This is a genomic window from Oceanicola sp. D3, from assembly GCF_006351965.1.
Classification (GTDB): Bacteria; Pseudomonadota; Alphaproteobacteria; order Rhodobacterales; family Rhodobacteraceae; genus Vannielia.
In genome coordinates this window covers 829,352-939,749 of sequence record NZ_CP040932.1, presented here as the reverse complement: position 1 = coordinate 939,749, position 110,398 = coordinate 829,352, and the positions used below count along the sequence as shown (strand labels likewise).

Annotated in this window: 113 protein-coding genes and 1 riboswitch (1 of these 114 only partly in view); of the genes, 35 read left to right on the top strand and 78 right to left on the bottom strand. The window is 64.6% G+C overall.

Annotated features, from left to right (window positions below; all coding sequences use genetic code 11):
• On the top strand, positions 1 to 1,638 hold the 3' portion of the coding sequence (locus tag FHY55_RS04890; RefSeq protein ID WP_140013118.1) for a tripartite tricarboxylate transporter permease. It extends 207 nt beyond the left edge of the window; 1,638 of the gene's 1,845 nt are visible here — the last part of the coding sequence; its start codon lies off the left edge, out of view; its stop codon occupies positions 1,636 to 1,638.
• Between the two features lie 233 nt (positions 1,639 to 1,871).
• Here the strand turns inward: FHY55_RS04890 and FHY55_RS04885 are convergent, their stop codons facing one another.
• The 10 genes from FHY55_RS04885 to FHY55_RS04840 all read right to left on the bottom strand — a co-directional run bounded on the left by FHY55_RS04885 (position 1,872) and on the right by FHY55_RS04840 (position 11,597).
• Complete coding sequence (locus tag FHY55_RS04885; protein ID WP_168222932.1) at positions 1,872 to 2,192, bottom strand: YciI family protein; 321 nt, start codon at positions 2,190 to 2,192, stop codon at positions 1,872 to 1,874.
• Between the two features lie 25 nt (positions 2,193 to 2,217).
• The gene (locus FHY55_RS04880) at positions 2,218 to 3,381 is read right to left on the bottom strand and encodes an FAD-dependent monooxygenase (protein ID WP_210410537.1); all 1,164 of its coding nucleotides are present in this window, start codon (positions 3,379 to 3,381) and stop codon (positions 2,218 to 2,220) included.
• A gap of 38 nt (positions 3,382 to 3,419) precedes the next feature.
• Positions 3,420 to 4,406 (bottom strand): ABC transporter substrate-binding protein, encoded by a 987-nt coding sequence (locus FHY55_RS04875; protein WP_140013116.1) that lies wholly within the window; start codon positions 4,404 to 4,406, stop codon positions 3,420 to 3,422.
• 35 nt (positions 4,407 to 4,441) lie between these two features.
• Positions 4,442 to 5,380: a fumarylacetoacetate hydrolase family protein gene (locus FHY55_RS04870; RefSeq protein ID WP_140013115.1), complete on the bottom strand. Its 939-nt coding sequence runs from the start codon at positions 5,378 to 5,380 to the stop codon at positions 4,442 to 4,444.
• Entirely contained in the window at positions 5,377 to 6,348 is a 972-nt protein-coding gene (locus tag FHY55_RS04865) for a VOC family protein (RefSeq protein WP_140013114.1), read from the bottom strand. The genes FHY55_RS04870 and FHY55_RS04865 overlap by 4 nt, the downstream gene beginning before the upstream one ends.
• A 60-nt stretch (positions 6,349 to 6,408) precedes the next feature.
• Positions 6,409 to 7,428: a zinc-binding alcohol dehydrogenase family protein gene (locus tag FHY55_RS04860; RefSeq protein WP_210410536.1), complete on the bottom strand. Its 1,020-nt coding sequence runs from the start codon at positions 7,426 to 7,428 to the stop codon at positions 6,409 to 6,411.
• Between the two features lie 5 nt (positions 7,429 to 7,433).
• Positions 7,434 to 7,883, bottom strand: a complete 450-nt coding sequence (locus FHY55_RS04855; RefSeq protein ID WP_140013112.1) for a tripartite tricarboxylate transporter TctB family protein — start codon at positions 7,881 to 7,883, stop codon at positions 7,434 to 7,436.
• Positions 7,880 to 9,388 (bottom strand): tripartite tricarboxylate transporter permease, encoded by a 1,509-nt coding sequence (locus tag FHY55_RS04850; protein WP_140013111.1) that lies wholly within the window; start codon positions 9,386 to 9,388, stop codon positions 7,880 to 7,882. The genes FHY55_RS04855 and FHY55_RS04850 overlap by 4 nt, the downstream gene beginning before the upstream one ends.
• Before the next feature lie 52 nt (positions 9,389 to 9,440).
• Complete coding sequence (locus FHY55_RS04845) at positions 9,441 to 10,388, bottom strand: tripartite tricarboxylate transporter substrate binding protein (RefSeq protein WP_140013110.1); 948 nt, start codon at positions 10,386 to 10,388, stop codon at positions 9,441 to 9,443.
• Positions 10,389 to 10,586: 198 nt separating this feature from the next.
• Positions 10,587 to 11,597, bottom strand: coding sequence for a LacI family DNA-binding transcriptional regulator (locus tag FHY55_RS04840; protein ID WP_140013109.1), 1,011 nt, complete (start codon positions 11,595 to 11,597; stop codon positions 10,587 to 10,589).
• Positions 11,598 to 11,996: 399 nt separating this feature from the next.
• Between FHY55_RS04840 and FHY55_RS04835 the strand changes: the two genes are divergently transcribed.
• Positions 11,997 to 13,949: a TonB-dependent siderophore receptor gene (locus FHY55_RS04835; RefSeq protein WP_140013108.1), complete on the top strand. Its 1,953-nt coding sequence runs from the start codon at positions 11,997 to 11,999 to the stop codon at positions 13,947 to 13,949.
• Positions 13,950 to 14,003: 54 nt separating this feature from the next.
• Here FHY55_RS04835 and FHY55_RS04830 read toward each other — a convergent pair whose 3' ends face one another.
• From FHY55_RS04830 to FHY55_RS04820, 3 genes are all read right to left on the bottom strand, one after another.
• Positions 14,004 to 14,480 (bottom strand): MarR family winged helix-turn-helix transcriptional regulator, encoded by a 477-nt coding sequence (locus FHY55_RS04830; RefSeq protein ID WP_254695418.1) that lies wholly within the window; start codon positions 14,478 to 14,480, stop codon positions 14,004 to 14,006.
• 68 nt (positions 14,481 to 14,548) lie between these two features.
• Entirely contained in the window at positions 14,549 to 16,249 is a 1,701-nt protein-coding gene (locus FHY55_RS04825) for an ABC transporter ATP-binding protein (RefSeq protein WP_140013107.1), read from the bottom strand.
• A gap of 191 nt (positions 16,250 to 16,440) precedes the next feature.
• Entirely contained in the window at positions 16,441 to 17,316 is an 876-nt protein-coding gene (locus FHY55_RS04820) for a dioxygenase (RefSeq protein ID WP_140013106.1), read from the bottom strand.
• 162 nt (positions 17,317 to 17,478) lie between these two features.
• Here FHY55_RS04820 and FHY55_RS04815 point away from each other — a divergent pair, with 162 nt between their 5' ends.
• The 3 genes from FHY55_RS04815 to FHY55_RS04805 are packed head-to-tail and all read left to right on the top strand — an operon-like array spanning position 17,479 to position 19,522.
• Positions 17,479 to 17,859: a hypothetical protein gene (locus FHY55_RS04815; protein WP_140013105.1), complete on the top strand. Its 381-nt coding sequence runs from the start codon at positions 17,479 to 17,481 to the stop codon at positions 17,857 to 17,859.
• Complete coding sequence (locus FHY55_RS04810) at positions 17,856 to 18,692, top strand: alpha/beta fold hydrolase (RefSeq protein ID WP_140013104.1); 837 nt, start codon at positions 17,856 to 17,858, stop codon at positions 18,690 to 18,692. Before FHY55_RS04815 ends, FHY55_RS04810 begins: the two co-directional genes overlap by 4 nt.
• Positions 18,689 to 19,522: a 3-keto-5-aminohexanoate cleavage protein gene (locus FHY55_RS04805; RefSeq protein WP_140013103.1), complete on the top strand. Its 834-nt coding sequence runs from the start codon at positions 18,689 to 18,691 to the stop codon at positions 19,520 to 19,522. The genes FHY55_RS04810 and FHY55_RS04805 overlap by 4 nt, the downstream gene beginning before the upstream one ends.
• A gap of 69 nt (positions 19,523 to 19,591) precedes the next feature.
• Here FHY55_RS04805 and FHY55_RS04800 read toward each other — a convergent pair whose 3' ends face one another.
• From FHY55_RS04800 to FHY55_RS04775, 6 genes are all read right to left on the bottom strand, one after another.
• Positions 19,592 to 21,481: a bifunctional sugar phosphate isomerase/epimerase/4-hydroxyphenylpyruvate dioxygenase family protein gene (locus FHY55_RS04800; RefSeq protein WP_140013102.1), complete on the bottom strand. Its 1,890-nt coding sequence runs from the start codon at positions 21,479 to 21,481 to the stop codon at positions 19,592 to 19,594.
• Positions 21,478 to 22,329 (bottom strand): shikimate dehydrogenase, encoded by an 852-nt coding sequence (locus FHY55_RS04795; protein WP_140013101.1) that lies wholly within the window; start codon positions 22,327 to 22,329, stop codon positions 21,478 to 21,480. Before FHY55_RS04795 ends, FHY55_RS04800 begins: the two co-directional genes overlap by 4 nt.
• Positions 22,326 to 23,840, bottom strand: a complete 1,515-nt coding sequence (locus FHY55_RS04790; RefSeq protein WP_140013100.1) for a tripartite tricarboxylate transporter permease — start codon at positions 23,838 to 23,840, stop codon at positions 22,326 to 22,328. The genes FHY55_RS04795 and FHY55_RS04790 overlap by 4 nt, the downstream gene beginning before the upstream one ends.
• Positions 23,837 to 24,415: a tripartite tricarboxylate transporter TctB family protein gene (locus FHY55_RS04785; RefSeq protein WP_140013099.1), complete on the bottom strand. Its 579-nt coding sequence runs from the start codon at positions 24,413 to 24,415 to the stop codon at positions 23,837 to 23,839. The genes FHY55_RS04790 and FHY55_RS04785 overlap by 4 nt, the downstream gene beginning before the upstream one ends.
• 111 nt (positions 24,416 to 24,526) lie before the next feature.
• Positions 24,527 to 25,528 carry a tripartite tricarboxylate transporter substrate binding protein gene (locus FHY55_RS04780; RefSeq protein WP_140013098.1) on the bottom strand — a complete coding sequence of 334 codons (1,002 nt, stop codon included), beginning with the start codon at positions 25,526 to 25,528 and terminating at the stop codon, positions 24,527 to 24,529.
• Between the two features lie 119 nt (positions 25,529 to 25,647).
• Positions 25,648 to 26,574, bottom strand: a complete 927-nt coding sequence (locus FHY55_RS04775) for a LysR family transcriptional regulator (RefSeq protein WP_140013097.1) — start codon at positions 26,572 to 26,574, stop codon at positions 25,648 to 25,650.
• A gap of 222 nt (positions 26,575 to 26,796) precedes the next feature.
• Between FHY55_RS04775 and bhcC the strand changes: the two genes are divergently transcribed.
• The gene (gene bhcC, locus FHY55_RS04770; RefSeq protein ID WP_140013096.1) at positions 26,797 to 27,963 is read left to right on the top strand and encodes a 3-hydroxy-D-aspartate aldolase BhcC; all 1,167 of its coding nucleotides are present in this window, start codon (positions 26,797 to 26,799) and stop codon (positions 27,961 to 27,963) included.
• A 12-nt stretch (positions 27,964 to 27,975) separates the two neighbouring features.
• Here bhcC and FHY55_RS04765 read toward each other — a convergent pair whose 3' ends face one another.
• A complete protein-coding gene (locus tag FHY55_RS04765; protein ID WP_140013095.1) occupies positions 27,976 to 28,461 on the bottom strand; it encodes an ureidoglycolate lyase in 486 nt (161 codons plus the stop codon).
• A 314-nt stretch (positions 28,462 to 28,775) separates the two neighbouring features.
• Between FHY55_RS04765 and FHY55_RS04760 the strand changes: the two genes are divergently transcribed.
• Both FHY55_RS04760 and FHY55_RS04755 read left to right on the top strand, forming a co-directional pair.
• Positions 28,776 to 30,011: a urate hydroxylase PuuD gene (locus tag FHY55_RS04760; protein WP_140013094.1), complete on the top strand. Its 1,236-nt coding sequence runs from the start codon at positions 28,776 to 28,778 to the stop codon at positions 30,009 to 30,011.
• Between the two features lie 22 nt (positions 30,012 to 30,033).
• The gene (locus tag FHY55_RS04755) at positions 30,034 to 30,864 is read left to right on the top strand and encodes a phytanoyl-CoA dioxygenase family protein (protein ID WP_140013093.1); all 831 of its coding nucleotides are present in this window, start codon (positions 30,034 to 30,036) and stop codon (positions 30,862 to 30,864) included.
• A 6-nt stretch (positions 30,865 to 30,870) separates the two neighbouring features.
• Here FHY55_RS04755 and FHY55_RS04750 read toward each other — a convergent pair whose 3' ends face one another.
• The 12 genes from FHY55_RS04750 to FHY55_RS04695 all read right to left on the bottom strand — a co-directional run bounded on the left by FHY55_RS04750 (position 30,871) and on the right by FHY55_RS04695 (position 45,944).
• Positions 30,871 to 32,073: an aminopeptidase P family protein gene (locus FHY55_RS04750; RefSeq protein WP_140013092.1), complete on the bottom strand. Its 1,203-nt coding sequence runs from the start codon at positions 32,071 to 32,073 to the stop codon at positions 30,871 to 30,873.
• Between the two features lie 184 nt (positions 32,074 to 32,257).
• Positions 32,258 to 33,880, bottom strand: a complete 1,623-nt coding sequence (locus FHY55_RS04745; protein WP_140013091.1) for a GMC family oxidoreductase — start codon at positions 33,878 to 33,880, stop codon at positions 32,258 to 32,260.
• A 106-nt stretch (positions 33,881 to 33,986) separates the two neighbouring features.
• Positions 33,987 to 34,295 carry a hypothetical protein gene (locus FHY55_RS04740; protein WP_140013090.1) on the bottom strand — a complete coding sequence of 103 codons (309 nt, stop codon included), beginning with the start codon at positions 34,293 to 34,295 and terminating at the stop codon, positions 33,987 to 33,989.
• A 135-nt stretch (positions 34,296 to 34,430) separates the two neighbouring features.
• Positions 34,431 to 35,768, bottom strand: coding sequence for a dynamin family protein (locus tag FHY55_RS04735; RefSeq protein WP_168222931.1), 1,338 nt, complete (start codon positions 35,766 to 35,768; stop codon positions 34,431 to 34,433).
• Between the two features lie 10 nt (positions 35,769 to 35,778).
• Complete coding sequence (locus tag FHY55_RS04730; RefSeq protein ID WP_140013088.1) at positions 35,779 to 37,899, bottom strand: dynamin family protein; 2,121 nt, start codon at positions 37,897 to 37,899, stop codon at positions 35,779 to 35,781.
• Entirely contained in the window at positions 37,896 to 39,530 is a 1,635-nt protein-coding gene (locus FHY55_RS04725; protein WP_140013087.1) for a dynamin family protein, read from the bottom strand. Before FHY55_RS04725 ends, FHY55_RS04730 begins: the two co-directional genes overlap by 4 nt.
• The gene (locus FHY55_RS04720; protein ID WP_140013086.1) at positions 39,527 to 41,500 is read right to left on the bottom strand and encodes a dynamin family protein; all 1,974 of its coding nucleotides are present in this window, start codon (positions 41,498 to 41,500) and stop codon (positions 39,527 to 39,529) included. The genes FHY55_RS04725 and FHY55_RS04720 overlap by 4 nt, the downstream gene beginning before the upstream one ends.
• A 131-nt stretch (positions 41,501 to 41,631) precedes the next feature.
• Entirely contained in the window at positions 41,632 to 41,988 is a 357-nt protein-coding gene (locus tag FHY55_RS04715; protein ID WP_140013085.1) for a roadblock/LC7 domain-containing protein, read from the bottom strand.
• 396 nt (positions 41,989 to 42,384) lie between these two features.
• Positions 42,385 to 43,146, bottom strand: coding sequence for an ATP-binding cassette domain-containing protein (locus tag FHY55_RS04710; RefSeq protein ID WP_140013084.1), 762 nt, complete (start codon positions 43,144 to 43,146; stop codon positions 42,385 to 42,387).
• Positions 43,143 to 44,093: an iron chelate uptake ABC transporter family permease subunit gene (locus FHY55_RS04705; RefSeq protein ID WP_140013083.1), complete on the bottom strand. Its 951-nt coding sequence runs from the start codon at positions 44,091 to 44,093 to the stop codon at positions 43,143 to 43,145. Before FHY55_RS04705 ends, FHY55_RS04710 begins: the two co-directional genes overlap by 4 nt.
• Positions 44,086 to 45,042 (bottom strand): ABC transporter permease, encoded by a 957-nt coding sequence (locus FHY55_RS04700; protein WP_140013082.1) that lies wholly within the window; start codon positions 45,040 to 45,042, stop codon positions 44,086 to 44,088. The genes FHY55_RS04705 and FHY55_RS04700 overlap by 8 nt, the downstream gene beginning before the upstream one ends.
• Positions 45,039 to 45,944: a siderophore ABC transporter substrate-binding protein gene (locus tag FHY55_RS04695; protein WP_140013081.1), complete on the bottom strand. Its 906-nt coding sequence runs from the start codon at positions 45,942 to 45,944 to the stop codon at positions 45,039 to 45,041. The genes FHY55_RS04700 and FHY55_RS04695 overlap by 4 nt, the downstream gene beginning before the upstream one ends.
• Before the next feature lie 98 nt (positions 45,945 to 46,042).
• On the opposite strand from FHY55_RS04695, the gene FHY55_RS04690 reads away from it, so the two are divergent.
• From FHY55_RS04690 to FHY55_RS04665, 6 genes are all read left to right on the top strand, one after another.
• A complete protein-coding gene (locus tag FHY55_RS04690) occupies positions 46,043 to 46,351 on the top strand; it encodes a DUF2218 domain-containing protein (RefSeq protein ID WP_140013080.1) in 309 nt (102 codons plus the stop codon).
• Positions 46,352 to 46,506: 155 nt separating this feature from the next.
• On the top strand, positions 46,507 to 48,432 hold the full coding sequence (locus FHY55_RS04685; RefSeq protein WP_140013079.1) for a TonB-dependent receptor domain-containing protein: 1,926 nt from the start codon (positions 46,507 to 46,509) through the stop codon (positions 48,430 to 48,432).
• Between the two features lie 65 nt (positions 48,433 to 48,497).
• Positions 48,498 to 49,445, top strand: coding sequence for a MotA/TolQ/ExbB proton channel family protein (locus FHY55_RS04680; RefSeq protein WP_254695417.1), 948 nt, complete (start codon positions 48,498 to 48,500; stop codon positions 49,443 to 49,445).
• Entirely contained in the window at positions 49,442 to 49,825 is a 384-nt protein-coding gene (locus FHY55_RS04675) for a biopolymer transporter ExbD (RefSeq protein WP_140013078.1), read from the top strand. The genes FHY55_RS04680 and FHY55_RS04675 overlap by 4 nt, the downstream gene beginning before the upstream one ends.
• Positions 49,825 to 50,202, top strand: a complete 378-nt coding sequence (locus FHY55_RS04670; protein ID WP_140013077.1) for a biopolymer transporter ExbD — start codon at positions 49,825 to 49,827, stop codon at positions 50,200 to 50,202. The genes FHY55_RS04675 and FHY55_RS04670 overlap by 1 nt, the downstream gene beginning before the upstream one ends.
• The gene (locus FHY55_RS04665; RefSeq protein ID WP_140013076.1) at positions 50,199 to 51,293 is read left to right on the top strand and encodes an energy transducer TonB; all 1,095 of its coding nucleotides are present in this window, start codon (positions 50,199 to 50,201) and stop codon (positions 51,291 to 51,293) included. Before FHY55_RS04670 ends, FHY55_RS04665 begins: the two co-directional genes overlap by 4 nt.
• Positions 51,294 to 51,309: 16 nt before the next feature.
• On the opposite strand, the gene FHY55_RS04660 is transcribed toward FHY55_RS04665, so the two are convergent.
• Both FHY55_RS04660 and FHY55_RS04655 read right to left on the bottom strand, forming a co-directional pair.
• Positions 51,310 to 51,957: a ChrR family anti-sigma-E factor gene (locus FHY55_RS04660; protein ID WP_140013075.1), complete on the bottom strand. Its 648-nt coding sequence runs from the start codon at positions 51,955 to 51,957 to the stop codon at positions 51,310 to 51,312.
• A 2-nt stretch (positions 51,958 to 51,959) separates the two neighbouring features.
• Positions 51,960 to 52,631 (bottom strand): sigma-70 family RNA polymerase sigma factor, encoded by a 672-nt coding sequence (locus tag FHY55_RS04655; RefSeq protein ID WP_371707351.1) that lies wholly within the window; start codon positions 52,629 to 52,631, stop codon positions 51,960 to 51,962.
• Positions 52,632 to 52,756: 125 nt separating this feature from the next.
• On the opposite strand from FHY55_RS04655, the gene FHY55_RS04650 reads away from it, so the two are divergent.
• Genes FHY55_RS04650 through FHY55_RS04630 form a run of 5 tightly spaced genes read left to right on the top strand, consistent with a single transcriptional unit; the run spans position 52,757 to position 57,287 of the window.
• Positions 52,757 to 54,040, top strand: coding sequence for an NAD(P)/FAD-dependent oxidoreductase (locus FHY55_RS04650; RefSeq protein ID WP_140013074.1), 1,284 nt, complete (start codon positions 52,757 to 52,759; stop codon positions 54,038 to 54,040).
• A complete protein-coding gene (locus tag FHY55_RS04645; RefSeq protein WP_140013073.1) occupies positions 54,037 to 54,792 on the top strand; it encodes a DUF1365 domain-containing protein in 756 nt (251 codons plus the stop codon). The genes FHY55_RS04650 and FHY55_RS04645 overlap by 4 nt, the downstream gene beginning before the upstream one ends.
• Positions 54,789 to 55,988: a cyclopropane-fatty-acyl-phospholipid synthase family protein gene (locus FHY55_RS04640; RefSeq protein WP_140013072.1), complete on the top strand. Its 1,200-nt coding sequence runs from the start codon at positions 54,789 to 54,791 to the stop codon at positions 55,986 to 55,988. The genes FHY55_RS04645 and FHY55_RS04640 overlap by 4 nt, the downstream gene beginning before the upstream one ends.
• Before the next feature lie 11 nt (positions 55,989 to 55,999).
• Positions 56,000 to 56,566, top strand: coding sequence for a DUF3833 domain-containing protein (locus FHY55_RS04635; RefSeq protein ID WP_168223074.1), 567 nt, complete (start codon positions 56,000 to 56,002; stop codon positions 56,564 to 56,566).
• Complete coding sequence (locus tag FHY55_RS04630) at positions 56,559 to 57,287, top strand: SDR family oxidoreductase (protein WP_140013070.1); 729 nt, start codon at positions 56,559 to 56,561, stop codon at positions 57,285 to 57,287. The genes FHY55_RS04635 and FHY55_RS04630 overlap by 8 nt, the downstream gene beginning before the upstream one ends.
• Before the next feature lie 82 nt (positions 57,288 to 57,369).
• Here FHY55_RS04630 and FHY55_RS04625 read toward each other — a convergent pair whose 3' ends face one another.
• The 3 genes from FHY55_RS04625 to FHY55_RS04615 all read right to left on the bottom strand — a co-directional run bounded on the left by FHY55_RS04625 (position 57,370) and on the right by FHY55_RS04615 (position 60,901).
• Complete coding sequence (locus FHY55_RS04625) at positions 57,370 to 58,293, bottom strand: ABC transporter substrate-binding protein (RefSeq protein WP_140013069.1); 924 nt, start codon at positions 58,291 to 58,293, stop codon at positions 57,370 to 57,372.
• Between the two features lie 66 nt (positions 58,294 to 58,359).
• Entirely contained in the window at positions 58,360 to 59,364 is a 1,005-nt protein-coding gene (locus FHY55_RS04620; protein ID WP_140013068.1) for an ABC transporter permease, read from the bottom strand.
• 16 nt (positions 59,365 to 59,380) lie between these two features.
• Positions 59,381 to 60,901: a sugar ABC transporter ATP-binding protein gene (locus tag FHY55_RS04615; RefSeq protein WP_140013067.1), complete on the bottom strand. Its 1,521-nt coding sequence runs from the start codon at positions 60,899 to 60,901 to the stop codon at positions 59,381 to 59,383.
• A gap of 205 nt (positions 60,902 to 61,106) precedes the next feature.
• On the opposite strand from FHY55_RS04615, the gene FHY55_RS04610 reads away from it, so the two are divergent.
• The gene (locus tag FHY55_RS04610; RefSeq protein ID WP_140013066.1) at positions 61,107 to 62,069 is read left to right on the top strand and encodes an aldo/keto reductase; all 963 of its coding nucleotides are present in this window, start codon (positions 61,107 to 61,109) and stop codon (positions 62,067 to 62,069) included.
• 15 nt (positions 62,070 to 62,084) lie between these two features.
• On the opposite strand, the gene FHY55_RS04605 is transcribed toward FHY55_RS04610, so the two are convergent.
• Positions 62,085 to 62,414, bottom strand: coding sequence for an L-rhamnose mutarotase (locus tag FHY55_RS04605; RefSeq protein WP_140013065.1), 330 nt, complete (start codon positions 62,412 to 62,414; stop codon positions 62,085 to 62,087).
• 11 nt (positions 62,415 to 62,425) lie between these two features.
• Positions 62,426 to 63,253, bottom strand: a complete 828-nt coding sequence (locus FHY55_RS04600) for an amidohydrolase (protein WP_140013064.1) — start codon at positions 63,251 to 63,253, stop codon at positions 62,426 to 62,428.
• 103 nt (positions 63,254 to 63,356) lie between these two features.
• Here FHY55_RS04600 and kduD point away from each other — a divergent pair, with 103 nt between their 5' ends.
• From kduD to FHY55_RS04585, 3 genes are all read left to right on the top strand, one after another.
• Positions 63,357 to 64,091, top strand: a complete 735-nt coding sequence (kduD, locus tag FHY55_RS04595) for a 2-dehydro-3-deoxy-D-gluconate 5-dehydrogenase KduD (RefSeq protein WP_168222930.1) — start codon at positions 63,357 to 63,359, stop codon at positions 64,089 to 64,091.
• Positions 64,092 to 64,227: 136 nt separating this feature from the next.
• Positions 64,228 to 64,692: a DUF3237 domain-containing protein gene (locus FHY55_RS04590; protein WP_140013063.1), complete on the top strand. Its 465-nt coding sequence runs from the start codon at positions 64,228 to 64,230 to the stop codon at positions 64,690 to 64,692.
• Positions 64,689 to 65,903 carry an AGE family epimerase/isomerase gene (locus tag FHY55_RS04585; protein WP_140013062.1) on the top strand — a complete coding sequence of 405 codons (1,215 nt, stop codon included), beginning with the start codon at positions 64,689 to 64,691 and terminating at the stop codon, positions 65,901 to 65,903. Before FHY55_RS04590 ends, FHY55_RS04585 begins: the two co-directional genes overlap by 4 nt.
• Positions 65,904 to 65,912: 9 nt before the next feature.
• Here FHY55_RS04585 and FHY55_RS04580 read toward each other — a convergent pair whose 3' ends face one another.
• From FHY55_RS04580 to FHY55_RS04560, 5 genes are all read right to left on the bottom strand, one after another.
• Entirely contained in the window at positions 65,913 to 67,058 is a 1,146-nt protein-coding gene (locus FHY55_RS04580) for an alpha-D-ribose 1-methylphosphonate 5-triphosphate diphosphatase (RefSeq protein ID WP_254695416.1), read from the bottom strand.
• Positions 67,058 to 67,603, bottom strand: coding sequence for a phosphonate metabolism protein/1,5-bisphosphokinase (PRPP-forming) PhnN (gene phnN / locus FHY55_RS04575; protein ID WP_140013061.1), 546 nt, complete (start codon positions 67,601 to 67,603; stop codon positions 67,058 to 67,060). The genes FHY55_RS04580 and phnN overlap by 1 nt, the downstream gene beginning before the upstream one ends.
• The gene (phnL, locus tag FHY55_RS04570) at positions 67,600 to 68,283 is read right to left on the bottom strand and encodes a phosphonate C-P lyase system protein PhnL (RefSeq protein ID WP_140013060.1); all 684 of its coding nucleotides are present in this window, start codon (positions 68,281 to 68,283) and stop codon (positions 67,600 to 67,602) included. Before phnL ends, phnN begins: the two co-directional genes overlap by 4 nt.
• Position 68,284: 1 nt before the next feature.
• On the bottom strand, positions 68,285 to 69,055 hold the full coding sequence (phnK, locus tag FHY55_RS04565; RefSeq protein WP_140013059.1) for a phosphonate C-P lyase system protein PhnK: 771 nt from the start codon (positions 69,053 to 69,055) through the stop codon (positions 68,285 to 68,287).
• A 127-nt stretch (positions 69,056 to 69,182) separates the two neighbouring features.
• On the bottom strand, positions 69,183 to 70,013 hold the full coding sequence (locus FHY55_RS04560) for an alpha-D-ribose 1-methylphosphonate 5-phosphate C-P-lyase PhnJ (RefSeq protein ID WP_140013058.1): 831 nt from the start codon (positions 70,011 to 70,013) through the stop codon (positions 69,183 to 69,185).
• A gap of 47 nt (positions 70,014 to 70,060) precedes the next feature.
• Here FHY55_RS04560 and FHY55_RS20430 point away from each other — a divergent pair, with 47 nt between their 5' ends.
• Positions 70,061 to 70,225, top strand: coding sequence for a hypothetical protein (locus FHY55_RS20430; RefSeq protein ID WP_168222929.1), 165 nt, complete (start codon positions 70,061 to 70,063; stop codon positions 70,223 to 70,225).
• A gap of 4 nt (positions 70,226 to 70,229) precedes the next feature.
• Positions 70,230 to 70,451, top strand: coding sequence for a hypothetical protein (locus tag FHY55_RS04555; RefSeq protein ID WP_140013057.1), 222 nt, complete (start codon positions 70,230 to 70,232; stop codon positions 70,449 to 70,451).
• Positions 70,452 to 70,458: 7 nt separating this feature from the next.
• Here the strand turns inward: FHY55_RS04555 and FHY55_RS04550 are convergent, their stop codons facing one another.
• The 3 genes from FHY55_RS04550 to phnG are packed head-to-tail and all read right to left on the bottom strand — an operon-like array spanning position 70,459 to position 72,546.
• The gene (locus FHY55_RS04550) at positions 70,459 to 71,547 is read right to left on the bottom strand and encodes a carbon-phosphorus lyase complex subunit PhnI (RefSeq protein ID WP_140013056.1); all 1,089 of its coding nucleotides are present in this window, start codon (positions 71,545 to 71,547) and stop codon (positions 70,459 to 70,461) included.
• A 4-nt stretch (positions 71,548 to 71,551) separates the two neighbouring features.
• On the bottom strand, positions 71,552 to 72,109 hold the full coding sequence (gene phnH, locus FHY55_RS04545; RefSeq protein WP_140013055.1) for a phosphonate C-P lyase system protein PhnH: 558 nt from the start codon (positions 72,107 to 72,109) through the stop codon (positions 71,552 to 71,554).
• Positions 72,106 to 72,546 (bottom strand): phosphonate C-P lyase system protein PhnG, encoded by a 441-nt coding sequence (gene phnG, locus FHY55_RS04540; protein WP_140013054.1) that lies wholly within the window; start codon positions 72,544 to 72,546, stop codon positions 72,106 to 72,108. Before phnG ends, phnH begins: the two co-directional genes overlap by 4 nt.
• Before the next feature lie 103 nt (positions 72,547 to 72,649).
• On the opposite strand from phnG, the gene phnF reads away from it, so the two are divergent.
• Positions 72,650 to 73,378 carry a phosphonate metabolism transcriptional regulator PhnF gene (gene phnF, locus FHY55_RS04535; RefSeq protein ID WP_140013053.1) on the top strand — a complete coding sequence of 243 codons (729 nt, stop codon included), beginning with the start codon at positions 72,650 to 72,652 and terminating at the stop codon, positions 73,376 to 73,378.
• 3 nt (positions 73,379 to 73,381) lie between these two features.
• Here the strand turns inward: phnF and FHY55_RS04530 are convergent, their stop codons facing one another.
• The 7 genes from FHY55_RS04530 to FHY55_RS04500 all read right to left on the bottom strand — a co-directional run bounded on the left by FHY55_RS04530 (position 73,382) and on the right by FHY55_RS04500 (position 82,429).
• Positions 73,382 to 73,993: a chloramphenicol acetyltransferase gene (locus FHY55_RS04530; protein ID WP_140013052.1), complete on the bottom strand. Its 612-nt coding sequence runs from the start codon at positions 73,991 to 73,993 to the stop codon at positions 73,382 to 73,384.
• Between the two features lie 31 nt (positions 73,994 to 74,024).
• Positions 74,025 to 75,329: a phosphonate ABC transporter, permease protein PhnE gene (gene phnE / locus FHY55_RS04525; RefSeq protein ID WP_140013051.1), complete on the bottom strand. Its 1,305-nt coding sequence runs from the start codon at positions 75,327 to 75,329 to the stop codon at positions 74,025 to 74,027.
• On the bottom strand, positions 75,329 to 76,201 hold the full coding sequence (gene phnE / locus FHY55_RS04520; RefSeq protein WP_140013050.1) for a phosphonate ABC transporter, permease protein PhnE: 873 nt from the start codon (positions 76,199 to 76,201) through the stop codon (positions 75,329 to 75,331). Before phnE (FHY55_RS04520) ends, phnE (FHY55_RS04525) begins: the two co-directional genes overlap by 1 nt.
• Before the next feature lie 66 nt (positions 76,202 to 76,267).
• The gene (gene phnD / locus FHY55_RS04515; protein ID WP_140013049.1) at positions 76,268 to 77,173 is read right to left on the bottom strand and encodes a phosphonate ABC transporter substrate-binding protein; all 906 of its coding nucleotides are present in this window, start codon (positions 77,171 to 77,173) and stop codon (positions 76,268 to 76,270) included.
• A gap of 59 nt (positions 77,174 to 77,232) precedes the next feature.
• The gene (gene phnC, locus FHY55_RS04510; protein ID WP_140013048.1) at positions 77,233 to 78,081 is read right to left on the bottom strand and encodes a phosphonate ABC transporter ATP-binding protein; all 849 of its coding nucleotides are present in this window, start codon (positions 78,079 to 78,081) and stop codon (positions 77,233 to 77,235) included.
• 189 nt (positions 78,082 to 78,270) lie between these two features.
• The gene (locus FHY55_RS04505; protein WP_168222928.1) at positions 78,271 to 81,162 is read right to left on the bottom strand and encodes a methyl-accepting chemotaxis protein; all 2,892 of its coding nucleotides are present in this window, start codon (positions 81,160 to 81,162) and stop codon (positions 78,271 to 78,273) included.
• 106 nt (positions 81,163 to 81,268) lie between these two features.
• The gene (locus tag FHY55_RS04500; RefSeq protein WP_140013046.1) at positions 81,269 to 82,429 is read right to left on the bottom strand and encodes an ABC transporter substrate-binding protein; all 1,161 of its coding nucleotides are present in this window, start codon (positions 82,427 to 82,429) and stop codon (positions 81,269 to 81,271) included.
• A gap of 267 nt (positions 82,430 to 82,696) precedes the next feature.
• On the opposite strand from FHY55_RS04500, the gene FHY55_RS04495 reads away from it, so the two are divergent.
• The 6 genes from FHY55_RS04495 to FHY55_RS04470 all read left to right on the top strand — a co-directional run bounded on the left by FHY55_RS04495 (position 82,697) and on the right by FHY55_RS04470 (position 86,825).
• Positions 82,697 to 83,227: a DUF2087 domain-containing protein gene (locus tag FHY55_RS04495; RefSeq protein WP_140013045.1), complete on the top strand. Its 531-nt coding sequence runs from the start codon at positions 82,697 to 82,699 to the stop codon at positions 83,225 to 83,227.
• Positions 83,224 to 83,604, top strand: coding sequence for a GFA family protein (locus FHY55_RS04490; RefSeq protein ID WP_140013044.1), 381 nt, complete (start codon positions 83,224 to 83,226; stop codon positions 83,602 to 83,604). The genes FHY55_RS04495 and FHY55_RS04490 overlap by 4 nt, the downstream gene beginning before the upstream one ends.
• A 40-nt stretch (positions 83,605 to 83,644) precedes the next feature.
• The gene (locus FHY55_RS04485; protein ID WP_140013043.1) at positions 83,645 to 84,202 is read left to right on the top strand and encodes a permease; all 558 of its coding nucleotides are present in this window, start codon (positions 83,645 to 83,647) and stop codon (positions 84,200 to 84,202) included.
• Positions 84,199 to 84,681: a hypothetical protein gene (locus tag FHY55_RS04480; protein WP_140013042.1), complete on the top strand. Its 483-nt coding sequence runs from the start codon at positions 84,199 to 84,201 to the stop codon at positions 84,679 to 84,681. The genes FHY55_RS04485 and FHY55_RS04480 overlap by 4 nt, the downstream gene beginning before the upstream one ends.
• A gap of 87 nt (positions 84,682 to 84,768) precedes the next feature.
• Positions 84,769 to 86,049, top strand: a complete 1,281-nt coding sequence (locus FHY55_RS04475; protein WP_140013041.1) for a flavin-dependent oxidoreductase — start codon at positions 84,769 to 84,771, stop codon at positions 86,047 to 86,049.
• A gap of 110 nt (positions 86,050 to 86,159) precedes the next feature.
• Entirely contained in the window at positions 86,160 to 86,825 is a 666-nt protein-coding gene (locus FHY55_RS04470) for a GntR family transcriptional regulator (protein WP_140013040.1), read from the top strand.
• Between the two features lie 103 nt (positions 86,826 to 86,928).
• Here FHY55_RS04470 and FHY55_RS04465 read toward each other — a convergent pair whose 3' ends face one another.
• From FHY55_RS04465 to FHY55_RS04445, 5 genes are all read right to left on the bottom strand, one after another.
• Positions 86,929 to 87,321 (bottom strand): GNAT family N-acetyltransferase, encoded by a 393-nt coding sequence (locus FHY55_RS04465; RefSeq protein WP_140015998.1) that lies wholly within the window; start codon positions 87,319 to 87,321, stop codon positions 86,929 to 86,931.
• A 50-nt stretch (positions 87,322 to 87,371) separates the two neighbouring features.
• A complete protein-coding gene (locus FHY55_RS04460; RefSeq protein ID WP_140013039.1) occupies positions 87,372 to 88,022 on the bottom strand; it encodes a phosphoribosylanthranilate isomerase in 651 nt (216 codons plus the stop codon).
• A gap of 1 nt (position 88,023) precedes the next feature.
• Positions 88,024 to 88,383: a LapA family protein gene (locus FHY55_RS04455; protein WP_371707340.1), complete on the bottom strand. Its 360-nt coding sequence runs from the start codon at positions 88,381 to 88,383 to the stop codon at positions 88,024 to 88,026.
• A 9-nt stretch (positions 88,384 to 88,392) separates the two neighbouring features.
• Positions 88,393 to 88,674: an integration host factor subunit beta gene (gene ihfB / locus FHY55_RS04450; protein ID WP_140013038.1), complete on the bottom strand. Its 282-nt coding sequence runs from the start codon at positions 88,672 to 88,674 to the stop codon at positions 88,393 to 88,395.
• Between the two features lie 219 nt (positions 88,675 to 88,893).
• A complete protein-coding gene (locus FHY55_RS04445) occupies positions 88,894 to 90,111 on the bottom strand; it encodes an MFS transporter (RefSeq protein WP_140013037.1) in 1,218 nt (405 codons plus the stop codon).
• A gap of 216 nt (positions 90,112 to 90,327) precedes the next feature.
• Between FHY55_RS04445 and FHY55_RS04440 the strand changes: the two genes are divergently transcribed.
• Positions 90,328 to 90,756 (top strand): GNAT family N-acetyltransferase, encoded by a 429-nt coding sequence (locus tag FHY55_RS04440; RefSeq protein ID WP_140013036.1) that lies wholly within the window; start codon positions 90,328 to 90,330, stop codon positions 90,754 to 90,756.
• A 175-nt stretch (positions 90,757 to 90,931) separates the two neighbouring features.
• Here FHY55_RS04440 and FHY55_RS04435 read toward each other — a convergent pair whose 3' ends face one another.
• Both FHY55_RS04435 and rpsA read right to left on the bottom strand, forming a co-directional pair.
• Positions 90,932 to 91,804: a hypothetical protein gene (locus FHY55_RS04435; protein WP_140013035.1), complete on the bottom strand. Its 873-nt coding sequence runs from the start codon at positions 91,802 to 91,804 to the stop codon at positions 90,932 to 90,934.
• Positions 91,805 to 91,882: 78 nt separating this feature from the next.
• Positions 91,883 to 93,562: a 30S ribosomal protein S1 gene (gene rpsA / locus FHY55_RS04430; protein ID WP_140013034.1), complete on the bottom strand. Its 1,680-nt coding sequence runs from the start codon at positions 93,560 to 93,562 to the stop codon at positions 91,883 to 91,885.
• A gap of 244 nt (positions 93,563 to 93,806) precedes the next feature.
• On the opposite strand from rpsA, the gene FHY55_RS04425 reads away from it, so the two are divergent.
• A complete protein-coding gene (locus tag FHY55_RS04425; RefSeq protein ID WP_140013033.1) occupies positions 93,807 to 94,691 on the top strand; it encodes an alpha/beta fold hydrolase in 885 nt (294 codons plus the stop codon).
• Here FHY55_RS04425 and FHY55_RS04420 read toward each other — a convergent pair.
• From FHY55_RS04420 to miaB, 16 genes are all read right to left on the bottom strand, one after another.
• A complete protein-coding gene (locus FHY55_RS04420) occupies positions 94,688 to 95,179 on the bottom strand; it encodes a BLUF domain-containing protein (protein ID WP_140013032.1) in 492 nt (163 codons plus the stop codon). The genes FHY55_RS04425 and FHY55_RS04420 overlap by 4 nt on opposite strands.
• A gap of 311 nt (positions 95,180 to 95,490) precedes the next feature.
• Positions 95,491 to 96,102 carry a (d)CMP kinase gene (gene cmk / locus FHY55_RS04415; RefSeq protein ID WP_140013031.1) on the bottom strand — a complete coding sequence of 204 codons (612 nt, stop codon included), beginning with the start codon at positions 96,100 to 96,102 and terminating at the stop codon, positions 95,491 to 95,493.
• 66 nt (positions 96,103 to 96,168) lie between these two features.
• A complete protein-coding gene (locus FHY55_RS04410; RefSeq protein ID WP_254695415.1) occupies positions 96,169 to 96,540 on the bottom strand; it encodes a GFA family protein in 372 nt (123 codons plus the stop codon).
• A gap of 29 nt (positions 96,541 to 96,569) precedes the next feature.
• Positions 96,570 to 97,922, bottom strand: coding sequence for a 3-phosphoshikimate 1-carboxyvinyltransferase (gene aroA / locus FHY55_RS04405; protein ID WP_140013029.1), 1,353 nt, complete (start codon positions 97,920 to 97,922; stop codon positions 96,570 to 96,572).
• Positions 97,923 to 97,973: 51 nt separating this feature from the next.
• The gene (locus tag FHY55_RS04400; RefSeq protein ID WP_140013028.1) at positions 97,974 to 98,696 is read right to left on the bottom strand and encodes a tRNA (guanosine(46)-N(7))-methyltransferase TrmB; all 723 of its coding nucleotides are present in this window, start codon (positions 98,694 to 98,696) and stop codon (positions 97,974 to 97,976) included.
• A 43-nt stretch (positions 98,697 to 98,739) separates the two neighbouring features.
• Entirely contained in the window at positions 98,740 to 99,063 is a 324-nt protein-coding gene (locus FHY55_RS04395) for a hypothetical protein (protein WP_140013027.1), read from the bottom strand.
• 49 nt (positions 99,064 to 99,112) lie between these two features.
• A complete protein-coding gene (locus FHY55_RS04390; RefSeq protein WP_140013026.1) occupies positions 99,113 to 99,628 on the bottom strand; it encodes an O-acetyl-ADP-ribose deacetylase in 516 nt (171 codons plus the stop codon).
• Positions 99,629 to 99,671: 43 nt separating this feature from the next.
• Positions 99,672 to 100,745 carry a DUF1963 domain-containing protein gene (locus FHY55_RS04385; protein ID WP_140013025.1) on the bottom strand — a complete coding sequence of 358 codons (1,074 nt, stop codon included), beginning with the start codon at positions 100,743 to 100,745 and terminating at the stop codon, positions 99,672 to 99,674.
• A gap of 3 nt (positions 100,746 to 100,748) precedes the next feature.
• Positions 100,749 to 101,915: a methionine adenosyltransferase gene (gene metK / locus FHY55_RS04380; protein ID WP_140013024.1), complete on the bottom strand. Its 1,167-nt coding sequence runs from the start codon at positions 101,913 to 101,915 to the stop codon at positions 100,749 to 100,751.
• A 10-nt stretch (positions 101,916 to 101,925) separates the two neighbouring features.
• A riboswitch (SAM-SAH riboswitch) is annotated at positions 101,926 to 101,975 on the bottom strand.
• Positions 101,976 to 101,987: 12 nt separating this feature from the next.
• A complete protein-coding gene (gene lnt / locus FHY55_RS04375; protein WP_254695414.1) occupies positions 101,988 to 103,550 on the bottom strand; it encodes an apolipoprotein N-acyltransferase in 1,563 nt (520 codons plus the stop codon).
• Complete coding sequence (locus FHY55_RS04370) at positions 103,534 to 104,448, bottom strand: transporter associated domain-containing protein (RefSeq protein WP_140013023.1); 915 nt, start codon at positions 104,446 to 104,448, stop codon at positions 103,534 to 103,536. The genes lnt and FHY55_RS04370 overlap by 17 nt, the downstream gene beginning before the upstream one ends.
• A gap of 36 nt (positions 104,449 to 104,484) precedes the next feature.
• Complete coding sequence (gene ybeY / locus FHY55_RS04365; protein ID WP_140013022.1) at positions 104,485 to 104,979, bottom strand: rRNA maturation RNase YbeY; 495 nt, start codon at positions 104,977 to 104,979, stop codon at positions 104,485 to 104,487.
• A gap of 121 nt (positions 104,980 to 105,100) precedes the next feature.
• Positions 105,101 to 106,126 carry a PhoH family protein gene (locus FHY55_RS04360; RefSeq protein WP_254695413.1) on the bottom strand — a complete coding sequence of 342 codons (1,026 nt, stop codon included), beginning with the start codon at positions 106,124 to 106,126 and terminating at the stop codon, positions 105,101 to 105,103.
• A 189-nt stretch (positions 106,127 to 106,315) separates the two neighbouring features.
• A complete protein-coding gene (locus tag FHY55_RS04355; RefSeq protein WP_140013020.1) occupies positions 106,316 to 106,612 on the bottom strand; it encodes a hypothetical protein in 297 nt (98 codons plus the stop codon).
• Positions 106,613 to 106,626: 14 nt separating this feature from the next.
• Complete coding sequence (locus FHY55_RS04350) at positions 106,627 to 107,139, bottom strand: OmpA family protein (protein WP_140015995.1); 513 nt, start codon at positions 107,137 to 107,139, stop codon at positions 106,627 to 106,629.
• Positions 107,140 to 107,429: 290 nt separating this feature from the next.
• Complete coding sequence (gene miaB / locus FHY55_RS04345; protein ID WP_140013019.1) at positions 107,430 to 108,737, bottom strand: tRNA (N6-isopentenyl adenosine(37)-C2)-methylthiotransferase MiaB; 1,308 nt, start codon at positions 108,735 to 108,737, stop codon at positions 107,430 to 107,432.
• Positions 108,738 to 108,856: 119 nt separating this feature from the next.
• Between miaB and FHY55_RS04340 the strand changes: the two genes are divergently transcribed.
• Entirely contained in the window at positions 108,857 to 109,729 is an 873-nt protein-coding gene (locus FHY55_RS04340) for a glycosyltransferase family 2 protein (RefSeq protein WP_140015994.1), read from the top strand.
• An 85-nt stretch (positions 109,730 to 109,814) separates the two neighbouring features.
• Here the strand turns inward: FHY55_RS04340 and irr are convergent, their stop codons facing one another.
• Positions 109,815 to 110,231: a Fur family transcriptional regulator Irr gene (irr, locus tag FHY55_RS04335; RefSeq protein WP_140013018.1), complete on the bottom strand. Its 417-nt coding sequence runs from the start codon at positions 110,229 to 110,231 to the stop codon at positions 109,815 to 109,817.
• Between the last annotated feature and the right edge of the window lie 167 nt (positions 110,232 to 110,398).

The following is a 110,398-nucleotide window of genomic DNA, read 5'->3' as shown; positions in this document are numbered from 1 at the left end:
GCCACCTCCGATACCATCGCCTCGGTCATGCTGGGCATCCCCGGCACCGCCGCCTCGCAGGCCACGGTGATGGATGGCTACCCGATGGCCCAGCGTGGCGAGGCGGCGCGCGCCTTTGGCGCGGCCTTCACCGCCTCGGCCATCGGCGGCGTGATGGGGGGCTTGGCAATGGCCGCCTCCCTGCCGGTGATCCGCCCGCTGATCCTCTCCTTCGGCACGCCGGAGTTTTTCATGCTCGGCGCGCTTGGGCTAACGATGGTGGCCACCATCTCGGGTGCCTCCATCGGCAAGGGCCTCGCCGCCGCCGCCGCAGGGCTGATGCTGAGCCAAATCGGCTTTCCCGTTGCCAGCGAGGAGCCGCGCTATTGGTTCGAGATCATGTATCTCATCGACGGGCTGCCGCTGATCCCGCTGGTGCTGGGCCTCTTCGCCCTGCCCGAGATGCTCGATCTCGCGGTGCGCAACACCTCGATCTCGCGGGTGGAGCGCGATGATACCGTCACCCTCTCGACCGGCATCCGCGATGCGCTGCAAAACTGGTGGCTGGTGATCCGTTGCTCATGGATCGGCATCTACATCGGCATGCTTCCCGGCCTTGGCGGCATGATCGCCGATTGGGTCGCCTACGGCCACGCGGTGCAAAGCAGCCGTGGCAAGGACGGCGGCGAGGTTGACCCGCCTTTCGGACGGGGGCAGGTGCGCGGCGTGATCGCGCCGGAGTCGGCCAACAATGCCGTGCTCGGCGGCGCGCTCATCCCCACCGTGGGCCTAGGCATCCCCGGCAGCGCCTCGATGGCGATCCTGCTGGGGGCCTTCACCATCCTCGGCCTCGCGCCGGGCCGCGCCATGCTGGGCGACCAGCTTGATGTCACATTCTCGCTCGTCTGGATGCTGATCTTCGCCAATATCGTCGGCGCCGGGCTGCTGATGCTGCTCAGCCGACAGGTGGCGCGGCTGGCCTTTGTCGACGGGCAGCTGATCGTGCCGCTGGTGCTGATGTTCGTCTTCATGAGCGCATGGCTCGACACGCCCGACATCGCCAGCTGGGTTACCGTTCTGGCGCTCGGCGCCATCGGCTACATGATGAAGCGCGGCGGCTGGCCCCGCCCGGCGCTCGTGCTCGGGTTCGTGCTTGGCCCGGTGATGGAAAACGCCTTCGTGCTCTCCTCGCAAACCTTCAGCCTTGCCGATCTCGCCACCCGCCCGCTGACGATGATCCTGTTGGCGCTGCTCGTGCTGGCAGTTTTGCTCTCAGTGCGCACCATGGTGAAAGCGCGGCGCACCTCTGCCGCCCGCGCAGATGACCTGCCCGACAGCCAGACAGGCCACACACTCTCGATCGCACTCGGGCTCATCTGCCTCTGCGCCTTTGCCGCAGCCATCGTGCCCACCTTTGACTGGCCCCGCTCGGCGCGGCTGTTTCCGCTGGCCATCGCGCCCCTTGGGGTCGTCTTTGCGGTGCTGGCCTTGATGACAGATGGCCGCGCGCTGATGCGGCCGGGTCGCGGCCCGCTGCACTGGCCCGACCGCCGCTCGCTGCTCTTTCTCGCCCTGCTCGCGTGCATGATCGCCACGGCGGTTCTGCTCGGGCAACCTGCCGCCCTGCTCGGCTTCACCGCGCTCTACCTGCTAACATAGGCGCGCTATCGGCTCGTTGTCGCCCTTGGCTACGCCGGTATCTCGGGACTGCTGCTCTACATCATCTATGACCAAGTCCTGCACATCCGGTGGCTTTCGGCTTGGGCATTTGGGTGATGTAATCGGCGCCCACGACACGGGCAGGCTCACACCACAGGACGACGCCTGCGGATCTAGGCGCCAAGACCAGTCAGGCCTATCATCCATCCGAACCGTCAGATGCCTGCCCGAGCCTATTGGCCCCGGGGTTCGCAGCCGAATGCGGCGAGCAATGTGCCCTCCTTGAGGGTCCACTCCGATAGCTCGAAGCTGCGGAAACCGTCCTTGTGAAGCGGATCCTCCGCAGCAATGTCATGTGCGGCCTCAGCAGTTTCGGCACGCAGCAGCATCAGCCCGGCCCCTGTCTTGTTGCCCTCGACATCCAGCAGCGGGCCAGCCGCGAGCAGAACGCCCTGCGCTTCCAGCTCTGCCTGCCGCGCGAGGTGCTCGGGCAGCCGATGCAGGTAGGCTTCCCGCTCCACCAGCGGCTTGGAGATGAGCGCCCAGATCTTCATTGGCCAAGCTCTGTGTGTGGAATGGTCATGCCAACACTTTCTCGACCTCTCGCGCCACGTCAAAGTCATAGAGCGACTTGCGGAACGCGGCAGAGGCTGCGATTTCCTTGTCGCGCTGCGCTTGGTCGGGATAGGCGCCGTCATAGCGCTTGCCATTCTTGCGCGCGCCCGCCTGCACCGTGCTGGTCCGCTCGCGCCGCAAGGCCTCGTAGGCGGCCAGCCCTTCGGGGCCCGGCTTGCGGGCCAACATGGCTGCAAGGGCAACACCATCCTCAACGGCCTGATTGGCCCCCTGCCCAAGATGCGGCAACATCGGGTGCGCCGCGTCGCCCAAAAGCGTCACGCGCCCATCGGTCCAACGGCTCAGTGGTTCACGGTCATAAAGCCCCCACCAATAGCAGCGGTCGATCCGATCGAGCAGGCCGGTGACGCGCTTGTCCCACCCTGCGAAGGCGGCGCGCAGTACCTCTACGTCTCCCTCGCTCGACCAAGATTCCAAGGTCTCCTCGGAGGATGGAATGAAGGCCACATAGTTCATCATCCGATTTGCGCGCACCGGGTAGGTCATGAAGTGCTTGCCCCCGTCGCCCATCCAGATCTGGAAGGCCCGCATGGGCCAGCCGGGCAGCGCCTCGGCGTCGATCAACCCGCGAAAGGCGAGCGAGCCTGAATGGATCGGGTGAGAGGCACCGGCAATCTGCTCGCGGAGGCGCGACTGAATGCCATCGGCGCCAACCGCAAGATCGGCGCGGGCCGTCTCGCCACCGGCGAAGTGCAGCACCACACCGGCCTCGTCCTGTGTCACGCCGGTGCACTCCCGGCCAGTAACAACAGCACCCTCGGGCAGGGCATCGGCAAGGGTGCCCAGCAGGTCGGCACGATGCATGCCGAGTGATTCCAGCCCATCAGAGGCCGTTGTCTGCATGGGGGCCACAAAACTGCCGTCCATCCGGTAATATTCGGAGCCTTCATCGACAGCAGCACCAACCGCGCGCAACGCGTCTTCCAGCCCGATCCGGTAGAGATGCCGCAGGCTGTTGGGAGTGATGTAAACCCCCGCTCCGACCTCGCCCAGTTCAGGCGCGCGCTCGTAGACTGTTACGTCAATGCCCTGATGGATCAGCGCGTTTGCCGCCGCGAGGCCGCCGATGCCACCACCGATGATTGCCACGTTCAGTTTCTTGCTCATATCTCTCGCTTCCTTGGGTCAGTCCCGTGCGGGCGCACTCATTCGAGGCCGTAGGTCGGCACGAAGAGCTCTTCGAGGGAGGGTTGCCAATCGGTGAGATGCTGCTCCTGCATGTAGCGCACCATCGCCTCCAGTGTCGGGCGGTTGGGCTCTATTCCGTAGGGCCAAGGGTCGCCGTCGAAGTATTCGAACACCTCGTCAACGTCCCGGGTCATCCACGGGAGCATGTAGCGAAGCGCCCGCAGGTTGAACATGCGCTCAAGCGCGATCTCCTTCGAACGCTGGAACGCCTTGAAGAGGCTGCTCGCAACAAACGGATACTTCTCGTGGACGCTCTTCTTGATCGCGACGAGGTGCATGATCGGGTAGATGTTCGTACGCGCATACCAGTCCCGCTCCTGCTCCACGAAGTCGGGAAACAGGCGGGCGATGTTCGGGTTGCTGCGGTAAGAGGCGGGCACCGAGGTGCCCATGGTCGCATCGACCGCACCGGATTGGATGAGGTCGTCGAGCGACTTGTCGGCAGGCCCCTGCTCAAGGTTCACGGGCTTGAGCAACGGCAAAACCGTCGGCGCCCCATGCGCGCCCGAGGTATTGATCGCGCCCTGAACCCAAGTGCAGCAGCTGAGATCGACGCCGTAATCGTCTTGCAGCATCCCCCGAATGTAGACCGCAGCCGTCATCGTATAGAGCGCCACGCCGATCCGACGGTTCTCGAGATCCTTGGGTGAGGTGATCCCGGAGGCCTTGTTGATCGCAATGAAGCTGTGGCGGAAGCAGCGCGTGGGAAAGACCGGGATCGCCACGAAATTGCACTGCCCGGCGGCATAGCGCTGCACGAACTCCGATGTGGAGTATTCGGCGATATCAAATTCCTCGCCGCCCGACATGCGATCGAAGATCGGCCGAGGCTGCTCGATACGGATGAAATCGAGGTCGATCCCCTCGGGTTGCACCTCGCCCGTGTAGAGCGGGAGCACCCGGTCATAGAGCGAGCCTGCGTAGGTTAGCCTGATGTTGCCCATTGGGCCTCCTCCTTGCCGCGCGATGGCGCGGGCCTTCAAATGATATGCGTTTCCAGTTGCCCCAGCCCGTCGATCTCGACGGTGACGGTGTCGCCGCCCTCAAGGTATCGGCCATGGCTCGAGCCGGTTCCGGCCGGACAGCCTGTCAGGATGACATCGCCGGGACAAAGCGTGGTGGTCTCCGATATGCGCGCGATCTGCGCTGCGATGCCGAAGATCATCTGGTTGGTGTTCGAATCCTGCATCAGGGCATCGCCAACCCAAAGGCGGATACCCAGTTGATGCGGGTCAGCCACCTGTGCGGCGGGCGTGATCGCGGGGCCGAGCGGGCAGGCCCCGTCGAAGGATTTGTGGCGCATCCAGTCGATCCGGAAGGTGCTGGACGGACGCACATCCTTGCGCCGCGAGAGAGCGCGGGCCGACAGGTCGTTGGCGATGGTGTAACCGGCCACATATGCCATGGCCGTGGCCTCGGTGACCTTGCTGGCCCTCTTGCCAATGATCACCGCCAGCTCCGCTTCCCAATCGAGATTCACGTTCTCGCCGGGTATGGCCACCCGCGCGCCCGTGCCCACAACGCAGGGGCGCGAGGCCACGACCGTGTGCCAAGGCGCTTCGATCTCATCGACCTCACCACTTTCGCCAAGCGCCTTGCGGCGTTCGGCCATCTCCTGTCGGTGATCGTGGTAGTTGATCCCGGCGAGGAAGATGGTGCCGGGGTAGAGCACCGGCGCCAGAAGCTCGACAGCGGCCAAGGGTGTTCCGGCATCTGGCGTCACACTCTGCAACGCTTCACCGATCCGATGCTGCGAGGCCTCCCAATCATTGAGCAGGTCAAGCACCGTGGCCGAAAGACCCAAAGCGGACGCCTCATAAACGACATCCCCGGCCAACACGCCGGCCTTTGGGCCGGTTTTCGCCTGATAGGTGACGAGCTTCCAGCCTGCCTGCCCGCTCTCGCGCCCGCCTGTCATTTGATCACCGGGTCCACGTGGGTGGTGCCGAACCACGGTGGTTTCGTGCCTTCCCACTCATCGGAGCCGCGCCGGTCTTCTGCCGACCAGACGCGGGGCACGTAGGCTTCGTCATTCAGCACGATCTCTTCCTCGACCGAATATTCGATCAGGTGACGATCCTTATCGTGGAAGTAGAAGGCCATGTTGTGCCCTGCGCCGTGCCGCAGCGGCCCCCAGAGCAGCTCGACCTCGCCCTTCTCCTTCATCGCCTCATAGGCGGCATAGAGCGCGAGCGGGTTCTTCAGCGTGAACTGGATGTGGTGGATGCCCTGATAGCCTGAACGGGCAAAGCCGAAGCAGTGAAACAGCGTGTGGCTGCGGAAGAAGCCAAGGATCGGCGCACCCGCGTCATTGGTGATCCGGGCGGATTCCCGCAGGCCCATGGCGCGGGAAACAAACTCGTAGTTTGGCTCCAGGTCGGTCACCCGCAAGATCGCGTGGTCAGCACAAATCGGCGCGGGCGCATCGGCAGGCGGCGCCACGATAGAGGCCATGGGCGCAGGCGTATTGACCCCCAGCGTCAGCTCCATCCTCTGCCCTGACGGAAGCTCGAAATGAACCGCAGGGCCGCGCTTCCACCAATCGCTGTTTTCGATCCGCGTCACCGCCACGCCCTGCCGCTCCAGCAGCGTCGCCGCGCGCTCGAGATCGGAGGAGGAAAACAGAACGAAGGAAAGGTGCTCCAGCCCCGCTTCATCACCCGGCACATAGACCAGCGAATAATTGTCGTGCCCGTGCCCACTGAGGTAATGCCGCCCGGCCTCGTCCACATGGACCAGAAAAAAGCCCATGTTCTCCGCCGCAAATTCGGCGGCCGCCTTCGGGTCGGGGCTCTTCAGCGCGATATAATGCATGCGGTCGATACCCAAATCGTGCTCGGGCACAAACGGTCCAAAGTACTGCTTGGGAGGGATCGGCTTGTTCATCAAAATCTCCAGGTTCGTCGTTCTATTTTCGGTCCGGGCCGGTGTCGGGGCGCCGGGGTGTCACGCGGGCGGAAGGCCCGGATCCAAGATCACCTTGCCGCGCCCCCTCATTTCACCGCGCTCGTAAGTTCGGTGGATCTCCGGTGCGTCTTCCAAAGGCGCGATATGGTCGATGCGGGGCGCAATCCGGTTTGCGGCGGCCAAGGCGAGGGCCTCGGTCACGTCATCGGAGGTGACAGCTGTGTGCCCTTTGATCGTGAGCTGATTTAGATAGAGGCGCTTGATGTCGATCGGCGCAGCCCCGGCAGCAGGCCCCCCAGCCGTTATCAGCCGCCCATGCCGCCCGAGGGATGCAAAGACGCCCTCGAAAAGCGCAGCATCGCCAGTGGTCTCCAGCGCAACGTCAGCCCCCCGCCCCTCGGTGCGCCGAAGCACGCTCTGTGCGAGGTCACCGGGGTTTTCGCCCAGCACGATGGGGTCAAACCCCTGCGCCATAAGCCAGTCAGATTGGCGTCCGCCCCGCATCACCGGAATTACAGAGGCCCCGAGGTTGCGCCCGATCTGGATCGCGACGTTACCCAGCCCGCCAAGTGGCCCGGTCACAAGCAGGTGCTCGCCCGGCTTCAACGCCGCGGCGGTGCGCAACATGGCAACCCCCAAGGGCGCGTGGCGCAGGATCACACTCGCCTCGGCAAAGCCGACATTCTTAGGCAGGTGATGAGCCTGCTCCGCGCGAATGCGGACAACCTCGGCGCATCCTCCCCAAGCCTGCACGCCCAGCATTTTGGAGGCTGTCGCCTTGCTCCCCTTCCGCACCCAAGGTGTTGTGGCGACCCGGTCGCCCGGTGCGAAGCCCTCAACGCCCTCGCCTACCGCCTCAATGGTGCCCGAAGGATCGACGCCGAGGATATGGGGCAGGTCGACGGGTTTGGCATAACTGCCTGCGCGAACGGCAAAATCCAGCGTCGGATTGACAGAAACCGCCCGCACACGAAGGGTCACTTCGCCCGGCCCAGGCACGGGGGTTGGCAAATCTTGCAGCTCCAGCACCTCGGGCCCGCCAAAGCGGCTTTGAACCATCGCCCTCACAGCAAACCCTCCAGCACACCCCGATAGAGCTCGGTGCCCAGAAACAGCTCGAACGTGCCCCAGATCGCCACGGTGGTGATCGCCGCCATGAGGGCTGCGGTCACCGGGCGTGCCCTGCTCTGCAACAGCGTGGCCACGCCAACGTAAATCGGGATGGCCGCCAGAAACCCCAGAACGATGACGAGCACCGTCAGCCCTGCCAGCCCCGCAATCGGCGAAGCGACTGCGCGCCAGCGCTCTCCATCACTGGGTGCCTCGACGGGGGCCGCCTGATTGCGCATCACGGGCAGCAGTAAGTCGAGGGCACAAAGCGCAAGCGCGAAGATCGCAACCAGCCGGGGCAAATGCCCGACCTTTGCCGCGTAGCCGAATGTTGCGGCGAGGAACGCGGCGGCGATTGCTCCTACCACGAGCGGCGGAACGGCGTGTTTGAGCCCGGGCGTCATCGCGTGCCTCCCGCGCGCTCACGCCGCCGCTTAAGGTAGAGGCGCACCAACGGCCAACCGAGAAGCAGAACTGTCAGCACGATAAGCGCCAGCGACACCGGGCGATCCACGAAGATCGACCAGCTCTGCCGACCGATCAGCATGGACTGCTGAAAGCTCCGCTCGGTGATGTCGCTCAGGAACATCCCGATCACGAAGGCGAGGCGCGAAAAGTCGTAGCGCACCATCATCCACCCGATGACGCCAAAGATTGCGGTCACAACCACATCCTCGATGTGACGGTGGATGGAGTAGGAGCCGACAAGAGCCAGCACCGTGATCACCGGCACCAAAAGGCCAACCGGAACGGTGGTGATCTTCACAAGGCCGCGCACGAAGACGATGCCGAGCAGCGACGCAAGGATGCAGGCGAAGGCGAGAGCCACGATGAGCGACACAATCACATCGACGTTCTCGATCAGCATCATCGGGCCGGGCGCGATGCCGTGCAGTGTCAGCAGTCCGAGCAAAATGCCCATCTCAACGCTGCCCGGAATGCCGAAGGCAAGGGTGGGGATCAACGCGCCACCATCCTTGGCGTTGTTGGCGGCCTCCGGCGCAATCACGCCCCGGATGTTGCCTTTGCCAAAGCTCTCGGGCTCCTTGTCGATCTGCTTTGTCGTCAGGTAGGACAAAAAGGATGCAACGGTGCCGCCAAGCCCGGGCACAATGCCCACGAAGCTGCCAATCACCGACCCCCGCAAAACCGTCTTCCAGTTCTTCAGGGTTTCCACGATGCCGCGCCCGGCCCCGCCAACCCTTGCCGTGGCCATATCCCCATGGGCGATGGTGCCACCGCGCAACGAGAGGCGGATCATCTCGCAGACGCCAAAGATACCGATCAAGGCCGGCACAATCGGAAGGCCATCGTAGAGATAGAACATACCGCTGGTGAAACGTGGCACGCCCAGCATCGGATCTTGCCCGACAGAGCCAACCAAAAGCCCCAGCGCACCTGCAACGAGGCCCCGCAACAGCTTGCCATCGGCCGAGGCGGCGATTGCACACAGGCCCAGCACCGCGAGCACAAAAATCTCTGGCGGCCCGAAGGCCAGCACGATCTGCTGGGCGAAGGGCAGCACGCACACCAGCAGCAGCACCCCCAGAAGCCCGCCAATAGAAGAGGCCGCCGCAGCAGCGCCAATCGCTTCGCCGCCCCTGCCCTGTTTGGCCATTGGGTATCCGTCAAAGGTGGTCGCGGCGTTCACGGCCATGCCAGGCGTGTTCAGCAGGATAGCCGAGATAGATCCGCCAAACGCAGCCGATCCCATGATCCCGCCGATCATCATCATGGCGAGCGTCGGCGGCAGGCCAAAGGTGAACGGAAACAGGATGACCAGCGCAGTATTGGCACCGAGCCCGGGCAGCAGACCAAAAACCAACCCGGTGACGACACCGGCGGTCAGGTACAGCAAGCCCTGCAAGGTCGCCAAGGCGAGTATGGCGTCCAAGGCAATTGAAAACATGGGGGATTTCCTCAGGGCGCGCCGGCGGGCACAAAACCCGCCGGCTCACGGTTCATTCCAAGAACTCGCTGTACTCTTCGGTCAGGCGATACTGGTCGGCCAGCAGCCCTTCCACCTCGGCCGGGGGCGCGTAGTCGAAGGCCGCGTTGGCCTGCCGTGCACGCTCCAGAACCTCCGGATCCTCGGCCACCTTCGCCAGCGCCTCGGCCAGCGTGTCACGCGCCTCATCGGGAATGCCCGGCGGGCCCATCATGAAGCGTCCGGTGATCACATTCGCCAAGTCCGGGATGCCCATGTCTTCGACCGTTACCGCATCGGGGAAGGCCTCTTCATAGGCGGGGTCGAAGATCGCCAGCACACTCAGCTGCCCGCCCTCGGCATAGGAGACAAAGCCGTTCGGCGTGTTGATCGACAGGTCGACATCGCCGCGCACAACCGCGGAAACGAACTCACCTGCGCCCGCATAGCCTGTCACCACCTCAAAGGGAAAATCCAGCAAGCTGGCCACGATCCCGGGCGTGAACTTTTGAGATGCCGCGATCAGCACCGGCCGATCAGCGTTCCGCAGATCTTCGATTGACTGAAACTCCGAATCCGGGGCCGCAACCACGGCCATACCGTCATAGGAAAGCCGCCCGAACTGGGTCATCTCACCGAGCTTGAAAGGCAGATCCTCGCCGGAGACCTCCGCAAGGATCATCGTGGTCGCAACCACGCCAATCGTGTAGCCGTCCGGGTCGGCGCGATAGATCTCGCCCACGCCGCGCCGTCCACCGGCACCCGAGACGTTCTCGACGATCACGGTGGCACCATCGGGCAGATATTGGGGCAAAGCATCGGCGATGATCCGTGCAATCGTGTCAAAGCCGCCGCCCGGGCCGTAGGGCACGATAATGCGGATGTCGTCTTCGGGGTATTCCGCCAGCGCGGGGCTCGCCAGTGCGAACGTTCCCGCAGCGGCACAGGCAGCCGCCAAGAAACGGCGTAGTGTCGTTTTCATGTGATTCCTCCCTTTTTTGCAGCACGATCTCAGCCGACCTCCCTGTTCGCATGGGCGAGCCTTCGCATCGCCCCTGAGAGGTCAACCAATCAACATCGGCCGACAATGCTCACGTTAGCATAACTTGCATCGCATCGCACTCATTTGATGCGTCCAGCATGAGTCTCACCGTGCCGAAGCAACTGGAAACGCCAAATTTTAAGGCTGAACGCCCCGCGGAGCCGCCGTGCTGCCACGCAACGCAAGCTCGGGCTGGGAGATAGAACGGTATCCATCCTTGAACCCGCCCGGTTGGCGCAATTGGTGCACCAGCCAAAGCCCGCAGGCGGTTGCCAGCTCGGCAATCGGCATCCTCATCGTTGTGAGGCCCGGCCCCCACCACCGGAAGCCCGGTTCATCGCCGAACCCGATGATCGACATGTCCTGGGGCACCTTCAACCGCGACCCGATCAACTGATCGAGCACCCCCTCGGTGTGGAGGATCGCGCCCAGCACCAACCCTGTCGGGCGGTCCGGCATCTCCAGCAGCTCGCGCATCGCCTCACGTCCGAACTCGAAGGATGCGGGCGATCCCAGCAACTCCAGCTGTTCATTCCCGGTCTCCCGTGCCGCGTCTCGGTAGCCGGCAAGGCGGCCCGCACCTGTCAGCAGGTCGGATGGGCCACCAACATAGGCAACCCGCCGGTGGCCCAGCTCATAGAGGTGCATCGCCGCCCGATAGGTCGCCAGCCGGTCGTCGATCCCGAAAAACTGAGGCCCGAATTCGGGATGGTCCCGCAGGATCTGTATATGTGGCGTCTTCCGGAGGTAGTTGACCGATTCCGCCCTAGGGTTCGCCGTGGGCACGATGATGATTGCGGCAACGTTCGCACTGGTAAGCTCGTAGATATGGCGTTTTTCGAGCTTGGGGTCATCGTCAGTTTCACACAGCGCAAGCTGGTAGTCTGCCGCCATCAGGCACTGCGACAAAGACCGCGCTGTGGCCGAGAAAAAGCTGTTCGAGATGTCAGGCACAATCAGGCCCACAAGATTGCTCGAAGCACCTCTCATCATCTGTGCCGCGCGATTGGACACGTAGCCGAGCCGCTCTGCCTCAAGGCGTACCCGCCTCTTTGTGGCCTCACTGATACGGCCATCATCGGCAAGCGCCCGCCCCACCGTGGACGGTGATATATCGAGCTTCGAAGCGATGTCCTTGATCGTAACCATGTATCCCTCACTGCGCACAACAATCGCCACGCAAGCAAGAGTCTTCAGTCTTATGCGGCGCTTTCCCCAACCTTTAGAGGTTCGAGCGACGAAAGTTAACGATACTTGCGAGTTCGGCATTGTGGCACTGGGCAGGGGTGAACGAGGTAGATCGCGGCAATCAGGCCGCACGTCAGGCTGCGCCCCTCCCCGCTCGACTTGCCAAGGCCTGCATTTCACGCGCAAACCACCAAGTTGCCGCACCTCACACCCCCCCCTAGCGACTTTTTTGCAAGAAACCGGCCACTTTCCTCAGCGAACACATTACATGCACTTGCATCAAATGCGCGCCTGATCTACCGCCAATGCCAGCCAAGCCTCTGAGCCCAGCCAGGACTGATGACACTCAGGGGACCACACATGCCACTCATCTTCCGCCGCAGCCGCTATGCTGCCTCCTGCTCCGCAATTGCACTGATGGCGCTCTCTGGCACCGCTTCGCACGCGCAGGACGCTTCCACAGTTTTCACCCTCGACCCGATCCTCGTGCAGCAGCGCGACGAGCTGGGCGATGAGGCCGACCGCGCCACCTCGGCCTACGTGTCCGACCGTGAGTTGGAACGCGCCCGCACCGGCGATTTGAAAGACGTGTTCTCGGGTATTGCCTCGGTCTCCGTCGGCGGGGCGCTGCCGCTGACTCAAAAGATCTTCGTCAACGGTGTCGACATGCTCAACCTCGGCGTCACCGTCGATGGCACGGCGCAGAACAACCGCGCCTTTCACCACGTTTCGGCCAACGCCATCGACCCCGGGCTGCTAAAGCAGGTGCGGGCCGATGCCACCGTTTCGCCAGCCGATGCCGGGCCCTATGCGCTAGCCGGCTCCGTGGTGTTTGAAACCGTGGATGCCTCCGACATTCTGGAGCAGGGCGACAACTTCGGCGGCAATCTCCGCCTGTCGTTTTCCGACAATGGCCAAACCCTGCAATCCGCACTCACCCTCGCTGGCCAGCGGGGCGGCTTCGAGTGGCTGCTCTATGGCAAAACCGCCGATGGCGAAGACTATGACGACGGCGATGGCAACCGCATCTTCGGCACCCGCGCCGCGCTGGAGAGCTACCTCGGCAAGGTCGCCTACGAGGGCAACGGCCAGCGGTTCGAGTTCTCGGCCCAGCGCCTGATGGACAGTTCGCTCCGGCAAGAGCGCGCGAACTTCGGCGGCATCGGCGGGGTGGATGACGCGCTGACGTTCTACAACACCACGCGCGAGAGCTACTCTTTCGTTTACGAAACCCCGGATGCCAACGGCATGTGGGATCCGCGCGTGCATATCGGTTACTCCGAGAGCGAGATCGTGAAGCCCGAACCGTGGGACAGCAACGGCCGCTCCGGCACCTTCTCGACCACACTGCAAAACACCTTCCACCTCAGTGAAGGCAACACGATGACCGCCGGGATCGACTATCAGGAGCGCTTCGGCAACTACCTGAGCCCGACCTATGCCGAGGATCAGACCGAGGAGTCGCGAAATGTCGGCATCTTCGCCCAAGCGCGGCTGCAGCCGAGCGATCGGCTGAAGGTCTCGTTCGGCGCACGCTATGACAGGCAAAGCTTCACCGGGGTGAACGGGTTTGAGGGCGACTTCTCCGGCTGGTCCGGCAACGCTTCGCTCGCCTTCGCCGCCACCGAAGCGCTTACCCTGCGCGGCGGGGTGTCTTCCGTCTTCGGCGGCCTCGTGATCGAAGACAACTACGAGTTCTGGCGCATGCTTGGGGCCACGGCCTACGATGGGCTAAAGGCCGCGCGGGCCGAGAATGCCACCCTCGGCTTCGACTGGACACGCGGCGACCTCACGCTGTCGGGCGAGGTCTTTGTCTCCGAAATCAAGAACGCGCGGAGCAGCACCAACACCTTCGATTTCAAGAGCAAGGGCTTCAACCTCGGTGCCACCTACGGCTGGAACACCGGCTTTGTCCGCATGACGCTGTCGCACAGCGACGTAGAAATCAACGGCGCGCCGGGTGAGAGCTTTACCGCGCAGGACTACGGCGCACCGCTTGGCACGCTGGTGGCCTTCGAGGTCGAGCAAGAAACCCGCATGGAAGGCCTCAAGGTCGGCGGCGGGCTGGATGTGGCGCTCGACTATGATTTCGATGATCCGGCGCTGATCGACCTCGATGGCTACACGGTGGTGAACGCCTGGGCCGAATACGTGCCGCCGAGCACGCCCAACCTGACCATCCGCGCCGAGGTGAACAACCTGTTCGACGAGCAATATGCCGACCGCGCGACCTACGGCGGCGAATACGGCACGATCACCCCGCTGCGCGAGCCAGGCCGCACCATTTCGCTGGTGGCCGTGGCCAAGTTCTAGGCCACGCCCCCGCCCGCAACCAAACGCCGCCGAGGCCCTGCATCGGCGGCGTCTTCAGTCGTAAAGACGGATGAGAAGCCGGGCCAGCGCATAGGTTTCATCAACCGAAAGGCGCCTGCCAACCTCTTCTGCGATAGCCGCGCGATAGACCTCCCAGATCTGCCCATGCCTGCCCTTGCCCGCGCTGGTGAGCCGCAGCACCTTTCCGCGGCCCGGCCCGGGGGCGGCAGCGCTGATGATCCAGCCCTCCTCCTCCAGCCGCGCGGCGTGGCGCGAGAGGGCATATTGCGGGCAGAACAGCTTGCGCTCCAGCGCGGCCATGGGCAGGCCATCCGGCCCCGCCCGCTCCAACTCCAGCAGGATCTCGTACCAAACAGGGTCGCCCACGCCGATCTCTCGCAGCGCCTTGGCAATGCGCCCCCCAGTGCTGCGGTGGATGCGCAGCAGGTTGAACCACACCCGGTTTGCCCCCATCGCCGGATCGGCGTCATCGGCAAAGGGTTCACTCGCTGTGCCGGGCTGGTCTTCCATCGGGTCCACTCGCTGATCTGGCCCTTTGATCTACCGCGCCCGGCCCCAGCAGGCCAGCGCGAAGCGGCTCAGCTGATCAGCGCATGATAGGCCGCCTGCCGCGCCACCAACGCATCATGCGAGCCCATTTCCACGATCCGGCCCTGGTCGAGCACAATGATCCTGTCGGCATCACGAACGGTATTGAGCCGGTGGGCGATGGTGAGCGTGGTGCGCCCTTCAGAGAGCCGGGAGAGGGCCGCCTGCACCTCGCGCTCAGTGCCCCTGTCGAGCGCCGATGTGGCTTCGTCCAGCAGCAGGATCGGCGGGTTCTTGAGGAAAACGCGGGCAATGGCCACCCTCTGGCGCTGACCACCAGAAAGCATAACACCGCGCTCGCCCACCACCGTATCAAGCCCGTCCGGCAACTCCCGCACCAGCTCCGCAAGCTGGGCGTTTTCCACCGCTGCCGCAATCGCGGCCTCATCGGCCTCAAGCGCCCCATAGGCGATGTTGTCGCGCAGCGTCCCGCCAAACAGAAACACATCCTGGCTCACCAGCCCAACCTGGCTGCGCAGCGAGGCCAGCGTCATATCGCGGATCGGCATGCCATCAATGCGGATCTCCCCCGCGCTCGGCTCGTAGAAACGAGGCACCAGCGCGGCCAGTGTCGTCTTGCCCGCGCCGGAATGGCCCACCAGCGCCACTTGCTCACCCGGGGCAATTTCAAGGCTGATGTCATGCAACACGCCGCGCACACCGTCATAGGCAAAGCTCACATGGTCAAAACTGATCGCGCCGCGCAGCACGGGGTCCTCCCGCGCGCCCTCGGCGTCGGTGATCTCGGGGGCGGTGTCCACCAGCTCAAGATAGCGACGAAACCCGGCAATGCCGCGCGGGTAAAGCTCCAGCACGGCGGCAATCTTTTCCAGCGGACGGAAGAACACACCAACCAGCAGCAGGAAGGCCACGTAGGAGCCGGTGCTGAGGCTGCCCTGAAACACGTAACCCGCGCCGACGACCATCACCACCACCTGCACCACCCGCAGGCCCATGTAATGCAGCGCCGAAACGCCTGCCATGATCCGATAGGCCTCCAGCTTGGTGGTGCGATAGCGGCTGTTATCCTCGCCAAAGAGCGCGCGCTCATGCGGCTCGTTGGTGAAGGCCTGCACCACGCGAATACCGCCGATGCTTTCCTCCAGCCGCACGTTGAAGGCGCCAACGCGGGCGTAAATCTCTTGCCAGGCCCGCGTCATCCGCCCGCCATAATGGGCCAGCAGCCAGGCCATGACCGGCACGATCACCAGCGTGATCAGGGCAAGCTGCGGGTGCAGCCAGAGCATGAGGGCGAAGGCCCCGATAAAGGTCATGATCGCGATAAACAGATCTTCCGGCCCGTGGTGCGCCACCTCGCCGATCTCTTCGAGGTCTCGGGTAACGCGGGCCACCAGCTTGCCGGTCTCCGCCCTGTCAAACCACGACCAGCTGAGCCGGGTGAGCCTGTCAAACGCGCGGGCACGCATCTCTGTCTCGATATTGATGCCCAGCATGTGGCCCCAATAGGTCACAATCGCCATGAGCGCGGTGTTTATGAGGTAAACCGCAACCAGCCCGGCAGCGGCCAGAACGGTCAGCGGCCAGTCGCCCTGCGGCAGCAACGTGTCGATAAAGCCCGCAATCGCGAGCGGAAAGGCAAGTTCCAGCAGGCCAGAGACCACGGCGCAGCCAAAGTCGAGCCAGAACAGCCGCATGTGCGGGCGATAATATTCAAAGAACTGTTGGATCATGAGGCGGTGATTTTTGACACCGTTCCCTCATAGGCCTCTCACAAAAGAAGTTCCAGAAACCGCAGGCTAAGAGCGTCAGATAGGCCAAGTTGCGCAAAACAGCGCTCGCGGCCTCCCGCCCGCAAAAAAGCCTCCGGGCGAACCCGGAGGCTTCAAGTCGTCAGCCCCGACATTGGGGCCAACAGGGAGTTTTACTCAGCCGCAATGCGCTCCCCCGCGCTTTCGCGGGCCAATACGAAATCGAACTCGATGTGCAGATCGGTCTCCAACTCGGGGGCCGCCTTGCGGAACTCGCCCACAAGGCTTTCCTTCACGGCAAAAACGCTGTCATTGTCGAGGTAGGGTGAGGCGCTGTCGTAGATCTGGCTGATCAGCGGGCGATAGCCCTCCTGCGAGATGATGAAGTGCATATGCCCGGGGCGCATCGGGTGGTGGCCCATGTAGCGCAGCAGCTCGCCGGCGGTTTCATTGTCGGGGATCGGGTAATCCACCGGGCGCAGGGCACGGAAGGCATAGTGCCCGTTTTCGTCCGTCTCAAAGCGGCCCCGCAGGTTATAGTCGGGCTGGTCCGGGTCGTGGTTTTCGTAAAGGCCGTTGGGCGCATCTTCCCACACGTCGATCGTCGCACCAGCCAACGGCGTGCCATCCGCATCGCGGATATACCCCTCAAAATACACGGTTTCCTGCCCCGGGTAGTCCTTCAACACCGTTGAGGCACCCTTTGGCAAAACCGGCGGGTTCTCACGGTAGAACGGGCCAAGCACCGTGGATTCGCTTTCGGTGCCGCTGACCGGGTTGGAAAGCATGTCCACCAGCACCTCAACGCCAAGGATGTCTCCCAACAAGATAAACTCCTGCCGCCCGCCGTCGCAAACCGCCCCGGCACGGGCAAGATATTGGCACGCTTCGATAAACTCGCCGTGCTGGAGTTTCACCTCTTTGCAAAAGCCATGCAGATGCTTGATCAGCGAGGTCATGATCTCGCGTTGACGCGCGTCGATCTCGCCGTTCTCTCCCAATGCGGCCGTGACCACTTCGGTGATGTTGTCGATAGTAACCTTTGACATCTGCGGCTCCTCCTCCGGCTCGTCTGTCGTCGCGGCGATCCTCTACTGATCATGGCCGCCAACCAATATTCTGACGGGTATCGAGCAATACCGTGCGCGTCATTGTATGTCGCGCCCCACTCGAAGAGCTTGGCGCTCGATTTACAGGAGGGAAGTACGACAATGCACCGGATGGTGGAGTTGATACAGTCAGGGCTGGCCGAGCGGCCTGACCTGAAGCGCATAGGGCGTCTGTTCTCAGAAACGGTGCTGCTGAAGATTGATGCCGAGGAGTATTATCTTGTCTTCGACAAGGGCACTCTCGCGCAGGTCGTGCCCGGCCCCTCCAAGAAGATCCCCTATCAAGTCGGGCTGATCACCGACGCCGAAGCGATGGGGCGCTTCTGGCAGGCGCTGCCGCAGCCGGGCTTTCATGACCTGTTCGGACTGGTCAAGATCGGGCGAGCCGAGATTGTCGGCGATATCCTCGTGCTGGTCAAAAACCTGCGCTTCCTCAAGGAAGTGCTCGCCCTGCCCCGCGGCCAGATGGAGAGCACAGCATGAGCATCGAGCCAATCACCGGACGCTATGCCAATGTCGACATCGCCGGACGCGCCTACCGCATCTACTTCGAAGAGGCCGGTCAGGGCCGCCCGGTCCTTTGCCTGCACACCGCCGGGGCGCACACCGGCCAGTGGCGCCACCTGATGAACGACGCCAAGGTGACAGGGGCCAATCGGCTCATTGCCTTCGACATGCCTTGGCACGGCAAATCCCTGCCACCCGAAGGGTTCCAGACCGAAGAATACCTGCTGACCACGCAAGCCTATATCGACACTGTCCTGGCGATGGTCGACGCGCTCGGGCTGGAGAGGCCCATCCTCGCCGGGTGCTCTATGGGAGGCCGTATCGCCCTGCAACTCGCGGCGCTGCACCCGGATCGGTTCTCGGGCTTTATCGCCATCGAGGCCTCCGATTTTCAGGCCGCATGGTATGATATCGACTGGTTCGACCGCCCTGATGCCCATGGCGGCGAGATGGGCGCCGCTCTGGTCTCCACAAACATCTCGCCCCACGCACCGCCCGCCGATCGCTGGGCGACCCTGTGGATGTTCATGGCCAGCGGCCCCGGCGTGTTTCGGGGGGATTTGAGCTTTTACACGCAGGACGACAGCCTGATCGCACGTCTCGGCCAGATCGACACGAGCCAAACGCCTGTGCACTTCCTCGTTGGCGCCTATGACCTGACCTGCACGCCAGAAGACGCAAAGCGCACCGCAGATGCCATCCCCGGCGCGACCCTCTCGGTGATGGAAGAGCTTGGCCACTTCCCGATGAGCGAGCACCCCGCAGGCTTCCGCCCGTTCTTTCTTGACGCACTGGAGCGGATGCCATGACCACTCCGGCCATCATCTGCGTCGCCATCACCGGCTCCGTGCCCACCAAGGCCGATAACTCGGCGGTGCCAATCACCGTCGCCGAGCAAATCGAAAGCACCCACGCCGCCTTCGAGGCCGGGGCCAGTATCGCTCATTGCCACGTGCGCGATGACGAGGGCCGCCCAACCTCGGACCCGGATCGTTTTGCTCAACTGAAGGCCGGGATCGAGGCCCACTGCCCCGGTATGATCGTGCAGCTTTCCACCGGCGGGCGCTCCGGCGCGGGCAAGGCACGCGGCGGGATGTTGCCGTTGCGGCCCGACATGGCCTCGCTCTCGGTCGGCTCCAACAACTTTCCCACCCGCGTCTACGACAACCCGCCGGATCTCGTGGACTGGCTCGCAAGCGAGATGAAGGCGTACAGCGTGGTGCCCGAGATCGAGGCCTTCGATCTCTCGCACATTTACCAAGCCCAAAAGCTCCGCGACCAGGGCCTGCTGCCCGAAACGCCCTACATCCAGTTCGTCATGGGCGTCAAAAACGCCATGCCCGCCGACCGCCGTGTGTTCGACTTCTATGTCGAAACCGTCAGGGCGCTCTTTGGCCCCGAGGCCCAATGGTGCGCCGCCGGGATTGGCCGCCATCAGAGTGAGTTGAACCACTGGGCCGCCGAGGCCGGGGGCCATCTGCGCACCGGGCTGGAGGATAATATCCGGCTCGACCGGAACACCCTCGCGCCTTCCAATGCCGCCCTCGTCGCAAGGGCCGCCGAAATTGCGCAAAGCCACGGGCGCCATGTGGCGTCCCCCGGCGAGGCGAGGCGCCTGCTAGGTCTCGCGCCTCACTGAGCAACAGGTTGGGCCGCCGGCCTGCGCGCGTATGGAGGCGCGCAGGCGGCCATGGCAGCGGGCCCGCGCCTATCGCTTGGGCATGCCCTTGGGCCGCGCGAGGCGCTTTTGAGCGGCAATCCGGAAGGGCGCGTTGGGCGCCCCATAGCCATCATACCCGCTCACCCGCTGCACCACCTCAAAGAACAACCCGCCAGAGAACGGGCGGCTGTAAAACTGGTAGAACGCGCCCGCGCTGTCTTCATCATAGAGGATGTTCAACTCGGTGAGCTGCGCCAGCACCTCGGGGCTCAGCGAAAAGCGGGCCTGCAAATCGCTGTAATAGTTCCCCGGCATGGGCAGCGGCTCAAAGCCAAGCGCCGCCATGGCGCGGGCGGTGGCAAAGATGTCCTGCGAGGCAAAGGCCACGTGCTGCACCGCACCGCCGAAGCTCTCGGCCAGAAAGCTGCCTGCCAGCGTGCGGTGGGTTTCGGCTCCGTTGAGGGTAATCCGAAAGGCAGAATCCGGCGTGCTGATCGCCTGACTGCGCACAAGGCCATCCGGGTCGATCACATCAACCATAGGCGCACGGCCCATCTCGAAGATCGATGTATAAAACAGCGACCAGCTCAGCATCTCGTCGTAGTTCATGGTTTCGGCCACATGGTCGATCCGGCTCAGCCCCGCATCGGCCTTCGGCGCGCCCTCCACGGGCTGAAACTCGACATTCCAAACATCGGAGAGGCCGCTTGCCTCGTCGATAAAGTGCATCACGCTACCGCCAACGCTGCGGATCGCCGGGATCTTCATTTCACCCGGCCCAAGCGGCTGCTGAAACGGCGCAGAACCCAGCGCAACCGCCCGCCGCTCAGTATCGGCACCGCTCGCAACTGACAGGCCGAGATCGCAGATCGTAGTGCCATGAGCCATGTATGCAGATTGCGCAAAGCCGGTGTCTTCGGTGTTCACCACAATCCGGATATCGCCCTGCTGCCAGAGCGCAACGCTCTTGGACAAATGGGTGCCGACATGGGAAAACCCCATTGTTTTCAGGAAGGTCTCCAGCGCGGCGGCCTCATCGCCACGGGTGGCAAACTCGATGAAAGACACACCCTCAACAGCCACGCGCGGCGGCAAATCGGGCAGGTCAATGCGGATATCGGGCTCCAGCCTGCGCACGTCATCCATCAGCGCAACAAGCGAGCGGTGGCCATCAAGCGCAAGCCCCGCAGGCTTGCCGCCGCGAAACTGGTCATTGAAGATTTCAAGGCTGATCGGGCCACAATAGCCAGTGGCCGCAACCGCACGCATGAACTCCGTCACCGCCAGATCGCCCTCGCCCGGCATGTTCCGGAAATGGCGCGACCAATACAGCAGATCCATCTCGATCAGCGGCGCGTCGGCCAACTGGACAAAGAAGATCTTGTCGCTCGGAATGCGGCGTATGGTGTCCGGGTCGATCTTTCGGGCGAGGGTATGAAAGCTGTCGAGGATCAGGCCGATGTTCGGGTGATCGGCGCGACGCACGATCTCCCACGCATCGCGATGATCGTTCACATGGCGGCCCCAAGCCAGCGCCTCATAGCCCACGCGCACCCCATGCTCGGCGGCAATGTCACCCAGCTCGTGGAAGTCAGCGGCAGCGCGATCCACCCCGCCCAGCGCGTCGGGATGCAGCGAGGAGCAGAACAGGATCAGATCGGTGCCCAACTCCTGCATCACATCAAACTTGTGCTTGGCCCGGTCAAACGCACGTGTTCGCGCCTCGCCGGTGAGGCCCTCGAAGTCTCGGAAGGGCTGAAACAGCGTAATCTCCAGCCCGTGGTCACGGATCATCTCGCCGATCTCGCGTGGGGTGCCGGTGTCTGCGATGAAGTCCTGTTCGAAAATCTCGATACCGTCGAAGCCCGCCTTGGCGATGGCCTCCAGCTTTTCGCGCAGGTTGCCCGATATCGAGACGGTGGCGATGGAGGTTTTCATGCCGGTTCTCCCTGTTTGGCAAGCTCTGCCCGCAGCCGGGCCTCATCCAGCGGAAGGCCCGAGAAATGGGCCCAAGCGTGAACGCCCTGATAGAAAAACAGCTCGTACCCCGAGATCAGGGTGGCACCTGCCGCGCCAGCGTCTTGCAGAAACTCGGTGTTCACCGGGGTGTAAACAGCGTCAAACGCCCACGCCGCACCCTGCATCGCCCCGGCAGGAAGCGGCGTGCCAGCGTAGCCGATCATGCCCACGGGCGTGCCATTGAGCAGCCCATCGGCGCCATCGGCTGCGGTGGCCGCATCCGCAAACACCTCAATGGCAGGGGCCGCGCCGAGGCCGCCAAGCTCTTCGGCCAACGCCTCGGCCTTGGCGGGGTTCTGGTCAACCAACCGGATCGCCTTTGCCCCAAGCGCCACAAGGCCAAAGGCAAGAGCCCGACCCACGCCGCCAGTGCCAATGAGGCAGGCGGTGCCAACGGCCGCATCACCGCGCAGGGCACGATAGGCCGCGATGAAGCCGGTGTAATCTGTATTGTGTCCCTTCGGCCCGCCCTCTGCAAAGAGCACCGTGTTAACGGCGCCTATGGCCCGCACAAGCGGGTCGTCGATGGCCACCATCCGGGCCGCCCGCTCCTTGTAGGGGTAGGTCACGTTGATGCCGCGATACCCCCGGCTCTTGCAGGCCTCAAAAAGCGGCTCGAAGTCTTCGCCAAGCTCCTTGGGCACCAGCCTGTCATATTGCACCGACACCCCATTCTGTGCCCCCGCCATGCGGTGCAGCACGGGCGCGCGGGAACCCGCGATATTGTCTCCGATCAGCCCGAGTTTCAGTTCCGCGTCGCGGGTCATGCACGCCCACCTTTCTTGCCAAAAACACGCGTCTTCGCCGCGGCCCAAACCGGCGTTTGCGACACGAAAATGAGGATGACGGAGACCAGCAGAACAATTGACAGCGGGCTAGAGAAGATACCGCCAAAGAACCGGCCCAGATCTTCCTGCTCCGAGATGATCGCCCTGCGCCAGTTGTCATCAAGCAGCCGCGACAGGATCACGCCAAGGATCACCGGCCCCAGCGGGTAGCCGTAGTGGCGCATGAAATAGCCGAAAACGCCAAAGCCCAGCATCCAGTAGACATCGGTGATCGAGTTGTTCACCGCATAAGCGCCGACGATCGAAAGCAGCATGATCAGCGGCACCAGCACGCTGCGCGGCATCTCGACGATCTTGGTGAAGAGCCGAATGCCGGTGAGCCCGAAGAGCAGCATGAAGAAATTCGCCGTCAGGAGGCAGCCAACGATAAACCAGAACATATCGGGCTGGTCGATCATCAGCATCGGGCCCGGGTTGAGCCCATGGATGAACAGCGCGCCAATCATGATCGCCGTCACCGCATCGCCGGGGATGCCAAGGGTCATCATTGGAATGAAGGCCCCGCCCACAGCCGCGTTGTTGGCGGTTTCGGGGGCCACAAGTCCCTCCATCGCGCCATCGCCAAATGGCCGCTCTGGCGCTTTGGTAACGCGCTTGGCGTGGTCATAGGCCATGAGCGCGGCAATATCGCCGCCAGTCCCGGGCAGCGCACCGATCACCACGCCGATGGTGGAGGTCTGCAGGCTCAGCGGCAGGTGCTTCTTCACCGTCGCCAGCGAGGGCACGATGCGGGTGATCTTCTGGCGCACAGCGTCCTTGTCAACGTGGTGGAGCTGCAGCAGCGCTTCAGACACGCCGAACATGCCGATCATCACCGCGATGAAGGAAATACCCCCCTCCAGCAGCTGAAACTCGAAGGTGAAGCGCTCCGCGAAGGTCAGCGGATCGCGCCCCACTGCGCCAAGGGCAATCCCAAGCGCCCCGGCAAAGATGCCCTTCACAAGGCTGCCCTGGCTCAGCGAGCCGACCAGCAGGATGCCGAGCACCGCCAGCAGCATGTAGTCGCGCGGCTGAAAGCGCAGCGCGAAGTCCGAAACCAGAGGCGCAGCCAGAGCCAACACACCGATGCCGACGAAACCACCGATGAAGCTCATCACCGTGGTCACGCCAATCGCCGTGCCCGCCTCTCCCCGCTTGGCCATCGGATAGCCGTCAAGCGCGGTAGCAATGGCCGAGGGGGCGCCGGGAATGTTGAGCAGGATCGCCGTGCGCGAGCCGCCATAAACCCCGCCCATGTAGATGCCGATCATCAGCGAAATCGCCGGGTACACATCCCACGAGAAGGTAAAGGAGATCAGGATAGAAACGGCCATGGTGACAGACAGGCCGGGAATTGCGCCAACGTAGACACCCGCAAAGGTGCCCAACCCGACCAGCAGCAAAAGCTGCGGCTGGGTGAAAACGGTCAGAAAATCCATCAGCGTGGTCATCCTGCGCCTCCCGCGCTGACGAGGCCCCGGAAGAACTGGATCATCTCGGATTCAGGCACGATGCCTGCAGGCATGAGCACGCTGAAAACGATGCGGAAGATCAGCCAGATCACGATGAGGCTGCCAAGGGCAACCACCAGCGTCCAAAGCCACCCGCGCCGCGCGAGGATCTTGATGGCCGCGAGGAGGAACAACGCCGATGTGGGCAAAAACCCGAGAGGGCGCAGTAGCACGCCATAGGCCACCAGGAACAGCGCGAAGACGAGAACGACCGGCGGCAGGATGTCTTTTGCCAGTGTTTCGGCCCGGTCGAGCGGCAGCCGCGCTGTCTGAACCAGCACAATGGCCGCCGAGACGACCATGGCAAAGGTGGTCGCCATTGGGATGGACCGGGGAGACGAAAGGCCATTGGGGCCAAAGGGGTTTTCGATCCCATAGGCGCTCCAGAGCAAACCAAGGCTGGCCGCCAGCAAAACGGCGGCAAAGAGCAGCTCTCCGGGGCGGCGTTTTCCACGCTCGCCACCGGGTGTGGCGTCGGAGGTGCCGTCATGATGGTCGGGGTCGATGTGCTCCATGGTGTCCTCCCTTGGGCCCGAAAGAATGGGGCACCGCACTTCGCGCAGAAATGCGGTGCCCGGCAACTTGGCGCTGGCTATCCGTCATCCGGAGCGCCACGCCTTGAGCAGTTACTCTCCGGGGCGCGCGATCCCGAACTCCTCGGGGGAGGTCTTTGTCAGCCCGGCATCCTGCAAAAGCCACGCGGTGCCCTGCTGCCACTTGGAGAGGAAGGCGTTTGCCTCTTCGCCCGAGATCCCCATCAGCGTGAAGCCGCGATCTTCCATCAGCTTCACGAAGTCGGGGTGCTGGGCGCCAGTCGCATAGGCGTCCGACAGTTTTGCCACCACGTCATCGGGCGTTCCGTTGGGCACGAAGACACCAAAGAACGGGCCCCAAGGCAGGTAGGTGCTATAGGCCTCGTCGAACGAGGTCACGTGGGGCACATCGGGCAGTTGCTCGTTCGCCTCCACGTCAAAGATTGCGAGCGGCTTCATGTTTCCTGCGCGGATGGCTTCGATGGCGGCACCAAGCACGGCGGGCATAACGTCAATCGCGCCACCCTGCAGGCCGGTCAGGGCCGGGCCGTCACCATCATAGGGCACAGCCGTCACATCGAGCCCGCCTTCAACCGAAGAGATCATCGCGGTGACCACCGAAGGCAAGCCACCGGGGCCCGTGGAGCCAAACTTAACCTCGCCGGGGTTCTCTTTGATGTAGGCCATCATCTCGGCGTAATCGTTGAACGGCGCATCGGGGTTGGCCACAAGCATCGGGGTGCCACGGGCGAGGATCGAGATCGGGATAAACTCGTTATAATCCTTATCGCCCAGCCCCATGATCTTGTAGAGCATCGGGTTTTCGGCGCCCATCAGCACGGTGTAGCCATCGGCGGCAGAGCCTGCCACGTGGTTCAGCGCGATAGCGCCCACGGCTCCGGTCATGTTCTGCATAACCACAGTGCCGCCAAGCGCCTCTTCGGCATGGGGCGTGACCGAGCGCATCACAGTGTCGGTAGAGCCGCCGGCTCCCCACTGGATGATGCCCTGAATCTCTTTTTCGGGGTATTCCGCAACAGCCGCCGTTGCCGTCAAAACAAGGGCGCTCAACGCGCCGCCAATGATGTGCTTCATTCTCTTCCTCCCAAGTGTGTCAGTCCTGCGCCGGTTTTACGGGCTATGGATGCAGGGCACTCTGCCGTGCATTTCTTCTTAACGTCAAATACCCATTTGGCGCACTTGTTAACATCACGTTATTTTCGTGCCCGATACCAGGGCCCATCTTCCACCGCCCGTCCAAGCTCGCGCCGAAATTGGGCGATGGCATATTCGGCATAGCCCGAGAGCACCCGGCCCTTCTTGCGCGAAACATAGCTCTTGATCCGCACATCCTCCACCAAAGGGCGGCGCTCCAGCCCCGGCATATAGACCTCCGCCACCGAAAACTCGTCGATCACCGCCACGCCAAGCCCGTGGCGCACCAAGCTTACCACGGTCTGCGCAAAACGCCCCCGCATGGCAAAATTCACCTCCAGCCCCGCCATAGCGAAGGGCTCGGCCAGCAGCGCGCCGTAAGGGTCGGACGGGTCAACACCGATCAACTCTTCCTTGGCGAGGTCAGCAACCGATACCTGCTTCTGCCGCGTCAGCGGGTGCCCCTCAGGCAGCACCGCCACCAACCGCCCTTCGGCGATTTCCTCATTCTCGATAGCGGCATTCTCGACGGCAGAACTCATGATGACAAACTCGCCGCGTTCCAGCAGGAGGTATTCAACCGTTTCCTCGATCTTCAGCACGTTCAGATCGACAAAGAGGTCATCATAGCGGCTGCGCACCTGCCGCAGTGCGCGGGCGGCGATGAACTGGGCGATTGAGGGCGCGGTGGCGAAAGAAAGGCGCACAGCCTCACCCTTCTGCAGCGAGCCGAGGGCAAGCTGCAGGTTTTCGACCCCGCGATATACCTCCCGCACCTGGTCGAAAACGCGACTGGCCTCGACCGAAGGGGTGAACAGGCCCGCCTTCCGCTCGAACAGCCGAATGCCAAGGGACTCTTCGGTATGTTTCACAAGGCGGCTGATGCCCGGCGCTGAAACGTTGAGCATCTCCGCCGCGCCACTGATCGTGCCGGTCATCATCACCGCCCGGATCACCTCAATCTGTCTCAGCGTCATTTCCGACATGCCATGCCCTCCCCCGGCCCAGAGTTAACCTGAGGTTACTCAAGCCTAAAGACAAGCATCTGAAGTTACGCCACGCTCACCAACCACCCAGATGGCAACCGATGGCAGGGAGCCGCAGCCTCGGCACATCGCAGGCGGGAACAACTTGCACAGCGCCGCGACCAGAGCCGCTGGGTCTTTCCACGGCATTGCCCTATCTACCCGGCAAAGGGAGTAAGGCGCATGATCCGACAACAGCACGATTTCACCGATCTGGAAGTGGGCTTTGACGTCCCCGCCCGGCCCGGCATGGATGCCGCCGACATCCAGACCCCGGCACTGGTGCTCGACCTCAATGCGCTGGAGCGCAACATCGCCAAGATGGGCGCCTACGCCCGTGCCCACGGCATGCGCCACCGCGTCCACGGCAAGATGCACAAATCGGTTGATGTGGCCAAGCTCCAGCAAAAGCTGGGCGGCGCCGTGGGCGTGTGTTGCCAAAAGGTGAGCGAGGCCGAGGTCTTTGCACGCGGTGGCATTCGCGACCTGCTGGTGAGCAATCAGGTCCGCGACCCGCTCAAGCTCAAAAGGCTCGCCCGCCTGCCCATGCTTGGCGCTGAGGTCACTGTCTGCGTGGATGATGTGGCCAACGTGGCCGAGCTATCCGCCGCTGCGCAGGCCGCTGGCACCGAGCTTGGGGTTCTGGTGGAGATCGACTGCGGCGCAGGCCGGTGCGGGGTGACAAGCGCCTCTGCGGTGGTGGAAATTGCACAGGCGGTCATTGAGGCCGCCGGGCTAAGGTTTTGCGGGCTTCAGGCCTATCAGGGTGCGATGCAACACCACATCCGCTACGAGGACCGCAAGGCCAAGGCCGATGTCGCCATCGCCATGGTCAAAGAAACGCTCGCCGCGCTGAGGGCCGAAGCGATCAGCTGCGCGGTGGTGTCAGGCGGCGGCACCGGCTCTTACCCGTTCGAGAGCACATCAGGCGTTTACAATGAGCTGCAATGCGGCTCCTACGCCTTCATGGATGCCGACTATGGCCGAATTCTGCAGGAAGATGGCGCACGGATCGACCGGGGCGAGTGGGAGAATGCGCTGTTCCTCCTCACGCAGGTGATGAGCCACGTTCAGCCTGACAAGGCGATTTGCGACGCCGGGCTGAAGGTGCAATCGCTCGACAGCGGGCTGCCGGATGTCTTCGGGCGTGAGGATGTCACCTATACCGCCTGCTCCGACGAGCATGGCGAGCTTGCCGATCCGGGCGGCACCCTCAAACCGGGCGACAAGCTGCGGCTGGTGCCCGGCCACTGTGACCCAACCGTCAACCTGCATGATTGGTATGTCGGCGTGCGCAACGGCAAGGTCGAATGCCTCTGGCCCGTCAGCGCCCGTGGCAAGGCGTTCTGAAGGCCGCCCGGTTCACCCAACAACCTCGTAGGGCTCTGCAAACCAGTATTCCTCAAGGTTTTCACCCGGCCCGATCCTGTCGACCACGGCAAAAAGGCCGGGCGCCGAGAGCGGGGTGAGAACGCCGTGCCACGTACCCCTGTGGTAGTTAACCCCCTGCCCCGGCGCGGTTTGAAAGGCCACCGGCCGCCCCGGCCTGCCCCCCTCATCGGGAGCGACGATCACAAGAAAGGGCGCGTGGCTCATCGGCAAAAAGGCCTGGCTCCCCTCCGGGTGGCGCTCCACCATCTCCAGCGCCATGGGCAGGCTGCGCGGCTGCGCATCAAACAGGCTGATACCCGCGCGGCCATCGGCAAAGTCCAGCTGCGCCCTGTCATGGTAGCGCCCGCAGAGGCCCTGATTGATGATCTTGTCAGCGGGGCCCGTGGCCTCAAGCACATCGCCAAAGGGCGCAAAGGCCTCGGCGGTGAGCGGGGCGATGGGCACGGCGCGGCTCACGCCCCCGCCCTCGCCCAGAGCACGGCCCGCTGCCAGACACCCTCGTGTTTGTCATCTGAGGTGCGCATACATGTGCCTTTCCTTCGCCTCCGCCCATTTATGAGCCCGCCAATCGAACCCCTTTTCGCCCCGTGACGAAAGGGGCGATTTGCCCGCCACGCCCCCGGCTTGCGGCACAGCTGCCAAACAGCGCATATTTTGCAAGCAGGGCGATAAACCGGCCAACCCTTCGCACCTCGGCAACAGCCGGTCATGGCAGAGCGTCGCGTCTCGGACTAGCCTGTGCAGGAATCAGAATTTTGAGGGCGCAGGGCATGTATGATCTGGCAGCGATCTGGGACTGGGTGGGCTTTGCGGTGCGCTGGCTGCACGTCATCACCGCAATGGCCTGGATCGGCGCGTCATTCTACTTCATCGCGCTCGACCTGATGCTCAAGCCCGCCAAGGGCATGCCGGAAGGCGCCTATGGCGAAGAATGGGAGGTCCACGGCGGCGGCTTCTACCACACCACCAAATATCTCGTCGCGCCCGCGCGGATGCCCGAGCACCTGACCTGGCACAAGTGGCAAAGCTATTCCACATGGCTCTCCGGGGCGGCGCTGCTGATGATCATCTATTGGGTCGGCGGCGAGATATTCCTGCTCGACCCGACCAAGGCAGATCTGGCGCTCTGGCAGGGCATCGTGATTTCCGGCGGCTCGCTCACCATTGGCTGGCTCGCCTATGACTTCATGTGCAAATCCAAACTCAGCGAGCAGCCAACGCTGCTGATGTTGCTGCTCTTTGCCATTCTGGTGGCAATGTCATGGGGCTATAACCAGATCTTCACCGGGCGGGCGGCCCTGCTGCACCTCGGGGCCTTCACCGCCACGATCATGACGGCAAACGTGTTCTTCCAGATCATGCCGAACCAGCGCATCGTGGTGGAAGACCTCAAGGCAGGCCGCACGCCAGATGCCAAGTACGGCAAGATCGCCAAGGTCCGCTCGACCCACAACAACTACCTGACGCTGCCGGTCGTCTTTTTAATGCTGTCCAACCATTACCCGCTGGCCTTTGCCACCGAGTACAGCTGGATCATCGCCAGCCTGATCTTCCTGACCGGCGTCACCATCCGGCACTACTTCAACACCATGCACGCCACCGGCAAGGGCCCGCATTGGACATGGGCGGTGACGGTGCTGTTGATGGTGCTCATCGCATGGCTCTCTGTCGCACCGATGCAAGACAGCCTTGAGGAGGCCGAGGCGCGCGCGCTCACGCCGCACGAGCAGAAGTTTGCCTCTGCCGAGGGGTTCGAAGAGGCCTATAGCGTGGTGCTCGGCAATTGCTCCATGTGCCACGCCCGCGAGCCCTTCTTCAGCGACACCATGCTTTGGCCCCCCAAGGGCGTGGTGCTGGAAACCGAATCCGATGTGGCGCGCAATGCCCGGCAGATCTTTCTCCATGCCGGGGCAAGCCACGCCATGCCGCCTCCCAATGCGGTTTCAACCATGACGCCAGAGAACCGCGCCGCTATCGTGGCGTGGTATCGCGGCGCAACGCGCTGAGCGCCACAAGGAGGAGGCCCCCGTGCATCCGCTTCTGACCGCCGAAACCATCGAAAGCTACCAGCGTGACGGCGCGGTGCTGATCCCCGGGCTGTTTCGTGCACAGGTAGACATGTTGCGCGCCGGTGTGGCCCGAAACATGGAAGAGCCCGGCCCCTATGCCGCAGAAAACCTCAAATCCGGCGAGCGCGGGCGCTTCTTTGACGATTACTGCAACTGGACCCGCATCCCCGAGTTCGCAGAGGCCATCGCCGCCGCGCCGGTGGCCGAGGTGGCCGCCGGGCTGATGGGTTCACGCCGAGTGCAAATGTTTCATGACCATGTGTTGGTGAAGGAGCCAGAAACCTCCAAGCCCACGCCGTGGCATCAGGACGGCCCCTATTACTTTGTCGAGGGCCAGCAAACCGTCAGCTTCTGGGTGCCGCTGGACCCGGTCGGCGACGCCACCCTGCGCTGCGTGGCCGGTTCGCACCGCTGGAAAAAGCCAGTGCTGCCAACGCGCTGGCTGGCGGAAACCAGCTTCTATCCCAACGAGGCAGATTACATGCCGGTGCCGGACCCTGACGCAGAGGGCATGGACGTTTGCGAATGGCAGATGCAGCCGGGCGATGCGGTGGCCTTCAATTTCATGACCCTGCATGGCGCCCGCGGCAACGAAGCCCGCACCCGTCGCCGCGCCTTCTCGCTGCGGCTGGTGGGCGATGATGCCCGCTACGTGGAGCGCCCGGGCCCCACCTCGCCGCCCTTTCCCGGCCACGGAATGCAGCCCGGCCAGCAGCTGCGGGAAGACTGGTTTCCGGTGTTGCTGGAGCGGGAGCCCAAAAGTGCCCCCGCCCCCGCCGATCAGGGCTGACGCCCGTTACCCCACCACGTTGAACTCCGGCCCATAGGGATAGCCGGTGATGTTCTCGTTTCCGCCATCGGTGATGATAAGAATGTCATGCTCCCGGTAGCCCCCCGCGCCGGGCTGGCCCTCGGGAATGGTCAGCATCGGCTCCATCGAGATCACCATGCCGGGCTCCAGCACCGTGTCGATATCCTCCCGCAGCTCCAGCCCCGCCTCACGCCCGTAGTAATGCGACAGCACGCCAAAGCTGTGCCCATAGCCGAAGGTCCGATATTGCAGCAGGTCGCGCTCGGCGAGGAAGGCATTGATTTGACGGGTGATCTCAGAGCATCGCGCGCCCGGCTTCAGCAGCGACATACCGTATTCATGCGCCGCCACATTGGCCTCCCAAACCGCCCGAGAGGCATCATCCACCTCGCCAACAAACATCGTGCGCTCCAGCGCGGTGTAATAGCCGGAGATCATCGGAAAGGTGTTGAGGCTCAGGATATCGCCACGCTTGAGCCTGCGAGATGTCACCGGGTTGTGCGCCCCATCGGTGTTGATCCCCGACTGAAACCAGACCCATGTGTCGCGATACTCTGCCTCGGGGAAGCGCTTGGCGATTTCCAGCTCCATCGCGTCCCGCCCCGCCATCGCCACGTCGATCTCCCGGGTGCCTTCACGCACCGCCTCGCGGATGGCATAGCCCCCCACATCGGCCACCGCCGCGCCCTGCCGGATCAGTTCCAACTCGGCGGCAGATTTATGCATGCGCTGGCGCATGGTGGCCGGGGCAATATCGGTGGTGGAGGCAGGCTGAAGCAGGTCCAGCAAAAGGGCGTTCTGCGCCAGCGTCAGGTGATCGCCCTCATAGCCCAGCGCCCGCCCCTCGCCGGTGACAGAGCGGATCGCCCGCCAAAAGTTGTTCCGCGCCCAGTCGGTATAGGTGATGTTGTCGCCATGACAGCGCCGCCATGGCTGGCCCGCGTCAATCCCCGCGCTGATGGTCACGCTTTGCTCAGGGGTGACGACAAGCCCATAGGGCCGCCCGAAGCTGCAATAGAGAAAGCCGGAGTAATAGGCGATGTTGTGCATCGAGGTGAGCACGCAAGCCTCCACCCCGGCATCAGCCATGGCCGCGCGCAGGCCGGCGAGGCGCGCGTCATATTCGCTCGCGTCAAAGGGCAGCACGCGGTCGCCCTGATGAAATCGATAAAACTCGGGACGGTCCATTCGCAAAATCCTTCTCATGGTCGTGCCCATGGGAAGGTCTTCCCCCATCGCGGCGACGATAAAGCAAGATCCCGGCGTTCAGGATGGAGGATTGGGCGCGCTCTGCCGCGCTGGCGACGCCATCGCCTGCCCGTGGCGCAACGATGCCGCAGAACGGGCAGCGCGGCAAGCGCAGTTCGGCAAATCAGGCGGCGGGCTGGGCCAGCATCATCTCGGCGGCCTTCTCGGCAATCATCGTCACCGGCGCATGGGTGTTTCCCGAGGGGATGGTGGGCATGATCGAGGCATCGGCGATGCGCAGGTTCGCAAGGCCGTTGAGGCGCAGCGAGGGGTCAACCACCGCGCCCGGGTCACTGCCCATGCGAGCGGTGCCAACGGGGTGAAAGATGGTGGTGCCAAGATCTCCGGCAGCCTTCAACAGCTCGGCCTCACTCTGCACCTGCGGCCCCGGCTTGATCTCGCGCGGCTGCAACGCGCGCAGCCCTTCGGCGGCCATCAGCGCGCGGGCATGGCGCAGGCTGTCGGTGGCCACGATCTGATCTGCCCGGGCAGAAAGGTAGTTGGGCCGAATATCGGGCGCCTCATCGGCATTTGGCGCGGTGATGTGAATCGTCCCGCGGCTCTCGGGGCGCAAATTGCAGACCGAGACGGTCACGCCCGGCTCCCGGTCCAGCGGCTGGCCAAAGGCTTCCAGCGAGAGCGGCTGAACATGGTATTCGATATTGGCGCGCTCGAAGTCGGGCGCCGAGCGGGCGAAAATGCCAAGCTGGCTCGGCGCCATCGACATCGGCCCCCTGCGGCGCAAGGCATATTCCAGCGCCACCCGCGCCTTGCCAAAGAGCGTGGCCAGCCGGTCATTGAGGGTCAGCGCCCCGGTGATGCGAAAGACCGTGCGGATTTGCAGATGGTCTTGCAGGTTCTCACCCACGCCGGGGGCCTCCAGCGCCACGGGCAGGCCAAGAGATTGCAGCAGCGCGGGGTTGCCGATGCCGGAGAGCTCCAGCAGCTGCGGCGTGTTCACCGCACCCGCCGAAAGCACCACCTCGCCCCGGCAGCGGGCGCGTTTGAGCTGGCCATTCTGACGATAGATCACCGCCTCCGCGCGGCCATCGGCAAGCGACAGGCGCTGCGCATGAGCACCGGTTTCAACGCGCAGGTTGGCGCGGCCCCGGGCCGGTTTGAGAAAAGCCTTTCGCGCGTTCCACCGCAGCCCGCCGCGTTGGTTGACCGGAAAGTAGCCAACCCCCTCGTTGTCACCATCGTTGAAGTCGGTGCAGGCCGGGATGCCCATGCTCTGTGCCGCCTCGGCCACCGCATCAAGCACCGGCCAGTGCAGGCGCTGCTCTGCCACATCGAGCTCGCCGCCCTTGCCATGAGCTTCACTGGCCGGGCCATAGTGGTTTTCGGATTTGCGAAACAGCGGCAGCACGTCGTCCCAGCCCCAGCCGGTGCACCCCGCCTGCCGCCACTGGTCATAGTCCGCCGCCTGCCCGCGCATGTAGATCATGCCATTGATCGAGGAGCAGCCGCCAAGCAGCTTACCGCGCGGGTAAGCGAGGGAGCGCCCGTTCAGTCCGGGCTCCTCGGCGGTGCGATAGCACCAGTCAAGCCGGGGGTTTCCCATCGCGTAAAGGTAGCCAACCGGAATGTGCACCCAATGATGGTTATCATGCCCGCCCGCCTCCAGCAGGAGCACCTTGTTGGCGGGGTTCACGGAGAGACGGTTGGCCAGCACGCAGCCAGCGGAGCCCGCGCCAACAACGATGTAATCATATTCACCCGCGTCGGTAACTTGCGGCTCTGCCATGATGAACAATCCCCCCGGTCCCGCGCCGCTACCCTGTGGCGACGCGTCCAGCGTTTGTCACCTGTTCGGGGCAGAGAGGTCAATGCCGGGGCGGCGCAAGCGCCAGTCAGTCCACCTTGGCCGGGGTTTTGGGGGCGCTGGTTTCCTTGGGGGCCATCTGCTCTTCAAGCATGGTCATCCCCTTGGGCTTCTTCTCGCGGAACCGGATGATCTTCTTCAACTCCGGAAAATACGTCCAGTCCCATGAAGAATAGCTGCCGCCAACCACTTGGGTAACCTGGCGCATGGCAAAGCCAAACCGATCTTCGCAAACCACTTCCACCACGGTCCCGGCGCGAACGGGGCACCCTTTTCCATCATGCAGAATCCACGGGCCCCAGTGCTCGCCACCTTCCTGCTTCCATGAGGTTGCCATGCCTGTGCCCTTTTTCCGCCATGATTGAGTACCCATGACGATAGGCCACATGAGGCCGCAGGCAAGCCGGGATCGGGTGACAATCCGGGCGCAGAATGGAAACAATCGGGCAGCCGCCCCGCGGTGCAGGCGGGATCAGCCCTCTGATTTGAGCTTGCGGCAGACCCGCGAGAAGAAGGTCGAGGCAATGCCGTGGCTCATCACCGCGCCATCCGCCATGAGGTAGAGCAGCCCGATGCCCGGGATCTCCTCAAACAGAACACGGCGACCGGTGGTCGACAGGGTGAAGGCCGAAACCACACCCTCGCCGTCCATGATCTTCAGCGTGTCACCAAGGTTGGCCTGCAGCCCGGAGCAAAACAGCCCCAGTTCGCGCGCCTGATCCTCATCACCGAACGTCACCTCAATCGCCTCCGGCGCGTCCTGCGGGCGGAGCGCCAGAACCATGACGCCCTTCATCGCGGCGGCCATTTGTGCAAGGCCGGGGTTCTCTTCGGTCTCTGCCGCAACGGCTGCACGGGCGGCAGCGGTTTCGGGCGCGGTGGGCTTTGCCTTTTCAGCGGCGGCCGGCTGCTCTGTAGCGGCAGCACGATAGGAGCTGAAATCCACCACACGCGCGCGGGCACCGGCAGGCGCCTGGGCCGGCTCTTCCACCGCAGCCTGCGGCTCAGAAGCCTCCGGCGCAGCGTTCCCTTCCGGTTCAGCCACAACTGCCGCGCTCTCCGCCTCGGCGGTCTCTTCCGCTTCCACCTCAACAGGCGGCTCACGGCGCACGCGCTCGGCCAGCAGCTCGATGGCTTCCATCATCTCCGCGCCGCCCGTCTCGTCCCAGGCCTTGTCGCATTTGGCCGATTTGTCGAGCTTGCGGCGTGCGCCCTTGATGAAGACCCACTCCTGAAAGAAATGCTCGGTCTCGCGCACCATCCGCTCGCGCAGGCGGGTGCGATCCCGGTCGTTGCGCAGCTTGTCCCCACGGGTGACGGCAAGGATGGCGTGCTTGGGCCGGGCGCTGCCCAGTTGCTCAACAATCGTCTTTTCCGTCAGCCGCCAGGCCTGCGAGGCGATCGTAACCCAAACCATCACATCGGCAGAGCGGATCAGGGCAACCTGCTCCTCGGTCAGCTCTTCGGCCTTGGTCAGAGGCACTTCGACAATCTCAAGGCCAGACAGATGCGCATGGTCCGACCAAAGCCGCACTTCAGCCGCGTCATGGAATATCTTGGTGCCGCCGTTCAGCTCCGCCGAGCGCGCCTCACCGTCTTGGTCCACAGCCTCCACGCCGGTCTCGGCGCGGTGGCTCACGGTCACTACAGGGCGCACCGTTTGGCCGATGTTGTCAGGCAGCACGCGGGCGCGCAGCAGAGCATTCAACACCGTGGACTTGCCGGCACTCACCTCACCACAGACAACCACACGCACTGGCTTGCGTTCGGCGTCGGAGGCGTCTTCTACTTCGATATTCTGGACCAGCACCAATTATTCCTCAGGCAGCTTGGAGCAACTCGGAGCGCGAAACGGCGCTGTCGATTGCGGACAGGTTGAGCAGGCGGCGTTCAAGCACTTCCATCTTGCTTTGCAGGCGGTGGATCAGGTTGCTGCGCAGCTGCGGATCGCGTGCCAGCTTTTCCATCTCCGTCTTGTCCTGCTTCAGGCGGTGCGTGTGCTCAGAGATCGTCACGTCGATCATCCGCTGCATCACCTGAATGCGCGACATCCCGGCAGAGGCCCGCTCCACCTGCGCCTCGTTGAAGGCCGCAAGGATCTTCTCCACCGAAGGCCGCAGATCTTCGGCGGCGATGGTGCGCAGCGCGGCGAGCGACTTCTCGATGTTCACACTCGGGCGGCGCCAGAAGGCCCAGCCGCGCTCCGCGATCAGGTTTGCCTTCAGCGTGGATTTGGCCAGCGTCAGCGTCGAGGTGAACTCATCGTAAGGCAGATCATCGAGCGAGATCTTCTCCGTCGGATCCTCGAACTTGTCCTTGATGGCCTGACGGCAGGAGCTCATGCAGTTGTTGAGCGCCACATCTGTGCCCGCGCGTGATTTGGCGTAGCTCGCGCCCACCTTCTTCTCCATCTCCGCCTGAAGCGGCGTCAGATCGATCTCGAAGGAGCTGCCCGAGTTGCCCGACACGCCCTTGCGCAGCAGCTGCCTCTCAAACACAGGCTTCTGACCATCGACAAAGGCTTCAATGCTGGAAATCAGGCTCTGTTCGAGCGTCGACCAGTATTTCGAAACGATCTTCTCGATCTGCGCATCGGCATCTTCGGCATGCTCTTCCAGCCTGCCCTGCACCGCGCGGTATTGCTCGATCTCGTCAGCCAGATCCTCGGCCGCGGCTTCCGCCACATCCGAGCGGGTGCTTTCCACCTGCATCTGGATCGAGTCGCGCTCGCGCTTGGTAACAAACAGCGTGCCGGTGATCTCGGCGCGAATATCGCCCAGAAGCTGGCCAAGCTGACGGGTGCCAACGCCGTTGTCGATCACATCCGACAGCGTCTGTTTCACCTCGTCGAGGCCAGAGGCCAGCATCAGCCGGTCAAACTGATCTTCAGGCACTTCGCCATGCTTGGAGCGGATGTAATCGGCCAACTCCTCGGTATCCACCGCGTCGCGAGCCTCTTCGGCCTCCTCGTCGGTGCGCAGCGCGAGGTCGGCCATATAGGCAGAGCCCGCAACGATCTCGAACTCGATATCGGGGATCGCCTCGCGCAGACGCTTGGACACGTCTGCCATCACGCGCGGCACCTCGGTGGAGTAATCATCCAGCTCGTCGATCCGGTTGACGAAGATCATCACATCCTTGCTGTCCTGCTTGGCGAGGATGCGGATCAGCGCGATGTCCACGTCAGTCAGCGGCTGGTGAGCCGAGAGCACAACCACAAAGCAGTCCGACTTGTCGAGGCTGCGGCAGGTAAACTCGTCACGCACCAGGAAGGGGTCGTTCACCCCGGGCGTGTCGGTGATGATCGTCGGCACCTGAAACTCGGGCAGCCGCATGTAGACGTTGGCCACCTTGGTCAGCGCAGCGTAGCGGCCAAGCGACTGGCGCTCCAGCCCGTCATCAGAGCCGGGGCCGGCGCAAACGTAGCGTTGCAGCAGGTCAGACGACAGGAAATCATAGTCGTGATGGCTGCCCAGCAGGGTGCGATAGTGCTTGCCAAGCCGCTTCTGGGCCCGGTCGCGCATCTCCTCGCTCTGCTTTTTCAGGATCTCGGTATCGAACCCCGGCAGCAGTTGCTCGGTCAGCTTGCGGATCTTCGAGCCGCCGTTGACGATCTCTTCCCAGTCGTTTTCCGAGAAGAATTCAAACCGTGCGCCAGACACCGGATCTTTGGGCATGTTCACCCGGATGTTGGTCACAACCGAGGTCCACGGGTTCACGTCCGAAGGCAGAAAGTCGTGTTGATGCAGGAAGGCGTTAAGGAAGGTAGACTTCCCGGCCTTCACCTGACCGATCACGGCAACCTTGGCGGCCCAATTGTCGAGCCGCTCGCGGAGATCACGATAACTCTGACGCTGTTTCCGATCGACGGTCTTTTCCAGACCATCGAGCGTTTCGCGCAGGAAGTCGATTTCCTGGCGCTGTTGGGGAGCGATCTTCACGACTTTCTCCTACTCATGGCACTATGGCTCGGCCCGGTTGCGGCCTTGCTGTCTTCTCTAGCATCGAGAAATGGGGTTTCCGGCGCCTTGCCCTCGCCATCGAGGGCGTCCAGCAGCTCTTCAACGCAGGCGAGCACCGCCTCGGCGTCGGTCCGGTCGATATCTTTCGACAGACCTTCCCAGAGCCTGCGCGCCGGGCCAGCCTCTGCGCCTTTTTCGGCATCTTCGCTGGCAGGCGGAACAAACAGGTGAACCTCGGCAGATGGGCCCGCCTCGGCCTTGGTTTCGGCCACGTCATCGGCCTTCGCCTCGGTTTTTTCTTCAGCCTTTGCAGCCGCATCAGCTTCGCTGACCACATCAGCCTTCTTACGCGCCCGGGCGGCGCGGGTGGCTTTTTGCGTCTTGGAGCTTTTGCTCCGGCCAACACGCTTTGGCGTCACCGACGGGCCGGCCTCCTCGGCGGTTTTGGCCTCTTCGGCCTCTGCCGGCGCCGCACCATCCTTCGGTGCTTCGGCTTCATCCTTCGCATCCGCGTCTTGCGACGCATCAGGCGTGTCGTCCTTAGCCGTGGTCTTGCCATCAGCAGCGCGCAGCGCCGCCTTCAGCGCGGCTTCCTTGCGCTCGGCAGCCTCCTTGGCGGCGGCCTCCTCCTCGGCTTCGGTCATCGCGTGATCAGAGGCAAAATGCGCCACGGTCGAACACACCGCGCCATCCCGCGATTCCAGATCTTCCATCAGCGTCTCCAGATGCTCGCGGATGCGGGCAAGGTCGCCCTCCTTCAGCAACGACGCCATCAGATAGCTGTCAAAATACTTGCCAGCCTCGCGCTTCACCCGGCGCAGCACACGGTCGGCAGAGCGGGCATCGGTGATCCGATCGGCGTGGGTGATGAGGATGGTGGCCTTTTCGAGCAACCGCGCGGGCATCTCGTTCCATACCGACTTCTCACTCTGACGCCACGCCTGGGTGGCATTGGTGCACCACACAACGGCATCGGCATAATCGAGCATCCGCTCCCAGCACTCAGACGGAATGTTGGGGTCGGAGTTGCCGGGCGTGTCGATAATCGAGAAGGTCTTGAGCAGCGGCGCGGGATGGGAGAGCACCACATAATGCGTGTCTTCCACGCCAACATCTTCCAGCGAGTCGAGCGGGCGGGTGTTGCCCTCCAGATCAACCGCCATCATCGCCTTGCGGCCCCAGACCAGCCAGATCGGCGGCAAAGCGGTGGCGGTCACGTTGGACGGCAGCACCTTTTCGCCCAGCAGGCCGTTGATGAGGTGGGTCTTGCCCGCGCTGAACTCACCCGCAACCATCAGGCGCGGCTTGCGCAGCCCTTTCGGGTCCGGCTTGGCAGCCTCCCGTACAGCGTTGAGGATCTTCTCTTCATGTGCCGTCTTGCTGGCCTGAGCGCGCTCTGCGGCTTCGGCCTCCTTGCGGGCAGCCTCCTCGGCCATCTCCCGCTCAATCGCTTCGCGGGCCTCACGCAGCTCACGCTCGGCCTCGGTTTCCACATCCAGAATATCCTCGATAGAGGTATCCTCGTCAGGCGCGGTCTCCCCCTTCGCCTTCTCAGCGGCAGCGGCGGCAGCCCTGTTGCCCGACTTGAAACGCTTGAAGACACGATTCATGCCGAAAGCCTCCTGAGTTCCTCAACCTCGGCCTGGCTGCTCTCGCCCACATCCCCTTCAAGGAAGCGTTCAAGGATAGCCTTGCAGAAGTTGCCTTGTTTCATGGCGAAGTCTTCAACCACCTCGCGCGTGCGCTCGACCGCGGGGTCGAAGAAATCATTGATGAGGTCTTCGATAAGCGGCGTGGTCTCCGAGATGATAACGTCGCTGTAGCGTTTCTCGGCAGCCTTGGAGCCGCCAAAGCGCCAGTACTTGCGCCACCACGGGCCCTGAAGATCAAGCGACAGGGTCCGCGCCAGAACGGTGGGCGATTTGTGCTGTGGCTGCGACGGAAACTCGATCGAGCTGCCCTCGCGGAACACGCCCATATCGGTCTCCAGAACTTCCTGAATGCCATCAAGCACCACGTCAAAGGCGCTCTCGCCTTCGCGGCGCAGCTTGGCGATGGAGGAGGTAAAGGCCGCCTTCATCATCATCCGCAGCCCTGTGGGATCATGGTTCCACGCGCCAACCTCTCCAAACGCCTCGATGTGGCTCTGCAGCGCGGTCAGCGCGGTAGAGAGAAAGTTTTCCTGCGCGCGATCAAGCCGGGTGCGCAGGGCGCCGCGCAGCTCGGCGGCTTTCTCGTCAAAGTCCTTCAGCGAATTGTCCCGCACATCTGCGAGCTTCATCGCAAGATCCATCTCGGTGAGGTCGATAGAAACCGGGCCGTCAGAATGGCGATCGGCCACCTGCTCCACGGTCTCGCTCATCTCGATGATAGTCTTCAGGTCGTTGTCGACATCCTTGATGATCGCCTTCCCGGGGCCTTCGACAACGCGCTTGGCGATGGCCTGAACCAAGCCCTGAAGGCCAGAGGCATCCATCGCCCGGCGGCGCAATTCTTCAAGGTCGTCGGTGTCTTCGCCGTCATAGAGGCTGGCCAGAGCGGCCCGGCTCGCCGGGGCCATATCGTCGCCGCCACGCAGCGCGCAGTTGGCCCAATACCCCGACCCAAACAGGATTTCGATATCGTTGCCCACGCCAAGGCGCTTCAGCGTCTTGTTGATCGAGCTGCGAATGCGGCCCTTCTCGCCTTCCGGGTCTTCAAGCTCGTCGATCCGGTTGACGAAGATCAGCACCTCGCGTGCTTCAACCGAGCAGATGATCCGCAGCAGCGCCAGATCCATCGTGCTCAGCGCCTGGTGCGCAGAAAGCACCACCACGCAAACGCGGCTGTCAGAGATCGCGTTGAGCGTGATCTGCTCGCGCATCATGAAGGTGTCGTTGACGCCGGGCGTATCGCGCAGGCACAGACCCTTGGGCAGATGCGGCAGATCAATATAAAGGTCAGCCGATTTGGTGAGGTCGGCATAAACACCCTCGGTCGCGCCGTCCTCCAGATCGTCAGGATCACCGTAACAGATGTAACGGTCGATCGTGTCCTTATCGAGCTCGGGGAACGAGTGGCTCGACCCGATCAGCTCTGCAAATTCATCCCCGAGGCGGCCCTCGGTAGATTGGCGCATCTCGGTGACCTGCGCCTTGACCTCATCGGCTTCGCTCTCAAAGCCTGCACGGTCGGCCATTTCGCCGAGGCGACCGCCGGTGGCAACCAGACGGTCCCACTCATGCTGGTCGAAAAAACGGAAGAGTGCGCGCGTGTTCACCGGCCGATGACGGCTGTTGAAGTGCAGCGCCGTAATGACGGATGTCCACGGGTTCACATCGGAAGGCAGCAGATCGGTCTCGCCGATCAGCGCATTAAGCAGGGTGCTTTTGCCAGCCTTGATCTGGCCGATGACGCTCACCGACGGCTCAAAAGACTGGATCTTTTCAAGAACCCGCTCAATCGGTTCTTCGACAAAACTCAGGGCGGTTTCGGAGAACTTTTCGACAGCGTCTTCGAGATTATCGAGACGGGTCCAGAGCTCGTTCAGCTCCTTGAAGCTTTCACGATGCCGTTCATGAATATCGTCGGCCTCGGACATGAAAAAACCTCTCTGCCAGGCATGGGGGCAGCGTTACAAATGCGCGCGACGGGCGCGCGCCAAAGGAGGGCGTACTAGGGGTGTGGCTCGCCGGGGTGGCCCGGCGAGCCGCAATGCGTCGTGAGGGTCGATTAGACCTTCAGCTTGCCTTCGACGTTCTTCACGGTCAGGCGAGCCATGCCGAGGTTGGCAGTCTTGCGGTCCACGGCAACGTAGACGAACACGGCCGGGTTGGATTCCAGCGGGCGGATCAGGTGGTACTGGGTGCCCAGGGTGATGAGGATGTCTTCGATATGGTCGTCCAGACCGAGAGCCTGCATGGCGGCGTTCTTGGCACGCACGACTTCGGTGTTGGCGGCGCCAGCAGCTTCGAGGTCAAACTTGACGCCCGAGGACTCGGAGGCGAGCATCAGACCGGTGTCGGAGTCGACGAGGCAAGCACCGATAAAACCGGCAATGTTTTTGAGATCGGAGATGTTGGTAGACATATTAGCGTTCCTGTATGGTTTGGCGTTCACTTTTGATTTGCGTTGACTGATACAGCCATCCGGTGCTTGCCCTTATGAAAGGGACATTTGTTCTAAAATGGTCGCAAAAACGGTTATTTGGGGAAGAATGAAACCGAAAATCTGGCAGGAATGTGTCAGCCATCTCTTCAACAATAATCAAGAGATCGCCCGAACTGTTGTTTTAAAGGCGTTACCACCCAAGCTCGCCTCAAAGTAGAATTCGGATTTTGAATTCACCCAATTGGCGTTTCCGGAGTTAAACAGTGATGCGGGAATTGGTCGACTGTTGCGCCTTCCGATTCCACGTCCCAATCAAGAATCGTGAAACGTTCTACCCCAAACGCTTCAATTGCGATTCCATCCAGCCAAGTTCTCTCAGGCCGGGACAACTACGCCATAGCCGCCCGCCGTCGTCACTTGCAGGCCGGTGCCATAAAGCGCCGTCAGCACTTCGCTGGTCATCGCCAGCGGGCGTGGGCCGGTCTTGAGCACACGGCCATCCTTCAGAGCAACAATCCGGTCGGCATAATGCGCGGCGGTGCTCAGATCATGCAGCACGATCACAATACTGCGCTGGTCCGGCCCCGGGCGTGACATCGCATGAAGCCGCTCCATCAGGTCGCGGGCGTGGCGCGGGTCGAGCGCCGAGAGCGGCTCGTCCAGCAGCATCCACGGCGTTTCCTGCGCATAGGCCATGGCGGTAAAGGCACGCTGGCGCTGACCGCCGGAGAGCGTGTCAATCTGACGGGCAGCCAGATCTTCCAGCTGAAACATCTCCAGCGCACGGGCCACTTGCGCGCGATCTTCCGCCCGGGGCCGCCCCCGGTGAAACGGCCAGCGCCCGAAGGTCACAAGGTCTTCCACGTTCAGCCGGGCCGTCACCCTGTCGCTCTGGGCCAGCAGGGCCACAAGGCGCGCCCGATCCATCGGCGCGGCCCGGGCCATGTCGAGCCCATCCACCTCCGCCGCGCCCGATTGCGGTGTCAGCAGCCCGGCCAGCGCGTGCAGCAGGGTCGATTTGCCCGCGCCATTCGGCCCGATCAGCGCAGTGATGCCGCCCTCGCCAAAGCTGAGCGACACATCAGAGAGCACGGGCCTGTCGCCCCAGCCCACAGTGAGGTTGCGGATTCGGATCATGATGCGTGACGCCTCCGAAGCAGGAGAAACAAAAAGAGCAGCCCGCCGAGAAATTCAACCACAACGGCAAGCGTGGATTGCAGGCCAAGCAGCCGCTCGAAGATAAACTGGCCGCCGACCAGAATCGCCGCGCCGATCAGAGCGGCTGCCGGGATCAGCGTGGCATGGCGCCAACTGCCGGTGGCACGGTAGGCAAGGCTGGCCGCGATCAGGCCCAGAAAGGTGACAGGCCCGACAAGAGCGGTGGACAGCGCCACAAGCAACGCCACAAGCGCCAGCGCAACCAGCACAAGCCGGTCATGGTGCAGCCCGATGCTGCGCGCGGTCTGCCGCCCCAGCGCCGCCGCGTCGAGCCGGGGCGCGAGGGCGAGCGCTGCACAGAGGGCAAGCGCAAGCAGCACCGTGGCGATGGCCAGAGTTTCGCGGTCCACGGCGGTAAAGCTGGCAAAGCTCATCTGTTGAACGATGGCAAACTCCGAAGGCTCCAGCAGGCGCTGGCCAAAGCTGGTGAGCCCGCGCAGGAACACGCCAAGGATCACCCCGGTTAGCACCATCCGCAAAATATCGCCCGCGCCACGGCGCAGAAGCAGGCCAAACAGTGCAAGGCTGGCCACCACAAGGCAGCCCGCCTCCACCGCAAAGCGCAGCACGCTCGGCGCGCCCGAGGCTTCCGAGGCGCCAAAAACCAGCACCGCCCCGGTTTGCAGAAAGACAAAGAGCGCATCAAAACCAACGATGCCCGGCGTCAACAGCCGGTTGGCGGTGATGGTCTGAAAGATCACTGTCGCCGCGCCAATGGCCGCGCCCACCACCACCAGTGCCGCCAGCTTGGTGGCCCTGAGCGTCAGGATAAAGTCCATCGGCGGGCGCAAAGCCCACGCAAGGAACAGCGCCGAGAGCGCCACAAGCAGCAGCGCCAGCAAAGAAAGGCGGGCGCGCTCAGGCATTGGCAGCCCGGCGCGGGGCGGCATTGAGCAGCCACAGGAACAGCCCGGCCCCAAGCACCGCAAAGATCGTGCCCGCCGGAATCTCGTAGGGCCAGCGCACCACGCGGCCGATAATGTCACAGCCCAGCACCGCGCAGGCCCCGAGCCATGCGGTCAGCGGCAGGTTGCGGCGCAGATTGTCCCCCCGCCAGCGCGACACGATGTTGGGCACGACAAGGCCGACAAAGGGAATGGCCCCCACCGTCACCACCACGGCAGCGGTGATGACAGAAACCAGCAGCAGCCCGGCCAGCAGGGTTTGACGGTAGTTCAGGCCAAGGCTGCGCGCCGCATCTTCGCCAAGACCCAGCAGGGTGATCCGGTCAGCCGCGATGTAAAGCATCGGGGCCAGCACGGCGACGATCCAGAGCAGCTCGTAACGGCCCGCCAAAACGCCGGAGAACTCCCCCGACATCCAGGTGCCGAGGTATTGCATCAGGTCGGTGATCCACCCCAGCCACAGCGCCGCGGCCCCTAGGATGCCGCCATAGATCAGCCCCACCAGCGGCAGCAGCACCGGGTCACGCCGGGGCACGTGGCGGGCCAGCAGCAAAAAGCCCAGCGTCCCGGCCAGGGCTGCTGCGGCGGCGACCGACATTTTCACGATCAAGGCCGCACCGGGCGCAATCAGCGTCACCGCCAGCAGCCCAAGCATCGCGGCTTCGGGCGTGCCCACCAGCCCCGGCTCCACCAGCCGGTTCTGCACCGCCATCTGCACCACCACACCCGCCAGCGCCAACCCGGCCCCGGCCAGCAGCGCGGCAAGGGTGCGCGGCACGCGGCTGACGGCAATCAGCAGCCCGCTGTCCACATCTCCCGAAAAGAGGCTCGCCGCCCCGATCAGCACAGAGGCGCAGATCAGGACGGCGAGGATCAATCCGGCGGTGAGCCAGGTTGTCGTCCGGTTCAATTGCTGGCTCCGGCACCCTCCAGCGCCTTGGTGACTTCACCAATGGAGCCCAGCATCGAGTTGATGCCACCCCCGGCAAGGTAGAGCGGCGCAGGGTCGAGGTAGACGATCTGCCCGGCCTTGCCCGCCTTGGTGTCCGCAACCAGCGGCGTGTCGAGCACGGCAGCGGCGGCCTCGCCCTCTTGGCCGATGGCGGCGCCACGGTCGATCACGAAGATCCAGTCGGGGTCGGTCTCTGCGACGAACTCGAAAGAGACCGCCTCGCCATGGCCTTCCGCCACGATGTCGGGGTAGGCCTCGGGGATGTTGAGCGTGGTGTGCAGCCAACCGAAACGGCTGTCATCGCCATAGGCCGAAATCTTGCCGCCGTTCACCAGCAGGATCAGCGCCGCGCCCTTGCCTTCGGCAGCGGCCTGCGCCCGTGCGATGGCGCTGTCCAGATCCGCTTCAAGTGCGGCGGCCTTCTCTTCGGCTCCGAAAAGCGCGCCATAGGCCGCAAGCCGAGTCTTTCCGGCGTCCACCACATCGGTGCCAATGGTCATGTCGAGCGTGGGCGCGATCTGCGAGAGCGGCTCCACCTGAGTTTGCGAGCGCCCGCCCGCCACGATCAGATCGGGGCCCATGCTCGCCAGCGCTTCGAAGTCAGGCTCAAACAAGGTGCCCACCGGCTGCGCCGCCTCAAAGACTTCGGCAAGGTAGGTCGGCGGGGTGAACTCGGGCACCCCGGCGATGGTCACGCCGAGTGCCGAGAGCGTGTCGATCGCCGCAATATCCAGCGCCACAACGGTTTCCGGCGACTGCGGGGCCTCAACGGGGCCAGCGGCGGTGTCCACCTCAACGGCCTGCGCCGAGGCAAGGCCGGGCAGCATGAGAAGGGCGGCGAGAGGAGCGAGAGCTTTCATATTGCACGATCCTGTTTTGGTTTGGTGCGGTTGCGCTGGACAATCCCGATTGAATCAGTCAGCTATATTTCCGACAAAAGAACTGAGGAATTAGCGAGATGCAAGACCCCCTCCACGACACCGGCACATTTTCCACCCCGCACGGCAGCAAATACCTGCAGCAGCTTTGCAAACACTTCGCCCACAAGATCGAAACCCGCTTCGATGATACCTCGGGCGAATGTGCCCTCTCCCCCGGCCCCGCCACGCTTTCCGCCGATGAGACAGGCCTGACGGTCCACATCACCGCCCCCGACGAAGAGGGCCTCGCCGTTTCCCGCTCTATCATCGACAAGCACCTGATTCGCTTCGCTTTCCGCGAAGATTTTCAGAACATGTCCTGGGCTGGCACCTCCTCAGAGGGCTGACAGGGCCCAGCCCGGACGTCCTGAAATCCAAATAGTTGACTCTTTCTGTCAGTCATGGATATCCACCACCCAGAGCCACGCAAGCCAGACGCTTCCCTCGTCATCCGCGCCAGCCGGCCAAATCCGTCACAGAACGAAGACCAGGGACATATCCAATGAACAACCATGCACGGGCTCTTCTGCTGGCCTCTGTATCCGCGCTTGCCGCTGGCGCCGCTGCGGCTCAGGACGTCGTCGACCTTGAGGCGATCCGCGTTGAGTCCGACGCGGCACAGGACACGCTCGGCAATGTCGAGATCTCCACCGAGGAAATCGAAGAGCGCAACGCCGCCAGTACCGATGAGCTGTTCGCCGGGCAATCCGAGATTCTCGCCACCGGCGGCTCGGTCATCGCCCAAAAGGTGCTGGTGCACGGGCTGGAAGAGAGCAACCTCGCCGTCACCATCGACGGCGCGCGCCAAAACAAGGGGGCCTTCCACCACACCGGCAACGTCCCGCTTGATCCGTTCCTCCTGAAAAGCGTCAACGTCAGCTCGGGCCTCGCTCCGGCAGATGCAGGCCCCGGCGCACTGGCGGGCATCATCGCCTACGAAACCAAGGACGCCCGTGATCTGCTCGACCCCGGCCAAACCGTGGGCGGCTTCACGGGCCTGACCTATGGCTCCAATGGCGGCACCTTCCGGCGTTCGGCAGCGATCTACGGCGCGCAGGGCGGGTTTGAATACCTCCTCGCCTATTCTCGCCAAACCGGGGATGATTACGAAAATGGCGATGGCCACGTGGTCGGCGGCACCGAACCCGACCTTGAGGACGCCTTCGTCAAACTCGCCTACAATACCGACAGCGGCAAACGCTTCGAGTTCTCGGCCGAGCACATCACCGACAAGGGCCAGCGCCCGTTCCAAGGCGGCTTCCCGCGCCCCGACTTCGAAGATGTGCCAGCCCGGGCCACCACCTACCTCGTCGCAGAAACCTCGCGCACGAGCTACAGCTTCACCTACACCGACGAAAACCCGCAGGGCATCTGGGCCCCCACCGTTCAGCTGGCTTGGAACGAGCAACTGGTAGATGCCGAAAGCGCGCAGGGCCGCAACCGCTCGCTCTCAGGCAAGGCCGAAAACAAGTTTTCGCTCGGCAGCGGCGTGCTAACCGCCGGGGTCGACTTCTTCCAAGAGACCGCCACCAACACCGGCACCTCCGCCACGGCGGGTGAGGAAGAGCTCTCCAACATCGGCCTCTACGCCCAGATGCGCCAAGATGTGAGCCCCCGCGTGTCGCTCTCCTATGGCATGCGTGTTGATAGCCAAACCTTCACCGGCGCGACCGGCGAGGAGTGGTCCGCTTCCGGCGTCAGCGTCAATGCCGCTGCCGACGTCATGCTGACCGACAGGCTCACGCTCAACCTGGGCGCGGCCTCTGTCTGGGGCGGCTATGAGCTCAACGAGGCCGCCCTGCTCGGCCTGCGCGGTGCGCCCGCCTACGGCGAGCAGATAACCAGCCGCTCGATGAACTACCGCATCGGCCTGCGCTATGAGCAAGGGCCGTGGCAGGCGGGCTTCGCCCTGTTCCACACCGAGATCAAAGACGCCAACGATCCCTTCACCACTACCGGTGAAGCGGCAGCCTATGATGTCACCTCGCAGGGCTTTGACGCCAAGCTGCGCTACACCGGCACGCGCGGGTATATCGAAGGTAACTGGACGCTGGCCGATGTGCAGGTGGATGAGGGGCCGGTGGCCACCACGTCCTACTATGTCGGCCGCCCGGTGGGGCATATCATCGGCATTTCCGGTGCCTATGACGTCACCGATCAGTGGACCTTCGGCGGCACGGCCGAGATCGCGCTGGAGGTGGATGATGTGCCCGCGGGCAACGATCCGCTGGAAAGCTACGAGGTGGTCAACCTCTGGGCCACATATACACCGCCCGCCTATAGCAACCTCACCGTGCGCTTCGATGTGAAAAACCTGTTCGACACCACCTACTCGGGCCGGGGCAACGATGGCGTCGGCTTCTCGGCGGTGGAGCCGCTGACAGAGCCGGGCCGGAGCTTCCTGGTTTCGGCGAACATGAAGTTCTGATACCGCAAAACCCGCAGGGGGCGCCCCAGCCCGCGCCCCCTGCCAGTGATTTAGGAGCCCGCCAGATGGACATCCGCCTCGCCGCCCGCCCCTGCCTCGCCACCGCGCTGGCGCTTTGCCTGCTTGCCGCGCCGCTCAGCGCGCAAGAAGAGACGCCACCGCAAGTGGGCACCGACGCCCCGGCAATGAGCGCGCCCGCAACAGAGGCCGAAAGCGCCCCACCGGGGGCCGCAAGTGATCCCGATGTTGACGCCGCCGCGCCTGCCGAGATCGCGCCCTCCGAGGCGCCACCCGCCAAGGTTCCTGCGCCCGATCCGGCATTGGCCGCCCCGGCAGAACCCGCCCCGACCGATCCGCTCAACCGCCTGACGCGCTTCCTGATCGACGGCGGCCCGGCCATCTGGGCCATCGCCGCGCTCGCGGTGCTGACCCTCGCACTCATCCTTTGGAAAGCATGGCGCTTCTTTCTTGCCGGGGCATGGTCCCGCGGCGCCGCCTTCCGCGCCGCCGAAGCCTGGCAGGCGGGCGATGCCGACACCGCCCTTGCGCTGCTCAAGGGCCGCAAGGGCACCCGCAGCCGCCTCACCCGCGCCGCCATCGAGGCCCGCCTGTCGCTCGATGAGCCTGCCGCCCGTGAAGAGGTCACCCGCGCCGCCCGCCGCCGCCTCGGAGAGCTCTCCACCGGGCTTCGCGCTCTGGAGCTCATTGCCACCATCGCCCCGCTGCTCGGCCTTCTCGGCACCGTCCTCGGCATGATCGAGGCGTTCCAAACGCTACAGAGCGCGGGCAGCCGCGCCGACCCCTCGCAGCTTGCGGGAGGGATCTGGGAGGCGCTGCTGACCACCGCCGCCGGCATGGCCGTGGCCATCCCCGCCTCTGCCGCGCTGACGTGGTTTGAAAGCGTGCGCGATTCGATCCGCGGCGACATGGAAGACATCGCCGCCCGCATCTTCATCGCCGCCCCGCCCGCGCCCCGGGAGGCCCCCAACATGGCAAGGGCCGCAGCCGAGTGACCCTGTTCGAGCCACCCCGCAAGGCCAGACGGCCCAGCCTGACCCCGCTGATCGACGTGGTCTTTCTGCTGCTGGTGTTCTTCATGCTGGCCTCTCGCTTCGGCACCGAGGTGATGCTGCCCATGCCGCTGGTCGGCAGCAGCGGCGCGGCCCCCTATTCCGGCCCGCCCCGTCTGGTTGATGTGACCCCCGAGCAAACCCTGCTGAACGGCGTTGAAACCGGCGAGGCCGCGCTGGCCGCTGCCCTTGCTGAGCTGGTCGAAACCCCCGGAGACACAATCGTTCTGCGCGGGCGCAGCGGGGCCGACCTGCAGCGCATTGTCTCGGTTGCAGAGGCGCTGCGGGCTGCCGGCTTTACCGGATTGGTGCTGGTCGAATGATGAACTTCGCCGATCCACCCCGCCGCTCCAGCACCGAGTCGGTCGTGCCGATGATCAACGTGGTCTTCCTGCTGCTGATCTTCTTCCTGATGACCTCCAGCCTCACCCCGCCCGAACCCATCGAGGTGGCACCGCCCGTGGCCAGCGGCGAGCAGGCCGAGCGCCGCGAGGCCGTGCTCTATATCGGGGCCGAGGGCACCTTGGCCTTCGGGGAGGCGCGCGGCGAAGCGGCGCTGGCGGCCTTCGTCGCCCAAGCGGGCGAAGCAGCGCAGCTTCGGGCTGACGGGCGGGTGGAAGCGGCCACCGTGGCCCGCGTCCTGCGGCAGCTCGCAGCGTCGGGGCTGCCCCGCGTCGAGCTGGTGGCGGTGCCGCAATGAGGGCGGATTTCCCGGTGTTTGTCGGCGTGGCGGTGCTTCTGCACATCGCCATCGCCTTTGCCATCCCCCTGCCCGACAGCGGCGCCACAACCGGCGGCGAGGGCGGGGAAAGCGAGGCCTCGATCATCCCGGCAACCGAGGCCGTGGCCAGCATGGTAGAAGACTGGGAGACCCCGCCAGAGCTGACCGAGCCGGTCGAGCAAGCGCAGCCCGATGCCCCAGAGCCCGATGCGCCCCCGCCCGAGTTGGAGGCCCAGCCCGACACCGCGCCACCCCTTGCCCGCCCCGCGCCGCCCACGCCCGATGTGGCCGAGGCCACGCCGCAGCTGGATACCGCGCCGGTGCTGCAACCCAGCCCGATTTCGCCCTCGGTCGAGGTACCGCCCAGCGCGCTTGCGCCGGTGCAACTGCCACCACAGGCCGAGCAGCCGCAGCTTGCGGCCCTGCCAGAGCCAAGCCGCCCGGCTGCCCTGCCGCGCCAACCCGCCGCGCCGCAGGCAGAGCCGCCGCAGGCCCCGCAGATTGACACCGCCAACGCCGAGCCGCTCAAGCCGCAAACCGCCCCGGCGCGCAGCATCCGCCCGCGCAAAATGCCAAAGCGGCCCGAACCGCCCGTGGCGCAAAAGCCCAAGCCCCAGCCACAGGCCCAACCGCAAAAGCCCGCGCCGCAAAAATCGGCCAAGGCCCGCAAACCGGCAGAAAAACCCGCGCAGGAAACCTCCCGCGCCCGGGCCGGGGCCAAGTCTGCCGGATCGGGCGGCTCTTCGCAGGCCGGCGTGGCCACCAACAGCGGGGCGCGCAAGCTTTCCGCCAGCCAGAAGCAAAGCCTGATCGGCAAATGGGGCGCACAAATTCGCTCGCGGGTGGAGCGGCGCAAGCGCTCTCCCGGCGGGCGCGGGCGGGTGGTGCTTCGCATCACCGTCGCCGCCTCGGGGCAAGTCACCGGGCTCGGCATCGTCCGCTCATCCGGCAACAAACGTCTCGATCAGGCCGCCGTCCGCGCGGTGCGCAGCGCAGGCCGAATGCCGCGCGCGCCAAGGCAGCTTGGCGGCGCGAGCCAGTCGTTCAACCTGCCGATGGATTTCAACTAGGCCAGCACAGCCCCGCTCAGATTCGGAAGTAACGCTGCAACAGCCGCGGTATCATCGCGCTAAAGCGCAGCGGCGCATCGGTTGCCGCAAGGCAAATGCAATCGGGCCCGGGGTCAGCTGTCGGCGTGTGCTCCAGATCGTCGGTCACCACCTGCACATCGCCCCGCGCATAGCGCCCCGTGACGTCATGAAAGCTGCCTTGCAGCACCAGCGTCATCTCCAGCCCGTTGTGGCCGTGGTCCGGCACCGCCTTGCCGCCGGGGATGCTGAGCAAGCGGGCAGAGCCTTCCCGCCCGTCGACAAGAATCTGCTGCCGGATCCCCGCGCCAATACTGCGCCACGCCGGGCCCTTGGCGCCCAGTTCCGCAGCCACAGCGGCAGGAAAAATGCCCATTGGCTTCGGATCTTCGGGCACCGCGCGGGGGGCGTCGAGCAGGGCGAGTGTCTTCTCGCGCAACGCCCGGTCGGGCGTCATTCCAGCGGCCTCTGCGCCCAAGCTCTCTAACGCCACGCCACCCAGCGCATCGCAGGCCTCTGCCACAGCGCGGCAGCTGTCACAAAGCGAAAGATGGGTGGCAACAACAACAGAAAAGCCATGGGGCAGCGCCCCACTCGCATAGGCTTCAATGATATCCTCGGGGATATGATGACTGACAGGCGACATGGTTATCTTAGTCCTTTGAGTTCATGACGCAGGCGTTCGAGAGCCAGCCGGATGCGCGATTTGATCGTGCCCATCGGCAGGCCAGTGCTCTGGCGGATTTCACTATGTGTAAGGTCGGAGAGGTAGGCGCGTTCAATCACCTCACGCTGCTCCGGTTTGAGGTTTTCCAGGGCCGCCCTAAGCTGGCTGGCCTCCTGATCAAGCGCGAGGCTGGCCTGAGCATCGCTCCCCGCCTCTTCGCTCTCCATCTTCAGCGCCTCCGGCATCGGGCGGCGCTCACGGCGGATGATGTCGATCTGGCGATTGCGGGCAATCCGGTAGATCCATGCGGCGGCCTGCGCGCGGGCCGGGTCATAGAGATGAGCCTTTTGCCACGCCGTCAGTAGCACGTCCTGCACAACGTCATCCGCCATGGCCCGCGACATGCCCGAGCGCAGCATCATCGCCGTCAGCCGGGGGGAGAAATGGTCAAACAGCTTCGCAAAGGCCCCCCGGTCGCGCCCATCGCGCACCGCAAGCAACCACCGGGTCGGCGGCGACAGGGCGGCGGCGTCTGTCTCATCTTGGCCATCTGAGCCCATAGGCGCTGTCTTTCTTCTCTCGCACACCAAGGCCCCCGCAGGCGGAGCGGCGGCGGCACGGGCGGCCTGAAGGGTATCTGTCTGATCCAGCATATGGGGTATTACGGAAGAGCCCAAGGATCGGATCAATCTTTGAACCGATTGTGCCGCTGGTGCGTAGAGCCTTGCAGAACGGTTGAAAATTTCGACCTTGGATCAATAGCTGCAAGGGACACCCCATGTCATTCGACGCGCAAAACGCAGGCCGCCGCATCGCCATTGTCGGTGGCGGTATCGCCGGGATGGCCTCGGCCCTGCTGATGGCCCCCGGCAACCGCGTCACCCTGATGGAGGCCGCGCCCCGCCTCGGCGGCCACGCCCGCACGGTGACAGCCGGTAAGCGTGGCAACCAGCCGGTCGATACCGGCTTCATCGTCTTCAACTACGCCAACTACCCCCACCTCACCCGGATGTTCGCAGAACTGGACGTGCCGGTAATCAAGAGTGACATGAGCTTCGGCGTCAGCCTCGATGGCGGGCGGCTGGAATATGCCCTGCGCGACCTCAAGGGCCTCTTTGCGCAAAAGGCAAACCTCGCCCGTCCCGCGTTTCTCGGGATGCTGCGCGACATCGCCCGCTTCAACACCCGCGCCGAGGCCGCCGCCGAAAGTGACGATATGACGGTCGATGAACTCTCGCGCCAACTGGGCTTGGGCGAAGCCTTCCGTCGCGATTACCTGCTGCCGATCTGCGGCGCGATCTGGTCCACCCCCTCTAGCGAAGTCGGCGCCTTTCCGGCCAAAAGCCTGCTGCGGTTCTTCCGTAACCACGCCCTGCTGTCGCCCGGCGCGCAGCACCAATGGTGGACGGTGGAGGGCGGCAGCGTGGAGTATGTGCGCCGTCTGGAGGCCCGGCTGCGGGCCTTGGGCGTGGAGATCCGCACCAGCTGCGCCGTCGAAGAGGTGCGCCGTGATGCGGGCGGCGTATCGCTGCGCGCAGGTGGCGGCGAGGCAGAGCGCTTCGACGAGGTCATCCTCGCCTGCCACTCCGATCAGGCGCTGAACATGCTGGCCGATGCGAGCCCCGAAGAGCGGGCCGATCTCGGTGCCGTGGCCTACCGCCCCAACCGCGCGATCCTGCACGCCGATGCAGGCCAGATGCCCCGCCGCCGCGCCTGCTGGAGCTCATGGGTCTACCGCGCCGAGCAGGTCGGGGCAGAGCGCGAAGTGGGCGTGACCTATTGGATGAACCGCCTGCAAGGCATCCCCGAGGAGGATCCACTCTTCGTCACCCTCAACCCGCAGACCCCAGTGCGTGAAGAGTTGATCTACGACGAGGTCACATTCGATCACCCCGTGTTCGACCGTGGCGCACTTGCGGCGCAAGAGCGGATCGCAGCGCGCAACGGGCAGAACAACACATGGTTCGCCGGAGCATGGCTGCGCTTCGGCTTCCATGAAGACGGCTTCGCCAGCGCGGCCCGCATTGCCCGGGCGCGGGCAACGGCAGAGCGCGCGGCATGAGCTTCGCACCACAACTCCTGCGGGCCGAAACCACCCACGCACGGCGCGGCGCGGCCTCTCACACCTTCCGGCACGGGGTGGATTACGTGATGATCGACCCCGAAAGCACCGCCCGCACCCCGGCCCTGTTCTCGCGCAATCGGCTCAACCTCACCTCCGTGCATGATCGCACCCACGGCGGCCCGCGCGGGCAAGGCCGGGGCGCGGCATGGGCGCGCGAGGTGCTGGCCGAGGCGGGCGCGCCCAAGGGGCTGGCCCTGCGCCTCCTCGCCCAACCGCGTTTCCTTGGCTACTGGTTCAACCCGGTCAGCTTCTGGTTGGCGCTCGACGGCGACGATCTGGTAGCGGTGATCGCCGAGGTCTCCAACACCTTCGGCGAGCGCCACAGCTACCTCTGCGCCCACCCCGGTTTCACCCCCATCGGCCCGCAAGACAGGCTGACAGCGGCGAAGATCTTCCATGTCTCACCGTTTCAGGATGTATCGGGCGGCTACGAGTTTTCCTTCGACCTGAAGGCCGACCGCATCGCCTTTCGCATCCTGCTGCGCGATGGCGAAGCCGGGCTCGTCGCCACGCTGGCCGGCCCCCGCGCGCCACTCACCAATCGCGCTATCCTCGCCAGCGCCATCCGCCGCCCATTCGGGCCGCTGCGGGTGCTGGCCCTGATCTACTGGCACGCCCTGCGCCTCAAGGCCAAGGGCATTGCCTATCGCTCCAAACCACTCCCGCCTGAACACGAGGTCTCCCGATGAATGCCCCCGCCACCTTTCCGCTCGAGGCCCCGGCCAGCCTGCCGCAATCGCCCGTCACCCGTCGGCTGCGGCGTGACTTTCTGGCAGCCTGCGAGCAGATCACCGAAGGTCGCCTGCGGCTGATAACCCCCGAGGGCCACCGGCACAGCTTTGGCACCCATGGGCCGGAGGCCGAGTTGCACCTGCGCGACTGGCGCGTGGCTTCGGCAATCGCGGCACGGGGCGATATCGGCTTTGGCGAGGCCTATGTCGCCGGCATGTGGGACAGCGCCTCCATTGAGGATGTTTCCAGCATCGCGCTCACCAACCTCACTGCCCTCGGCAACACAGCCCGCCCCCGCCCGCTGCAACGGCTGAAGATGGGGCTGATCGACCGGGTGCTGCGGGCCAACTCCCGCCGCGGCGCCTCCCGCAACATCCGCGCCCACTATGATGTGGGCAACGAGTTCTACCAGCTCTGGCTGGACCCTTCGATGAGCTACTCCTCCGGCCTCTACGCCCCGGGCGACGACCTTGAGCAGGCGCAGATGCGCAAATATGACCGCATCCTCAACCGCGTGCCCGGCGAGCGCCTGCTCGAAGTCGGCTGCGGCTGGGGCGGTTTTGCCGAACGCGCCGCCGACGCAGGCCGCCACGTGACCGGCATCACCATCTCGCCCAGCCAGAAGGGCTATGCCGACGCCCGCCTCGACGGGCGGGCCGAGATCCGGCTGCAGGATTACCGCGATGTGCAGGGCACCTACGATGGGATCGTCTCCATCGAGATGGTCGAGGCCGTGGGCGAGCGTTACTGGCCCACCTACTTCTCCACCCTCAAGGCCCGGCTGGCCGAAGGCGGGCGAGCGATGCTTCAGGCAATCACCGTGCCCGATGAAAACTTCAACGCCTATCGCCGCCGGTCCGACTTTATCCGGCATTACACCTTCCCCGGCGGCATGCTGCTGTCCGACGCGGTGATCGCCGAGCAGGCGCAACAGGCAGGGCTTAAGGTGCATGAAAACTTTTCCTTCGGGCAAGACTACGCCCGCACCTGCCGCGACTGGGAAGCCCGGCTCACCGCCGCCTCCCCGCGCATCCGGGCACAGGGGCAGGATGAGAGGTTCTTGCGCACGTGGCGCTACTACCTCGGCATCTGCGCTGCCGCCTTCGCCACGGGCCGCGCCGATGTGGTGCAGGTCGAGCTCGGGCACGGGTGACAGACATGCTGATCGCCCTCTCCCTCTTTCTGGCGCTCTGCATCGCCCTCGTGGCCTACCGCGCACAGGCACTGAGCTTCGTGGCGCAACGCCCCGAGGCCTATGCCGAAACCGGCCCCCCCTTTGATCCGCGCCACGTGCTGTCCGGCCCGATGGTGTCCGAAGGGGTGATCTATGGCCCCACCGGCAAGGTCGCCTCGCGCTTCGAGGCACGCATGGAGGGCAGCTGGCAAGGCACGCGCGGCGCGCTGGTGGAAGAGTTCACCTATGACAGCGGGCGCACTCAAAATCGCCGCTGGGAGCTGGTGTTGCACAACGACGGCTCTTTGACCGCAACAGCGCCCGACATCGTCGGGATCGGCCGGGGCGAGGTCAGCGGTGCCACACTGCGGCTGTGCTATCGGCTGCGGCTGCCAGACGAGGCAGGCGGGCACGAGTTGGACGTCACAGACTGGCTCTACCTGATGCCCGGCGGAGCGGTGATGAACCGCTCGCAGATGCGCCGCTTCGGCGTCACGCTGGCCGAACTCGTAGCCACCATGCGGCCCGAGGCCTCGCCGGAGGTTGCGCATGGATAAGACATCCAAATGGTGGATCATCGGCGCCAGCGAAGGCCTTGGCCGCGCCGTCGCCGAGAAGCTCGCCGCCGAAGGCGCATCACTGGTGCTGTCGGCCCGCAGCGAAGACAGGCTGAACGCGTTGGCCGAGGCCATCGGCGGCGCGCAGGTGGTCCCGATGGATGTCACCGACAGTGCCTCGGTCGAGGCCGCCACCGCAAAGGCCGGCGCAGTCGACGGGCTGCTCTATTGCGTGGGCGCTTACGAGCCGATGAAGGCCACCGAATGGAAAAGCGATGCAGTGCTGACCATGGCCGAAACCAACTTCCTCGGCGCGCTCCGGGTGCTTGGTGCCGCCCTGCCGGGCCTCGTGGCGCGCGATGCCGGGCGGATCGTGCTGGTCGGCTCGCTCTCCGGCTTCCGGGGCCTGCCGGGTGCCATCGGCTATGGCGCGAGCAAGGCCGGGCTGATGCATATCGCCGAAAACCTGCGCGCCGATCTGCATGGCACCGGGGTGACGGTGCAACGGGTGAACCCCGGCTTCATCGACACAAGGCTCACCCGCAAGAACGACTTCAAGATGCCGCAGCTGATGCAGCCCGAAGAGGCCGCCGAAAAGGTGATGGAGGCCCTTCGCTCGGGCCGCTTTTCCACCAGCTTCCCCGCCCCCTTCGCATGGCTCTTCACCGCCGGGCGCTACCTGCCGCTCGGGCTGTTCCAGCGGATATTCCAGCGCGGCTAAGGCTCGGCCGGCGGCCCCGACGCAAAGAAAAGGCCCTCCCCCGAACCAAACGGGAGAGGGCCGATTTCACGGCAAAGCCGGATCAGTCGTAAAGCACGGCGGCCACTTTCGGGTCGTCCATGTTGTCCTTGTCGTACCAGTAAAAGCCGGTGTCGATCACCTCGGGCAGCTCTTCGCCCTTCAGCGCCTTGGCCAGCGAATCCACAACGCATTCGCCAATGCCCACCGGGTTCTGGGTGATCGAGCCCAGCAATGTACCGTCCAGGATCGCGTCCTTCTGGCTCTTGCCGGAGTCAAAGCCAACGCCCACGATATCGGAGCCGGTCTCCTTGATCGCCACCGCAAGCCCGATGGCCGCGCCTTCGTTGGAGGCAAAGATCCCCTTCAGGTCCGGGTTTGCCTGCATCAGCGCCTTGGCCGTCTCGGTGCCCTTCAGCGCGTCGTTGGCATATTGCACGCTCACGATCTCGATGTTCGGGTAGGCCTCTTCCATCCGGTTGAGAAAGCCGTCACGGCGGCCAATGCCAGTGGCCGAGGTCTGGTCGTGGATCACGGCGGCGATCTTGCCTTCCTCGCCAATCGCCTTTGCCAAGCCATCGGCACCAGCGGCGGCGGCAGCCATGTTGTCGGTGGTGCAGGTGGTGAGCGGCAGGTCAGATTCCACGCCCGAGTCGAAGGCCACAATCGGAATGCCCGCCTCAGCCGCCTTGCGCAGCGCCGGCACCTGGGCCTGGCTGTCGAGCGCGGCAAAGCCAAGGCCCTGCGGCTTCTTGGCGATGGCGGCGTTCAGGATATCGGTCTGCTTGTCGATCTCGGCCTCGGTATTCGGCCCCTCAAAGGTAATCGTCACCCCGTTGCGCTCGGCCGCCGTTTCGGCGCCCAGCTTCACCGCCTGCCAAAACTGGTGGCTGAAGCCCTTGGCGACGATCGGAAAGTAGGTGTCCTGCGCCATGGCGGGGCCGGCCAGCATGGTGGCCGCGCCAAGGGCTGCGATAAGTTTCTTCATGGTGGTTTCCTCCCAGATAACCGTTTTAGATGCGGACGCCCGGACGCCCCAACACTCCTCCCGGGATCAGCTCTTCTTTCGGAGCATGATATCGACATAGACGGCGGCAATGATGATGACGCCGGTGATCACGATCTTCCATTCTTCCTGCACCCCCATGACCCTCAGGCCATTGGTCAGCACAGACATGATGAAGGCCCCGATGATGGTGCCCAGCACCGTGCCCCGCCCGCCTGAAAGCGAAGTGCCCCCAATCACGGCGGCGGCGATTGCGTCGAGTTCGTAGCCAAGGCCCAGCGCTGGCTGCGCCGAGTTGAGGCGCGACGAAATCAGCAGGCCGGCAACGCCGCAGATCATCCCGCTGACGCCGTAGGTCACGATCTTCCAGAGGTCGACGTTCACGCCCGAAAGCCGCGCCGCCTCCTCGTTGGACCCAAGCGAAAAAATGTAGCGGCCGAGGATCGAGCGGGTCAGCACGATCGACGAGATGATGGCAACGCCGAACATGATGAAAACGCCGTTGGGAATCTCCAGCCCCGGTATCAACAGGGTGATCGAGCTTTCCGACGACAGATAATAATAGCTCGGCGTATCGTTGAAATAGATCGGCTTGGCCCCCGAAAACACCAGCGCCAGCCCCCGCGCAATCTGCATCATCCCCAGCGTGGCGATGAACGGCGGGATCTTCAGCTTCGCCACGCAGACCCCCGAGATCGAGCCCATGAACCCGCCAAACAGGATGGCCCCGGCAATGCCCAGCGGCAGCGGCATCCCGAGGTTGGTCAGGATCAGCCCGGCAACAACCGCCGTCAGCGTCATCATCGTGCCCACCGAAAGGTCGATCCCGCCGGTGATGATCACAAAGGTCACCGCCACGCCCAGCACGCCGTTCACCGCCGTGGCCTGCATGATGTTCACCATGTTCGACCACTGCGCAAAGTTCGGCGCGAAGATCGAGAAGAAGCCGAGCAGCAGGATCAGCACCACAAAGGCCACCGCCTTTTGCAGGGTGCCCACGGTGATGAAGCCCTGTTTGGGGTCGTCGGCGGGCGTGGCTATCGCGTCTGTCATTCTGCTGTGTCCCCTTTCAGGCGGCGTCTTCGTGGCGAGCGGTCGCCAAGGTCATGATGTCTTCCTGCGTGGCCGTGCGGCCATCGAGCTCACCGGTGATCCGGCCCTCGCTCATCACCAGTATGCGTTGGGAAAGCCGCAGCACCTCCTCCAGCTCCGAGGAGATGACGATCACCGCCTTGCCCTGCGCAGCCAACTCTTCCAGCAGCGTGTAGATCTCGGCCTTGGCCCCCACGTCGATGCCCCGGGTCGGTTCGTCGAAAATCAGAATGTCGCAATCGCGCAGCAGCCACTTGGCGATCACCACCTTTTGCTGGTTCCCGCCCGAAAGCAGGCGGGTTTCCTGATCCACCGTGGGCGTCTTCACCTTCAGCTTCGCCACATAGTCCCGCGCCACCTGCCTCAGCGCCCCGTCACGCATGAAGACCCGGCCCTTCACGAAGCGTTTCCACGAGGCCATGGTGATGTTGTCCCGCACGCTCATGCCGGTGACGAGGCCAAACTGCTTTCGGTCTTCAGAGAGATAGGCGATGCCGTTTTGCACTGCGTCCTTGGGGCTGTTGATCTGCCGCGGCGCGCCGTGCACGTTGATGGTGCCGCTGTCGATCGGGTCCGCCCCAAAGATCGCGCGGGCCACCTCCGTGCGCCCGGCCCCCATAAGCCCCGCAAACCCGAGGATCTCGCCCTTCTTCAGCGCAAAACTCACATCCTGCACCATCCGCCCGTGGTTCAGCCCCTCCACGCGCAGCACCTCATCGGCCTGCGGCTCGCCCCCGGCGCGGTGCTGGTTGGCCAATTCACGGCCCACCATGAGCTGGATCACCTGATCAATCGAGGTGCCCTCAGCAGGCAGCGTGTCGATATACTCGCCATCGCGCATCACGAGGATTCGGTCGGCGATACGGGTCACCTCCTTCATCTTGTGGGTGATATAAACAATCCCCACACCCTGCGCCTTCAGGTCATCCACAATGGCAAAAAGGTGCTCCACCTCACGCTCGTTTAGCGCCGATGTCGGCTCATCCATCACCAGCACCCGCGCGTTGAAGCTGAGCGCCTTGGCAATCTCAACCAGCTGCTGGCGGGCCACGGTAAGCTCGCCCACCTCCTGGCCCGGGTCGATGTCCACTTTCATCCGGGCAAAGATCTCGGCCGCATCGGCCTTCATCTTCGCCTCATCCACGAACAGCCCAAAGCCCTTGCGCGGCTCGCGCCCGATGTAGATGTTCTGCGCCGCCGTCAGATGGTTCATCAGGAACAGCTCCTGATGGATGATGCTGATCCCCAGATCCTGCGCCGCCGTCGGCCCGGGCACAGTCACCCGCTGGCCATCCACCCGAATCTCGCCCTCGTCGGGCTGGTAGACGCCAGTCAGTATTTTCATGAGCGTGGATTTTCCGGCGCCGTTCTCCCCCATCAGGGCCACAACCTCGCCGGGTCGCAGATCAAGCCGGGCCTCGTGCAGGGCGCGCACACCGGGGAAGGATTTGCCAATTCCAGACAGTTCCACGATAGGCGCTTGCGCCGTCCCAACCATTGCGATCCTCCCGTTGCACCAGCCTCGTGGCGCGGGCGGCCTCCTCCTCAAGAGCCGGTCCCGCAGGGCTGCTTGCCTCCACATTGATACCTGACAACCCGCGCGTGGGAAGGGAAATTTTCATTTCTTCTCAACAATGGGTTGTCTGCCCCTGTCAGCCGGAGCGACGCTCGTCTAGGTTGGCGGCAACGCAAAGGAGGACGCGATGCAGCACGCAACACTCGGTAAAGATGGCCCCAAGGTAAGCTCGATCTGCTTTGGCACCTCGGCCCTGGGCGACATGCCCGGCACCTATGGCTACGAGGTCAGCGAAGAGAGGGCGCGGGCCACGTTCCGTGCCATCTTCGACGGGCCCTGCAACTTCCTCGACAGCTCGCGCAACTACGGCTTCGGGCGCTCCGAAGAGCGGATCGGCGCGGCCATCGCCGAACGCGGCGGCCTGCCCGAGGGCTTCGTGCTCGCCACCAAGCTCGACCGTGACATGGAGACAGGCCGCTTCGACGCCGCCCGCGTTCGTCAGTCGGTTGAAGAGAGCCTGACAGCGATGGGCGTCGACCGGGTCGACCTGCTGCACCTGCACGACCCCGAGCACGCCCGCGACCTCGAAGAAATCCGCGGCCCCGGCGGCGCGCTCGACGAACTCTTCAAGCTGAAGGAGGAGGGCATCGCCGACAAGGTCGGTCTCGCGATGGGCCGGCTCGATATGATGTTCCCGCTGGTCAAGGAGCGCCCCTTCGACGTGATCCTCAACCACAACCGCTACACCCTGCTCAACCGCGCCGCCGACGAGATGTTCAGCTGGGCGCATGAGGCGGGCATGACGGTGCTCAACGCCGCGCCCTACGCCGGCGGGGTGCTGGCAAAGGGCTCCACCGTGATGCCGCAAATCACCTACCAGAAGGCCGATGACGAGGCGCTCGCCCCCGTCCGCGCGATTGAAGAGGTCTGCGCCCGCCATCAGGTGCCGGTCGGGGCGGTGGCGCTCCAATTCTCGCTGCGCGACCCGCGCATCACCTCCACCGTTATCGGCGTGTCCAGCCCCGAGCGGGTGGCGCAAACCGTCGGTTGGGCCGAATGGGATGTGCCCGAGGCGGTTTGGGAAGAGCTGGCAGGCCTCGGCTATTCCACCGAAGACCCGGAGGCCAACCGCGAGTATAACCCGGGATGAGCGCGCGGGGCCGGCTCAGGGCAGGTGAAACACCTGCTCCATCCCGGCCCACCACTCGCCCTCGGCGCGGCTCTCCAGCGGGCGCTGCATCGGCCCGCACACGGCCCACCACTCCCGCGTCACCGGATCGGCAGCGATAGCCTCCATATCGGCCTCGAAATCGCTGCCGACATATTCCCAATATCCAAACATCAGGTTTTCCGGCTCGCGCAGGAAGATCGAATAGTTGGTGATGTTGGAGGCCTTGATCCGCTCGGCCACCTGCGGCCAGATCTCGGCATGCAAGCGTTTGTATTCAGGGATATTTTCAGGCGCAATCCCGATGACAAAACCCATTTTTTGCATCCCTGCTCTCCCTAGTCTTCCAAGCCGTAAAACCGCCGCGCCGTGCCGCCAAACACCGCTGCCCGCTCTTGGGCCGAAAGCCCGCGCGTCAGCATCTGTGCCGCCTCGAACCAGCGCTTATAATCGCCCACCAGTTCCAGCACCGGCCAGTCGCTGCCCCACATCACCCGCTCCGGGCCAAAGGCCTTCAACACATGGCCTGCCACCTCTCGCAAGCCCTCCGCGCTCCATCCCGGCCCATACTCATTGGCCAGCCCGGAGAGTTTGCAAAACACGTGGCCATGCGCGGCCAGCCGGTCCATTCCCGCGCGCCACTCCGCCCCCGGATCGCTGCCCGAGAACACCGGCTTGGCGCAATGGTCGATCACCACCGGAAGCTCTGGCAGGTCTGCCACGAACCGCTCCAGCATCGGCAGGTGGCGCGGCGTGACCAGCGCATCAAACCGCAGCCCAGCCCGCGCAACATAGCGCAGCCCTTCGATCACGGCCGGGCGCAGAAGCCAGTCGGTATCTTCGATATCTTGCAACATCGGGCGCAGGCTCTTCAGCGCCGGGTGAGAGATGCGGGCAAGCTGGCCGGGCACATCGCCTTCAAGGTCAACCCAGCCAACAACGCCCTGCACCAACGGGGTGTCATCCGCCAAGGCCAGCAAATATTCGGTTTCTTCAACCGTCGGCGCGGCCTGCACCAGCACCGTGCCGCCCACCCCACAGGCGCCCGCCATGGGGGCCAGATGCTCGGGGCCGTAATCCTTCGCAATCGCGGCCACGCTCTCGTCAAGCCAACCGTAGTCGCCCCGCTCGACCTGCCAGAAATGCTGATGCGCGTCGATGATCATGGCGCTCCTCCTCGGCGCCACGTTTTCCGGCCTGCGCGGCACTGTCAACCGGCGTTGCCATTCACACGGCGCATGGCCATGGTGCGCCCGGACGGAGGATATGATGAACGACAGATTTTCACTCGAAGGCCGCAAGGCGCTCGTCACAGGCGCAAATGCCGGAATCGGGCAGGCCATCGCCGTTGGCCTCGCCCGCGCCGGGGCCCATGTCACCTGCGCCGGACGGCGCGGCTGCGATGAAACCCTCGCGATGATCGGCGGCAGCGCCGATGAGATGCGGCTCGATTTCGCCGACCCGATGGCCGCCCGTGATGTCTTCACCGGGACGGGCTATGATATTCTGGTCAACAACGCCGGCATCATCCGCCGCGCCGATGCAACTGACTTCACCGAGGAGGATTGGGACGCGGTGATGGACGTGAACCTGAAGGCGCTCTTCTTCACCTGCCAGTCCTTCGCCAAGGCCGCACTCGCCGAGGAACGGCCCGCCAAGATCATCAACATCGCCTCGCTGCTGAGCTTTCAGGGCGGCATCCGCGTACCCTCCTACACCGCCTCCAAGCACGGCGTCGCCGGGCTGACCAAGCTCATGGCCAACGAATGGGCGGCGCAGGGCGTCAACGTCAACGCCATCGCGCCGGGCTATATCGAAACCGCCAACACCGAGGCCCTCCGGGCCGATCCCGCCCGCAACGCCGCCATCCTCGAGCGCATCCCCGCAGGCCGCTGGGGCCAGCCCGAGGACATTGCCGATACCGCCGTCTTCCTCGCCGCGCCCGCGTCAAACTACCTGCACGGCGCGGTCATCAACGTCGACGGCGGCTGGCTCGCGCGGTAGGCCAGCGCGCTCGTCCGCCCGTCGAGCCGTCCTCGCGGCGGCCACACCGAGCGAAGAGACGGCAAAGCCGTGGATGAGCCCGCCCGCTTTCCCTCCCCCAACTCCGCCGCTAGTCTCGCACCTCAGGAGACCGCCGATGTATTTCAACGCCCCGCCCCTCACCCACGCCTTTGACCTCACCGTCGAGCTTGACCCCATCATCGAGATGGGTCCGGGCCGCGCCGGGCAACGCCGGATCATCCCCATCATCGGCGGCACCGTCACCGGCGAGCGGATCAGCGGCGAGGTGCTCAACCTAGGTGCCGACTGGCAAACCATCTTCGAAGGCGGACTGGCCGAGCTCGATACCCGCTACGCCATGCGCACCCATGACGGCGCGGTGATCGAGATCATCAACTTCGGCCTCCGCCACGGCCCGCCCGAGGTTATGGCCCGCGTCGCGGCGGGCGAGGATGTCGACCCGATGGAGTATTACATGCGCACCCATTGCCGCCTCGAAACCGGCGATCCGCGCTACGCATGGGTCAACAAACAGCTCTTCATCGGCATCGGCGGACGCCGCGCCACCCGCGTCGAAATCTCGCTCTACGAGCTGTCATGACCCCCGGCCCGGAAAATGCCCCCGGCTTCTGGCTCGACACGCCAGAGCACCGCACTTGGCTCGCGGAAGACGCGCGCAAGCAGTTCGCCTTCTTCCGCACCGCCCTGCGCCCCGAAGGCGGCTTTCATACGCTGGAATGGAACGGCACCCCCCGCCCCGACCCGCTGCAAGAGCTGCATTGCACCACCCGCATGATCCACAGCTATGCGCTGGCCGAGCTCTGCGGCGTGGGTGGTGCGGAAATGGTGGAGCACGGCATGCGCTACCTCGCCGAAGGCCACCGTGACGGTGAAGGTTGGGCGTGGGGCGTGGAAGGGCAGACCCCGGTGGATCGCCGCCGCATGGGCTATGGCCACGTCTTTGTGCTGCTCGCGGCCTCATCGGCCCATCTCGCAGGCCACGAGGACGCTCCCGCGCTGATCGACGCCGCCACCGAGGTGCTTGAGCAGCACTTCTGGGAAGATGGCCCCGGCCTGATCGGCCCCGACTTCGGGCCAGACTGGCAACCTCTCGACGCCTATCGCGGCATGAACGCCAACATGCACGGAGCCGAGGCGCTGATGGCCGCCTTCGAGGCCACGGGGCGCGAAGACTATCTGGAAAAGGCAGGCAGCATCCTGTGGTTTTTCCTTGGACTGAAGGCCCCGGCCTACGGGTATCGCATCCCCGAACATTACTTCACCGACTGGACGGTCGACGCCGAGCACGATGGCGACCCGATGTTCCGCCCCGCCGGCACCACCCCCGGCCACAGCCTCGAATTCGCCCGCCTGCTGCTCCAACACTGGGATCTGGCAGGCCGCCCCGACAGCGGCGCGCCCGAAACCGCCCGCAAGCTGGTAGAGCGGGCGCTGGCCGATGGTTGGGCCGAGGCGGGCGGGCTGCACTATACCGTCAGCCTTGGCGGCGCCCCCCTGCTGCGTGACCGCTACTGGTGGCCGGTGACAGAAGGGATCGGCGCGCTCGCCTCGCTCATCAAGCTGGAGCGCCGGGAGGAGGATGAAATCTGGTATCGCAAGCTATGGAGCTTCGCGGCAGAGCATTTCATCGACCACGAGCGCGGCGGCTGGTATCCCGGCCTCGATGCGGCGGGCCAGCCCACCGAAACCCAGTTCAAGGGCAAGCCCGACATCTACCACGCACTTCAGGCCACGCTCTACCCGCTGGCCCCGGGCCTCTCCCGGCAAGGCACCACCCTGCCCGCCCTCTGAGTGGCTGCCTCAAGCCACGCGGCGTCCGTGGCTCCAGACCGCGCGGATCACCGGCGTGTCGCCCAGCATGGTCACCCGCACCAAATCGGCCTTCAGCCCCGGCGCGATCCTGCCCCTGTCGGCCAGCCCGGTGGCGCGTGCCGGGGTGGCGGTGACACAGGCGATGGCGCGAGGCAGATCGTCCCACAGCCGCGCAAGACGGAAGGCAGAGGTCAGCAGAGCCGAGGGCACGTAATCGGACGAAACGATATCAAGCAAGTCGGCCTCCGCCAGCGCCTGCGCCGCCACGTTGCCGGAGTGCGAGCCGCCCCGGATGAGGTTGGGTGCGCCCATCATCACCGCAATGCCGTGGGCCTTGCAGGCCTGCGCCGCCTCTTCCGTGGTCGGAAACTCCGCCAGCCGAATGCCATAGCCCGCCGAGGTCGCCACATGAGCCTCGGTGGTGTCGTCATGGCTGGCCAGCACCGCCCCAAATCGCCCGGCCGCTTTTACCGTGGCTGCCTCATGCTTCTCGCCATGGGCCGCACGCAGCGCCCTGAGGTTGGCCACATGCTCCTCCCACTGCACTTCGGTTAGGCTGCGCTTGCCCTTCACATAGGCCTTCAGCTTGCTCATATCGCGAAACTGCCGCTGCCCCGGCGTGTGATCCATCAGGCTGACAATGCCCACCCGATCCTCTGGGCCAAAAGCCTCCAACTCCTCGGCCAGCGTGGCCGAGCAGACCTCGGCCCGAAGGTGCAAAAAATGGCTTATCCTCAGCGCCCCCGCACCGCGCAGCGCCATCAGCTCCGAGGCCAGCCCTCGGGCATAGGGCTCGTAGCCGCCGTGCTCGCTGGGCACGGAGCCCACGCGCATGGCGTCGAACACCGTGGTTATGCCAACGCTGGCCAATTCGCCGTCATGGGCGAGGATGGCAGCGTCATGGGGCCAGTCCACACCGGGGCGGGGCTGGATGTGGCGCTCAAGGTTGTCGGTGTGCAACTCGATCAGGCCGGGGATCAGCAAATCCCCACCCATATCCTCGCCCCGCACCGGGCCGGCAGCCACATCGACAATCTCGGCACCCTGCATCCGCACATGCCCCTCCACCACCTCGCCATCCAGCACGAGGCGGGCGTTTGTAAGCACGGTGTCTGCAGGGGCGGGCATATCCATCACGGGGTTGTCTCCTTGAAGTCGAGCGCGGTGAGGAGCTTGGCAACAGACTCCTCCAGCGGGCCGGAATTGTCGATGGTCGTCACATCGAGCCCGGCGGGAAGTGGCAGATCGGCGCGCGCCAGCCGCGCCTCGATCTGGGCGATGGTCTCGCGGCCACGGGCCATGAGCCGGGCGCGCAGCGTGGCCTCACTGGCCGTAATGTGGAGCACGCGCAGGCCCGGAAAAGCAGCGGTAGCGGCCTCCAGCATGGCGCGGGAGCCGTTGAACAACACGCAATCACCCTGCGCCACGCGCTCTGCTGCCGCGCGCGGGATGCCGTAAGAGAGGCCGTGGGCCGACCAGCTCAGCGCAAAGCCCCCCTCGGCGCGAAGCTGGCGAAAACTGTCTTCACTGACGGGTCGGTGATCCTCGCCCGCCCCCACCGCCCGGGTGACGACACGGCGCACAAGATGAATGCCCGGGCGAGCAGCTTGGGCCGCCGCCATCAGCGTATCCTTGCCCGCACCGGATGGGCCGACAACGGCAAAGATGCGCCCGCTCATGCCACCCTCGCCGGGGTAAAGCCGGTCACGTCAACCACCCGGTCGCAAACCCGGTCGCGCGCCTCCTCATCGTGGAAGATCCCCACGATCGCCGCGCCCCGCGCCTTGGCCTCCTCGATCAGGGTCAGCACCACCTCGCGGTTGGTGGCATCGAGCGAGGCGGTCGGCTCATCCAGCAAAAGCGCCGGAAACCCGTGGGCAAAGCCGCGCGCAATATTCACCCGCTGCTGCTCTCCGCCCGAGAAGGTGGTGGGCGACAGCCCCCAAAGCGTGCGCGGAATGTTAAGCCGGGTCAGCAGCTCTTCGGCCCTCTTCAGGGCCTCATCGCCCGGACGCCCCAGTGCCAGCAACGGCTCGGCCACCACCTCGCGGGTGGGCACCCGGGGCACAACGCGCAGGAACTGGCTGACATATCCAAGCGTCTCTCGCCGTAGCGCAAGGATCTCACGCGGCTCGGCCCGCGCCACATCGGTGCGGCCCACCCGGATCGAGCCCGAAGCCGCAAGGTAATTGCCCCAGATCATCCGCATCAGCGTGGACTTGCCCGCCCCCGACTGCCCGGTCAGCGCCACGCATTCGCCCGGCGCGACCGAAAGCGAGGCCCCCCGCATCACCTCAATGCTCGCGCCGCCCTGATTGTGCAGGGTGAAGCTCTTGGAAACGTTCCTGATTTCAATCATGTCACACCTGCAAAACTGAGCTGACAAGCAGCTGGGTGTAGGGGTGCTGCGGATCATCCAGCACCTGATCCGTCAAGCCGCTTTCCACCACCCGGCCCGATTTCATCACCATCAGGCGGTGGGCCAAAAGGCGCACAACGGCGAGATCATGGGTGACGATCAGCGCCGAAAGCCCCATTTCACGCACGAGCCCGCGCAACAGGTCGAGCAACCGCGCCTGTACGCTCACATCCAGCCCGCCCGTCGGCTCATCCATGAACACGAGGCGCGGGCCGGTGACGAGGTTGCGGGCGATCTGGAGGCGCTGCTGCATGCCGCCAGAGAAGGCACGCGGGCGGTCGTCTATCCGGTCTTCGGTGATCTCCACGCGCCCCAGCCAATCAGCCGCCGTCTCGCGAATTTCACCGTAATGCCGCGCGCCAACCGCCATCAGCCGCTCGCCCACATTGCCGCCCGCGCTCACGCTCATGCGCAGCCCGTCGCGCGGGTTCTGATGCACAAAGGCCCAATCGGTGCGCGAGAGCATGCGCCGCTCAGGCTCGCTCATCCGCACCGTGTCAAGCGGGCCTTCAGCGCGGGTGTCAAAGGTGACGGAGCCTGTATCGGGCGTCAGATGCCCGGCGAGGCAGGAGAGCAGCGTGGATTTACCAGAGCCGGATTCTCCAACGATCCCCATGACTTCGCCGGGATACAGATCAAAGCTGACATCGGTGCAGCCGATGCGCGCACCATAGGTCTTGCGAATGTCGCGGACGGCGAGAAGGGGGGTCATGGTCTGGCGGTCCTTCTGGTGGCGAGCGTCGGAATGGGGGGCCAGCCACCGTCGCCACTGGGCTCGAACCAGTGGCGCCAAAGTGGCGCCCCCCCCGGGAATATGTGCAGCAAGAAAATGGAACAGGTCATGCTGCGGCCTCCTGACGTGCGCTGCAATAATCGGTGTCGGAGCACACGAACATGCGGCTGCCGGCGTCATCGGTGATGATCTCGTCAAGATAGGTATCGGGCGCGCCGCAGAGGGCGCATTCATGGGGGGCCTTGCTGGCCTCGAAGGGGTGATCTTCAAAGTCGAGGCTGACGACCTGCGTATAGGGCGGGATGGCATAGATGCGCTGCTCGCGGCCCGCGCCAAAAAGCTGGATCGCGGCCATCTCCAGCTTCGGGTTGTCGAACTTGGGGATGGGCGACGGGTCCATCACGTAGCGGCCCTCCACCTTCACCGGATAGGCATAGGCGGTGGCGATCTCGCCGTGGCGGGCGATGTCCTCGTAGAGCTTCACATGCATCAGCCCGTAGTCCTCCAGCGCATGCATCCGCCGGGTTTCGGTTTCGCGCGGTTCAAGGAAGCGCAGCGGCTCGGGGATTGGCACCTGGTAGACGAGGATCTGCCCCTCGGTGAGCGGCGTTTCCGGAATGCGGTGGCGGGTCTGGATCACCGTTGCCTCCGTGGTGCGCTCGGTGGTGCCCACCCCCGCCGTGCGCTCAAAGAACTTGCGGATGCTCACCGCATTCGTCGTGTCATCCGCGCCCTGGTCGATCACCTTGAAGCAATCCTCGGGCGTCAGGCAGGCCGCGCTCACCTGCACCCCACCGGTGCCCCAGCCATAGGGCATGGGCATTTCGCGGCTGGCGAACGGCACCTGATAGCCCGGCACCGCCACCCCCTTGAGGATCGCCCGGCGGATCATCCGCTTGGTCTCTTCATCGAGATAGGCAAAGTTGTACTCGTTCATCAGGGCCTCCCTTGCTCGCTCTGCCCCACGCGGGCTATATCCCCGTCATGGAGCCTGTTCACATCACCCTGCTCGCCTTGTTCGGTACCGGCCTTGTGCTGATCCTCGTGGTGCTGCTGAAGCCCCGCAAGGACCGCACCTATCGTGACACCCGCAACCTCGATACCACCTCCCATCTGACAGATGGCGGCAGCACCGGCAGCGGGGTCTGAGCCTATGCCCGCCAACAACCCCCGCCTCCGGCTCCGCCTCTTCGCCCTCATCGCGCTCTTCGCCGCACTCGCCGTGGGCGTCGGCCTGCCGCTGTTCCTCAAGGCGCAGGGCGGCACCGTGGCCGATCCGGAGGGGCTTCGGTCGATGCAGTTTGCCATCCTCGGCGGAGGCATCGGGCTGGCCATTGCGCTCTTCGTGATGAGCTTTTTCAGCAAAAAAGGGTGAGCCCGGCTCATTCTGCCGCCTCCTTGTGGCGCGCCGCCTGCGCCTCGGCCCGCAACCGACGGACAAGTTCCAACTCAGACTGAAAGTCGACGTAATGGGGCAGCTTGATGTGCTCCAAGAAGCCCGTGGCTTGAATGTTGTCGCTGTGGGCGATCACAAATTCCTCGTCCTGCGCCGGTGCGCCAAGGTCATCCTCTCCCAGCTCTTCCCAGCGCAGTGCCCGGTCCACCAGCGCCATCGAAATCGCCTTGCGCTCGGTCTGGCCAAACACCAGCCCGTAGCCGCGGGTAAATTGCGGCGGCTCAGTCTTGCTGCCGGTGAACTGGTTCACCGTTTCGCACTCCGTCAGCACCACCTCGCCGATCTCCACCGCAAACCCCAACTCGGGGATCTCCATTTCCACCGGCACCGCACCAATGCGCAGCTCGCCCACAAAGGGGTGGTTACGCCCGTAACCGCGCTGGGTGGAATAGGCCATCGACAGCACAAACCCCTCATCGCCCCGCGTCAGCGCCTGAAGCCGCATCGGGCGCCCGGCCGGAAACTCCAGCGGTGCGCGGGTCAGGTCGGGGGGGCACTCATCGCTTACCGCCTCCTGCTGGATCAGCCCGTCACGGCCCAACATCTCGGTCACGCGCGGCATCGGGGCCTCGCTGGCCTCCCCCTCCCGCGCCACCGGCGGCTCGCCCTCGGCGGCCAGCGCAAAGTCGATCAGCCGATGGGTATAGTCAAAGGTCGGCCCCAGCACCTGCCCGCCCGGCGCATCCTTGAAGGTGGCGCTGATACGCCGGTCGCAGGCCATCTCGCCCGTCTCCACCGGCTCGGCTGAGCCAAAGCGCGGCAGGGTGGTGCGATAGGCGCGGATCAGGAAGATCGCCTCGATCAGATCCCCCCGCGCCTGCTTGATCGCCAGCGCAGCAAGGTCCGGGTCATAAAGCGAGCCCTCGGCCATCACCCGGTTCACCGCCAGCGCCATCTGCTCACGGATCTGCGCCACGCTGAGTTCGGGCACCGCCACATCGCCACGCCGCTCCTCGGCCAGCCACGCATGCGCCGCGTCAATCGCCCGCTCGCCGCCCTTCACCGCAACATACATCGCCCTAGCCCTCCACTCGGGTGCTGCGGGGCAGGCCAGCCAGGCGGCTCCCTGCGCAAAAGATAAAATCCAGCCCCAGCGGAAACAGCGCCCGGTTGGCGCGGTGGGCCTCCGGGTCGGGCAGGGTCAGCCGGGCCTCGGTTTCAATCCCCGGCCCGGTGAGCCTTGCCCCCTCATTGGCCAACTCGTCGACCTCAACAATCAACGTGGCCGAACGATCAGGATACTCCGCCGTGCCCTTGGCGAAGCCATCGAGCGGCGCGAGGGCCGCCCAGCCACCCAGCGCAAACATCGCCGCATCGCGCGCCACCACCGGGGCGCCGGTGTGGAAGGCGAGCCATTGGCGCAGCGCCGGGCTGTCCACGTCCTCGGCCAAAAACACAGGCGTCGTGCCATCAACCAGCGTGAGCACCACCACCGAACCCGCCACCGACAGGCCCGGGGCCTGTGCGCCCGCCACGGTCTCGATCCGCCCGGGCCGGGCCATCGCCTCCAGCACGGCGCGGAAGGCGCGGCTGGCCTCGGCAGGCGCATGGACAAATCCGCCATCCAGCGCGTTCATGCGTCCTCCCCCCGAACCAGCGTGAAAAATTCAACCTTCGTGGCCGCCGCCCGGGCCGCACGCGCCTTGCGCGCCTCCGCCCGGGCCGCGGCCAGCGGGGCCAGAACATGGCGCCTGACATCGCCCGCCCGCCCCGTTTGCATCAGCGCGTCACAAAGCGCCGCCCGCTCGGCATGGGCCGTGTCTCGACCCTGCACATAGGCGTGGCCCACCTCGCCGCTCTCCAGCTTCAGCGCACAGCGCGTCACCGTGATTTCACCGAGGTTGAACGCCGCGCCAGTGCCGCCCATCCGACCGGGCACCATCACCCCGCCCACCTCCGGGCGGCGCAGCCAGTTGAAGCCGGGCAGCGCGCCGAGCCGCTCCACCGCATCTGCCAGCGCCGCCGGTTTCGCGGTCGCCAGAGTGCCCATCCATGCCTTGCGTTCATCGCTCATGAGACAACTTGCCGATTTGTCTAGGAATCTATACAACTAGACAAATCATAGGCCCGAGTCGCCCAGCGCGTCCAGTGCCGTTTCATGAAGTTTCGGTAACACCATGGCCCGCACCCCCGCACGAACCCCCGTCTGGAAGTCCATCGCCGCCACGCTTGAAGGCGAGATCGCGCAAGGCCTCTACCGCGCGGGTGACAAGCTGCCCACCGAGGCTGCGCTGTCCTCGCGCTTCGGGGTCAACCGGCACACGGTGCGCCACGCGCTGGCCTCGCTGGCCGAGGCGGGCGTGGTGCGCTCCCGGCGCGGGGCCGGGGTGTTCGTCGAGGCTCCGCCCACCGAATATCCCATCGGCCGCCGCGTGCGCTTTCACCAAAACATCCGCGCCTCGGGCCGCCTGCCCGAAAAGCGCGTGCTACGGGTGGAAACGCGCCCTCCAACCAAACCCGAGGCGGCGGCTCTGGGGCTGGAGCGGGAGGCGCAAGTGATTGTTTACGAGGGGCTTTCGCTCTCTTCCGGCAGCCCCATCGCCCATTTCACCTCCACTTTTCCCGCCGCCCGCTTCCCCGGCCTCGCCGATCAGCTCGCGCAAACATCGTCCGTCACCGAAGCCCTGCGCCGCGAAGGCCTGTCTGATTACATCCGCGCCGAAACCCGCCTTACGGCAGAACGCGCCAGCCCCACACAGGCCCTGCACCTCGGCCTGCGTGAAGGCGACCCGCTGCTCAAGACAACAGGCCTAAACCGAGACCTTGAAGGCCGCCCGGTGGAACATGGTGAAACCTGGTTTGCCGGAGATCGCGTGGTGCTGACCGTCGCCCATGACGAGGGCTGAAGCCTACGCGTATTTCTCCAAGAACGCCTCGGCCTTCAGCCCACGAAAATCGTCCAGCGCCGCCCGGATCGCCTCATGCGACCAATCCCACCACGCCAGCGCAATCAGCCGCTCGGCCACGTCCTCGGGCTGGCGGCGGCGCAGCAGCCGCGCCGGGTTGCCCGCGACGATCTCGTAAGGGGCCACATCCTTCGTCACAATCGCGCCTGCCGCCACCACCGCGCCGTGGCCCACCGTCACCTCGGGCTTGATCATCGCGCCATGGCCGATCCACGTGTCATGCCCAATGGTGGCCCGGCGTGCGCGGCGGGCCGAAAACCACCCAGCATCGCGCTCGGCATCCTCCCAAAGGTCATCGGAGCGATACATGAAGTGGTGCAACGCGGCCCGGTCCAGCGGATGATCCGTCGCCCCCACCCGCACGAAGCTGGCAATATTGGCAAACTTGCCCACGCTCGCATTGGCAATGTCACAGTACCGGTCGCAGTAGGAATAATCGCCAAACTCCGACCACGCCACCCGGCTGCCGCGCTTCACCTCGCAATAGCGCCCAAAGGTGGAGCCCTCGATGTCGCACTCCGGCTCGATCACCGGCTCAAACTCATTCAGCCTCATGGCAAAACCCTCGCGCGGCGCCGCCACGCCGTCAATCACCCCGGATCAGCCGCCGCCTGAGCCAGCCCGAGAGGCTGTCCATCGCCATCACCATCAGCACCACGAGGACGATGTAATAGGTCACCTCTTCCCAGTCCTTCTGGGTGATCATCGCCTGCGTCAGCAACAGCCCGATCCCGCCCCCGGTAATCGCCCCGATGATCGTGGCGCTGCGGGTGTTGGATTCAAGGTAATAGAGCACTTGGCTCAGCAGCACCGGCGCCACCTGCGGGATCACGCCAAAGCGATACCGATGCAGCCGCGCCGCCCCGGTGCTGGCCACGCCCTCAATCTGCTTCTTGTCCACGTTCTCCAGCGCTTCCGAGAACATCTTGCCAAAACTCCCGGTGTCGGTGAGCAAAATGGCAAGGCTTCCGGTCAACGGCCCTGGCCCAAAGGCGCGGGAGAGCACAATCGTCCAAATCAGCCCGTCCACCCCGCGCAAAAAGTCAAACACCCGGCGAAAGGCAAAGCGCACGGCGGCCAGCGGGGCAAAGTTTTTCGCCGCGAGGAAGGCAATCGGCAGAGAGATCAGCGCTGCGCCGAAGGTGCCGAGAAAGGCCATCAGCACCGTCTCAAACATCGCCCAAGCCACCGCCGCATGCATCCACATCGGGTTCTGCCAAAAGTCATGCCACGCGCCCGCAAGGTTGCCCCGCGCAGGGTCGATCTGCTCACCAAACAAAATGCTGCCCAGCCCGTGCCCGTGATAGGGGCTGTCGAGCGTGAAGAAGAACAGCTCCCACCCGCCAAAGTAACGGAAGGTTTCGGTGCGAGACCGGGTAAAGGTCAGCCGCGCGCCGGGCAACGTCACCTGAAGCCGCGAGTTAGAAACCGACACATAGTCGGGCAAAGGCTCCGACAGGTTCGTCACCACCCGCCGCCCATCAAGCCGCGCCTCAATGGTGCGCTCGCCCGGGATCACCAGCTCAACCGCATTGCCGGGCAGGAAGCTGGCCACCCGGCCCCGGCCAAGGTCCACCACCGTCACCTCGCCCGCGCTGCTCACCCACTCGGGCCGCTCGCCCTCGGGGTAGGCCCCCTTGCGCTCGCCCTCCACCGCATAGCTCATCTCGCCATTGCGGTTGTCGCGCGTCACATGGGTCTTGTAGCTCCACGTATCCCGCAACAGGATCTGCGCGTTTTCCGGGCGAGCGCGGTCGATCAGGCCGGGCACGTCGAAGGCAAAGAAGATGTACACGAAGTACAGCAAGATCAGCCCCGGAACGGCGAAGGCCAGCAGCGTCTTGCGGTTCACGGAGGCCTCGGCCTCGGCGTAGCGTGCGGCGAGGTCCATCAATGCGCTCCCGGGCCAGACAGCTTGTGTCGGGCATAGCTGGACAGCTGGTCAAAAAACACAATCGTCAGGAACAGCAGGATGAAGATCGCCGCCGCCTCGTCAAACTTGCCCTGCCCCCAGCTCATCGCGTTCTTCAACTCGTAGCCAATGCCGCCCGCGCCCACAAAGCCAAGGATGGCCGAGGCGCGAATGTTGATCTCAAAGCGCAGCAGCGCATAGCTCAGCCAGTTCGGCGCCACCTGCGGGATCACCCCCAGCCACATCCGCTGGGTCCACGTCGCCCCCACCGAAGACAGCCCCTCCACCGGCTTCAGGTCGGCATTCTCCGCCACTTCGCTGAACAATTTGCCCAGCGCCCCGGCGGTGTGAAACGCAATGGCGATCATCGCAGGGACCGGCCCGCCGCCGAGCACGAAGATCAGCATCAGCGCAATCACGATCTCGGGCACGGCGCGCATGACGTCCATCGCGCGGCGAAACAGCGGAATGGCGCGGGGCCAGCGGGCAAGGCCACGGGTGGCAAGGAGCGAAAACACCATCGCACCCACCGCGCCCAACAGGGTCGAGACGGCGGCGATGTTGATGGTTTCCACCAGCGCGGGCAGATAGGTCAGCAGATGCTCGGGCAGCAGGTGCAGCCGCGGGATCGTGTCGGCCACCACGTCTGCCGGGAAGTCGAAGATATGCGGCAGCCCGTTCCAGAACCCGCCCGCATTGCGCTCATCGGCAAGCATGAAGCCAGACACCATGAGCAGCGCAAACACCGCCAGCGTGATCCCGCCATAGAGGCGGCGCTTCTGCACAAGCGCGAGATAATGCGCGCGGGTGGTCTCCAGCCCCTGAGGGCCATGCTGGGAGATATCTGCCATGGGGCTGCCTTGAAAAAGAGGTGGCCCCGCCCGGTGGTCGGGCGGGGCCTTCTGCGGCGGGGCCGCTTAGTTGCTCTTCGCCTGACGTGCGGCGACGATGCTTTCGTAGGCGGAGTGGTCGATCGGGTCGAAGCCAAGGCTCTCACCGGCGGAGATGTTGTAGGTGCACTCCTTGTCGGCCTCATACATGCCGTCGATCAGCGCGGTCATCTTGGTCTTCACCTCTTCGGGCAGCGCGGTGCGCAGCACGATCGGGCCTTCGGGGATCGGCTTGGAGCGCCAGATTTCAACCAGATCGTTCATGTCGACGAGGCCGGCATCCACCGCCTTGCGCAGCGCGCCGGAGTTGAAGCCGTCTTCCCATTCGCCCTGGCCGTCGGCCCAGGTCACACCGGCGTCAATGTCACCGTTGTTAACGGCAACGATGGTCTGCTCGTGGCCGCCGGTGAATTTGACTTCACCGAAGTATTCGCCCGATTCCATGGTGATGCCTTCACCAGCAGTCGGGATCTCGACCGAGGGGATCAAGTAGCCGGAGGTGGAGTTGGGGTCACCAAAGCCAAAGACCTTGCCCTGCATGTCTTCCAGCGAGGTCACGCCGCTGTCTTTGCGGGCAAAACCGATGGAATGGTAGCCATAGGAGCCGTCGAGGTTGATCTTCACCAGCACCGGGGTCACGGCTTCCGGGTCTTGCAGGTGCACGCCGGCATAGGCCGAAGCGCCGAGCCAGGCCATGTCGAGCGTGCCGCCCAGCAGGCCCTGCATCACGCCGTTGTAGTCTGCCGGGGCAAAGAGCTTGACGGGCACGCCCAGCGCTTCTTCGGTGTAGTTCTTCAGGCACTCGTGGTTGTTCATCCGGTCCTGGGCGTTTTCGCCGCCAAGGATACCGATGTTGAACTCGGTGATGTCCTGCGCGGTGGCAGCGCCAGCGAGGGCCGTGGTGGCAAGGGCGGCAGCAATGAGGTGTTTCATCTGTCTCTCTCTTTTCCGGTTTGGTCGTGCCCCTTGTTTTTGCGGGGCGGTTTGGAAACTCAGGCGCTGATCGGAGGGCTTTCCATCTCGTCAGCGCGCGGGTGGGTGGCTCTGTCGGGCGTGGCCGCGTCGAGGCTTTCGATTTCGGTCGAGGTCGCCGCCTCGCTGAAGTTGGCGTCAGCGCCATAGATCTCGCGGGCCATGTCGGTGGTGAGCTGCTCGGGCAGCCCGTCAAACACGATGCGGCCATCGCGCATGCCAATCACCCGGTCGCAGTAGCGCCGCGCGGTGTCGAGCGTGTGCAGGTTGGCAATGACGGTCCGGCCGTCTTCCTCATGGATCCGGCGCAGCGATTGCATCACGACTTGGGCATTCATCGGGTCGAGCGAGGCAATCGGCTCGTCGGCAAGGATGATCTTCGGGTCTTGCATCAGCGCCCGCGCGATGGCGACGCGCTGCTGTTGTCCGCCGCTCAGGGCTTCGGCCCGCTTGGGGGCCTGTTCGGCAATGCCGAGCCGGTCGAGAATGTCGATAGCGCGGTGAATATCGGCCTGCGGATAGAGGTTGAACAGGGTCGAGAACGTGGAGCGGCGGCCAAGCGTGCCATGCAGCACGTTGGACACCACATCCATCCGCGGCACGAGGTTGAACTGCTGAAAGATCATCGCGCAATCGGCCTGCCAGGCCCGGCGGGCCGCGCCCCTCAGGCTGGTCACATCGCGCCCCTCAAAGGCAACCGACCCGTCCGATGCGTCCGTCAGCCGGTTGAGCATGCGCAAAAGCGTCGATTTGCCCGCGCCGGAGCGGCCGATGATCCCGATCATCATCGGCTTATCGACGCTGAAGCTGGCAGCATTCACGGCCGTATTGGCGCCAAAGCGCCGTGTCAGCTTGTCGATGACGAGCATGCAGTCCCCCGAAACAGTCGGGGGCAGGTAGCAGGCTGGCGACGAAGCCTGTGTGACGGTGTTGTTAAGGTTTTATGACGCGCGGTTCATGGCGCAGGCCCAATGTGGCCGACGCGGCTGAGCGCAGGCCTTATGTGGCCGGCGCGGGTGGCCGCGGGCCCAATGTGGCCGGCGCGGCTGGGGGCAGGCTTACGCGCTGCGCGCGAAGGGAACAGGGATTCGGCTGGCCTCGCTTTCGTGGATCTCTTCAAATGCCACGGCTGCTGGTGGCGCCTCCGGCGCAGAAGACGGGCTTCGCCCGGTGGCCCCTTCGGGGTGGCTTTCGGTGGCCGCGCCTTGCGGCGCGGCGGCGTCGCTCGTGCGAAAGCGTGCGGAAAGATCAAAGAGGGTGCGGGCTTCCTCGGTCAGCAGTTGGCTGGAGGCGGCGGATTCTTCGAACATGGCCGCGTTATCCTGCGTGGCCTGATCCAGTTGGGCAACAGCGAGGCTGATTTCGCGCACCCCGGACGACTGTTCGTTGGCAGCCCCTGCAATGGCCGTGATCTGCTCCGAAACATCGCTCACCAGATCAAGGATCCCGTTGAGCGCGTCACCCGCTTCGCCAACCTGGGCGACCCCGCGGGTGATCCGATCCCGCGTGGCATTGATGAGATCGTTGATTTCCTTCGCGGCATCCGACGAGCGGTGGGCGAGCGAGCGCACCTCCATGGCGACCACGGCAAACCCCCGGCCCTGTTCCCCCGCGCGTGCGGCCTCAACGCCCGCATTCAAGGCGAGCAGGTTGGTCTGAAAGGCGATGTCGTCGATCAGATCGACAATCTTGGAGATCGCCGCAGAGGAGGCTTCCACTTCGGTCATGGTTTCCACCGCGCCGTGCACCGTGGTCTGGCTGGTCTTGGTGTTGTCCCGGGTGATCTGCATGATCCTGTCGGCCTCGCGGGCGCGGTCGGCGGTGGAGCCGGCGCTTTCGCTCAACTGAGCAACGGCAGCGCTGGTCTCTTCCAGCGTGGCGGCGCTGTTTTCGGTCCGGCGGGCAAGATCCTTGGCGGCGGCGCTGATATCCTGCGAGGTGGTGTTAACGATCCCGGCGCTCGCCGTCAGCGCAGTGATGAGCTCTGCGAGGGTCTCCACCGCCGCGTTGAAGTTGCGGCGCAGGCTCTCGTAGGTGCCGGCAAACTCGGTGTCGATCGTCACCGTCAGGTCGCCTGCGGCAAGCTGGTCGAGCGCGGTCGCCAGCCGGTCAACCACCTGCTGCTGCTCGGCGGCCCGGGCCTGGCGCTCTTCTTCGGCGGCGGCTCGAATCTTCTCTCGTTCCTCGGCCTCGGCGGCTTCGCGGGCGCGGGCCTCTTCCTCGCGCTGGCGCTCCGCCGCGCGGGCTTCTTCTTCACGTGCCCGCTCTCGCGCCTCTTCTTCGCGCTGGCGCTGGCGCTCTTCGGCAGCCCGCGCCTCCTCGGCGGCCTGCATGCTCTGGCGTTCGATCATGCCATCCCGAAACACCTTGAGCGCCATGGCCATGCGGCCGATTTCACCGCCTGTCTTGTCAAAGCCTTCAACCGGCCCGAGATCCCCACGCGAAAGCCGCTCCGTGGCCTGCGTAACGCGCGCCATTGGCCGCAAAATGAGCCACCATGTAAACACCGGGGCCGCCAGCAGCAGGATGAGGCTGGCAAGGGCGATGGTGCTGAACTGGCCGCGCGCAGTGTCAGCACGCGTCAAAATACCTTCGCTGCCCGTCACCACGGCCGAAACCGCCTGTGCAGCATTGCCGCGTGCGGTGTCGACGATGCGGGCGATCGCCTCTCCCGAGGCATTCGAGCGAGCGGAGGCCTCGGACTGGGCTTCGAGCATCCGGCGGCGGGCTTGCACCACCCCGTTGCCGGTTGCCACGATGGCATGGATGTCATCGAGGATTGCCGCAAGCGCTTCCGGCAACTCCCGGCCGGCAAGCACGTCATCGAGATGGTGCAACGCCCCATCAACGGCGCTCTGTGCCCCGGCGGCTGCATTGGCGTCCTGCGCGGCAACGCCGAGCAGGGCCTTTGCCAATACCGCCTTGATCGAACTGTCAATTTCCGCAGCATCGCGCATCCGATTCACCTGAACATCAAGCAGCGTGCGGATCGCCGCCTCATTGCCGGTTGCAGCCTCTTCCGCCTCAACAGCCAGCTCAAAACTCACGTCGTCGATCGCGCTGCTAAGGGCCGCCGCGGTCGCCTGCCGCAAAGCCAAGACCTCTTGCCGCAAGTCCGCCCGTTGATAGTCTTTCTGTTCCTGCCGCTCCCGAAAGAACTGACCGGCGGCGGTGATCTGCGCCATGTGGTCGCTCGCCACCGCATCGTCCGGCAGGCTCAAGGTAGCGGCCTCCAACTCGGCCAGGCTGGCAGATGCGAGGTCTCCAAGGATCACTTCAACAAACATGTCGGGCTCGTCCGCCAGCACGAGGGTGAGGCCGCTCAACAGGTTGATCTCCGCGCGCACCCTCATCAGGGCCGTCATCCGCTTGAACTCATCGTTCACCAGTGCATTCAGGGTCGAGGTCACGGTTTCAACGGTCTCTTCCCCGCCGATCTGCAGCTCGAAGTAGGAGTCATCGGCCAAACCCACCAGCTCGCCGTTTGCGTCTTCCGACAGCGCCACGAAGCCCGAAACCATCTCTCGCACCCTCGCCCGCTCGCGCATGCTGCGCTCCAGCGATCGGATCATTGCGGCATTGGCGATATCGAGGTCGGCCAACAGCCGGTCAATCTCGGCTTCGGCGTCTGCCGAGAGGTGCTGCGCCGCGGCCTTCAAGGCACCTACATGCTCTTGCAGCCGGGCTGACGCCTGCTCAAGCGCCTCCGGGTCCTCGGCGAGGAGCACATCGGTCATCGCGCCCTGAACCGCCCCGGTGCTGGCCGTCACCTCCACGCTGGCTTCGATACCGGGCAGGTTCTCGTCAATGAAAACACGCAACGCGTCGGAGAGCGCCCCGAACACGAGCAGGCCAATCACCAGGGCCGCCGAGGTCATGGCACCCAACGCCAGCAGGATAACGGCGAATTTGGCGGCGATGCTGCCGGTGAGGGCTTTGATGCGTGTCACGCTGGGTCTCCTTGGCTTGGGTGGGCGATGCGCTGTCGTTGAGAGGTCAAAAGCCGCCCTCACGCGCAAGACGTCAGGGCAGCTCGTCGTTCTGGCTGGTGCGCGGTCAGGAGCCGCCGCCGCTGACCACGGTTTCAAACCCGCCATCACCGGTGATCCGGGTGAGGAAAACCGTGTCGAGGCCCTGATTGTCGCCCTCGCCGAAGTCAAAGCCGAGGCCGCCGAGGTCGAAACTGCCAAGCCCGGCCAGCGCCGCAAGATAGCTCTCGCGGGTCACATCCTTGCCCGCGGCCTGCAGCGCACGCAGCGCCACCCGGCCTGTCAGGTAGCCTTCCAGCGTCACGAAGCCCGGCTCTGCCTCGGGGTTCGCGGCAGCCATCGCGGCCTGATACTCGGCAACGATGGGCAGCGACTCATCCCACGGGAAGGGCACCACCTGGCTGATGATCACGCCTTCGCCCGCCTCGCCCAACTCGCGGGCCAGCGCCTCGGAGCCGACGAAGGATATGTTCACGAAGGTCGGCTCAAACTTCAGCTTCTTCGACAGCTTGATGAACTCGGCAATCGGCTTGTAGGCGCCCACCATCACCACGGCATCGGGCTTGGCCTTGCGGATATCGAGCAGCGCGGTTTTCACCGCGACGGTGTTCCGGGTGTAAGTGCCTGTTGCCGCAAGGCTCATGCCCCGCTTCTCCAGCGCCGCCGTTACCCCCTTCAGGCCAACCCGGCCAAAGCCATCGTCCTGATAAAGGATCGCAATGTTCTTCATGCCCTGCTCATCCACCAGATAGGCGATCCAGGCTTCTGTTTCTGCCGCATAGGTGGCCCGCACGTTGACCACGTTGGTCAGTTCCGGGGCCCGGAGAAAGCCCGCTCCGGTGAAGGGCCCGATGTAGGGCACCTGCGCAGCGGTCGCCTCGGGCTGGGTCGCCAGCGCGGTGGGTGTGCCGACCGCGCCGATGAGGCCGATATGCGCCGCGCCTTCGATCACGTCGAGCACATGGGCCACCGAACGATCCGGCTCGTAGCCATCATCACGACTGTCCAGCGTGACCTTGCGGCCATGCACGCCGCCTGCGCGATTGGCCTCTTCGAAGGCCGCCGCGATACCATCGCGCATGCCCTGCCCCAGCGCCGCTGCCGGTCCTTCCATCGCGGCCACCTGGGCGAAGTGAACGGCATCGGGCTCCACCCCATCCTTGGCGGCAAGGGGGGCAGATGTCATCAGGGCAACAAGCGGGGCGGCGAGGGTAAGCAGGCGTCTCATCAAACTCTCCAGAAAGGAATTGGGCTTGCCCGCCCCTACCATCCGGCGGCTTAAGGAAAGGTTCACAGCCAAGCCAAAACCCCGCCGACTTGCCTCCAAAGCGCAGCCGCGCTACCTCTTTCGAAGGGCAGGCTGCTGCCCAGGCGTCGCTGTGCCCCTCCGGGCAAGCTGAAAGCAGCCCTTCACATCCCGCGTGCCCTGCCTCACCAGCGCCGCGTCGTAAGCCAGCGACCACGACAGCCTGACCGGCGCGCCCGAGGATATGTCATGCCCAAACCCTCCGTTCCGCTCTCCGTGCCGGATATCTCGGCCTTTGCCCGTGCCCTTGCCCGCCAGCTCGACGCGCCCCCCGGCCACCAGAGCCTTCTCAACATGCTGGCGCGCGCTGCGGGCTTCAGGAACTACCAGCACCTGAACGCCGCCAACACCGCCCGAGCCCGGCTTGAAGAGCCGCCCCAGCCCCCCGCCGACCATCGTCAGGTTGAACGCGCGATGGCGCAGTGGGACGAGGCCGCACGCCTGCGCCAGTGGCCCGCGCGCCGCGCCGTGCAAGAGCTCTGCCTCTGGGCGCTTTGGGCGCGGCTCCCCGCCGGGACAACCCTGCACGAACGCGATGTGAACGGCGCGCTGAACCTCGCGCATTGCTTCGACGATGCCGCCATCCTGCGGCGCTCGCTCATCGGAATGGGCCTGCTTGCCCGCAATACAGACGGCACCGATTATCGCCGCTTAGAGAAGGCCCCGCCCCCCGAAGCCCGGGCGCTGATCGGCCACCTCTCGGCCCGGCTGGCGGCATGAGCCCCCATAGCGGCGCGTGTCTCTGCGGTGCCATCCGCTTCACCGTGGATGGCACCCTGCCCGCCCCGACCGCCTGCCACTGCAGTCGCTGCCGCAAGCAATCGGGCCACTATGAGGCCTCCACCGATGTGCCCAAGGCCGCGCTGCGCGTCACTGGCACGCCCAGCTGGTTCGCCTCTTCCGCCAAAGCCCGGCGCGGCTTCTGCCCGACCTGCGGTGCCACCCTGTTCTTCGACCCGCTGCACCACGAGTGGATCGGGGTCAGCATGGGCGCTTTCGAAGGGCCAACGGGCACGCGGCTGGCCCGGCATATCTTCACCGGCGCGAAAGGCGACTACTATGACATCGCCGACGGGCTGCCTCAAAACCGCGAATAGCGGTTGCAGGCGGGCGCAGCAGCGCCGACAAACGCCGCAGATGTCAGACGATCCCACATCCGAGGCCCCGCCCCGCCGCAAAATCATCGACGGCGGCTTTCTGGTGCTGCTCGCCGTCACCCTTCTGGCGGGCGGGCTGGTGGCGGCAAAATACGGCGCGGCCCATGCGGTGGCGACGGCGGTGGGTGCGCTGGGGTTTCTCGCGGTGCTGCTGCCCAAGGTCGGCGCGGGGCTCTTCGTCGCCGCCGCCATCCCCCTTCTGCTCCCGCGTGAGAAGGTCTCGGCCCTGATCGGGCAGGAAAGCGGCTGGCGCGGGCTCTTGCTGGCCTCTGCGGCGGGGGCGCTGCTGCCGGGCGGACCGGGGATGACCTATCCCCTCGCCGCCGCCCTCTTCGTCGCCGGGGCCGATATCGGGGCCACACTGGCGTTCATCACCGGCTGGTCCCTGCTGTCGCTCAACCGCACCTTGATCTGGGAGCTGTCGTTTCTCGACTGGCACCTCGTCGGCCTGCGCGTGCTGCTCTGCCTGCCCGCCCCACTCGTGGTGGGCCTCGCCGCCCGCGCCGTCCTCGGCAGACGCACAAGGCAGCGCCCATGAACATCCTCATCGGCACCATCCTGCTCTGGGGACTCGTCGCACTGACATGGGTCAAGCTCGCCTCCCCGGCCCGCCGCCGCACGGCGCTCACGGCCACCGCAAACCTCGCCGCCTTCACCCTGCCCCGGCTCTTCGTGGCGATGATCGGCGCGGCCCTGCTGGCCGAGCTGATGCCCGCCGACCGGATCGAGCAGCTCTTCGGCCGCGACGCAGGCCTCCGCGCCCTGCTGCTCGCCACCCTGCTCGGCCCGATCACCCCGGGCGGCGCCTTCGTCAGCTTCGCGCTTGCCGCCGCGGCCCTGAAAGTCGGCGCAACCCCGGCCGCCGCGCTCACCTATGTCACCTCGTGGAGCCTCTTCTCGCTGACCAAGCTGCTGGCCTACGAAATGCCCTTCATGGGCGCACGCACCATGGCGCAGCGGCTGGCGCTCTCCCTGCCCATCCCGCTCGTCGTCGGGGCCATCGCCAGCCTGTTCTGAGGCGCACCGCCGCCCCCCGCACAGGCCCGGCTTGATTGCCCCGCCCCACCTGCTAAAACCCCGCGACCCCGGGAGGAGACCACAGGCATGACACATCCCCACGTTCTCATCGCAGGCGGCGGCATCGGCGGGCTGGCCACCGCGCTGACCCTGCACCAGATCGGCGTGCCCTGCACCGTCTTCGAAAGCTCCCGCGAGCTGAAGCCGCTGGGCGTGGGCATCAACCTTCAGCCCAACGCGGTGCGCGAACTCTACGATCTCGGCATCGGCGCAGAGCAGCTCGATACTGTCGGCCTGCCCGCGCGCGAATGGGCCCTTGTCGGGCTGAACGGCAACGATATCTACGCCGAACCGCGCGGCACCGACGCTGGCTACCACTGGCCGCAATATGCCGCCCACCGGGGTGGCTTCCACATGCTGCTGGCCAACACCTTCATGGCCCGCGCCGGGGCGGAGGCGCTGCAAACCGGCACCCGCGTCACCGGCTACACCCGCACCGAAAATGGCGTGACCGCCCAGCTCGAACATGTCGATAACACCACCTCCGAAGCCACCGGCACGCTGCTGATCGGGGCCGATGGCATCCACTCGGCGATCCGCGCGCAAATGCACCCCGAACAGCCCTCGATCCACTGGGGCGGCGCGCTGATGTGGCGCGGCACCACGCTGGCCAAACCCATCCGCACCGGCTCTTCCTTCATCGGGCTCGGCACGCACCGCCAGCGCATGGTGATCTACCCGATCTCCCACCCCGATCCCGAAACCGGCCTCGCCCTCGTCAACTGGATCGCCGAAGTCACCTTCGACGAGGCCGAGGCGCGCAAATCCGGCTGGTTCCGCCCCGCGCCCATCTCTGACTTCCTCCACCACTTCGAAGACTGGCGCTACGACTGGCTCGATGTGCCCGCCCTCATCTCCGGCGCCGACACCGCCTATGAAAACCCGATGATCGACCGTGACCCGGTGGAAACCTGGGTCGACGGCCCGGTGGCGCTGATGGGCGACGCCGCCCACGCCATGTATCCCACCGGCTCCAACGGCGCATCGCAAGCCGTGGTCGACGCCCGCGAGATCGGCGCGGCGATGCTGGAGCACGGCGTCACACCGCAGGCGCTTGCGGCCTATAACGACAAGCTCTGCGGCCCGATCTCCGAGGTGATCCTGCGCAACCGCGGCGCCGGGCCCTTCGGCCTGCTGAACATGGTGAACGACCGCTGCGGTGGCACCTTCGATGATATCGACACGGTGATCCCACCCGCCGAGCGCGCCGAGTTCATGGCTCGCTACCAATCCGCCGCCGGTTTCGCCCGTGACGCGCTCAACGCCGCGCCGCCCACCATCGCGCCCGGGGCCCGTCTCCCGGCCTGAGGCAAAAAATCGACAATCCGGGTTTGCACGATACTTCAGGGCACCATCGTTGATCGGCCTCGGCCAGCCTGCTAGCCTTTCCCAAAATCCGGGCCCCTCATGACCATGCAATGAACATCGCACAGGAAACCCTTTCCGACCGGGCCCACGCCTTGCTGCGGGGAGATATCGTCTCGGGTCGCCTCGCGCCCGAAACCCGCCTGCGCATCGCCCAGCTCTCCGAAAGTTACAGCATCGGCGCAAGCCCCCTGCGCGAGGCGCTCTCCAAACTCTCGTCAGAGTTTCTCGTCATCTTCGAGCCACAGCGCGGCTTCTCCGTCGCCCCGGTCTCCGCCGACGAATTGCGCGACATCTCCCGCGTCCGCTGCGAGCTGGAAAGCGAGGCCCTGCACCGCGCGATCATGGCCGGCGATGAAGCCTGGGAAGCTGGGATCGTCTCGGCCAATTACGCCCTGAGCAAAGCCGACGCCCGCCGAAAATCCGGCGGCGAGGCCGATGCCCCGGATTGGGAAGACAGGAACCGCGCCTTCCACGAGGCCCTCGTCGCTGCCTGCGACAGTGTCTGGCTCAAACGCCTGCGCGGGCTGATCTACTACCAGCACGAACGTTACAGGCGCATCTCCCTGATTCACCCCGACCCGGCCCGCGACATTCAGGGCGAACACGCCGCCATCATGGAAGCCGCCCTCGCCCGCAACGTCCCTGAGGCCACTCGCCTGTCAAAGGCCCATATCGACCAAACAACCCAAGCCGTTCTCAAGGTCATCGACCCATAAGGCACCCGGCCCCGTAGGGTGGGCAATCTGCCCACCACCCCGGCCGATGCGCGCAGCAAAGAGGCCCTTCACCGAGCGCAGCGAGGCACCCCAGCGAACGGCCTCAAAGATATTTCTTGAATCCCAGATGGCTGGCCACAAACCCCAGCCCCTCGTAAAATCGTCGCGAGTCCACCCGCTCGGCATTCATGGTCAGCTGCACAAGGCTGCACCCCGCCGCCCGCGCCCGCGCTTCAACATCGGCAAACATCAGCGCGCCAATCCCCGATCCGCGCAGCGCACTCGATACCCGAACGCTCTCCACCTGCGCCCGCCGCGCCGCCGCCAGCGACAGGCCAGAAATGAAGGTCAGCTGATAGGTCGCCACCACCTCGCCATCGCGCTCGCCCACGATCACCCGGTTCGCGCCCTCTTCGGCCATCGCATCGAATGCAGCGTAATAGGGGCCAAGGTCTTCGCTCTCGCGGCCCTTGCCCAGCATGTCATCGGCCAGCATCGCCACCACGGCGGGCACATCCTCGCGCCGCGCTTCGCGAAAGCGCACCGTCACGCAGATACCCCGGCAACAGCCTCCATGAAGGCCCGGATCATTCCCGCGTCCTTCACCCCCTTCTCGCGCTCCACGCCAGATGAGAGGTCCACCTGCTGCGCGCCCGTGCGGGCCACCGCCTCGGCCACGTTGCCCGCATGCAGGCCGCCCGCCAGCAGCCACGGCACCGGCCAGCGCCGCCCGGCGATCAGGCGCCAGTCAAACGGCAGGCCATTGCCGCCCGGCAGCTCGTCGCCCGGCGCAGGCTTGGCATCTACCAGCAGCATGTCGGCCACTTGGCCATAGTCATCCAGCGCCGGCAGGTCGGCCTCTCCGGCCACGCCCACGGCCTTCATCACCGGCAAACCGTAGCGTGCACGCACCTCTGACACCCGGTCCGGACTCTCCTTGCCATGCAGCTGAATGATGTCCAGCGGCACCGCCTCCACGATCTCGTCCAGCAGATCGTCACCGGCATCCACCACCAGCCCCACCTTGGCCAGCCCCTCCGGCGCAGCCAGCGCCAACGCCCGCGCCTCGGCAGGGCTCACGTAACGCGGCGATGGTGGAAAGAAGTTCAAACCGGCATAAGCCGCCCCGGCCTCCGCCACGACGCGCATCTCCTCCGGGCGCTTCAGCCCGCAGATCTTTACCCGAATGTCATGCATCTCAGCTTGCCTTGCGGTCGTCCAGCAGCGCCAGAACTTCGTCCTGCTCCTGCCCGGTCTCGCGCTTCACCGCATCCAGCTCCCGCTTGGCCCGGCGTGCCTCCTTGGCTTGCCGCGCCGCTTCCGCCCGGTGCTTGTGCTCGCGGAACCACTCCCAAACGAAGCCCACCAGAATGCCCAGCGCGATCATCGCAAAGAGCGAAATGAAGAGCGGCAGCGTAATCTGATAAGGCAGCCCCAGCAGATCGGCCAGTTCGCCCGGCAACAGCTTGAGCGTCACCGGCTCGCGATTGGCGAGGGCAAGAGTGATGAGAACGATGGCGAGGAGGGCCAGAAAGCCCCAGCGGAGATAACGGATCATGCGGTCAGGTTACTTGCCGTTCAGCCGGTCGCGCAAGAGCTTCCCGGTCTTGAAGAAGGGCACATGCTTCTCTTCCACGTCCACAGCCTCCCCGGTGCGCGGATTACGGCCCACCCGGGCGTCACGCTTCTTCACCGAAAACGCCCCGAACCCGCGCAACTCCACGCGGTCACCCTCTGCCATCGCGCCGATGATCTCTTCGAAGATGGTGTTCACGATCCGCTCCACGTCGCGCTGATAGAGGTGCGGATTCTCGTCAGCGACTTTCTGAATCAATTCCGATCGGATCATGCTTCCCCCCTAAAGGACGCTTGTTCGGCCACGATTCCATGTCTGGCTTCTGGCTCGACTATAGGCACAAAAATCAGTGACCGAAACGGGGCGAATGCGTCATTTGATATCTTTTCCGCGCCCATGCTCCATTTTCCGCCTGAGAAACCAAGGCTTTGGCAGTGCAGAAAGCGCGCGCCGCCCGCGCCGCAGCGCAGCATCAGGCGAATCGGCAAGCGCTCAAAATCTCAGCTTCACCCAGCCATAGGCGGCCAGAGCAAGCATCGCCCCGCCGCCAATCAGGTAGGGCAGCCGCAGCGCCAGCTCCCGGCCCAGCCCGGGCTCGGCCAGCGCCACCAGCGCCCCGCCCGCCAATGCACCCAGCGGCATCATCCCCCAGCCGAAAAACCGATAAAGCGCGTTCACCCGCCCCAACAGGGCATCGGGGATAATCCGCTGCCGCCAGCTTACGGTGACGATGTTCCACAGAATCGCCGCCACCGCCTCCATGAACAGCGCCGCCCCGGCCAGCGCGGGCGCGGCCCCGAGACCGATCATGAAAAACGGCAGCGGCATCAGGCACAGCGCCAGCCGCAGCGTGCCAGTGGCCCCAAGGCGGGCAATCACCCGCGGGCCAAGCAACCCGCCCAGCACCGCCCCCGCCGCCCCGATCGCAAGCAGCAGCCCATGCCCGGCGGCGCTCAACCCGAGGATCTCCTGGCTCAACAGCACCAGCACCGTCAGCCACATCATGTTCAAAAAGTTGATCAGCCCCAGCATCACCGCGAGCCGAAACAGCAGCGCCCGGCCCCGCAGCCAACGCCAGCCCTCCGCCAGTTCCTCGCGCATCTGCCGCTTTTCAGGCACCGCCCGGCGCGGCACCGCAATGGCCCACACCAACCACGCCGCCAGCGCAAAACTCACCGCATCCAGCAGGAAGGGCGCGGGCACCGCCCAGGCAATCAGCAGCCCCGCCAGCGGCGGCCCCACGAAATGCCCAGCCACCTGCTCGGCGCTCCAAAGCTGCCCATTGGCCGCCTCAAGGTCACCCGGCTCCACCACCGCAGGCAAAAAGGTCTGCGCCGCATTGTCCCGCACCACCTCCGCCGTGCCGAGCAAAAAGGTCAGCGCCGCCAGCGCCACAACCGGCATCGCCCCGCCGCCTTCAGGCATCCGCAGCGCCAGCGCCACGATCCCGATGGTGAGCAACACCCGCAACACATCCGCCCGCACCATCAACGCACGCCGGTCGCCCCGGTCCACCACCGCGCCCGCCGGGATGGCAAACAGCATCCACGGCAGCGAGCCGGCAAAGGGCACCAGCGCAATCAGCATCGGGTCCCGCGTGAGCAGCGTCGCCAACCACGGTACCGCCAGCGCCGAAACCCCGTCCCCAAGGTTTGAAACCGAGGTGGCCGAAAACAGCAGGCGAAAGTTCCGGTTACGCGCAAGCAACATGCACGCAGCTATGCACATCCCCCAAGCGTGCACGAGCCTTTTTCAGATCACGCCAAGATGCTACCAAAACACATCAATGGAGATTTGATGCACTGATGCTTCAGAGGGCACCCCAGAGCGGTGCCACCCCGGGCCAAGCCCCACGCGCCACCCGCCAAACCGCGGGTGCTGGCGCTATGGCCCCCTGAAATCTCACACCATCAAGGGATCAAACCATTGATAAGGCCCTACAATCCCGGCGTCGATGACGACGCCATCGTGCGCATCTTCACCGAGGCCAGCCGCCTCGCTCATAGCTTTCTGGGAGAAGACTTCATCCTAAACGCCGCCGAAGACGTGCGCACCATCTACCTGCCCAACGCCCAAACCCATGTCTGGGACGAGGGCGGCGGCCCGCTCGGCTTCATCGCCCTCGTCGGCAGCGACGTCGGCGGCTTCTTCATGGACCCGGCCCATCGCGGCAAAGGCCATGGCCGGGCGCTGATGGACAACGCCCTGCACCGCGCCGGGCCGCTGGAGCTCGACGTGTTCCAGCGCAACGAAATCGGTCGCCGCTTCTACGCGCGCTACGGTTTCACATCGCTGGGCGAGCGCTTTGATGACCGCTTCGGCCAGCCGGTCCTCCGCCTGCGGTCACCGGGCTAACCAGCCCCATGGCGCCCACCCCACCGGTGGGCGCCACCCTGTTGCATTTTCTTGCTGAAAATATCCCACCCTGCCCCTTCAACGCAAACCACCGCCCAAGGCGGCGCGCACCCTCTGCCAAACAGGCGCGGGGGCGCGGGGTGGGCGGGCGGGAGCGCCCCCGCGCCGGTCCGCCTCAGAGCCGGCCCTGCAGGTTCTCCGGCAACTCGGGCTGGTCTTCCCCCCAAAACCACGCCCGCCACGCTGCCCCGGCCTCACTCGCGCCACCAAACTCCGCGCTTTGCACCCTGTAATCACCGGGCACGACCTCCTCGTTGCGCGCCGAGAAGGTGAACATCTCGCTGAAATCCGGCCAAACCGGCCCGAGCCAGGCGAGATGCGCCAGATAGCGCGGGAAATCGAGGTCAATCTCAATCCCCGCCTCCTCCCCCTCATGGTTCACATGCAGCATCGCCCCGTCATCAGTGCGTTGGTCAATTGCCAACCAGTCACCATTGGGGGCCGTCATCACCGGAAAGCCCGCCGCCATGACGCCCCGGATCACCGCATAATGCGACCGCGTCTCTGCATCCATCGTCGGATCGTCGGCATAAGCCTCCAGCCACCCCGCACGTCCCTGATGGGCCTGCCGAACCCCGTCCAGAGAAAACCGGAAACCGCCGGAGATTATATCAGGCCGATACCGCGCGCCCTCCGGATAGGTGCCGTCCGCGTTGGGCGTGTGCGACCACGACATGAACCTGTCAGGCGGCGTCACCGTGGTTTCCACCCTCTGCCCGTAGGAGGTGGGCACATGATGCCCGCGCAACACCCAAATCATCTCGATCCCGGCAGAGACCTCCCCCAACACTTCCCGCAGCCCCGGCGGCAGTGGCTCTCCAAGCTCGGCCTCCAGCGCGGCGAGCTGCGCCGCTGTGGCAGGCGGGTCAATCGTCACGCGCGGGCGCGTGGCCGCATTATCCCAGCTGCCCTGCACCCGCCGCGCCATCTCATCCGAGCGCAGCCGCGCCCCGAGCTCCAGCAAAAACCCTCTCAACACATGCGTCACCCGCACCTCCCGCGCAAAAGAAAAGGGGCCGCAGAGTTTCCCCCGCGGCCCCCAATATCAGGTCAGGTCGCCCTGCGCTCAGTCGTCTTGCTTGAGCGCGGCGCCCAGAATGTCGCCGAGCGAAGCACCGGAGTCCGACGAGCCATACTGCTCAACGGCTTCCTTCTCTTCGGCGATCTCGCGGGCCTTGATCGACAGGCCAAGACGGCGGGTCTTGCTGTCGACGTTGGTCACGCGCACGTCAACCTTGTCGCCCACGCCAAAGCGCTCAGGGCGCTGCTCGGCACGGTCGCGGCTGAGGTCGGAGCGGCGGATGAAGGACTTCATGCCCTCGTATTCCACCTCGATGCCGCCATCCTCGATCGCCGTGACTTCCACGGTGATGATCTGGCCACGCTTCACGCCACCAACGGCCTCGGCAAACTTGTCACCGCCCAGCGCCTTGATGGAGAGCGAGATGCGCTCCTTCTCAACGTCGGTCTCGGTAACCACAGCCTGAACGATGTCGTTCTTGTGGTAGTTCTGGATCGCATCCTCGCCACGCTCGTCCCAGCTGATATCGCTGAGGTGAACCATGCCGTCGATGTCGCCGGGCAGGCCGATGAACAGACCGAACTCGGTGATGTTCTTGACCTCGCCTTCCACTTCGGTGCCCTCGGGGTGCGTTTCTGCAAACACTTCCCACGGGTTGCGCATGGTCTGCTTGAGGCCAAGCGACACGCGACGCTTCGCGGTGTCGATCTCCAGCACCATGACTTCCACTTCCTGCGAGGTGGAAACGATCTTGCCGGGGTGCACGTTCTTCTTGGTCCAGCTCATCTCGGAAACGTGGACAAGACCTTCCACACCGGGCTCCAGCTCAACAAACGCACCGTAGTCGGTGATGTTGGTCACGCGGCCAGTGTGCACCGAGTCCAGCGGGAACTTGGCTTCCACGGCATCCCACGGATCGTCCTGCAGCTGCTTCATGCCGAGGCTGATGCGGTGAGTCTCTTTGTTGATCTTGATGACCTGCACCTTGATCGTCTCACCGATGGAGAGGATCTCGCTCGGGTGGTTGACCCGGCGCCATGCCATGTCGGTCACGTGCAGCAGGCCGTCAACGCCGCCGAGGTCAACAAACGCACCGTATTCGGTGATGTTCTTGACCACGCCGTCCACGGTGTCGCCCTCGGTCAGCTTGCCGATCACTTCGGCACGCTGCTCGGCGCGGGACTCTTCGAGGATCGCGCGGCGCGACACAACGATGTTGCCACGGCGACGGTCCATCTTGAGAATCTGGAACGGCTGCTTGAGGCCCATCAGCGGGCCGGCATCGCGCACGGGGCGCACATCAACCTGGGAGCCGGGCAGGAAGGCCACGGCGCCGCCGAGATCGACGGTAAAGCCACCCTTCACGCGGCCAAAGATTGCGCCTTCAACGCGCTCTTCGTCAGCATAGGCCTTCTCCAGACGGTCCCAAGCCTCTTCGCGGCGGGCCTTGTCACGGGAGATGCTGGCCTCGCCCCGGGCGTTCTCGACGCGATCAAGGAACACCTCGACCTCATCGCCAACAGCAATCTCGGGAGCTTCGCCGGGGTTGGCAAATTCTTTCAGTTCAACGCGGCCTTCCATCTTATAGCCAACGTCGATAATGGCCTGGCCCGCCTCAATGGCGATCACCTTGCCTTTGACAACAGAGCCCTCGTCGGGCGTGTCGATCTCGAAGCTTTCAGTCAGGAGGGCTTCGAATTCCTCCATGGATGCGTTTTGAGCCATGTGGCGTGTTTGTCCTTACTACTGGTTTCTGGCCGCGCGGTTGTCTCCGCCGGTCTTGGTTTGGTCTGTGCCGTTGGGGCGCTGCCGAAAAACAAAATCAGGGCCGGAAGTTCCCGACCCTGCCCGAGTTTTCCGCCAGCAGCTCTGACGGCGGCTTGACGAAGGCGCGTTTAGCCGCTCAAACGCCGCATGGCAAGGGGTTTCGCGGCTTTTCGGCGGTCCCGTGCCGCACTAATGTCCCCCCATGCGCGCCCTCCTCGCCTCTCTCCTCCTGCTCGCGGCCTGCGCCGCGCCGCCCACCCTGCCCTCGGGCGAAAGCCCGCTGGCCATCAACCCGGCCCGCGCCGCGCAGATCGAGGCCGCGCCGCGCCTGACCGTGATGATCCCCGGCGCGCTGGCCTCGGTCGATATCTTCGCGCCCACCAATCCCTGGGCAGCGCGGGGCCATGCGCTCGCCTACTACCGCTTCCCGGGGATGGATGGGCTTCCGCTGGACCACGTGCTTTCCATCGAAGCGGCAGCAAAAGAAATCGCCCGCTTCGCCCGCCGCTACCCCGACAAGAAACTCACGCTGGTGGGCTACTCCGCGGGCGGGGCCATTGCGCTGGAGGCCGCCGCCCTGCTCGCGCCCCGCCCCGTCACCGTCGCCGCCATCTCGCCCTCGCCCGAGCACGCGGGCGGGCTGCAAACCATCCTGCGCGGCGCGGGCGATGTCATCTCGGCGGCCACCCGCGCCGAGGCTTTCACCCGCAAGGCCATCTGGGACGAATATTGGAAAACCCTGCTCTATGGCCGCAAGAACCGCGCCGACCCGCGCTTCACCGACCGGATCGAAACCCTCTCCGCAGAGCACGCCCCCCAAATCGCCAACCCAAGCCCCGCCCTCGTGCGGGCACATTCCTCGGGATTGCGCCGGTGGCGGCTGTCAGAGGAGGCAGACCTGAGCCACGCCCGCATCGGCTTCTTCTTCGGCATGGAAGATCCGGTCTTCTCCACCCGCCAAACCGACGGGCTCCGCCGCCGCGCAGGCGGGGGCCGGCTCATCGGCTTTGCAGATGACGGGCATTTGCTGCTGCTGACGCGCAAAAGCCTCTTCGCCCATGTGCTGCGCTTCGTCGAAGAGGGCTAGCCGCGAAACTCCGCCAAACGCTTGATCCACGCGTCCATGCTCTCGTCGGGCTTGCGGCCATAGGGTGAGCTGCCGCCCCATTCCGTCTCGTTCTGCGCCTGCTCGACCATCGAAAGCCAAACCTCCCGCGCCTTGGCCGGGCTGATCTCGGGCCGGGTGCCATCGGTTTCGAGGGCAAGTCCCAGCATGTCTTCGGTGACATAGTTGTAGCCCATCGCCCAGTCGTTGAAGGGCGTCGGCGCATCGGTGTCTTCCGAAAGCAGCATCTCCACATCGCGGTGGCGCGGGTCTTGCCGGATGCGCTCCATCAGCGCCAGCAGCACCTCGCGCGGGCCGTGCAGCGCCTGAAAGAACTGCTCGCGCCCCCGCCACAAAAAGCCGGTAATCCCGGCCCGCCGGTTAAAGGTCAGCGCCTTCAGAAGAATATCGAGGTCGCTTTCGCCAAATTCTTCTTCAAGGGCGATCGAGCGGTACACAAGCTGGTGCATTCCAATCCTGTTCGTCTGGTAGGCCCGAGCCTGGGCAGGCACGGACCGATTCTCATGGCGCAAGCCCTTAAAAGTTTCCAAGTCGATGTAAAACGACAAGGCTGCCGCTGGCGCAAGATTGTTTTTAACATCTGGTGAACCGGCACGGCTATGCGCCCCGTTCCGGGCAAGTCGATTGTTGTATAGTGGTTAATCCGGAGTGCCCTATGTCATTTGACATGTGCATGGGTTGTGCATCACTTGTGCATAGGATGTTGCAAGGCGGAATCCCGCCTATCAAAAAACGCAACATCGGCATTAACTTTGATTTTTTACTTAATTTTCAAATGGATGCACGCTCGCGCCCGGTCAAGGGCCTCGGCGATGCTAAGCTCCGTTGTATCAAGCAGCACGGCATCCTCCGCCGCCACCATCGGCGCTGCATCCCGCCCCGCATCCCGCGCGTCCCGCGCCTTCACATCGGCCAATACCTGTGCCCGTGTCACCTCGTGCCCATTGGCCTCCAGCTCCAGAAAACGGCGTTCGGCGCGGGCCTCGGCACTGGCGGTGACAAAGAGTTTCACCTCCGCATCCGGGCAGATGACGGTGCCAATATCACGCCCGTCCAGCACCGCGCCGCCCTCGCGCCGGGCAAAATTGCGCTGAAATTCCAGCAGCTTCTCCCGCACCTCCGGCTCTGCGGCCACACGGCTCGCGGCCTGGGCCACCTCGGGCGTGCGCAGCGCCTCTTCCGGGCTCAGGTCTTCGGGCGTCAGCGCCTCGGCAGCCGCCACCGGCGCGGCACCGGCCAGCACCTTGGCCCCCACCGCACGGTAGAGCAGGCCGGTATCAAGATGGGCGAGGCCAAACTCGGCAGCGATGGCCTTCGAGATCGTCCCCTTCCCCGCCGCTGCGGGCCCGTCGATAGCTACGGTGATTTTCATGCGCCCCTCTTCGATGCATACGCGCGCCAGCTTAACGCTTCCTTTACCCTGCCCCAACAGGCCGGATCACTTCACCTGCGTCGTCAGTTCCGGATCAGCCCCCAGCACCTGCCGCTGGCCCTCACCAATCTCATAGTAATCGCCCTTGTCGGCGCAAAAGATATGCCCCTTGGTGGCAAGCCCCGTCGGCGCATCGAGCGTGCCCGCCATCACCGAGATATTCACCCCCGGCCCGTCCCAAAACAGCTGGCTTCCACAGGTCGGGCAAAAGCCACGGCGGGCGTCGCCGGAGGAGGCGAACCAACGTGGTTTTCCGGTGATTTCAAGGGCTTCTCGCGGAACCGAGGTCGCCGCCACATGGTGCCCGGTGGTCTTGCGGCACTGGCTACAGTGGCAGGCAATCACCGGTCTCCACGGCCCCTCAGAGGCATAGCGCACCGCACCGCAGTTGCACCGGCCCGTAAGCCTCAAGCCTCGGCCCTCTCCAGCCGCGCACCCAGCCCGCCCATCAGATCCATGAAGATCGGAAAGGAGGTGGCGATCGGCCCGGCATCATCCACGCTCACCGGCTCCTTGGCCGCCATCCCGCAGATCAGAAAGCTCATCGCGATCCGGTGATCCAGCCGCGCCTCTGCCCGCGCCCCACCGGGCACGCCCTCAGGCCCCAAGCCCTTGACGGCAAACCAGTCTTCGCCCTCGTCAACCTCCACTCCGCAGGCCCGGAGACCCACCGCCATGGCGTCGATCCGGTCGCTCTCCTTCACCCGCAGCTCCTTCACGCCGGGGCATTTGGTGACCCCATGCGCAAAGCTCGCCACCACCGAGAGCACCGGATATTCGTCAATCATCGAGGCTGCCCGTTCGGCGGGCACCTCTATCCCCTTCATATCCGGCGAGAATTTTGCCCGAAGGTCGGCCACAGGCTCGCCGCCCTCCTCGCGCTCGTTCTCATAGGTCAGGTCCGCGCCCATCTCGCGCAGCGTGGTGAACAGCCCCGCACGGGTGGGGTTCAGCCCGATCCCCGGCACCAGCACGTCACTCCCCGGCACGACCAGCGCCGCACAAACCGGGAATGCTGCCGAAGAAGGGTCACGCGGCACCGCTATCACCTGCGGCTGCAATTCCGGCTGCCCCGTCAATGAGATAACCCGCCCCTCGGCCGTGTCTTCCACCGTCACCTCGGCCCCGAAGCCCGCCAGCATCCGCTCGGTATGGTCCCGCGTGGCCTCCTTCTCGGTCACCACCGTCACGCCCGGCGCGTTCAGCCCCGCCAGCAGCACGGCAGACTTCACCTGCGCCGAAGGCACCGGCGTTGTGTAGCTGACCGGCACCGGGCTTTCGGCCCCCACCATCGTCAGCGGCAACCGTCCGCCGGATTTGCCGTAAGACACTGTCCCAAAAAGCGAAAGCGGCTCCGTCACCCGCCCCATCGGGCGCGAGCGCAGGCTGGCATCGCCGGTGAAGGTCACGCTGAACGGATGGGTCGCCACGGCTCCCATGATCAGCCGCACCCCGGTGCCCGAGTTGCCGCAATCAATCACGTCTTCCGGCTCGCCAAAGCCGCCAACGCCAACCCCATGCACCGACCATTCCCCGGCCCCATGCTGCACCACATCGGCCCCCAAAGCGCGCATCGCCTTGGCCGTGTCCAGCACGTCCTCGCCTTCCAGCAACCCGGTGATCTTGGTCTCGCCCACAGCCATGGCCCCAAGGATCAACGAGCGATGGCTGATCGACTTGTCGCCGGGCACCTCCGCCACGCCCGTGAGCGGGGCCGCCTTGCGGGAGGTCATCGGTGTAGGGGTGCCGTGAGACGACATGGGCGGGCTCCTCGTGGTTTCCGGCCCCGAATAGCCGCTTTCTGAGGCGGCTTAAACCCTGCGGAAGGTCAGATAATGCGGGGTGCGCCCTTCTCTCAGCGCCTTCTGCTCGTAGCGGGTCGAAATCCAGTCATTCCACGGCGCGCGCCAGTCGCTCGGCCCCTCCGCCAACCATTCAAAGCCCTGCCCCGGCACCTCCTCCAGCGTCTGGCGCACATAGTCAGGGATGTCCGTCGCCACCCGAAATTCTGCCCCCGGCTTCAGCACCTTGGCCAGCGCCTCAAGATACTCGGGCGTCACGAAGCGGCGGCGGTGGTGGCGCTTCTTGGGCCATGGGTCGGGGTAGAGCAGGAAGGCCTTCGCCACCGACCCTTCGGGCAGCACATCAAACAGGTCACGCACATCGCCGGGATGCACGGCAAGGTTCTCCACCCCCGCCTTGCGGATCTTGCCCAGCAGCATCGCCACGCCGTTGATGTAGGGCTCGGCCCCGATGATCCCGACGCCGGGGTTCTGCGCGGCCTGATGCACCATGTGCTCACCGCCGCCAAAGCCCACCTCCAGCCAGATTTCCTTGCCGGGAAACAGCGCCTCAAGGTCCAGCGGCACCCGCTCGGGGTTTTCCTCCCAGCCCACGGCCCCAGGCGACAGCGCCGCCAAATCCTCATCCAGATAGGCTTCCTGCGAAGACCGAAGGCCCTTGCCCTTCAGCCGTCCGTAGAAGTTGCGCCAAGGCGCGCCACTGCGGTGTTTGTCTGGATGGTTCTCGCTCATGGGGCGGCGATGTAGCGCCCCGCCGCCCGCCACGCAACCGGAGTCAGTTGAACTCCGCCTCGTCATGCTCCTGCCGGGTGATCTCGCGGATGCCCTCGTAGGGGGTGCCCGCCACCGCGTTGCGGATGATCTCCTCGGCCATGTCAAAGTCGGCCACGTCGAAGCCAAAGTTCACCTCCGGCTCGCCGGTGGCCTCGCAAGAGCCAATCTCGGCCCCCGCCCATTCACCCGCCCGCGCTTCGATCAGCGCGTTCTCGATCAATTCCATCGCAGCGTTGCGAAACTCCAGCGCCCCGTCCCAATCGCCGGGGTAATGGCCGGGGATACGGTTGACGTTATAAAAGATCTCGACCGACTTGATCGCCATGCCAAGCCCTCCATGCCCTTCTGAATAATAGAAAAGCATGAAAATCCGGCTAATTTGCGGCGTTTTGCACAAGCTCGTTCAATTTGGCGGCATCTGCGCGCGAAAAGGCACACAGCACCACGCGCGGCGGGCTATCCAGCGCCGCAAGCTCTGCGCGCAGCGTGCTCACGGCAATCTGCGCGGCCTCGTCCTTCGGGTAGCCGTAAACGCCGGTGGAAATGCCGGGAAAAGCGATAGATTCTGCCCCCACCTCAACAGCCCGAGCAAGGCTTTCACGGTAGCAGGAGGCCAGCAGCGCAGCCTCGCCTGCCCCGCCTCCATTCCACACCGGGCCAACGGTGTGAATGACCCAGCGGGCCTTGAGGTTATGCCCGCCCGTAACCTTGGCCTGCCCGGTCTCGCACCCGCCAAGCGTGCGGCACTCCTCCAGCAAGCCCGGCCCGGCCGCTGCATGAATCGCACCATCCACCCCGCCGCCGCCCAGCAGGGTTTCGTTGGCGGCGTTCACGATGGCATCCACCTCAAGCAGGGTGATGTCACTGAGGTCCACTTCGATCAGACTCATGGTGCCAGTTTACGCAACGAACGCCACCAGTAAAGACACAGGCTCAGGTCTGCTGGTAGACCGTTATCACACGCTCAAATCGGCGCGCCGCAAGGTCATCGCGGCGAACGTAGAAATAAACGGTGCCCTCATTCTGCTCGCTGATCCAGAAGGACAACGGCATTTGCAAAAGCAACTGCCACTCCCGCGCTTCGGCATCTATGCGCTGCGACTGATCTCGCCATTCCGGCGTCACGAACATTTCGCCGGAGAGCTCGGTATAGGCCGCCGACCAAGCCGGATCATCCTGCTCGCCCAGCGCGGGGCCACCGATCTGCGGGCGGCCTGCCTGGTGCTCCCAGCGCACGGCCTCATAGGCTTCCCATGCTTCCCAGGCCGCGTCTGTACGGTCTTCGGCACAGAGCGCCGCCAATGCCGGGCGCTGCATGAAGTCCGGGCCACAAGCCTGCGGCAGGGCAAAGCCCGGCTCGGCCTCCAACGCCACGAGCGGCGTCAGGAAGGGTGACACGTGAGGGCCAGGCGAAGGCTCTGGCGGAGGGGCCGCCGCGACCTCTTCAATCTCCTCATCCGTCAGTCCCGTTTCCTTCAGCGCGGCGCGAATTTCATCCGTCAGGATGAACGGCTCAGGCGGGGCAGAGAGCTGCGCGACATAAGCCTTGTCGGCCTCGATCAGTGCCTCCGGTGTCGGGCGTAGTTTGGCCTCGCTGGCAGGCGCCTCATCCCAGAGCACGCGGCCAAAACTGGTGCCGGTGTCATAGGGCCCGGCCAGCGCATCGTAGAAGAACAACAGCCGCCCGTGGCCCGGCAAGCCCTCGGCGCTTACTTCTGTCAGGTCGATCTGGGCAACAAAGGGCAGCGGCAAGTCGGCGCGAATGTGGCGGGCAATCCACTCCGGGTCCGCCCCGCGCGCGCCAATCTCCTCGGCCCGCGCCGCTGCTTCATGGCGCGGCCAAACCAAGCCATCCGCCATCAGCGGCGCCCCACCCATCCGGCTCAGGCCGGGCTCCGCCCCCGTGGCCACCAGAAAAACAACAGGCACCGCAAGCTCGCTCACCAACCCGGCGAGCGGCTCGGTCAAATGCTGCGCGATCAGCTCGGCGAGTGAGGCTTCCGCCATCCGTCAGACAGCGGCCTTGAGCGCCTCGACCAGATCGGTCTTCTCCCAGGAGAAACCGCCATCCGCATCGGGCGCGCGGCCAAAGTGCCCATAGGCAGCCGTGCGCTGGAAGATCGGCTTGTTCAGCGCCAGATGGGTACGGATGCCGCGCGGGGTCAGGTCCATCGCCTTGGCGACGGCTTTCTCGATCTCGGCCTCCGGGGTCTCGCCGGTGCCGTGGGTATTCACGTAGATCGAAAGCGGCTTGCTGACACCGATCGCATAGGAGAGCTGAAGCGTGCATTTACTCGCCAGACCGGCGGCCACCACGTTCTTGGCAAGGTAGCGGGCCGCATAGGCCGCCGAACGGTCCACCTTGGTCGGATCTTTGCCAGAGAAGGCCCCGCCGCCATGGGGCGCCGCCCCGCCGTAGGTATCGACGATGATCTTGCGCCCCGTAAGCCCCGCATCCCCATCCGGCCCGCCGATGACAAACTTGCCTGTGGGGTTGATCCACCATTCTGTGGCCTCGGTCAGCCAGCCATCGGGCAGGATGTCACGGATATAGGGCTCGACAATGGCGCGCACATCCTCGGAGGTCAGCGCCGGGTCCAGATGCTGGGTGGACAGCACCAGCGAGGTCGCTTCCACCGGCTGCCCGTCCTTGTAGCGCAGGCTGAGCTGGCTCTTCATGTCAGGGCCGAGGTTCGGCTCGGTGCCGTTCTTGCGCACCTCGGCCAGCTTCTTGAGGATCCGATGGGCAAAGTGGATCGGCGCCGGCATCATCTCGTCGGTTTCATCGCAGGCATAGCCAAACATGATCCCCTGATCGCCCGCGCCCTCATCCTTGTTGCCCGCGGCATCCACACCCTGCGCAATATCGGCAGACTGCGCGTGCAGGTAGTTGTCCACGCTCATGTTGGCCCAGTGAAAGCCCTTCTGCTCGTAGCCGATGTCCTTCACGCAATCCCGCGCAATCTGCTCGACCCGCTCAATCACCGAGCCCGGCCCGCGCACCTCGCCGCCAATCACCACCCGGTCGGTGGTGGCAAAGGTTTCGCAGGCAACCCGGCTTTCGGGATCTTCCGCGAGGAAAGCATCGAGGACAGCATCGGAAATACGGTCGCAGACCTTGTCGGGATGGCCCTCGGAAACGGACTCCGAAGTGAAGGTGTATTCAGAACGAGACATGTTGGGGTAGTGCTCCATTGAGGTTTTCACCGCCACGCCAGGAAGCCGTTGTGGCAGCAGATGCGCTCTCTGCTAGTCGGTTGACGGGGTCGGGTCAACCGGCACGGAGCGTGCGCGCGCAACACCCAGAGCCATTGCAGCGAGCGCCAGCAGGGCCAGCACGCCCCAGTCTCCCCACAGCCGATAGGGCGGCGCGGCAGCAAGGCGCGGCGGCAAGGCCACATCCAGCAGCCCGGTCTCCCCGAGGGCGAGGCTGTTCAGCACCCGGCCCTGCGCGTCGATCACCGCCGATATGCCCGTGTTCGCCGCCCGCAGCACCGGCACCCCCTGCTCCACCGCACGAAGCCGGGCCTGCGCAAGGTGCTGATAGGGGCCTGCGATCTTGCCGAACCATGCGTCGTTGGTGATATGCAAAATCCACTCCGGCCGGGGCGCAGCAATGATCTCCTCGGCAAAGATAGCCTCGTAGCAGATCAGGGGCAGCACCCCCTCAATGCCCTCGCCGAGGCTGATAAGCCGAAGCCCGTCGCCCGGCGCAAAGCCCGACATCGCCGCCTCGGCCAGCCCGCCCGGAGCCCATTCGCCCAGCCAGCGCGCACCCGGCATATATTCTCCGAAGGGCACAAGATGCGACTTGTCGTAGTAACTCGTCACATCGGCCCCGGGGGTGATCACCGCCAGCGAGTTGCGCGCCACCCCGCCATCGCGGCGCTGCAGACCCACCACCACCGGCGCGCCCCGGCCCGCATCGGCCACCACCTGCGCGGTGCCATTGCCGGGTGCCAGCAGATAGGCCAACGAGGTTTCCGGCCAGACAACCAGATCGGGCTTGGCGCCCTCAGGCGGCTCGGCGCTGAGGGCGATCAGCCGCTCGAAAAAGACCGGAATCATCTCTTCCGTCCACTTCAGATGCTGCGCCGCGTTCGGCTGCACCAAACGAACAGTCAGCGGCGCGCGCATCTCCACCGGCTGGCCCAGCCGCCAGAGCCCGTAGGGCACCGGCAAGGCCAAAAAGGCCAGCGACGCCATAACGCCCAAGGCCGCGCGGCGGCTGCCCATTGCAGCCGGGATCGCAGCGGCAAGCGTGGTGAAAAGCGTCAGCCCGTGCGGGCCAAGCAGCGCGGCCAGATGCATCTGCGGCTGGCCAACCCAGATGTGGCCGATGAGCGCCCATGGAAAGCCCGTCCACAGGTGTGAGCGCAGCATCTCGACCGCCGCCAGCAAAACCGCGCCCCAAAGCACGCGCTGCCACCGCCCCCGGCCCAGCAACGCCGCGGCACCGAAGGCCAGCGCCCAAAAGATCGCAAAGCCGGCAGCATGGGCGAAAAGCGCAAGCGGGGCGAGCCATCCATGGCGCAGCGGGTCAACAAAGAAGGGCTCGACGATCCAGAACATCGTCGCCACCACGTAGCCAACGCCCATCGCCCAGCCGCGCCACACCGCCGCCTTGGGCTCCCGTACGAGGGAAAACAGCGCAAATCCCAGCGCGAGCGCGGCCACCGAGAGCCACGGCAGGCCAATCGGGGCCTGCCCGGTGCCCGCTACGGCCCCAAGCGCGGCAAAGAGCGCAAAGCTCCGCCACCGGCCTGTCAGCCACCCGGCCATCCGCTCTGTCAGATCAGCTTTCGGCGCCACCGGCCACCCGTTGCTCCGCCACCTCCGGCAAACGTACACGCAGGCGCTTCACCCGGCGGGCATCGGCATCAACCACCTCAAACTCCGCACCCGTGGAATGGGGCACCACCTCACCCCGGATCGGCACCCGGCCCGTCAGCATGAAGACAAGCCCGCCCAGCGTGTCGACCTCTTCGAGATCTTCAGCATCCGCCAGCGCCACGCCGGTTTCTTCCTCGAAGTCTTCCAGCGGCGTGCGCGCCATGGCGAGGTATTGCCCGGGCTTCTCCTCGGTCCAGAGATCGCCCTCCTCGATGTCGTGCTCGTCTTCGATCTCGCCGATGACCTGCTCGATGAGGTCTTCAATCGTCACCAGCCCGTCGGTGCCGCCATATTCGTCGATCACCAGCGCCATATGCATCCGGTCGCTCTGCATCTTCTGCAACAGCACACCAATCGGCATCGACGGCGGCGCATAAAGCAGCGGGCGCAGCATCGGCTTCAGCTCGAAGTTCTCGCCATGGCCGTTGAACCCGTACTTCAGCGCAAAATCCTTGAGGTGCACCATGCCCACGGGGCTGTCGAGCGTGCCCTCGTAAACCGGCAAACGGCTCATGCCGCTGTCACGGAACACCGCAACCAGATCATCCTTGCCGATATCGAGCGGCACCGCGACGATTTCCACCTTCGGAATGGCAACGTCTTCCACCCGCATCCGATGCAGGTTGCCAAGGCCAAGCACGGCAACGGATTCGCGCCCGCCATTGCGGCCCCGCGGCTCCTCGCCCTCGTCCGACCCGTCCTCTTCGCCGGGAAATATCGCATCTGCAAGGCGGCCCCAAAGCCCCCTGCTCTCACTACTGTCTTCCTCCTGCGCGCCCTGCGCAGCACTAGAAGACCCGTCCGAACTGTCGCCCATCGTTCCTTTCCAAAAGGCGCCCCATCGCCGGGGCTGTTACTCATATGGGTTTTTCACACCCAACTTGGCAAGTATTTCCGCTTCACGAGCCTCCATCAGCTCCGCGTCTGCGTCGTTAATGTGATCGTAACCCAGAAGATGCATCATCCCGTGAACAACGAGGTGCGTCAGATGGTCCCGCAGCGCAAGCCCACCTTCCTTGGCTTCTCGGACGCAGGTTTCATAAGCCAGCGCAATGTCACCAAGCGGGATCGTGCCATCCGGGTCAGGCTCGGGCGCAAGCGGATCTTCGCCGGGGGCCTCAGGCGCAAGCTCCTGCGCGGGCCATGAGAGCACGTTGGTCGGCTGGGGCTTGCCGCGAAAGTCACCATTGAGGGCGGCAATGCGGGCGTCATCCGCGCCCAGCACCGCGAGTTCGATATCGGTCGGCAACCCGTGCCACGCCAGAACCGCCGGTGCCACCGCCTGCACCACGGCCTCCAAAGCCGCGGCCTCCCAGCGGTCATCCTCTATGGCAACGTCCAGTTCCATTTTCTTGCTTCAAATATCTCCGGGGGTTTGGGGGCAGCGCCCCCAATCACTCATGGATAGCGTGCGCCGCAGGCGCTCATTTTAGCTGCGTGCGGGTGGTGAACCGGTTGTTAAACCGCGCTCACCCCTTCGCATCCAGCGTGTCATAAGCCTCGATGATCCGCGCCACCAGCGGATGGCGCACCACGTCCTTGGCGGTGAAGTAGTTGAAGGAGATCCCCTTCACCCCATCCAGCAGGCTTTCGGCCTCGCGCAGCCCCGATTGCACCCCGCGCGGCAAATCCACCTGGCTGCGGTCACCGGTAATCACCATGCGGCTTCCTTCGCCGAGACGGGTCAGGAACATCTTCATCTGCATGGTCGTCGCGTTCTGCGCCTCGTCGAGCACCACAAAGGCATTCGCCAGCGTGCGCCCCCGCATAAAGGCCAAGGGCGCGATTTCAATACGTTTTTCCTCGATCAGCTTTGCAACCTGCTTGGAGGGCAAAAAGTCGTTCAGCGCGTCATAGAGCGGCTGCATGTAGGGGTCGACCTTGTCCTTCATGTCGCCCGGCAGGTAGCCCAGCTTCTCCCCGGCCTCCACGGCCGGTCGGCTCAGGATGATCCGGTCGACATGACCAGCGAGAAACAGGTTCACCCCAACCGCCACGGCAAGATAGGTCTTGCCCGTGCCCGCAGGTCCAATTCCGAAGCCCAGCTCGTTCTCGAAAAGCGCACGCACATAGGCCTTCTGTGCCTCGGTGCGCGGCTCAACAACCTTCTTGCGGGTTTTGATCTCAACCCGCCCGCCGTGAAACATCTCCAACTGGTCGCCATCCCGCGCCGCGCTGTTGGCATCGGCACTGCTCTCACGGCCCAGCCGGATCGCCCCATCAACATCGCCCGGCTCAATCGAGCGCCCGGCTTCGAGTTTGGCGTAGAGTTCCTGAAGGATCACCGCCGCCTCGCTGCGCGGCCCGGCTTCGCCGATAAGCGCCAACTGGTTGCCCCGGCGCAGGATTTGCACACCTACCGCATGTTCGATCTGGGCAAGGTTGCGGTCAAACTCACCGCAGAGTTCGATCAACAGGAGGTTGTCGGGGAATTCCAGCGGCGTTTCCAGAATATCCTTGGGGTTTGGCGGGGCGGTCAGGGCACTGATTCCCAAAAAGTGCGTCTCCATCAGCTGGCTAGCGATACGCTAGATGTTGTGGTTCACAAGGTCAGGTTGCCAAGTGCCAAGCCATCGCGCAAGCGGCCAGTGCAAAGATTTCACGCATTTGACATGAAAAGAGGCCGCAAGAGCATGTCTGGCGGCCTCCGGATGATTTCTGCGGCAATTTTGGCCGCAAATGCATCAGATCGGATCAGGAAACTCCGACCCCGACTGAAAGTCTCCTTGCGCCGTGCCCGAGGGGCCCGCGCCGGAGCAGACAGGCTTGCCGTATTTATCGAGCCGCTGGCTGAGGTAGCCCTCAACGCCATCGTCGATGATCCAGTGATCGCACCCGTTCGGGTCGATCCAGACACCGGCTTTGAGCTGGGTCAGGTCCTTGCTGTCGAAGCCGCGGTCGACCGTTTTGTCAATCTTCTCGCTGCAGGCACTCAGGGCACCGGCACAAGCCAGAAGCGCGGTGATCTTGAGAATGTTCATAGCGCTTCTCCTGTTCACTTGATGCAGATGATTTCGACGCGGCGGTTCTTCTGCATCCCGCCCGCAGTCCGGTTGGACGCCACTGGCACCCGCTCCCCATAGCCGCGCACATCAACGATCTTTGCGCCGGTGGCCTTGCCGATCCGGGCCACGCTGACGGCCCGGCGGTAGCTGAGGTTCATGTTGTATTCATCGCTGGCCCGCGCATCGGTGTGACCGGCGATGATATAGGCGCGGGCCCGGCTGGATCGGAAGAAGTTGGCCAAACGCTTCTTGCCCGAGGCAGAAATCGCGGCACTGTCGGTGGCAAAGAGCTGGTCGGAGTTCATCACACCGCAGACATTGCCGCGACGGCACACCGGAATGCCCTGACGCGAGACATGGGGCGTCATGTAGCCCTCCGCCCCGTCGTCCATCACCCAATGTTCGCAGCCGTCCGGATCGACCCAAACGGTGGGCACGTAGCGCTGCGACTGGTCCCTGCTCGACTGCGCCTGGGCGTCGCCAGCAAAGAGGCCGATGGCCATCGTCAGCGCCGCTGCGCCACCAACGAACGATCGGATTGCGGTGAAGGTCATTTGGGTCACGGGCATCCGTCCTGTTCCGGTTTCGGTACGAAGGGGCGCGCGCCACAAATTGCCGCCGTTGCCCCAGTCACAATATCGCCAGATTTACCAGATTCAGGAGGCCAGCAAAACGTTTTTACCGTTAATTTGTAGGGGCTTAATGAACAATCGCCCGCTGTGCAGGCGATTGTTTCGCAAAGCGAGACCAATTGCGGCAAAAGCTGGGCATCTCCACGCGGCCCGAACTCGTCTCAGAGCAACGCGCCGGCCAGAGAGTTGGGGCCAGATTCGGTGATGCGCACGCGGACGAGGTCTCCGGGCGCGAGCCCATCGCTTGTCACATGCACCGCATGAAGGTGATCGGATTTGCCCACCATCTGCCCCGGCAGCCGCCCCGGCTTTTCGATCAGCACATGCACCTCTCGGCCCACCATTGCATCCTGCGCCGCGCGCTGTTGCCGGGTGATAAGCGCCTGCAGCCGCTGCAATCTGTCGGCGGCAACCTCGGGCGCAACAGTTGCGCGTTCGGCCGCCGGGGTGCCGGGGCGGGACGAGTATTTGAATGAATAGGCCTGACCGTAGTTCACCCGTTCGATCAGGTCGAGCGTGGCCTGAAAATCCTCTTCGGTCTCCTCGGGAAAACCGACGATGAAATCGCCCGACAACAGCAGATCCGGCCGGGCAGCTCGGATGCGGTCGATCAGCGCGATGTAGCTTTCGGCGGTGTGCTTGCGGTTCATCCGTTTGAGAATGCGGTCAGAGCCGGACTGCACCGGCAAGTGCAGGTAAGGCATGAGTTTTTCGCAGTCGCCATGAGCTGCAATCAGGTCGTCTTCCATGTCGTTTGGGTGCGAGGTGGTAAAGCGGATGCGTTTTAGCTCATCAATCTCGGCCAGACGCCGGATCAGCCGGGCGAGGCCCCATGTCTCGCCGCCATCCTCGCCGTGGTAGGCGTTCACATTCTGGCCCAGCAACGTGATCTCGCGCACCCCGCGCGACACCAGTTCTTCGGCCTCGGCCAAAACCCGCGCCACTGGGCGGCTCACCTCGGCTCCACGGGTATAGGGCACCACGCAGAAGGCGCAGAACTTGTCGCAGCCCTCCTGCACCGTCAAAAAGGCGGTCGGCCCGCGCTGCGCCTTTGGGCGCCCTTTCAACTTCTCGAACTTGTCCTCTTCGGGAAAGTCCGTATCCAGCGCCTTCTCGCCGCCACGCGCTTTTGCCTCAAGCTCGGGCAGGCGGTGATAGCTTTGCGGCCCTACCACCAGATCAACCATCGGCTGGCGGCGTATGATCTCTTCGCCCTCAGCCTGCGCCACGCAGCCAGCAACGCCGATCTTTAGATCTGGCTTGGCCTCCTTCAAGTCCTTGTAACGGCCCAGCTCGGAGTAAACCTTCTCCGCCGCCTTCTCGCGGATGTGGCAGGTATTGAGCAAGATCATGTCTGCCCCGTCAGGGCTTTGCACCTGCTCGTAGCCTTCCAACGCTTCGGCCATGCGCTCGCTGTCATAGACATTCATCTGACAGCCATAGGTCTTGATATAGAGCTTTTTAGTCATCACGCATTCCTGGAGGGGTCGGGCGGTGTCTAGCGGATGGCCAGCGCCCCCGCAACGGTTGCGCTTGAGGCTTCATTAACCCACAAATGGCAAAAACTCGGGCATGGGCCGCCGGTGACATGAAATACAGCTCTCTCAATACCTTCCTCGATCAAGGGAAATCGGCGCTGAAGAAGGGGCCGATTGCGGTGATCTGCGTGGAAGACCTGCAAGAGGTGGCCACCACGATCCGCCACCATCGGATGGCCGGCTTTCACGAGATCGTGCTGCTGGCCCCGGATGCACTGGATTTGCCCGAGGCGCTCGAAAGCCAGGTGCATCGCGTGCGCTACGACATGCACGCCGATTTCGCCCTCGTCGACGCCATCAACCCCATCATCGCGGCAACCGCTCCGGGGCAATGGCTCTATTACTGCTACAATGCCGAGTATCTCTTCTTTCCCTTCTGCGAAAACCGCACCGTGGGCGAGATGCTGGCCTTCCACGTCGAAGAACGGCGCGACGCGATGCTGACCTACGTCGTTGATCTCTACGCCGACGATCTGGAGCGCTTTCCGGATGCGGTTTCGATTGAGAACGCGCATCTCGACAAGTCGGGATACTACGCCCTCGCCCGCCCCGACCCGGCCAACCACAACTATCCCAAAGAGCGGCAGCTGGATTTCTTCGGCGGGCTGCGGTGGCGCTTTGAGGAGCATGTCGACAAGGATCGCCGGCGGATTGACCGCATTTCCCTATTCCGAGCCAAGCCCGGGCTCAAGCTGTTGCCAACACACAGGTTTTCGGACGAAGAATACAACACCTATGCCTGCCCGTGGCACCATAATCTCACGGCGACTGTCTGCTCGTTCCGCACCGCCAAGGCACTCAAGCGCAACCCCGGCAGCCGGTATGACATCGACACGTTCAAGTGGCACAACTCCACCAAGTTCGAGTGGCACAGTCAGCAATTGCTCGATCTGGGGCTGATGGAACCGGGCCAGTGGTTTTGATCTGACTGCGCGCTGGCGCGTCACATCGCGAAGGAAGTCAAAGCGCTAAGCAGGCATTAAGCCGGGTGCCGCCCCGACAGTCGCGTCAGACCCGGCGAAGGCGGATGACCACATCCACTTTGGCAATCTCGGTGCCCTCCGGCGCATCCGGAATGGAGGCGAGGCGCAGCTGCTCGGTGGGGGCGTCGGTGAGCTTTTGGCTGTCTTCCCAATAGAAATGCGGGTGATCATCGGTGCGGGTGTCGAAGTAGCTCTTCGAACCGTCAACGGTGATTTCCTGCATCAGGCCCACATCACAGAAGGCGCGCAATGTGTTGTAAACCGTGGCGAGAGAGACCCGATCGCCCGCCGCACGTGAGGCTTCAAACAGGCTTTCAGCGGTGACATGGCGGTTGCAACCATCCCCCACCAGCAAAGTGGCAAGGGCCAAGCGCTGGCGCGTGGGGCGCAAGCCACCTGCTTCAAGCCATTCTGATCCGCGCGTGTGCGCTTCGCTTTGCATTCGGTTGGGTTCCATCGTCCTGCCTGCGATCTATTATATCTGTTCATCCTGCCCGAATTCAAACGGAAATAGACCACGACTGCGCTCCACTGTCGCGCCGCCACCACTATTGCGCCTGCGCGGGACCGGGTGGTAGAGGGGTGCGCAACAATAGTACCACAAAACGG

Bases quoted from the DNA above. Each gene is read 5' to 3' on its own strand.
- FHY55_RS04885 (WP_168222932.1), bottom strand. From the start codon at position 2,192: ATGAAGATCTGGGCGCTCATCTCCAAGCCGCTGGTGGAGCGGGAAGCC.
- FHY55_RS04880 (WP_210410537.1), bottom strand. From the start codon at position 3,381: ATGAGCAAGAAACTGAACGTGGCAATCATCGGTGGTGGCATCGGCGGC.
- FHY55_RS04875 (WP_140013116.1), bottom strand. From the start codon at position 4,406: ATGGGCAACATCAGGCTAACCTACGCAGGCTCGCTCTATGACCGGGTG.
- FHY55_RS04870 (WP_140013115.1), bottom strand. From the start codon at position 5,380: ATGACAGGCGGGCGCGAGAGCGGGCAGGCAGGCTGGAAGCTCGTCACC.
- FHY55_RS04865 (WP_140013114.1), bottom strand. From the start codon at position 6,348: ATGAACAAGCCGATCCCTCCCAAGCAGTACTTTGGACCGTTTGTGCCC.
- FHY55_RS04860 (WP_210410536.1), bottom strand. From the start codon at position 7,428: ATGGTTCAAAGCCGCTTTGGCGGGCCCGAGGTGCTGGAGCTGCAAGAT.
- FHY55_RS04855 (WP_140013112.1), bottom strand. From the start codon at position 7,883: ATGACGCCCGGGCTCAAACACGCCGTTCCGCCGCTCGTGGTAGGAGCA.
- FHY55_RS04850 (WP_140013111.1), bottom strand. From the start codon at position 9,388: ATGTTTTCAATTGCCTTGGACGCCATACTCGCCTTGGCGACCTTGCAG.
- FHY55_RS04845 (WP_140013110.1), bottom strand. From the start codon at position 10,388: ATGAAAACGACACTACGCCGTTTCTTGGCGGCTGCCTGTGCCGCTGCG.
- FHY55_RS04840 (WP_140013109.1), bottom strand. From the start codon at position 11,597: ATGGTTACGATCAAGGACATCGCTTCGAAGCTCGATATATCACCGTCC.
- FHY55_RS04835 (WP_140013108.1), top strand. From the start codon at position 11,997: ATGCCACTCATCTTCCGCCGCAGCCGCTATGCTGCCTCCTGCTCCGCA.
- FHY55_RS04830 (WP_254695418.1), bottom strand. From the start codon at position 14,480: ATGGAAGACCAGCCCGGCACAGCGAGTGAACCCTTTGCCGATGACGCC.
- FHY55_RS04825 (WP_140013107.1), bottom strand. From the start codon at position 16,249: ATGATCCAACAGTTCTTTGAATATTATCGCCCGCACATGCGGCTGTTC.
- FHY55_RS04820 (WP_140013106.1), bottom strand. From the start codon at position 17,316: ATGTCAAAGGTTACTATCGACAACATCACCGAAGTGGTCACGGCCGCA.
- FHY55_RS04815 (WP_140013105.1), top strand. From the start codon at position 17,479: ATGCACCGGATGGTGGAGTTGATACAGTCAGGGCTGGCCGAGCGGCCT.
- FHY55_RS04810 (WP_140013104.1), top strand. From the start codon at position 17,856: ATGAGCATCGAGCCAATCACCGGACGCTATGCCAATGTCGACATCGCC.
- FHY55_RS04805 (WP_140013103.1), top strand. From the start codon at position 18,689: ATGACCACTCCGGCCATCATCTGCGTCGCCATCACCGGCTCCGTGCCC.
- FHY55_RS04800 (WP_140013102.1), bottom strand. From the start codon at position 21,481: ATGAAAACCTCCATCGCCACCGTCTCGATATCGGGCAACCTGCGCGAA.
- FHY55_RS04795 (WP_140013101.1), bottom strand. From the start codon at position 22,329: ATGACCCGCGACGCGGAACTGAAACTCGGGCTGATCGGAGACAATATC.
- FHY55_RS04790 (WP_140013100.1), bottom strand. From the start codon at position 23,840: ATGACCACGCTGATGGATTTTCTGACCGTTTTCACCCAGCCGCAGCTT.
- FHY55_RS04785 (WP_140013099.1), bottom strand. From the start codon at position 24,415: ATGGAGCACATCGACCCCGACCATCATGACGGCACCTCCGACGCCACA.
- FHY55_RS04780 (WP_140013098.1), bottom strand. From the start codon at position 25,528: ATGAAGCACATCATTGGCGGCGCGTTGAGCGCCCTTGTTTTGACGGCA.
- FHY55_RS04775 (WP_140013097.1), bottom strand. From the start codon at position 26,574: ATGTCGGAAATGACGCTGAGACAGATTGAGGTGATCCGGGCGGTGATG.
- bhcC (WP_140013096.1), top strand. From the start codon at position 26,797: ATGATCCGACAACAGCACGATTTCACCGATCTGGAAGTGGGCTTTGAC.
- FHY55_RS04760 (WP_140013094.1), top strand. From the start codon at position 28,776: ATGTATGATCTGGCAGCGATCTGGGACTGGGTGGGCTTTGCGGTGCGC.
- FHY55_RS04750 (WP_140013092.1), bottom strand. From the start codon at position 32,073: ATGGACCGTCCCGAGTTTTATCGATTTCATCAGGGCGACCGCGTGCTG.
- FHY55_RS04745 (WP_140013091.1), bottom strand. From the start codon at position 33,880: ATGGCAGAGCCGCAAGTTACCGACGCGGGTGAATATGATTACATCGTT.
- FHY55_RS04740 (WP_140013090.1), bottom strand. From the start codon at position 34,295: ATGGCAACCTCATGGAAGCAGGAAGGTGGCGAGCACTGGGGCCCGTGG.
- FHY55_RS04725 (WP_140013087.1), bottom strand. From the start codon at position 39,530: ATGAATCGTGTCTTCAAGCGTTTCAAGTCGGGCAACAGGGCTGCCGCC.
- FHY55_RS04720 (WP_140013086.1), bottom strand. From the start codon at position 41,500: ATGTCCGAGGCCGACGATATTCATGAACGGCATCGTGAAAGCTTCAAG.
- FHY55_RS04715 (WP_140013085.1), bottom strand. From the start codon at position 41,988: ATGTCTACCAACATCTCCGATCTCAAAAACATTGCCGGTTTTATCGGT.
- FHY55_RS04710 (WP_140013084.1), bottom strand. From the start codon at position 43,146: ATGATCCGAATCCGCAACCTCACTGTGGGCTGGGGCGACAGGCCCGTG.
- FHY55_RS04705 (WP_140013083.1), bottom strand. From the start codon at position 44,093: ATGCCTGAGCGCGCCCGCCTTTCTTTGCTGGCGCTGCTGCTTGTGGCG.
- FHY55_RS04695 (WP_140013081.1), bottom strand. From the start codon at position 45,944: ATGAAAGCTCTCGCTCCTCTCGCCGCCCTTCTCATGCTGCCCGGCCTT.
- FHY55_RS04690 (WP_140013080.1), top strand. From the start codon at position 46,043: ATGCAAGACCCCCTCCACGACACCGGCACATTTTCCACCCCGCACGGC.
- FHY55_RS04685 (WP_140013079.1), top strand. From the start codon at position 46,507: ATGAACAACCATGCACGGGCTCTTCTGCTGGCCTCTGTATCCGCGCTT.
- FHY55_RS04680 (WP_254695417.1), top strand. From the start codon at position 48,498: ATGGACATCCGCCTCGCCGCCCGCCCCTGCCTCGCCACCGCGCTGGCG.
- FHY55_RS04670 (WP_140013077.1), top strand. From the start codon at position 49,825: ATGAACTTCGCCGATCCACCCCGCCGCTCCAGCACCGAGTCGGTCGTG.
- FHY55_RS04665 (WP_140013076.1), top strand. From the start codon at position 50,199: ATGAGGGCGGATTTCCCGGTGTTTGTCGGCGTGGCGGTGCTTCTGCAC.
- FHY55_RS04660 (WP_140013075.1), bottom strand. From the start codon at position 51,957: ATGTCGCCTGTCAGTCATCATATCCCCGAGGATATCATTGAAGCCTAT.
- FHY55_RS04655 (WP_371707351.1), bottom strand. From the start codon at position 52,631: ATGCTGGATCAGACAGATACCCTTCAGGCCGCCCGTGCCGCCGCCGCT.
- FHY55_RS04650 (WP_140013074.1), top strand. From the start codon at position 52,757: ATGTCATTCGACGCGCAAAACGCAGGCCGCCGCATCGCCATTGTCGGT.
- FHY55_RS04645 (WP_140013073.1), top strand. From the start codon at position 54,037: ATGAGCTTCGCACCACAACTCCTGCGGGCCGAAACCACCCACGCACGG.
- FHY55_RS04640 (WP_140013072.1), top strand. From the start codon at position 54,789: ATGAATGCCCCCGCCACCTTTCCGCTCGAGGCCCCGGCCAGCCTGCCG.
- FHY55_RS04630 (WP_140013070.1), top strand. From the start codon at position 56,559: ATGGATAAGACATCCAAATGGTGGATCATCGGCGCCAGCGAAGGCCTT.
- FHY55_RS04625 (WP_140013069.1), bottom strand. From the start codon at position 58,293: ATGAAGAAACTTATCGCAGCCCTTGGCGCGGCCACCATGCTGGCCGGC.
- FHY55_RS04620 (WP_140013068.1), bottom strand. From the start codon at position 59,364: ATGACAGACGCGATAGCCACGCCCGCCGACGACCCCAAACAGGGCTTC.
- FHY55_RS04615 (WP_140013067.1), bottom strand. From the start codon at position 60,901: ATGGTTGGGACGGCGCAAGCGCCTATCGTGGAACTGTCTGGAATTGGC.
- FHY55_RS04610 (WP_140013066.1), top strand. From the start codon at position 61,107: ATGCAGCACGCAACACTCGGTAAAGATGGCCCCAAGGTAAGCTCGATC.
- FHY55_RS04605 (WP_140013065.1), bottom strand. From the start codon at position 62,414: ATGCAAAAAATGGGTTTTGTCATCGGGATTGCGCCTGAAAATATCCCT.
- FHY55_RS04600 (WP_140013064.1), bottom strand. From the start codon at position 63,253: ATGATCATCGACGCGCATCAGCATTTCTGGCAGGTCGAGCGGGGCGAC.
- kduD (WP_168222930.1), top strand. From the start codon at position 63,357: ATGAACGACAGATTTTCACTCGAAGGCCGCAAGGCGCTCGTCACAGGC.
- FHY55_RS04590 (WP_140013063.1), top strand. From the start codon at position 64,228: ATGTATTTCAACGCCCCGCCCCTCACCCACGCCTTTGACCTCACCGTC.
- FHY55_RS04585 (WP_140013062.1), top strand. From the start codon at position 64,689: ATGACCCCCGGCCCGGAAAATGCCCCCGGCTTCTGGCTCGACACGCCA.
- FHY55_RS04580 (WP_254695416.1), bottom strand. From the start codon at position 67,058: ATGGATATGCCCGCCCCTGCAGACACCGTGCTTACAAACGCCCGCCTC.
- phnN (WP_140013061.1), bottom strand. From the start codon at position 67,603: ATGAGCGGGCGCATCTTTGCCGTTGTCGGCCCATCCGGTGCGGGCAAG.
- phnL (WP_140013060.1), bottom strand. From the start codon at position 68,283: ATGATTGAAATCAGGAACGTTTCCAAGAGCTTCACCCTGCACAATCAG.
- phnK (WP_140013059.1), bottom strand. From the start codon at position 69,055: ATGACCCCCCTTCTCGCCGTCCGCGACATTCGCAAGACCTATGGTGCG.
- FHY55_RS04560 (WP_140013058.1), bottom strand. From the start codon at position 70,013: ATGAACGAGTACAACTTTGCCTATCTCGATGAAGAGACCAAGCGGATG.
- FHY55_RS20430 (WP_168222929.1), top strand. From the start codon at position 70,061: ATGGAGCCTGTTCACATCACCCTGCTCGCCTTGTTCGGTACCGGCCTT.
- FHY55_RS04555 (WP_140013057.1), top strand. From the start codon at position 70,230: ATGCCCGCCAACAACCCCCGCCTCCGGCTCCGCCTCTTCGCCCTCATC.
- FHY55_RS04550 (WP_140013056.1), bottom strand. From the start codon at position 71,547: ATGTATGTTGCGGTGAAGGGCGGCGAGCGGGCGATTGACGCGGCGCAT.
- phnH (WP_140013055.1), bottom strand. From the start codon at position 72,109: ATGAACGCGCTGGATGGCGGATTTGTCCATGCGCCTGCCGAGGCCAGC.
- phnG (WP_140013054.1), bottom strand. From the start codon at position 72,546: ATGAGCGATGAACGCAAGGCATGGATGGGCACTCTGGCGACCGCGAAA.
- phnF (WP_140013053.1), top strand. From the start codon at position 72,650: ATGGCCCGCACCCCCGCACGAACCCCCGTCTGGAAGTCCATCGCCGCC.
- FHY55_RS04530 (WP_140013052.1), bottom strand. From the start codon at position 73,993: ATGAGGCTGAATGAGTTTGAGCCGGTGATCGAGCCGGAGTGCGACATC.
- phnE (WP_140013051.1), bottom strand. From the start codon at position 75,329: ATGGACCTCGCCGCACGCTACGCCGAGGCCGAGGCCTCCGTGAACCGC.
- phnE (WP_140013050.1), bottom strand. From the start codon at position 76,201: ATGGCAGATATCTCCCAGCATGGCCCTCAGGGGCTGGAGACCACCCGC.
- phnD (WP_140013049.1), bottom strand. From the start codon at position 77,173: ATGAAACACCTCATTGCTGCCGCCCTTGCCACCACGGCCCTCGCTGGC.
- phnC (WP_140013048.1), bottom strand. From the start codon at position 78,081: ATGCTCGTCATCGACAAGCTGACACGGCGCTTTGGCGCCAATACGGCC.
- FHY55_RS04500 (WP_140013046.1), bottom strand. From the start codon at position 82,429: ATGAGACGCCTGCTTACCCTCGCCGCCCCGCTTGTTGCCCTGATGACA.
- FHY55_RS04495 (WP_140013045.1), top strand. From the start codon at position 82,697: ATGCCCAAACCCTCCGTTCCGCTCTCCGTGCCGGATATCTCGGCCTTT.
- FHY55_RS04490 (WP_140013044.1), top strand. From the start codon at position 83,224: ATGAGCCCCCATAGCGGCGCGTGTCTCTGCGGTGCCATCCGCTTCACC.
- FHY55_RS04485 (WP_140013043.1), top strand. From the start codon at position 83,645: ATGTCAGACGATCCCACATCCGAGGCCCCGCCCCGCCGCAAAATCATC.
- FHY55_RS04480 (WP_140013042.1), top strand. From the start codon at position 84,199: ATGAACATCCTCATCGGCACCATCCTGCTCTGGGGACTCGTCGCACTG.
- FHY55_RS04475 (WP_140013041.1), top strand. From the start codon at position 84,769: ATGACACATCCCCACGTTCTCATCGCAGGCGGCGGCATCGGCGGGCTG.
- FHY55_RS04470 (WP_140013040.1), top strand. From the start codon at position 86,160: ATGAACATCGCACAGGAAACCCTTTCCGACCGGGCCCACGCCTTGCTG.
- FHY55_RS04465 (WP_140015998.1), bottom strand. From the start codon at position 87,321: ATGCTGGCCGATGACATGCTGGGCAAGGGCCGCGAGAGCGAAGACCTT.
- FHY55_RS04460 (WP_140013039.1), bottom strand. From the start codon at position 88,022: ATGCATGACATTCGGGTAAAGATCTGCGGGCTGAAGCGCCCGGAGGAG.
- FHY55_RS04455 (WP_371707340.1), bottom strand. From the start codon at position 88,383: ATGATCCGTTATCTCCGCTGGGGCTTTCTGGCCCTCCTCGCCATCGTT.
- ihfB (WP_140013038.1), bottom strand. From the start codon at position 88,674: ATGATCCGATCGGAATTGATTCAGAAAGTCGCTGACGAGAATCCGCAC.
- FHY55_RS04445 (WP_140013037.1), bottom strand. From the start codon at position 90,111: ATGTTGCTTGCGCGTAACCGGAACTTTCGCCTGCTGTTTTCGGCCACC.
- rpsA (WP_140013034.1), bottom strand. From the start codon at position 93,562: ATGGCTCAAAACGCATCCATGGAGGAATTCGAAGCCCTCCTGACTGAA.
- FHY55_RS04425 (WP_140013033.1), top strand. From the start codon at position 93,807: ATGCGCGCCCTCCTCGCCTCTCTCCTCCTGCTCGCGGCCTGCGCCGCG.
- FHY55_RS04420 (WP_140013032.1), bottom strand. From the start codon at position 95,179: ATGCACCAGCTTGTGTACCGCTCGATCGCCCTTGAAGAAGAATTTGGC.
- cmk (WP_140013031.1), bottom strand. From the start codon at position 96,102: ATGAAAATCACCGTAGCTATCGACGGGCCCGCAGCGGCGGGGAAGGGG.
- aroA (WP_140013029.1), bottom strand. From the start codon at position 97,922: ATGTCGTCTCACGGCACCCCTACACCGATGACCTCCCGCAAGGCGGCC.
- FHY55_RS04400 (WP_140013028.1), bottom strand. From the start codon at position 98,696: ATGAGCGAGAACCATCCAGACAAACACCGCAGTGGCGCGCCTTGGCGC.
- FHY55_RS04395 (WP_140013027.1), bottom strand. From the start codon at position 99,063: ATGGCGATCAAGTCGGTCGAGATCTTTTATAACGTCAACCGTATCCCC.
- FHY55_RS04390 (WP_140013026.1), bottom strand. From the start codon at position 99,628: ATGAGTCTGATCGAAGTGGACCTCAGTGACATCACCCTGCTTGAGGTG.
- FHY55_RS04385 (WP_140013025.1), bottom strand. From the start codon at position 100,745: ATGGCGGAAGCCTCACTCGCCGAGCTGATCGCGCAGCATTTGACCGAG.
- metK (WP_140013024.1), bottom strand. From the start codon at position 101,915: ATGTCTCGTTCTGAATACACCTTCACTTCGGAGTCCGTTTCCGAGGGC.
- FHY55_RS04370 (WP_140013023.1), bottom strand. From the start codon at position 104,448: ATGGGCGACAGTTCGGACGGGTCTTCTAGTGCTGCGCAGGGCGCGCAG.
- ybeY (WP_140013022.1), bottom strand. From the start codon at position 104,979: ATGGAACTGGACGTTGCCATAGAGGATGACCGCTGGGAGGCCGCGGCT.
- FHY55_RS04355 (WP_140013020.1), bottom strand. From the start codon at position 106,612: ATGAACATTCTCAAGATCACCGCGCTTCTGGCTTGTGCCGGTGCCCTG.
- FHY55_RS04350 (WP_140015995.1), bottom strand. From the start codon at position 107,139: ATGGCCATCGGCCTCTTTGCTGGCGACGCCCAGGCGCAGTCGAGCAGG.
- miaB (WP_140013019.1), bottom strand. From the start codon at position 108,737: ATGACTAAAAAGCTCTATATCAAGACCTATGGCTGTCAGATGAATGTC.
- FHY55_RS04340 (WP_140015994.1), top strand. From the start codon at position 108,857: ATGAAATACAGCTCTCTCAATACCTTCCTCGATCAAGGGAAATCGGCG.
- irr (WP_140013018.1), bottom strand. From the start codon at position 110,231: ATGCAAAGCGAAGCGCACACGCGCGGATCAGAATGGCTTGAAGCAGGT.